The organism is Pantoea sp. DY-5, assembly GCF_019795955.1.
GTDB lineage: Bacteria > Pseudomonadota > Gammaproteobacteria > Enterobacterales > Enterobacteriaceae > Pantoea > Pantoea leporis.
In genome coordinates, this window is the sequence record NZ_JAIMIE010000002.1 from 1 (window position 1) to 115,343 (window position 115,343).

Annotated in this window: 100 protein-coding genes, 8 tRNA genes and 1 other annotated feature (1 of these 109 running past the window's edge); of the genes, 26 read left to right on the plus strand and 82 right to left on the minus strand. The window is 54.9% G+C overall.

Going from position 1 to position 115,343, the window contains the following annotated elements:
- Positions 1-508: 508 nt before the first annotated feature.
- From clpB to rluD, 3 genes are all read right to left on the minus strand, one after another.
- Positions 509-3,082, minus strand: a complete 2,574-nt coding sequence (gene clpB, locus K5Y30_RS08230; RefSeq protein WP_222185597.1) for an ATP-dependent chaperone ClpB — start codon at positions 3,080-3,082, stop codon at positions 509-511.
- Positions 3,083-3,208: 126 nt separating this feature from the next.
- Positions 3,209-3,937 carry a purine nucleoside phosphorylase YfiH gene (gene yfiH, locus K5Y30_RS08235; RefSeq protein WP_222210956.1) on the minus strand — a complete coding sequence of 243 codons (729 nt, stop codon included), beginning with the start codon at positions 3,935-3,937 and terminating at the stop codon, positions 3,209-3,211.
- A complete protein-coding gene (rluD, locus tag K5Y30_RS08240) occupies positions 3,934-4,914 on the minus strand; it encodes a 23S rRNA pseudouridine(1911/1915/1917) synthase RluD (protein WP_222210957.1) in 981 nt (326 codons plus the stop codon). Before rluD ends, yfiH begins: the two co-directional genes overlap by 4 nt.
- A 130-nt stretch (positions 4,915-5,044) precedes the next feature.
- On the opposite strand from rluD, the gene bamD reads away from it, so the two are divergent.
- From bamD to pheA, 4 genes are all read left to right on the plus strand, one after another.
- Entirely contained in the window at positions 5,045-5,785 is a 741-nt protein-coding gene (gene bamD, locus K5Y30_RS08245) for an outer membrane protein assembly factor BamD (RefSeq protein ID WP_008109011.1), read from the plus strand.
- 276 nt (positions 5,786-6,061) lie between these two features.
- Positions 6,062-6,388 (plus strand): ribosome-associated translation inhibitor RaiA, encoded by a 327-nt coding sequence (raiA, locus tag K5Y30_RS08250; protein WP_008109009.1) that lies wholly within the window; start codon positions 6,062-6,064, stop codon positions 6,386-6,388.
- 96 nt (positions 6,389-6,484) lie between these two features.
- Positions 6,485-6,609: a sequence feature (Phe leader region), on the plus strand.
- Entirely contained in the window at positions 6,486-6,533 is a 48-nt protein-coding gene (gene pheL, locus K5Y30_RS08255; protein ID WP_100703679.1) for a pheA operon leader peptide PheL, read from the plus strand. It overlaps the preceding feature by 48 nt.
- A gap of 22 nt (positions 6,610-6,631) precedes the next feature.
- Positions 6,632-7,795 carry a bifunctional chorismate mutase/prephenate dehydratase gene (gene pheA / locus K5Y30_RS08260; protein ID WP_222185595.1) on the plus strand — a complete coding sequence of 388 codons (1,164 nt, stop codon included), beginning with the start codon at positions 6,632-6,634 and terminating at the stop codon, positions 7,793-7,795.
- A gap of 33 nt (positions 7,796-7,828) precedes the next feature.
- Here the strand turns inward: pheA and tyrA are convergent, their stop codons facing one another.
- From tyrA to ffh, 7 genes are all read right to left on the minus strand, one after another.
- Positions 7,829-8,950 (minus strand): bifunctional chorismate mutase/prephenate dehydrogenase, encoded by a 1,122-nt coding sequence (gene tyrA / locus K5Y30_RS08265; RefSeq protein ID WP_222210958.1) that lies wholly within the window; start codon positions 8,948-8,950, stop codon positions 7,829-7,831.
- A 6-nt stretch (positions 8,951-8,956) separates the two neighbouring features.
- A complete protein-coding gene (locus tag K5Y30_RS08270) occupies positions 8,957-10,036 on the minus strand; it encodes a 3-deoxy-7-phosphoheptulonate synthase (protein ID WP_222185594.1) in 1,080 nt (359 codons plus the stop codon).
- A gap of 387 nt (positions 10,037-10,423) precedes the next feature.
- A complete protein-coding gene (gene rplS, locus K5Y30_RS08275) occupies positions 10,424-10,774 on the minus strand; it encodes a 50S ribosomal protein L19 (RefSeq protein ID WP_007893316.1) in 351 nt (116 codons plus the stop codon).
- Positions 10,775-10,816: 42 nt separating this feature from the next.
- Entirely contained in the window at positions 10,817-11,581 is a 765-nt protein-coding gene (trmD, locus tag K5Y30_RS08280; protein ID WP_192236546.1) for a tRNA (guanosine(37)-N1)-methyltransferase TrmD, read from the minus strand.
- A 35-nt stretch (positions 11,582-11,616) separates the two neighbouring features.
- Complete coding sequence (rimM, locus tag K5Y30_RS08285; protein ID WP_222185593.1) at positions 11,617-12,165, minus strand: ribosome maturation factor RimM; 549 nt, start codon at positions 12,163-12,165, stop codon at positions 11,617-11,619.
- 18 nt (positions 12,166-12,183) lie between these two features.
- Positions 12,184-12,432, minus strand: a complete 249-nt coding sequence (gene rpsP / locus K5Y30_RS08290) for a 30S ribosomal protein S16 (protein ID WP_007893313.1) — start codon at positions 12,430-12,432, stop codon at positions 12,184-12,186.
- A gap of 142 nt (positions 12,433-12,574) precedes the next feature.
- Positions 12,575-13,936, minus strand: coding sequence for a signal recognition particle protein (gene ffh, locus K5Y30_RS08295; protein ID WP_008108995.1), 1,362 nt, complete (start codon positions 13,934-13,936; stop codon positions 12,575-12,577).
- A gap of 167 nt (positions 13,937-14,103) precedes the next feature.
- On the opposite strand from ffh, the gene K5Y30_RS08300 reads away from it, so the two are divergent.
- Complete coding sequence (locus tag K5Y30_RS08300) at positions 14,104-14,898, plus strand: inner membrane protein YpjD (protein WP_008108993.1); 795 nt, start codon at positions 14,104-14,106, stop codon at positions 14,896-14,898.
- Between the two features lie 10 nt (positions 14,899-14,908).
- The gene (locus K5Y30_RS08305) at positions 14,909-16,195 is read left to right on the plus strand and encodes an HlyC/CorC family transporter (RefSeq protein ID WP_176973518.1); all 1,287 of its coding nucleotides are present in this window, start codon (positions 14,909-14,911) and stop codon (positions 16,193-16,195) included.
- A 53-nt stretch (positions 16,196-16,248) separates the two neighbouring features.
- Here K5Y30_RS08305 and luxS read toward each other — a convergent pair whose 3' ends face one another.
- The 15 genes from luxS to tam all read right to left on the minus strand — a co-directional run bounded on the left by luxS (position 16,249) and on the right by tam (position 27,048).
- The gene (gene luxS, locus K5Y30_RS08310; RefSeq protein WP_222210959.1) at positions 16,249-16,764 is read right to left on the minus strand and encodes an S-ribosylhomocysteine lyase; all 516 of its coding nucleotides are present in this window, start codon (positions 16,762-16,764) and stop codon (positions 16,249-16,251) included.
- Between the two features lie 150 nt (positions 16,765-16,914).
- Entirely contained in the window at positions 16,915-18,519 is a 1,605-nt protein-coding gene (gshA, locus tag K5Y30_RS08315) for a glutamate--cysteine ligase (RefSeq protein ID WP_110868328.1), read from the minus strand.
- A gap of 31 nt (positions 18,520-18,550) precedes the next feature.
- Complete coding sequence (locus K5Y30_RS08320) at positions 18,551-18,979, minus strand: YqaA family protein (RefSeq protein WP_222210961.1); 429 nt, start codon at positions 18,977-18,979, stop codon at positions 18,551-18,553.
- The gene (gene yqaB, locus K5Y30_RS08325; protein WP_008108985.1) at positions 18,976-19,542 is read right to left on the minus strand and encodes a fructose-1-phosphate/6-phosphogluconate phosphatase; all 567 of its coding nucleotides are present in this window, start codon (positions 19,540-19,542) and stop codon (positions 18,976-18,978) included. The genes K5Y30_RS08320 and yqaB overlap by 4 nt, the downstream gene beginning before the upstream one ends.
- Positions 19,543-19,783: 241 nt before the next feature.
- Positions 19,784-19,860 (minus strand) — tRNA-Arg (locus tag K5Y30_RS08330).
- A gap of 44 nt (positions 19,861-19,904) precedes the next feature.
- Positions 19,905-19,981 (minus strand) — tRNA-Arg (locus K5Y30_RS08335).
- 55 nt (positions 19,982-20,036) lie between these two features.
- Positions 20,037-20,113, minus strand: a tRNA-Arg gene (locus K5Y30_RS08340).
- Positions 20,114-20,198: 85 nt separating this feature from the next.
- Positions 20,199-20,275: transfer RNA gene (locus K5Y30_RS08345), tRNA-Arg, on the minus strand.
- An 8-nt stretch (positions 20,276-20,283) separates the two neighbouring features.
- Positions 20,284-20,376, minus strand: a tRNA-Ser gene (locus K5Y30_RS08350).
- Between the two features lie 305 nt (positions 20,377-20,681).
- The gene (gene csrA / locus K5Y30_RS08355) at positions 20,682-20,867 is read right to left on the minus strand and encodes a carbon storage regulator CsrA (protein WP_008104508.1); all 186 of its coding nucleotides are present in this window, start codon (positions 20,865-20,867) and stop codon (positions 20,682-20,684) included.
- 249 nt (positions 20,868-21,116) lie between these two features.
- Positions 21,117-23,744, minus strand: coding sequence for an alanine--tRNA ligase (gene alaS, locus K5Y30_RS08360; protein ID WP_222210962.1), 2,628 nt, complete (start codon positions 23,742-23,744; stop codon positions 21,117-21,119).
- A gap of 135 nt (positions 23,745-23,879) precedes the next feature.
- Positions 23,880-24,395 (minus strand): regulatory protein RecX, encoded by a 516-nt coding sequence (locus K5Y30_RS08365; RefSeq protein ID WP_222185591.1) that lies wholly within the window; start codon positions 24,393-24,395, stop codon positions 23,880-23,882.
- Positions 24,396-24,510: 115 nt separating this feature from the next.
- Entirely contained in the window at positions 24,511-25,581 is a 1,071-nt protein-coding gene (recA, locus tag K5Y30_RS08370; RefSeq protein ID WP_101762617.1) for a recombinase RecA, read from the minus strand.
- A 93-nt stretch (positions 25,582-25,674) separates the two neighbouring features.
- Positions 25,675-26,169, minus strand: coding sequence for a nicotinamide-nucleotide amidase (gene pncC, locus K5Y30_RS08375; RefSeq protein WP_222210965.1), 495 nt, complete (start codon positions 26,167-26,169; stop codon positions 25,675-25,677).
- 102 nt (positions 26,170-26,271) lie between these two features.
- Complete coding sequence (tam, locus tag K5Y30_RS08380) at positions 26,272-27,048, minus strand: trans-aconitate 2-methyltransferase (RefSeq protein WP_222210967.1); 777 nt, start codon at positions 27,046-27,048, stop codon at positions 26,272-26,274.
- 166 nt (positions 27,049-27,214) lie between these two features.
- Between tam and K5Y30_RS08385 the strand changes: the two genes are divergently transcribed.
- Positions 27,215-28,102, plus strand: coding sequence for a dihydrodipicolinate synthase family protein (locus tag K5Y30_RS08385; protein WP_222185588.1), 888 nt, complete (start codon positions 27,215-27,217; stop codon positions 28,100-28,102).
- A 32-nt stretch (positions 28,103-28,134) separates the two neighbouring features.
- Here the strand turns inward: K5Y30_RS08385 and K5Y30_RS08390 are convergent, their stop codons facing one another.
- Positions 28,135-28,470: a zinc ribbon domain-containing protein YjdM gene (locus K5Y30_RS08390; RefSeq protein WP_222185587.1), complete on the minus strand. Its 336-nt coding sequence runs from the start codon at positions 28,468-28,470 to the stop codon at positions 28,135-28,137.
- Between the two features lie 85 nt (positions 28,471-28,555).
- Positions 28,556-29,638 (minus strand): lytic murein transglycosylase B, encoded by a 1,083-nt coding sequence (gene mltB, locus K5Y30_RS08395; RefSeq protein WP_101762612.1) that lies wholly within the window; start codon positions 29,636-29,638, stop codon positions 28,556-28,558.
- Positions 29,639-30,003: 365 nt separating this feature from the next.
- Here mltB and mutS point away from each other — a divergent pair, with 365 nt between their 5' ends.
- Entirely contained in the window at positions 30,004-32,547 is a 2,544-nt protein-coding gene (gene mutS, locus K5Y30_RS08400) for a DNA mismatch repair protein MutS (protein ID WP_192236515.1), read from the plus strand.
- Positions 32,548-32,655: 108 nt separating this feature from the next.
- Here mutS and K5Y30_RS08405 read toward each other — a convergent pair whose 3' ends face one another.
- The 15 genes from K5Y30_RS08405 to cysG all read right to left on the minus strand — a co-directional run bounded on the left by K5Y30_RS08405 (position 32,656) and on the right by cysG (position 46,287).
- Positions 32,656-33,402: a GolD/DthD family dehydrogenase gene (locus tag K5Y30_RS08405; RefSeq protein WP_101762610.1), complete on the minus strand. Its 747-nt coding sequence runs from the start codon at positions 33,400-33,402 to the stop codon at positions 32,656-32,658.
- Between the two features lie 26 nt (positions 33,403-33,428).
- A complete protein-coding gene (locus K5Y30_RS08410; RefSeq protein ID WP_222210969.1) occupies positions 33,429-34,736 on the minus strand; it encodes an MFS transporter in 1,308 nt (435 codons plus the stop codon).
- A gap of 370 nt (positions 34,737-35,106) precedes the next feature.
- Complete coding sequence (gene rpoS / locus K5Y30_RS08415; RefSeq protein ID WP_007893257.1) at positions 35,107-36,105, minus strand: RNA polymerase sigma factor RpoS; 999 nt, start codon at positions 36,103-36,105, stop codon at positions 35,107-35,109.
- Between the two features lie 48 nt (positions 36,106-36,153).
- Positions 36,154-37,269, minus strand: a complete 1,116-nt coding sequence (nlpD, locus tag K5Y30_RS08420) for a murein hydrolase activator NlpD (protein ID WP_222185584.1) — start codon at positions 37,267-37,269, stop codon at positions 36,154-36,156.
- A 172-nt stretch (positions 37,270-37,441) separates the two neighbouring features.
- Entirely contained in the window at positions 37,442-38,068 is a 627-nt protein-coding gene (locus tag K5Y30_RS08425) for a protein-L-isoaspartate(D-aspartate) O-methyltransferase (protein WP_008104533.1), read from the minus strand.
- Entirely contained in the window at positions 38,062-38,823 is a 762-nt protein-coding gene (gene surE / locus K5Y30_RS08430; protein ID WP_222210970.1) for a 5'/3'-nucleotidase SurE, read from the minus strand. Before surE ends, K5Y30_RS08425 begins: the two co-directional genes overlap by 7 nt.
- Positions 38,804-39,847, minus strand: coding sequence for a tRNA pseudouridine(13) synthase TruD (truD, locus tag K5Y30_RS08435; RefSeq protein ID WP_222210972.1), 1,044 nt, complete (start codon positions 39,845-39,847; stop codon positions 38,804-38,806). Before truD ends, surE begins: the two co-directional genes overlap by 20 nt.
- A complete protein-coding gene (gene ispF, locus K5Y30_RS08440; protein ID WP_061719965.1) occupies positions 39,844-40,326 on the minus strand; it encodes a 2-C-methyl-D-erythritol 2,4-cyclodiphosphate synthase in 483 nt (160 codons plus the stop codon). The genes truD and ispF overlap by 4 nt, the downstream gene beginning before the upstream one ends.
- A complete protein-coding gene (gene ispD, locus K5Y30_RS08445; RefSeq protein ID WP_137386339.1) occupies positions 40,326-41,042 on the minus strand; it encodes a 2-C-methyl-D-erythritol 4-phosphate cytidylyltransferase in 717 nt (238 codons plus the stop codon). Before ispD ends, ispF begins: the two co-directional genes overlap by 1 nt.
- 3 nt (positions 41,043-41,045) lie before the next feature.
- The gene (gene ftsB / locus K5Y30_RS08450; RefSeq protein WP_101762604.1) at positions 41,046-41,363 is read right to left on the minus strand and encodes a cell division protein FtsB; all 318 of its coding nucleotides are present in this window, start codon (positions 41,361-41,363) and stop codon (positions 41,046-41,048) included.
- 171 nt (positions 41,364-41,534) lie between these two features.
- Positions 41,535-41,855 (minus strand): DUF3561 family protein, encoded by a 321-nt coding sequence (locus K5Y30_RS08455; RefSeq protein WP_222185581.1) that lies wholly within the window; start codon positions 41,853-41,855, stop codon positions 41,535-41,537.
- Between the two features lie 55 nt (positions 41,856-41,910).
- Positions 41,911-42,516, minus strand: a complete 606-nt coding sequence (cysC, locus tag K5Y30_RS08460) for an adenylyl-sulfate kinase (protein ID WP_008104549.1) — start codon at positions 42,514-42,516, stop codon at positions 41,911-41,913.
- Positions 42,516-43,943: a sulfate adenylyltransferase subunit CysN gene (gene cysN / locus K5Y30_RS08465; protein ID WP_222210974.1), complete on the minus strand. Its 1,428-nt coding sequence runs from the start codon at positions 43,941-43,943 to the stop codon at positions 42,516-42,518. Before cysN ends, cysC begins: the two co-directional genes overlap by 1 nt.
- Before the next feature lie 10 nt (positions 43,944-43,953).
- Entirely contained in the window at positions 43,954-44,862 is a 909-nt protein-coding gene (gene cysD / locus K5Y30_RS08470; RefSeq protein WP_007893231.1) for a sulfate adenylyltransferase subunit CysD, read from the minus strand.
- A 9-nt stretch (positions 44,863-44,871) separates the two neighbouring features.
- Positions 44,872-46,287 (minus strand): siroheme synthase CysG, encoded by a 1,416-nt coding sequence (cysG, locus tag K5Y30_RS08475; RefSeq protein ID WP_101762601.1) that lies wholly within the window; start codon positions 46,285-46,287, stop codon positions 44,872-44,874.
- Positions 46,288-46,535: 248 nt separating this feature from the next.
- Here cysG and K5Y30_RS08480 point away from each other — a divergent pair, with 248 nt between their 5' ends.
- Together K5Y30_RS08480 and K5Y30_RS08485 are read left to right on the plus strand one after the other, a co-directional pair.
- Positions 46,536-47,558 (plus strand): aminopeptidase, encoded by a 1,023-nt coding sequence (locus tag K5Y30_RS08480; RefSeq protein WP_222210976.1) that lies wholly within the window; start codon positions 46,536-46,538, stop codon positions 47,556-47,558.
- A 9-nt stretch (positions 47,559-47,567) separates the two neighbouring features.
- Complete coding sequence (locus K5Y30_RS08485) at positions 47,568-47,852, plus strand: YciI family protein (protein WP_137386343.1); 285 nt, start codon at positions 47,568-47,570, stop codon at positions 47,850-47,852.
- A gap of 225 nt (positions 47,853-48,077) precedes the next feature.
- Here K5Y30_RS08485 and K5Y30_RS08490 read toward each other — a convergent pair whose 3' ends face one another.
- Genes K5Y30_RS08490 through cysJ form a run of 3 tightly spaced genes read right to left on the minus strand, consistent with a single transcriptional unit; the run spans position 48,078 to position 52,335 of the window.
- On the minus strand, positions 48,078-48,812 hold the full coding sequence (locus K5Y30_RS08490; RefSeq protein ID WP_222210978.1) for a phosphoadenylyl-sulfate reductase: 735 nt from the start codon (positions 48,810-48,812) through the stop codon (positions 48,078-48,080).
- Positions 48,809-50,533: an assimilatory sulfite reductase (NADPH) hemoprotein subunit gene (gene cysI / locus K5Y30_RS08495; protein ID WP_101762597.1), complete on the minus strand. Its 1,725-nt coding sequence runs from the start codon at positions 50,531-50,533 to the stop codon at positions 48,809-48,811. Before cysI ends, K5Y30_RS08490 begins: the two co-directional genes overlap by 4 nt.
- Entirely contained in the window at positions 50,533-52,335 is a 1,803-nt protein-coding gene (gene cysJ, locus K5Y30_RS08500; RefSeq protein WP_222210980.1) for an NADPH-dependent assimilatory sulfite reductase flavoprotein subunit, read from the minus strand. Before cysJ ends, cysI begins: the two co-directional genes overlap by 1 nt.
- 294 nt (positions 52,336-52,629) lie before the next feature.
- Here cysJ and queD point away from each other — a divergent pair, with 294 nt between their 5' ends.
- Positions 52,630-52,992 (plus strand): 6-carboxytetrahydropterin synthase QueD, encoded by a 363-nt coding sequence (gene queD / locus K5Y30_RS08505; RefSeq protein ID WP_155726973.1) that lies wholly within the window; start codon positions 52,630-52,632, stop codon positions 52,990-52,992.
- Positions 52,993-53,121: 129 nt separating this feature from the next.
- Positions 53,122-53,721, plus strand: coding sequence for an inorganic diphosphatase (locus K5Y30_RS08510; protein ID WP_222210982.1), 600 nt, complete (start codon positions 53,122-53,124; stop codon positions 53,719-53,721).
- A gap of 83 nt (positions 53,722-53,804) precedes the next feature.
- Here K5Y30_RS08510 and queE read toward each other — a convergent pair whose 3' ends face one another.
- From queE to rlmD, 6 genes are all read right to left on the minus strand, one after another.
- Positions 53,805-54,476 carry a 7-carboxy-7-deazaguanine synthase QueE gene (queE, locus tag K5Y30_RS08515; RefSeq protein ID WP_110868307.1) on the minus strand — a complete coding sequence of 224 codons (672 nt, stop codon included), beginning with the start codon at positions 54,474-54,476 and terminating at the stop codon, positions 53,805-53,807.
- 149 nt (positions 54,477-54,625) lie between these two features.
- The gene (gene eno / locus K5Y30_RS08520; protein WP_101762594.1) at positions 54,626-55,924 is read right to left on the minus strand and encodes a phosphopyruvate hydratase; all 1,299 of its coding nucleotides are present in this window, start codon (positions 55,922-55,924) and stop codon (positions 54,626-54,628) included.
- A 75-nt stretch (positions 55,925-55,999) separates the two neighbouring features.
- Entirely contained in the window at positions 56,000-57,637 is a 1,638-nt protein-coding gene (pyrG, locus tag K5Y30_RS08525; RefSeq protein WP_007891723.1) for a glutamine hydrolyzing CTP synthase, read from the minus strand.
- A gap of 241 nt (positions 57,638-57,878) precedes the next feature.
- Entirely contained in the window at positions 57,879-58,670 is a 792-nt protein-coding gene (gene mazG / locus K5Y30_RS08530; protein WP_222185576.1) for a nucleoside triphosphate pyrophosphohydrolase, read from the minus strand.
- 112 nt (positions 58,671-58,782) lie between these two features.
- Positions 58,783-61,014: a GTP diphosphokinase gene (gene relA, locus K5Y30_RS08535; RefSeq protein ID WP_101762592.1), complete on the minus strand. Its 2,232-nt coding sequence runs from the start codon at positions 61,012-61,014 to the stop codon at positions 58,783-58,785.
- 32 nt (positions 61,015-61,046) lie between these two features.
- Complete coding sequence (rlmD, locus tag K5Y30_RS08540) at positions 61,047-62,363, minus strand: 23S rRNA (uracil(1939)-C(5))-methyltransferase RlmD (protein WP_222210983.1); 1,317 nt, start codon at positions 62,361-62,363, stop codon at positions 61,047-61,049.
- Positions 62,364-62,453: 90 nt separating this feature from the next.
- Here rlmD and barA point away from each other — a divergent pair, with 90 nt between their 5' ends.
- Entirely contained in the window at positions 62,454-65,183 is a 2,730-nt protein-coding gene (gene barA, locus K5Y30_RS08545; RefSeq protein WP_222210985.1) for a two-component sensor histidine kinase BarA, read from the plus strand.
- 95 nt (positions 65,184-65,278) lie between these two features.
- Here the strand turns inward: barA and K5Y30_RS08550 are convergent, their stop codons facing one another.
- The 6 genes from K5Y30_RS08550 to K5Y30_RS08575 all read right to left on the minus strand — a co-directional run bounded on the left by K5Y30_RS08550 (position 65,279) and on the right by K5Y30_RS08575 (position 72,271).
- Positions 65,279-66,418: a glycerate kinase gene (locus K5Y30_RS08550; protein WP_222210987.1), complete on the minus strand. Its 1,140-nt coding sequence runs from the start codon at positions 66,416-66,418 to the stop codon at positions 65,279-65,281.
- A gap of 84 nt (positions 66,419-66,502) precedes the next feature.
- Positions 66,503-67,387, minus strand: a complete 885-nt coding sequence (garR, locus tag K5Y30_RS08555) for a 2-hydroxy-3-oxopropionate reductase (protein ID WP_064738030.1) — start codon at positions 67,385-67,387, stop codon at positions 66,503-66,505.
- Between the two features lie 19 nt (positions 67,388-67,406).
- A complete protein-coding gene (gene garL / locus K5Y30_RS08560; protein WP_101762587.1) occupies positions 67,407-68,174 on the minus strand; it encodes a 2-dehydro-3-deoxyglucarate aldolase in 768 nt (255 codons plus the stop codon).
- Positions 68,175-68,226: 52 nt separating this feature from the next.
- Positions 68,227-69,558, minus strand: coding sequence for a glucarate dehydratase (gudD, locus tag K5Y30_RS08565; RefSeq protein WP_008101394.1), 1,332 nt, complete (start codon positions 69,556-69,558; stop codon positions 68,227-68,229).
- Between the two features lie 16 nt (positions 69,559-69,574).
- A complete protein-coding gene (locus K5Y30_RS08570; protein ID WP_222210989.1) occupies positions 69,575-70,915 on the minus strand; it encodes a glucarate dehydratase family protein in 1,341 nt (446 codons plus the stop codon).
- A 9-nt stretch (positions 70,916-70,924) separates the two neighbouring features.
- Positions 70,925-72,271 carry an MFS transporter gene (locus K5Y30_RS08575; RefSeq protein ID WP_101762584.1) on the minus strand — a complete coding sequence of 449 codons (1,347 nt, stop codon included), beginning with the start codon at positions 72,269-72,271 and terminating at the stop codon, positions 70,925-70,927.
- A 509-nt stretch (positions 72,272-72,780) separates the two neighbouring features.
- On the opposite strand from K5Y30_RS08575, the gene garD reads away from it, so the two are divergent.
- Positions 72,781-74,340 (plus strand): galactarate dehydratase, encoded by a 1,560-nt coding sequence (garD, locus tag K5Y30_RS08580; RefSeq protein ID WP_222185570.1) that lies wholly within the window; start codon positions 72,781-72,783, stop codon positions 74,338-74,340.
- A 70-nt stretch (positions 74,341-74,410) separates the two neighbouring features.
- On the opposite strand, the gene K5Y30_RS08585 is transcribed toward garD, so the two are convergent.
- The 4 genes from K5Y30_RS08585 to syd all read right to left on the minus strand — a co-directional run bounded on the left by K5Y30_RS08585 (position 74,411) and on the right by syd (position 77,116).
- On the minus strand, positions 74,411-74,857 hold the full coding sequence (locus K5Y30_RS08585; RefSeq protein WP_222185569.1) for a flavodoxin: 447 nt from the start codon (positions 74,855-74,857) through the stop codon (positions 74,411-74,413).
- A gap of 12 nt (positions 74,858-74,869) precedes the next feature.
- Entirely contained in the window at positions 74,870-75,649 is a 780-nt protein-coding gene (truC, locus tag K5Y30_RS08590) for a tRNA pseudouridine(65) synthase TruC (protein ID WP_222210991.1), read from the minus strand.
- A complete protein-coding gene (locus tag K5Y30_RS08595) occupies positions 75,649-75,975 on the minus strand; it encodes a YqcC family protein (RefSeq protein ID WP_222211007.1) in 327 nt (108 codons plus the stop codon). The genes truC and K5Y30_RS08595 overlap by 1 nt, the downstream gene beginning before the upstream one ends.
- 592 nt (positions 75,976-76,567) lie before the next feature.
- Complete coding sequence (gene syd / locus K5Y30_RS08600) at positions 76,568-77,116, minus strand: SecY-interacting protein (protein WP_222185567.1); 549 nt, start codon at positions 77,114-77,116, stop codon at positions 76,568-76,570.
- 62 nt (positions 77,117-77,178) lie between these two features.
- Between syd and queF the strand changes: the two genes are divergently transcribed.
- The 3 genes from queF (at position 77,179) to xni (ending at position 80,368) form a co-directional block, all read left to right on the plus strand.
- The gene (queF, locus tag K5Y30_RS08605; RefSeq protein ID WP_222211009.1) at positions 77,179-78,024 is read left to right on the plus strand and encodes an NADPH-dependent 7-cyano-7-deazaguanine reductase QueF; all 846 of its coding nucleotides are present in this window, start codon (positions 77,179-77,181) and stop codon (positions 78,022-78,024) included.
- A 182-nt stretch (positions 78,025-78,206) separates the two neighbouring features.
- Complete coding sequence (gene ppnN / locus K5Y30_RS08610; protein ID WP_101762010.1) at positions 78,207-79,571, plus strand: nucleotide 5'-monophosphate nucleosidase PpnN; 1,365 nt, start codon at positions 78,207-78,209, stop codon at positions 79,569-79,571.
- Positions 79,572-79,609: 38 nt separating this feature from the next.
- Positions 79,610-80,368 (plus strand): flap endonuclease Xni, encoded by a 759-nt coding sequence (gene xni / locus K5Y30_RS08615; protein WP_222211011.1) that lies wholly within the window; start codon positions 79,610-79,612, stop codon positions 80,366-80,368.
- A 213-nt stretch (positions 80,369-80,581) separates the two neighbouring features.
- On the opposite strand, the gene rlmM is transcribed toward xni, so the two are convergent.
- The 4 genes from rlmM to K5Y30_RS08635 all read right to left on the minus strand — a co-directional run bounded on the left by rlmM (position 80,582) and on the right by K5Y30_RS08635 (position 83,595).
- A complete protein-coding gene (rlmM, locus tag K5Y30_RS08620) occupies positions 80,582-81,682 on the minus strand; it encodes a 23S rRNA (cytidine(2498)-2'-O)-methyltransferase RlmM (protein ID WP_222185564.1) in 1,101 nt (366 codons plus the stop codon).
- A complete protein-coding gene (locus K5Y30_RS08625) occupies positions 81,675-82,070 on the minus strand; it encodes a DUF423 domain-containing protein (protein WP_008109570.1) in 396 nt (131 codons plus the stop codon). The genes rlmM and K5Y30_RS08625 overlap by 8 nt, the downstream gene beginning before the upstream one ends.
- Before the next feature lie 49 nt (positions 82,071-82,119).
- Positions 82,120-83,037 carry a transcriptional regulator GcvA gene (locus tag K5Y30_RS08630; protein ID WP_222185563.1) on the minus strand — a complete coding sequence of 306 codons (918 nt, stop codon included), beginning with the start codon at positions 83,035-83,037 and terminating at the stop codon, positions 82,120-82,122.
- Between the two features lie 333 nt (positions 83,038-83,370).
- Complete coding sequence (locus K5Y30_RS08635) at positions 83,371-83,595, minus strand: YgdI/YgdR family lipoprotein (protein ID WP_008109575.1); 225 nt, start codon at positions 83,593-83,595, stop codon at positions 83,371-83,373.
- A 206-nt stretch (positions 83,596-83,801) separates the two neighbouring features.
- On the opposite strand from K5Y30_RS08635, the gene csdA reads away from it, so the two are divergent.
- Positions 83,802-85,007 (plus strand): cysteine desulfurase CsdA, encoded by a 1,206-nt coding sequence (gene csdA / locus K5Y30_RS08640; RefSeq protein WP_222211020.1) that lies wholly within the window; start codon positions 83,802-83,804, stop codon positions 85,005-85,007.
- Positions 85,008-85,011: 4 nt separating this feature from the next.
- On the plus strand, positions 85,012-85,467 hold the full coding sequence (gene csdE, locus K5Y30_RS08645; RefSeq protein WP_110867956.1) for a cysteine desulfurase sulfur acceptor subunit CsdE: 456 nt from the start codon (positions 85,012-85,014) through the stop codon (positions 85,465-85,467).
- On the opposite strand, the gene tcdA is transcribed toward csdE, so the two are convergent.
- Both tcdA and mltA read right to left on the minus strand, forming a co-directional pair.
- Positions 85,455-86,261, minus strand: a complete 807-nt coding sequence (gene tcdA, locus K5Y30_RS08650; RefSeq protein WP_176973561.1) for a tRNA cyclic N6-threonylcarbamoyladenosine(37) synthase TcdA — start codon at positions 86,259-86,261, stop codon at positions 85,455-85,457. The two genes, csdE and tcdA, sit on opposite strands and share 13 nt — an antisense overlap.
- Before the next feature lie 28 nt (positions 86,262-86,289).
- Positions 86,290-87,438 (minus strand): murein transglycosylase A, encoded by a 1,149-nt coding sequence (gene mltA, locus K5Y30_RS08655; protein WP_101762003.1) that lies wholly within the window; start codon positions 87,436-87,438, stop codon positions 86,290-86,292.
- A 204-nt stretch (positions 87,439-87,642) separates the two neighbouring features.
- Here mltA and K5Y30_RS08660 point away from each other — a divergent pair.
- The 3 genes from K5Y30_RS08660 to K5Y30_RS08670 all read left to right on the plus strand — a co-directional run bounded on the left by K5Y30_RS08660 (position 87,643) and on the right by K5Y30_RS08670 (position 87,977).
- A tRNA-Met gene (locus K5Y30_RS08660) sits at positions 87,643-87,719 on the plus strand.
- Positions 87,720-87,772: 53 nt separating this feature from the next.
- Positions 87,773-87,849: transfer RNA gene (locus K5Y30_RS08665), tRNA-Met, on the plus strand.
- A 51-nt stretch (positions 87,850-87,900) separates the two neighbouring features.
- A tRNA-Met gene (locus tag K5Y30_RS08670) sits at positions 87,901-87,977 on the plus strand.
- A gap of 72 nt (positions 87,978-88,049) precedes the next feature.
- On the opposite strand, the gene amiC is transcribed toward K5Y30_RS08670, so the two are convergent.
- Positions 88,050-89,285, minus strand: coding sequence for an N-acetylmuramoyl-L-alanine amidase AmiC (gene amiC / locus K5Y30_RS08675; RefSeq protein WP_222185561.1), 1,236 nt, complete (start codon positions 89,283-89,285; stop codon positions 88,050-88,052).
- 233 nt (positions 89,286-89,518) lie between these two features.
- On the opposite strand from amiC, the gene argA reads away from it, so the two are divergent.
- Positions 89,519-90,847: an amino-acid N-acetyltransferase gene (argA, locus tag K5Y30_RS08680; protein WP_007891884.1), complete on the plus strand. Its 1,329-nt coding sequence runs from the start codon at positions 89,519-89,521 to the stop codon at positions 90,845-90,847.
- 200 nt (positions 90,848-91,047) lie between these two features.
- Here argA and recD read toward each other — a convergent pair whose 3' ends face one another.
- The 12 genes from recD to rppH all read right to left on the minus strand — a co-directional run bounded on the left by recD (position 91,048) and on the right by rppH (position 109,332).
- Positions 91,048-92,886, minus strand: coding sequence for an exodeoxyribonuclease V subunit alpha (gene recD / locus K5Y30_RS08685; RefSeq protein ID WP_222185560.1), 1,839 nt, complete (start codon positions 92,884-92,886; stop codon positions 91,048-91,050).
- Positions 92,883-96,422, minus strand: a complete 3,540-nt coding sequence (gene recB / locus K5Y30_RS08690) for an exodeoxyribonuclease V subunit beta (RefSeq protein WP_222211022.1) — start codon at positions 96,420-96,422, stop codon at positions 92,883-92,885. Before recB ends, recD begins: the two co-directional genes overlap by 4 nt.
- Positions 96,419-99,316: a pitrilysin gene (gene ptrA / locus K5Y30_RS08695; RefSeq protein WP_222211025.1), complete on the minus strand. Its 2,898-nt coding sequence runs from the start codon at positions 99,314-99,316 to the stop codon at positions 96,419-96,421. The genes recB and ptrA overlap by 4 nt, the downstream gene beginning before the upstream one ends.
- A gap of 107 nt (positions 99,317-99,423) precedes the next feature.
- Positions 99,424-102,804, minus strand: coding sequence for an exodeoxyribonuclease V subunit gamma (recC, locus tag K5Y30_RS08700; RefSeq protein WP_222211027.1), 3,381 nt, complete (start codon positions 102,802-102,804; stop codon positions 99,424-99,426).
- Between the two features lie 69 nt (positions 102,805-102,873).
- Positions 102,874-103,215 carry a prepilin-type N-terminal cleavage/methylation domain-containing protein gene (locus K5Y30_RS08705; protein WP_146001291.1) on the minus strand — a complete coding sequence of 114 codons (342 nt, stop codon included), beginning with the start codon at positions 103,213-103,215 and terminating at the stop codon, positions 102,874-102,876.
- A complete protein-coding gene (locus K5Y30_RS08710; RefSeq protein ID WP_110867963.1) occupies positions 103,148-103,570 on the minus strand; it encodes a DUF2509 family protein in 423 nt (140 codons plus the stop codon). Before K5Y30_RS08710 ends, K5Y30_RS08705 begins: the two co-directional genes overlap by 68 nt.
- Positions 103,567-104,106 carry a prepilin peptidase-dependent protein gene (locus tag K5Y30_RS08715; RefSeq protein ID WP_222211029.1) on the minus strand — a complete coding sequence of 180 codons (540 nt, stop codon included), beginning with the start codon at positions 104,104-104,106 and terminating at the stop codon, positions 103,567-103,569. Before K5Y30_RS08715 ends, K5Y30_RS08710 begins: the two co-directional genes overlap by 4 nt.
- A complete protein-coding gene (locus tag K5Y30_RS08720) occupies positions 104,097-104,567 on the minus strand; it encodes a prepilin-type N-terminal cleavage/methylation domain-containing protein (protein ID WP_222211031.1) in 471 nt (156 codons plus the stop codon). The genes K5Y30_RS08715 and K5Y30_RS08720 overlap by 10 nt, the downstream gene beginning before the upstream one ends.
- 211 nt (positions 104,568-104,778) lie before the next feature.
- On the minus strand, positions 104,779-105,573 hold the full coding sequence (gene thyA, locus K5Y30_RS08725) for a thymidylate synthase (protein ID WP_222211033.1): 795 nt from the start codon (positions 105,571-105,573) through the stop codon (positions 104,779-104,781).
- A complete protein-coding gene (gene lgt / locus K5Y30_RS08730) occupies positions 105,570-106,451 on the minus strand; it encodes a prolipoprotein diacylglyceryl transferase (RefSeq protein ID WP_008109262.1) in 882 nt (293 codons plus the stop codon). The genes thyA and lgt overlap by 4 nt, the downstream gene beginning before the upstream one ends.
- 94 nt (positions 106,452-106,545) lie before the next feature.
- The gene (ptsP, locus tag K5Y30_RS08735) at positions 106,546-108,792 is read right to left on the minus strand and encodes a phosphoenolpyruvate--protein phosphotransferase (RefSeq protein ID WP_110867966.1); all 2,247 of its coding nucleotides are present in this window, start codon (positions 108,790-108,792) and stop codon (positions 106,546-106,548) included.
- Positions 108,793-108,804: 12 nt separating this feature from the next.
- Positions 108,805-109,332: an RNA pyrophosphohydrolase gene (gene rppH, locus K5Y30_RS08740; RefSeq protein ID WP_007890933.1), complete on the minus strand. Its 528-nt coding sequence runs from the start codon at positions 109,330-109,332 to the stop codon at positions 108,805-108,807.
- Positions 109,333-110,014: 682 nt separating this feature from the next.
- Between rppH and mutH the strand changes: the two genes are divergently transcribed.
- The 3 genes from mutH (at position 110,015) to K5Y30_RS08755 (ending at position 112,209) form a co-directional block, all read left to right on the plus strand.
- On the plus strand, positions 110,015-110,701 hold the full coding sequence (gene mutH / locus K5Y30_RS08745; RefSeq protein WP_217549448.1) for a DNA mismatch repair endonuclease MutH: 687 nt from the start codon (positions 110,015-110,017) through the stop codon (positions 110,699-110,701).
- 104 nt (positions 110,702-110,805) lie between these two features.
- A complete protein-coding gene (locus tag K5Y30_RS08750; protein ID WP_222211035.1) occupies positions 110,806-111,024 on the plus strand; it encodes a YgdI/YgdR family lipoprotein in 219 nt (72 codons plus the stop codon).
- 144 nt (positions 111,025-111,168) lie between these two features.
- On the plus strand, positions 111,169-112,209 hold the full coding sequence (locus K5Y30_RS08755; protein ID WP_110867968.1) for an NADP(H)-dependent aldo-keto reductase: 1,041 nt from the start codon (positions 111,169-111,171) through the stop codon (positions 112,207-112,209).
- A gap of 119 nt (positions 112,210-112,328) precedes the next feature.
- Here K5Y30_RS08755 and lplT read toward each other — a convergent pair whose 3' ends face one another.
- Together lplT and aas are read right to left on the minus strand one after the other, a co-directional pair.
- Positions 112,329-113,519 (minus strand): lysophospholipid transporter LplT, encoded by a 1,191-nt coding sequence (gene lplT / locus K5Y30_RS08760; RefSeq protein WP_110867969.1) that lies wholly within the window; start codon positions 113,517-113,519, stop codon positions 112,329-112,331.
- On the minus strand, positions 113,516-115,343 hold the 3' portion of the coding sequence (gene aas / locus K5Y30_RS08765) for a bifunctional acyl-ACP--phospholipid O-acyltransferase/long-chain-fatty-acid--ACP ligase (protein ID WP_222211037.1). Its footprint extends 323 nt past the window's final position; the window shows 1,828 of its 2,151 coding nt (coding positions 324-2,151); its start codon lies off the right edge, out of view; it ends in the stop codon at positions 113,516-113,518. Before aas ends, lplT begins: the two co-directional genes overlap by 4 nt.

Genomic DNA, 115,343 nt, shown 5'->3' on the forward strand with positions numbered 1-115,343 from the left:
TTCAATCTGAGCCATGATCAAACTCTTCAATTTAAGTTTGATTTGCTGAAACAAGTTCAGCGGTGCTCATCTGTAAAACGTCATAATGAATTTCATTATGTGTTCACTCGTGAGGCTTTGATATTTTGTTGCGTCCGGAGACGCTGATATCAATCCTGCGAGTGCCCACACAGATTGTCTGATAAATTGTTAAAGAGCGTTGCGAACAGCGGCTGAACCGCCTGTCGCGAGGTGGCGTATACTACGCTACTCTCCTTCGGAGTCAAACACTTTTTTCAGCGTTTTCATCCGGCGGGATGAATTTCTTCACTCCCTGCTGAGCCGTCTGCGTTGCCGCTTTGCCGTCTCAGTGGTGGCGCATTATAGGGAGTTATTCGGAGCTGACAAGTGCAAATTTCAAGTTTTCGTGCGACCGCTCACTTTCCAGGCTATGCGTTGTAAAAAGCAGCTAATTCTTGCGATAAGGCCAAAAAAAACGGGCCCGCAGGCCCGTTTTAATCAGAAGTGATTACTGATGAGCAACAATCACATTGTCTTTTACATCCATTTCAATGGTTTTTCCCGGAACCAGAGCACCAGAAAGAATCTGCTGCGCCAGCGGGTTTTCAATCTGCTGCTGAATAGCACGTTTCAATGGACGCGCACCATAAACCGGGTCGTAGCCATTCTCGCCGAGCAGTTTGAGCGCCTCATCGGAGATATGCAGCTGATAGCCACGCTCCTCAAGACGTTTATACAAACGTTGCAGCTGAATCTGCGCAATTGAAGCAATGTGTTTTTCGCCCAGCGGGTGGAACACCACCATGTCATCTATACGGTTGATAAATTCTGGGCGGAAATGCTGCCCAACAACCGTCATCACCACCTCTTTCATCTCCGAATAATCCAGAGAACCGAAACGTTCCTGAATAAGATCGGAGCCAAGGTTCGAGGTCATGATCACCACGGTGTTGCGGAAATCGACCGTACGGCCCTGTCCATCGGTTAAGCGACCATCATCCAGCACCTGCAACAGAATGTTGAACACATCAGGATGCGCCTTCTCGACTTCATCCAGCAAAATCACTGAGTAAGGCCGACGACGTACCGCTTCGGTCAGATAACCGCCCTCTTCATAGCCGACATATCCCGGAGGTGCACCCACCAGCCGCGATACCGAGTGTTTTTCCATAAACTCGGACATATCAATACGCACCATCGCGTCATCGCTATCGAACAGGAAGTTAGCCAGCGCTTTACACAATTCGGTTTTACCGACGCCAGTTGGTCCGAGGAACAGGAAGGAACCAATTGGACGATTAGGATCCGATAAGCCGGCACGGCTACGACGAATCGCATTCGAAACCGCTTCTACCGCTTCGTTCTGGCCGATAACGCGTGAGTGCAGTTCCTGCTCCATACGCAGCAACTTGTCGCGCTCACCTTCCATCATGCGTGCGACAGGGATTCCGGTCCAACGCGCCAGTACATCGGCAATCTCCACATCCGTTACGCGATTACGTAACAGCTTCATGGTTTTACCTTCAGACTGCGTAGCGATGGCTAACTGTTTCTCCAGCTCCGGAATTTTACCGTACTGTAATTCAGACATCTGACCCAGGTCGCCAACGCGACGCGCTTGCTCCATCGTCAGGCGCGCTTGTTCCAGCTCTGCTTTGATGTTCTGTGTGCCGGTTAATGAGGCTTTTTCCGCTTTCCACTCCTCTTCCAGCTCAGCGTATTCACGCTCTTTCTGGTCAAGTTCACTTTCCAGCATTTCCAACCGCTTCAGGCTGGCGTCATCAGACTCTTTCTTCAGCGCCTGCTGCTCCAGTTTTAACTGGATGATGCGACGCTCAAGGCGATCGAGTGATTCTGGTTTCGAATCCATCTGCAGACGAATACTTGAAGCCGCTTCGTCTATCAGATCGATGGCCTTATCCGGCAACTGACGATCGGAGATATAACGATGCGACAACGTCGCCGCAGCCACAATTGCCGGATCGGTGATCTGCACATGGTGGTGCAGCTCATAGCGTTCTTTCAGTCCGCGCAGAATGGCAATGGTATCTTCAACACTCGGCTCAGCAACAAAGACTTTCTGGAAACGACGTTCCAGCGCCGCATCTTTCTCAATGAATTGACGATACTCATTCAGCGTAGTTGCGCCGACACAGTGCAACTCACCGCGCGCCAATGCGGGTTTCAGCATGTTACCCGCATCCATTGCACCATCGGCTTTACCGGCGCCCACCATGGTATGCAGTTCGTCGATAAACAGAATGACGTTGCCTTCCTGCTTCGCCAGATCGCTAAGCACGCCTTTAAGCCGCTCTTCAAATTCACCGCGATATTTGGCGCCCGCTACCAGCGACCCCATATCAAGAGCCAGCACGCGACGGCCTTTCAGCCCTTCCGGCACTTCGCCATTGATGATGCGCTGTGCTAAACCTTCGGCAATAGCCGTTTTACCGACGCCGGGTTCACCAATCAGCACCGGGTTATTTTTGGTACGACGCTGCAACACCTGAATGGTGCGGCGGATTTCTTCATCACGACCAATAACCGGATCCAGCTTGCCGAGTTCGGCACGCTCTGTAAGGTCGATGGTGTATTTTTTTAATGCCTGACGCTGATCTTCAGCCCCTTGATCGTTCACGCTGTCTCCTCCCCGTATTTGCTCGATGGCCTTAGAGAGTTTTTCCGACGTCGCGCCAGCTGATTTCAAAAGATCAGCCAGCGAGCCACGTGAATCGAGGGCCGCCAATACAAATAATTCAGATGATATAAAGTTATCGCCGCGCTTTTGCGCCAGCTTGTCGCACAGGTTGAGTACCCGAATCAGATCGGTGGATGGCTGTACATCACCATCAGTACCTTCAACCTGCGGTAGTCGATTAATCGCTTGTTCAATGCTGGTACGCAGGCCAGCTACGTCGGCACCCGCTGCGCTGAGCAACGGACGCACCGATCCGCCTTCCTGATTGAGCAATGCGCTCATCAAATGAAGGGGTTCAATGAATTGATTGTCATGTCCCAGAGCAAGGGACTGTGCATCGGCAAGTGCCAGTTGAAATTTATTAGTAAGACGATCCAGACGCATAATTCCTCCCATTACAGGTCAAAATGCTACTGGAGATTAAATGAGGTCATCCCTCAAATTTTTCAAGGTTAATGACCTGAGTTGTGAGCAAAAAATACGCTAACTGGACCGTCTTGTGGCGTAAGGTTATCTCAGCCAAATCAAAGTTGCCATACGCCCGGTGATTCCGTCGCGTCGGTAGGAGAAAAAATCATCGCGCTCATGGAAGGTACAACGCATTGAACCAGTGATGGAATGCACGCCGGCGGCCTGCAGACGCTGACGAGCCAGCAGCCAAATATCGGCGAAGTATTTGTTACCCGCCGGACGGAAAGCCGCTTCCGCTTGTAAATCATGCGCCATAAATGCCGTTCTGACTTCCGGCCCAACTTCAAATGCCTGCGGCCCAATTGCCGGACCAAGCCATGCATGAATGTCATTTGGCGCGCAGTGAAACTGCGACAAGGTCTGTTCCAGCACGCCATTACAGAGTCCACGCCAACCTGCATGCGCTGCCGCGACTTCACTGCCATCCTTGCTACAAAACAGCACCGGCAAACAATCCGCCGTCATCACCGCGCAAACAACCCCGCTTTTACGCGTGATTGCGGCATCAGCGCGTGGTAGCGGATCGCTGGCGGGTAAACGTGCAATCACTTGACCATGGATCTGATCAAGCCATTGTGGCATCGCAATTAGCGCCAGTTGTTCAACTAAGCGCTGACGATTCTGAGCAACATGCGCCTCAGCGTCGCCAACATGCCCACCAAGATTCAACGAATCCCATGGGGCGGCGCTGACGCCGCCGTAACGCGTGGTGGAACATGCCCGAACATGCTGCGGCGCAGGCCAATCCGGGATGATCCATTCACTCATAGCCAATCCATCTGATCGCGGAATTCGAGGGTATCGGCTTTCAGCGCATCAATTAAATCAACCATATCCTGCGGCAACGGCGCATACCATTCCATCTCAATACCGGTGATTGGGTGATAGAGACGTAACATCGTGGCATGCAGCGCCTGGCGATCAAAACCACGTAGCGTAGTGATGAACGCTTCTGACGCACCTTTTGGCGGACGCGGACGGCCGCCGTACAGAGGATCGCCCACCAGCGGATGGTTGATATGCGCCATATGCACACGAATCTGATGGGTACGACCGGTTTCGAGACGCAAACGCAAACGCGTATGGGCACGAAAGTGCTCCATGATGCGATAGTGCGTGGTTGCCGGTTTGCCCATCGGGTGCACCGCCATATGCGTGCGTTTGGTTGAGTGGCGCGCCATGGGCTGATCCACAGTACCGCCCGCAGTCATGGTGCCGATAGCCACCGCTTCATATTCACGCGTGATTTCGCGTAGCTGCAGCGTTTCAACCAGGTGCGTTTGCGCAGGAACGGTTTTCGCGACCACCATCAAACCGGTTGTATCTTTATCCAGACGATGAACAATACCCGCACGAGGTACGTCAACGATTGGAGGATAGTGATAAAGCAGTGCGTTAAGCACCGTGCCATCAGGATTACCGGCGCCGGGATGGACCACCAAACCGCGAGGTTTGTTAATGACCAGAATGTCATCATCTTCATAGACGATATTCAGTGGGATGTTTTGCGCTTCCCAGCGTTGCTCTTCTTCGATCTCAGCATCAATCGAGACATGCTCACCGCCAAAAACTTTTTCTTTTGGTTTATCGATGATAGTGCCGTTGACGCTGACTCGGCGCTCAAGAATCCATTCTTTTATGCGAGAACGTGAATAATCAGGGAACAATTCTGCCAAAGTCTGATCTAAGCGTTGTCCAAGCTGTGCTTCGGACACCGTTGCGGTGAGTTGAACTTGTTGTGCCATATACAGCTTCTTCGTTAACGTTGGGTTTTCACGGCGATGCCGTTTAATATAATGTGCTATCGTACCTGGTCATAACTGGGAGCTATACGGACAGCTTCTGCTACAACACTTTGAGGATAATCATTTCGTCATGACGCGTATGAAACATCTGGTGGCTGCTGCCACACTGAGCCTGAGCCTGGCGCTTGTGGGTTGTTCTGGCTCATCAGATCCAGTCCCGGACAGCCCGCCGTCTGAAATTTACGCCACGGCCCAGCAAAAGCTGCAGGACGGTAACTTTAAAGCGGCGATTAAGCAACTGGAAGCACTGGATAACCGCTATCCGTTTGGTCCTTACTCGCAGCAAGTACAGCTGGATTTGATCTACGCGTATTACAAAAATGCCGATCTGCCACTGGCGCAAGCCGCAATATCTCGCTTTATGCGTCTGAATCCAACCCATCCGAATATCGACTATGTCATCTATATGAAAGGTCTGACGGATATGGCGCTGGATGATTCTGCACTGCAGGGCTTCTTCGGTATCGATCGTTCCGATCGTGATCCGACGCACGCTCGTGATGCTTTCCGTGACTTCTCGCAATTACTGCGCGGTTATCCAAACAGCCAATATGCTGCGGATGCGCAGAAACGTTTGGCATTCCTGAAAGAGCGCCTGGCGAAGTATGAACTCTCGGTGGCGCAATTCTATACCAAGCGCGGTGCCTATGTCGCTGTTGTTAACCGCGTGGAAACAATGATGAAGGATTATCCGGATACTGAGGCGACTCATGAAGCGTTGCCGTTGATGGAAAATGCATACCGCCAGCTGCAATTGACGGCTGAAGCCGACAAAGTGGCAAAAATCATTGCGGCGAATAATCAGTCCTGATTATTACACCCACAAAAAAGCAGCCCACGAGGCTGCTTTTTTTATGTCACTTTGTGGATAACTCAGCAGTTTTAGAGATTTATCGCTGCGGTTATCCAGTCAATCATGCGCCCTTACCCAGCCGTCTTCAAGCATTTCCCGCCACTTTCCCGGCCTTTCTCACAATTAAGCGGCATTGACAAAAAGTGACATTTCAATGTGATTTAGATCACACATTTTCTTAATATCCGCGGTATGCTGGACCTACCCACACGGAAATGACAGAGAGGTTTAACTATGATTCTGAACATTACCAGCAAACAAATGGAAATCACCGAGGCCATCCGTAACCACGTTGAAGAGCGTCTCGCCAAGCTGGAAAAATGGCAAACACATCTGATAAACCCTCACATTGTGTTATCGAAAGAGCCTAAGGAGTTTGTGGCTGATGCCACCATTAATACGCCCAACGGCACGCTGGTTGCCAGCGCGAAACATGATGATATGTATACGGCCATCAATGACTTGATTGCCAAGCTGGAGCGACAACTCAATAAAGCGCAACATAAACCCGAAGCCCGTCGCGCCAACAGCAGTGTGAAAGATTTTCTTCCTACTGAATAAACAAACATCTTTAGTAACGCGCCTCCGGGCGCGTTTTTTATTGACAGCTTTAAATCACTGCGGTTACTCTCAAGCCACTTCATATATGGAAACAGCCATGAAACATCTGCCGTTCTTCTTCGCATTCTTTTTTACCTTCCCCTGATTGGGAGGCGATTCGTCATGTGAAAATGAATGCGAAGACGAACAACAAAGCCTCCCAGATGGGAGGCTTTTTTATTGGACATTTTACAGGTGAGCCCTATGAATCCCGAAAATCCGCTGCTGGCATTACGCGATAAAATCAGCGCCGTTGATGAAAAACTCTTAGCGCTTTTGTCGGAGCGTCGAACACTGGCCGTTGAAGTTGCGCAGGCTAAACTGGCAACGCATCGCCCTATCCGCGATGTTGAGCGTGAGCGCGCTCTGCTTGAAAACTTAATTTCACTGGGTAAAAAGCATCAGCTTGATGCGCATTACATCACTCGCCTGTTTCAGTTGGTGATTGAAGATTCAGTTCTAACTCAGCAAGCCTTGTTGCAAAAGAATCTCAACCATCCACATGCTCACGCACCGCGCATTGCATTCCTTGGTCCGAAAGGTTCTTACTCACATCTCGCGGCGCGCAAATACGCTACCCGGCATTTTGATTCAATGGTTGAGATCGGCTGCCTGAAATTCCATGACATCATTCATCAGGTGGAAAGTGGACAAGCGGACTACGCGGTGATGCCGATTGAAAATACCAGCTCTGGTTCGATCAACGACGTTTACGATCTGCTTCAGCAAACCACGCTATCGATTGTGGGTGAACTGACCATTCCAATTGAGCACTGTGTGCTGGTCAACGGCAGCACCAATTTGCAGCAGATCGAAACGGTATACAGCCATCCTCAGCCATTCCAGCAGTGCAGCCAGTTCATTAATCGCTTCCCGCAGTGGAAAATCGAATACACCGAAAGCACCGCTGCAGCGATGGAGAAAGTGGCAGCGATGAATTCACCAAAGGTTGCCGCATTAGGTAGCGAAGCGGGCGGTGAGCTGTATGGATTGCAGGTACTGGAGCGCAATCTGGCCAATCAGCAGCAGAACCATACGCGCTTCATCGTGCTGGCACGTAAAGCGATTGAGGTTTCAGGTCAGGTTCCGGCGAAAACAACGCTGATCATGGCGACGGGTCAACAAGCGGGCGCATTGGTTGAAGCGCTGATGGTATTACGTAACCACGGCCTCATCATGAGCAAACTGGAAAACCGTCCAATCAACGGCAATCCATGGGAAGAGATGTTTTATATTGATGTGCAGGGCAATCTGCAATCAGAGAGTATGCAGTTGGCGTTAACCGAGTTGAGCGGCTTAACCCGTTCATTAAAGGTTCTCGGCTGTTATCCAGGCGAGAATGTGGTACCGGTTGAGCCGCGCCTCTAAGCAAAAAGGCATCCTTACGGATGCCTTTTGTTTTTACTGTCGGCTATCGTTCGCCGATCGCAGCATGCTTCTGCTTTCTACCAGGAAGCGTTTCGCGTAATCACCAAACCAGTGTTCGACGCGCTCGAAGCTATCGATAAAGGCCTGCTTATCGCCCTGCTCGAGCAATTTGATCGCATCGCCAAATCGTTGGTAGTAACGTTTAATCAGCGCCAGATTACTCTCCGAGGACATGATAATGTCCGCGTAAAGCTGTGGATCCTGCGCAAACAGACGTCCAACCATTGCCAGTTCAAGGCGGTATATCGGTGAAGATAGCGCCAGCAGCTGATCCAGATTAACGTTCTCTTCCGCCAGATGCAGTCCGTAAGCGAAAGTTGCAAAATGACGCAGTGCCTGAATAAACGCCATATTCTGGTCGTGCTCAACGGCACTGATACGATGCAGCCGCGCGCCCCAAACCTGAATCTGCTCGAGGAACCACTGATAAGCTTCCGGCTGACGGCCATCACACCAAACCACAACCTGCTTTGCCAGGCTGCCGCTGTCCGGGCCAAACATCGGATGCAAGCCCAGAACCGGTCCGGTGTGCGCGGCCAGCATCGCCTGCAGCGGGCGATTCTTCACCGAAGCCAGATCGACCAGAATGCAGTCTTCTGGCAATTTCGGCAGCTCACCGATGATTTGCTCGGTCAGATGAATTGGCACACTGATGATCACCATGCCCGCATCTTTCAGCAGGTCGTCAGAGCGTTCCCAATCGCCTTTATCCAGAATGCGGACCTGATAGCCAGAAAGCGTCAGCATCTTTTCAAACAGACGCCCCATCTGGCCGCGGCCACCTACAATCACCACCGGACGCAGCGTCGGACACAGCGTTTTGAAGCCTTTGTCATTTTCATGCGCATAGGATTCACGCATCAAACGACGCAATACATCTTCAATCAAGTCCGGCGACACGCCGAGCGCTTCAGCTTCCTGGCGGCGTGAAGCCAGCATGCTGGCCTCACGCTCAGGAACATAGATCGGCAAACCGTAGCGGCTTTTAACTTCCCCTACTTCGGCTACCAGCTCCAGTCGTTTTGCCAGTAACCCAAGCAGTGCTTTATCTACTTCATCGATTTGATCGCGTAGCGCGGTCAGTTCAGCCACCATGACTTATTACACCTCGTGTGACAGACGCGCCGACAGCACTCCCTGCAGATCCTGATGGATTTCACGCAGCAGCGTTTCAGTGGTTTCCCAGTTGATGCAGGCATCAGTGACGGACACACCGTATTTCATTTCGCTACGTGGCTGTTCAGAAGACTGGTTGCCTTCATGAATGTTGCTTTCCAACATCAGGCCAATGATGGAACGGTTTCCATCTTTAATCTGCGCGATAGCCGATTCGGCTACGCCAGGCTGGCGACGATAGTCTTTGTTAGAATTACCATGGCTGCAATCTATCATTAAGGCCGGACGCAGTCCCGCTTTCAGCATCTCTTTTTCACACTGAGCGACATCTTCTGGACCGTAGTTTGGTGCTTTACCGCCGCGCAGAATCACGTGTCCATCTGGGTTGCCCTGCGTTTGCAGCAAGCAAACCTGGCCAGCCTGATTGATGCCGACAAAACGGTGCGGCATTGCGGCGGCGCGCATGGCGTTAATCGCGGTGCCGAGGCTGCCATCCGTGCCATTTTTAAAACCAACCGGCATGGAAAGGCCTGAAGCCATTTCACGGTGGGTTTGTGATTCGGTGGTACGCGCACCGATCGCTGACCAGCTAAACAGATCGCCAAGGTATTGTGGGCTATTCGGATCCAGCGCTTCGGTCGCCAGCGGTAAACCCATCTCCACGAGATTAACCAGCAGCTGACGCGCGATATGCAGGCCAGCTTCCATATCAAACGAGTTGTTCATGTAAGGATCGTTGATTAACCCCTTCCAGCCGACGGTGGTTCGAGGTTTTTCAAAATAAACGCGCATAACGATGTACAGCTGATCCTTCAACTGTGCAGAGAGAGATTGCAACTGACGGGCATAGGCAAGTGCGGCTTCAGTATCGTGAATCGAACAAGGACCACAAACCACCAACAGACGCGGATCGCGGCCCGCAATAATGTCGGCAATGGTTTGGCGAGAAGACGCAATTTGCGCTTCCTGCGCCACAGTGAGCGGGAATTTGGCTTTCAGCTCTTGCGGGGTAATCAAAATTTGTTCGTCGGCGATATGCACATTGTTCAGCGCGTCTTTTTGCATGATTGCGATCCTTTTTACTCGTTTATGCGGTTTGGGATCCTCACTGAGGATGGCGCTTACTTTATCACACCCTGTACAGGTTGCAATCCACCTATGTACACATTTATTACCACATCAAATAAAAATCACAGAAAACATTAAAATATCCATTAAAATCATACGAATAACAGAAATGGTGACAGAATGGCAATGTAAACTAAAGGTTACACCTAATTATGTTCTGATGATGCTCTCAACTAAAATTTTGGTATAACATTTTGATTTTCATTATTTTCAGGAAACATACACTGCCCACCCTGGATATTATCCTGCGCCCTTTTACGCTCATAAAAAAAGGGGCTGGCCAAATGGCCAACCCCTTGTTTGCTATTAACTTTGAGAAGTCGCTTACGCGCCAAGACGCTCTTTGATACGAGCTGACTTACCGGTACGCTCACGCAGGTAATACAGTTTGGCTTTACGCACAGCACCACGACGTTTAACAGCAATGCTGTCAATTACTGGAGAGTGAGTCTGGAAGACACGCTCAACACCTTCGCCGTTAGAAATCTTACGAACAGTGAATGCAGAATGCAGACCGCGGTTACGAATAGCGATAACCACGCCCTCGAATGCCTGCAGACGCTTCTTAGAACCTTCTACGACCCATACTTTCACTTCCACGGAATCACCCGGACGGAATGAAGGTACGTCCTGCTTCATCTGCTCTTGTTCAAGTTGCTTGATAATGTTGCTCATAATTAAATCTCTTATCCTGGGTAAACTGATAGTGAGGGAAGATTACTCTCCCGCCTCATCGTTTTGTTGCTGCTGATGTTCACGCTGGAACTCATTTAGCAACCGTGCTTGCTCTTCAGTCAGAGCCAGGTTTTCCAGAAGTTCAGGTCTTCTTAGCCAGGTACGGCCCAACGACTGTTTCAGGCGCCAGCGGCGAATATCGGCATGGTTGCCCGACAGTAAAACTGGCGGAACTTCCATCCCTTCTAACACTTCAGGTCGGGTGTAGTGCGGGCAATCCAGCAAACCATCCGAGAACGAATCCTCATCGGCTGACGCCTGTTTTCCCAGTACGCCGGGTATAAACCGGGCGACCGAGTCAATCAACGTCATGGCTGGCAGCTCACCGCCACTGAGAACGTAATCACCGATTGACCATTCTTCATCAATCTCAGTGTGAATCACGCGCTCATCTATCCCTTCGTAGCGACCACACACCAGAATCAACTTCTGATGGGTCGCCAGTTCGCAAACGCCCTGTTGGTCCAGTTTGCGTCCCTGAGGTGAAAGATAAATCACCTTAGCACCTTCTCCCGCCGCTGCTTTCGCTGCGGAGATGGCGTCCCGTAAGGGTTGCACCATCATCAACATTCCCGGTCCGCCGCCGTAAGGACGGTCGTCCACGGTACGGTGCCGGTCATGCGTGAAGTCACGAGGACTCCAGCTTTGAATGTCGAGCAGGCCATTTTTTACTGCCCGGCCAGTTACCCCGTACTCGGTAATAGCGCGAAACATCTCTGGAAACAGGCTAATAACACCAATCCACATCGCGTTCGCCGTTACGTTACCGGATTGTCCGGAGATCAAAAACCAGGATCCCAATCTACTTCAATAAGGCCAGTAGAGAGATCGACTTTCTTGATAACCTGTTCATCAAGAAACGGGATTAACCGCTCTTGCGCACCGAATGCATCCTTCAGGTTTGCCTTAACGACGAGAACGTCGTTCGAGCCGGTTTCCATCAAATCAATGACTTTGCCCATCTCGTAGCCTTCGAGGTTCACTACTTTCATACCCATAAGGTCTTTCCAGTAGTAATCGCCTGCTTCCAGCGCTGGCAGCCGCGTGGAGTCGACCGTAATTTCGCAATTGGTCAACTGTGCCGCAGCATCCCGATCGTCAATGCCTTTGACTTTGATGATCAGGTCCTGATTGTGGTGCTTCCAGCCCTCGAGTTCGACCTGCTGCCATTTACCGGCGCGCTGGATGAACCAAGGTTGGTAGTCGAAGATGCTTTCAGCGTCTTCAGTGGAGGAAAACACTTTGAGCCAACCCCGAATTCCGTAAGCCGCGCCCATTTTTCCCAATACAATCGGGTTAACGGGAGGCTGCCCGGCAGGTTTAATGCTCATGCTCACCACCGTGACAGATTAAGCTGCTTTCTTTGCTTCTTTGATCAGCGCGTTAACGCGATCAGAAAGCGTTGCGCCCTGGCCAACCCAGTGCTCAATACGGTCCAGATCCAGACGCAGACCTTCAGCCTGACCAGAAGCGATCGGGTTGAAGAAACCTACGCGCTCGATGAAACGACCGTTACGAGCATTGCGGCTGTCAGTGACGACGACCTGATAGAACGGACGCTTTTTAGCGCCGTGACGTGCCAAACGAATTGTTACCATAACATCCTCATTAGTTAATAAAGCGCTCGGGCCCCATCGAGGAACGGGGCCCGAGCGCGATATAAAAAGCCCGAAAATTTTACTCATTTTGGCGCAAAAAGCAACCTAAGCGTGCCAAATTTCCGGCTTTTAGACGGCCGCCTTAGCGACCAGGGAATCCAGGCGGCATCATACCTTTCATGCCACGCATCATTTTGGCCATGCCGCCTTTCTTCATTTTCTTCATCATGCGCTGCATATCATCGAACTGTTTTAGCAGTCGGTTGACGTCTTGCACCTGCATGCCTGAGCCCAGCGCAATACGACGTTTGCGCGAACCCTTGATAATTTCTGGCTTCTCACGCTCTTTACGCGTCATCGAGTTGATGATGGCTTCCATGCGAACCAGCACTTTATCATCCATCTGCGATTTCACGTTGTCAGGCAGTTGCCCCATGCCCGGCAGTTTGCCCATCAGGCTCGCCATGCCGCCCATGTTGCGCATCTGCTTCAACTGCTCAAGGAAGTCGTTGAGATCAAAACCGTCGCCGGTTTTCAGTTTCTTCGCCAGTTTCTCCGCCTGATCGCGGTCAACTTTGCTCTCAATATCTTCGATCAGCGACAGAACATCGCCCATGCCGAGAATGCGCGACGCGATACGCTCTGGATAGAAAGCTTCCAGCGCTTCGGTCTTCTCGCCCATCCCCATAAATTTGATTGGCTTGCCGGTAATGTGACGAATCGACAGCGCCGCACCACCGCGCGCATCACCATCGACTTTAGTCAGGATCACACCGGTCAGCGGCAGCGCTTCGTTGAAGGCCTTCGCAGTGTTCGCGGCATCCTGACCGGTCATAGCATCGACCACAAACAGGGTTTCCACCGGATTGATCGCGGCGTGTACCTGTTTGATTTCGTCCATCATTGCTTCATCGACGTGCAAACGACCGGCGGTATCCACCAGCAGCACATCGTAGAATTGCACTTTGGCTTGTTTCAGCGCGTTCTGAACAATATCGACCGGCTTTTGGCTCAGATCAGACGGACAGAAATCCACGCCGACCTGCTCAGCCAGAGTTTCCAGCTGTTTGATCGCCGCAGGGCGATAAACGTCAGCAGAAACTACCAGCACTTTCTTCTTGTGCTTCTCGCGCAAGAATTTACCCAGTTTCGCCACGCTGGTGGTTTTACCGGCACCTTGCAAACCGGCCATCAGCACCACGGCTGGCGGCTGAGCATTCAGATTGAGCGCATTATTTTCAGCGCCCATCGCCGCAACCAGTTCGTTGCGCACGATCTTGATGAACTCCTGGCCTGGCGTCAGGCTTTTGTTCACATCGTGGCCAACGGCGGCCTCTTTCACGCGATTAATAAATTCACGCACGACCGGCAGCGCAACGTCGGCTTCCAGCAGCGCCATGCGTACTTCACGCAGCGTGTCTTTGATGTTGTCTTCGGTCAGCCTTCCGCGGCCGCTGATATTGCGCAGGGTTTGCGACAAACGATCGGTTAAATTATCAAACATGCTCTCTCACTTAGAACCGTAGCGAGGCCGCCATAGGCGACACAATGCGGCGGATTATAACACGAAGAAGAAGCGATCTCTGCAATTGACCGTCAGATCGTTTGGAGCCTGCTGCTGCTGGCGCTATACTGCTTTTTTCCTTATCTGACCGATACCTGAAAGGATCTATGTTCGTTTTCGCGATCGTGGCGCTGTTCGCCTACTCCCTCAGCCTTGCATTGATCATTCCCAGCCTGCTTAAACGCAACGGTGGCTGGCGTCGTTTTGCTGTGCTTTCTGCCTGCGTGGCGCTGATTGCGCACGCCGTTGCTCTGCAGCAGCGCATTTTTGCTGTTGATAACGGGCAAAATCTCAGCCTGCTTAATATCGGCTCGCTGGTTAGCCTGCTGATCTGCGCCATCATGACGATTGTCGCCTCGCGCAATCGTGGCTGGCTGCTGCTGCCGATTGTTTACAGCTTTGCATTGATTAATCTGGCCTTTGCCACCTTTGTGCCCAATGCCTTTATTACGCATCTGGAAACCACGCCGGGCATGATGGTTCACATCGGTCTGTCGCTGTTTGCCTATGCCACGCTGATCATCGCGGCACTGTATGCGCTGCAGCTGGCGTGGATCGATTACCAGTTGAAAAATAAGAAACTGGCTTTCACTCAGGATATGCCGCCGTTGCTCAGCATTGAGCGCAAAATGTTCCACATCACGCAGATTGGCGTTGTGCTGTTGACGCTGGTGCTGTGCACCGGTTTGCTCTTCATGCATAACCTGTTTAGCGCTGAGAATGTGGATAAAGCGGTTCTCTCCATCATTGCCTGGTTTGTCTACATCGTTCTGCTTTGGGGACACTATCGTGAAGGCTGGCGCGGACGCCGCGTCGTGTGGTTTAACTGTGGCGGCGCATTGCTGCTAACCATGGCCTACTTCGGCAGTCGCGTGCTTCAGCACCTGCTCACCTCTCACTAAGGATTTTGTGTTGGAACACGTTTCAACCACCACGCTGATCATTACGCTGGTCATCATGGTGCTGGTCTCTGCGTATTTCTCCGGTTCAGAGACCGGCATGATGACGCTCAATCGTTACAAACTGCGCCATAAAGCTAAAAGCGGCAATCGCGGCGCGCGTCGGGTAGAAAAACTTCTGCGTCGTCCCGACCGCCTGATCAGCCTGGTTTTAATCGGCAACAACCTCGTTAATATTCTCGCTTCCGCACTCGGTACGATTGTCGGTATGCGCCTGTATGGCGATGCCGGCGTTGCGATTGCCACCGGTATTCTGACTTTTGTGGTGCTGGTATTTGCTGAAGTGCTGCCGAAAACGGTCGCGGCGCTCTATCCGGAAAAAGTGGCCTATCCCAGCAGCGTATTACTGGCTCCACTGCAGTATGTGATGCTGCCGCTGGTGTGGCTGCTGAATACCATTACCCGCATTTTGATGCGCATGGTGGGCATTAAAACCGACGGTTCTATCAGTTCGGCGTTAAGCAAAGAAGAGTTGCGCACCATTGTGCATGAGTCGCGCTCGCTGATGTCGCGGCGTAATCAGGACATGCTGCTATCGGTGCTTGATCTGGAGAAAGTCAGCGTGGATGACATCATGGTGCCGCGCAATGAGATCGTCGGCATCAACGTCAATGATGACTGGAAATCGATTGAGCGCCAGCTAAGTCATTCGCCGCATGGGCGCATCGTCCTGTTCCGCGATTCACTGGATGACTGTGTTGGCATGCTGCGCGTGCGTGAAGCCTGGCGCATGATGACCGAGAAGAAAGAGTTCAACAAAGATCGCCTGCTGCGTGCTGCTGATGAAATTTACTATGTGCCGGAAGGCACGCCGCTTAACGTGCAGCTGGTTAAATTTCAGCGTAACAAAAAGAAAGTCGGCATGGTGGTTGATGAATATGGCGATGTTAAAGGCTTAGTGACGATCGAAGATATTCTGGAAGAGATCGTCGGCGATTTCACCACCTCCATGTCGCCGTCGCTGGCCGAAGAAGTGATGCCGCAGAATGATGGTTCCGTATTGATTGAAGGCAGCGCCAATGTGCGTGAAATCAACAAAGCCTTTAACTGGACGCTGCCGGAAGAGGATGCGCGCACCATTAACGGCATGCTGCTGGAAGCACTTGAAGAGATTCCGCTGGTCGATACCCGCGTTACGATTGGCGCCTACGATATCGATATCCTTGATGTGCAGGACAATATGGTGAAGCAGGTGCGCATCACGCCGCACCACGCACTAAAATCCTCCATCGGCTCCTGAAGCCTGCAAACAAAAACGCCGCGATAATCGCGGCGTTTTTCATTGTGTCTCAACTAGATGTGCAGCTCTTTCAGCTTTTCAGCTGGTAACTTCAAATCTTCGTTGCGGTTCACGCCAATCTCGTGAGCCAGCACATTGCGCGCGATCTGCTGCGCTTCATCCAGTGAGTGCAACTTGTAGCTGCCGCACTGATATTCGTTCAGCTCTGGAATCTGGCCCTGCTCTTTGACTTTCAGAACATCTTCCATCGCGCCTTTCCAGGCTTTCGCTACACGCTGCTCGTCAGGCGTACCAATCAAACTCATGTAGAAGCCGGTACGGCAACCCATTGGAGAGATGTCGACGATTTCAACACCATCACCATTCAGGTGATTACGCATGAAGCCAGCAAACAGGTGCTCCAGCGTATGAATGCCACGCTCAGTCAGAATTTCAATATTCGGACGGCAAAAACGCAGGTCGAAAACGGTGATGGTATCGCCATGCGGAGTTTTCATGGTTTTTGCTACGCGTACTGCAGGTGCGCCCATGATGGTGTGATCAACAGTAAAACTATCCAGTAGTGGCATACGTCACCTCCTGTTTTGAGATTTTTTTTAAAACGATGAAACTTTTCTGTTCGTCCAGCGTCTGAATATATGAAAGACGCGCATTTGTTATCATCATCCCTGACAACAGAGATGTTTATTTTGGCCACATTGATGTGGCCATTTTCTTTTCTAGCCTTCGCGACCCGCAAGGTAGCTTTCGAAATCCAGCGTATCGCTCTGTTCCAGCTTCTCTTGTGCCTGCACCGACTCCAGCGCCTGACGACTAAAATCTTCTTCAGTCAGAATCTCTAACGACTCTTCACACAGCAGATGACGATATTGCTCTGCCAATGCCACGCCCGCGCCGGTCAAACCGTTTTCTTTGATCGCATGCAGGATGCGCGCCGAATAGGTTAGCTCAGGATCGTCGAAAGATGCCACCAGTTGATCGCAAACCTGTTGATATTGCGTGTTGCCGTGATTGCTGTCGAGCACTTCCGCCACGCGACGCAGATCGGCAAACAGCGCTTTACCCACTTCAACTAGCGTATGTTCTTTTTCGCTGCAACCTACAGCAATGACCTGGCCAGGCTTACGCCCTTCCATCACCACGCGATTCCAGTTTTTACGCGTACACAGCAGCTCATCCGCGCTCATTTCTGGCGCATCCGCCAGCGTACACCAAATCAGGAACAGATCGAGGAAGCGCGCCTGATCGGCATCTACGCCAATCGCGGAGAATGGGTTGATATCCAGCGAACGCACTTCGATATACTCAATACCGCCGCGCAGCAGCGCATCAGAGGGTGCTTCGCCTGAACGCGTAACGCGTTTCGGACGAATCGGCGCATACAGCTCATTTTCAATCTGCAGCACGTTGGTGTTCAGTTGCAGCCAGTTGCCATCGGCATCTTTGGTGCCCATAGCGGCATACTCTTCCGACGGCGTTTTAATCGCTGCCTTCAGTGCTGCAACGTAACCTTCCAGCGAGTTAAAAGTTATACCCAAACCGCTCTGCGATTTGTTGGTATAACCAAGGTCGCTCAGGCGCAGTGAGGTGGCGTGAGGCAGCCACAGCGTACCCTTGCCATCACCTTCAAACGGCAGATTGCTCTCGCGCCCTTGCAGGAACGAGGAGCAAATCGCTGGCGATGCACCGAACAGATACGGAATGACCCAGCCGAAACGATAGTAGTTGCGAATCAAACGCAGATAGCCGGCAGAGATGGTCTCTTTACCGCTTTCGGCATCTTTTACATCCGCCCACTCCTGCCAAAACGACAGCGGCAACGAGAAGTTGTAGTGCACGCCAGAGATAATCTGCATCAGCGCGCTATAGCGATTCTTCAGCCCCTGACGATACAACGTTTTCATTTTGCCAATGTTCGAGCTGCCATACTGCGCCAGCTCGATGCTATCAACGTCATCAATGAAGCCTGGCATGCTGAAAGGCCACAAGCGCTCCTCGCCTAACTCACGCGCCACATGGCGGTGAATATCGCGCAGAAACGCCAGTGAACGATCGATGCTCTGATCAACCGGCGTGATGAACTCCATCAGCGTTTCGGCAAAATCGGTGGTGATCCAATCATGCTTGAGCGCTGAACCGAGTGACTCAGGATGTCCTGTGGTTGCCAGGTGACCATCGGGTTTTACGCGTAATGATTCGCGCTCAATACCACGGCCGATACCCTTTAACGCGTCAGGATGCGCCTCCAGCCAGGAAAGTGCCTTAGATACGTCCGGGATCACGTTAACCTCCCGCTGTGTTAATAATTTATTTTTGTTCAGCATAATGTTAGCCGTAGCCTCGAATCTGTGCGAATCAATGCCACCATTGCATTGTTTGCAATGTGGCGGTCGCGATAACGATATAACGCAGCGTTTTACCAATGGCGAGGAACAGCACTGAAGGCAGCCAGGCAAAGCGCAACCAGCCTGCGAGTACGCAGAGCAAGTCGCCCACTACCGGCAGCCAGCTAAAAATCAGTGCTGCAGGTCCTAATCGGTGTAACCACGTCATTGCTGTGTCGTGCCATCGCCCTTGCCCTTTTGGCGGCATCAGGCGACCAAGAAGAATGTTGGTCAGGCCACCCAGCGTGTTTCCCACTGATGCAGCCAATAACAATCCATAAACCGAACCTTTTTGGGCGATCAGCAGTGCAACCAGCACCGCTTCCGAGCTTCCTAGTAACAGAGTCGCGCTAAGAAAGCTGCTGCCGAATAACGATCCATAGGTCAGAAATTCATTCACAGTAAACGGACATCAACCACGTCCATGCCTGCTGCTTTGGCGGCTTGTACGCCGAAGTCAGCATCCTCAAACACAACACAGCGCTCGGGCGCGATACCCATTAATTCAGCGCAACGTAAAAAGGTATCCGGCTGCGGCTTATGACGCTGTACGTCATCCGCTCCGACCACCGCATCAAACAGGTGGTAAACACCTAACTCTTCGAGTAGGGCTTTTGCCAGGCTGTGTTCACTGCCGGTGCCCACCGCCATCGGACGGCGACCATGATAAGCCTTTACCACGTCCATCAACGGCAGCGGACGCACGTCATCCAGCAACATAGCTTTCAGTGCAGCGGTTTTTTCCGCCGCCAGCAGATGCGGATCGTGCGTTGCATTGTTCTGCTCAAGAATGAACTGCGCCAGTTGCCAGGTTGGAGCGCCATTGAAGCCCACCATTTTTTCTTCATCCATGGTGAAACCATAGCGGCCAAGCACCTGCTGCCAGGCTTTTCGATGTGTCGGCTCAGTATCCAGAATGGTGCCGTCCATATCGAAAATCAGGGCGTCATATTGGTCGTACATTGTCACTCCATCGAGCACCACAAAATGAGCCATTACTTTAGCGTAATGCGCTCAGGTTGTCGCCAGGCGCGCTTAACCGCAAATGCTTTGAAAGCATTAGTTTTTTTCGTTTTCAGAAAAAGGTCAGAGTGCAATGCCGTGGATAAACGCCGGTAAATTCAGCGATTTTTTTACAAGTTGATTTGATTGCTGCAGGATTTAGAAACTGAGAGTCAAAAACAGAAAGGTATCGAAGAAGAGATGGTGCACCCAGGAGGATTCGAACCTCCGACCGCTCGGTTCGTAGCCGAGTACTCTATCCAGCTGAGCTATGGATGCATTGAGTTACTGCTGAAGAAAATTTTGAGAAGTTTGAAGAGGAATGGTGCATCCAGGAGGATTCGAACCTCCGACCGCTCGGTTCGTAGCCGAGTACTCTATCCAGCTGAGCTATGGATGCATTGAGGTTTTCTTACGATGGACTAACTGAAACAACCTGAGGATGATACGAAGAATGGTGCATCCAGGAGGATTCGAACCTCCGACCGCTCGGTTCGTAGCCGAGTACTCTATCCAGCTGAGCTATGGATGCATCGAGTTAATTCTTGTACAACGCAGGGTGCTAACAACTCACCATGAAAGGAACTGCTCGTTCACTCTTACTTCACCATTCCGAATGGTGCATCCAGGAGGATTCGAACCTCCGACCGCTCGGTTCGTAGCCGAGTACTCTATCCAGCTGAGCTATGGATGCATCGGAAATGGCGGTGAGGCGGGGATTCGAACCCCGGATGCAGCTTTTGACCGCATACTCCCTTAGCAGGGGAGCGCCTTCAGCCTCTCGGCCACCTCACCTTACGCGTTCTTCCGAACCGTGCTTCTGAACTTGTTTCTGCTCATCGGCACTGCGTGGCGCACATATTACTTTCCCGGACTTATAAGTCAAACATTTATTTCCAGCCTTTTGTTTGATTGCACAAATGACACTCAATTCGGATGCTTTAGCGACAAAAAGAGTGATTTATCAACAAAGAAAGCCTGCTGGAGAACAGAAATGGGCGTTAAAAGATTTGGGGGATTGAGAAAGGAAAGCGGGAGATGTGCGGGACTGGAGGGGAAAAACCGGTAGCGCCTCGCTCAGGAGCGAGGCGCTGAATCCGTTAGTAACTCGAGGCTTGAGTTTTTTCGGCTTGAATACGCTGATAGATCTCTTCGCGATGTACCGAAACTTCTTTAGGCGCGTTAACCCCAATGCGGACCTGGTTACCTTTTACACCCAGCACCGTTACAGTCACCTCATCGCCAATCATGAGGGTTTCACCAACTCGACGAGTTAGAATAAGCATTCTTTGCTCCTTGAAAGATTAAAAGAGTCGGGCTTGTTCGGTCTCCCGGCCGTATCCATCATATAACGCTGAACAATGCCTATGACAAATACACCATTGTGCTTCGCCATGCCAATACATTCTGCTGATAGTTAGTTTAGCCGAAATACACTACATCAACCGGACTTTGTCATTACCTGGTGTGCACCGCGTTAAAAAAGCGCCAGAAAACGGGCTTCTGGCGCTTATCACAATGCGAAGTTTTATACGTTACAGTCGGTTACTTACCCATTCCTGCACGCCTGCCAGCGCGCCAGCCAGCGCCTGCGGATTGGTACCGCCGGCCTGAGCCATATCTGGACGACCACCGCCTTTACCACCAACCTGAGAGGCAAGTTCGCCAATCAGCTCGCCGGCTTTTACACGGTCAGTGAGATCTTTGGTCACACCCGCAATCAGTGAAACTTTGCCATCATCAACCGTTGCCAGAACGATAATGGCAGACGTTAACTGGTTCTTCAGGTCGTCAACCATGGTACGCAACATTTTCGGCTCAACGTTGCTCAGTTCACTGACCAGCAACTTCGTGCCTTTAACGTCAATCGCCTTACTGCTTAGTGACGCGCTTTCCTGCGCAGCTTGCTGATCGCGCAGTTGCTGCAACTCTTTTTCCAGCGCGCGGACGTGATCAACGAGGCCGCGCACTTTCTCATTCAGGTTACTGCTATTGGCTTTCACCAATTGCGCCACATCCAGCAACTGTTGGCTCTGCGCATTCACTTGTGCCAACGCACCTTCGCCGGTTACGGCTTCAATGCGGCGTACACCTGCAGCAGTGCCCGATTCAGACTGAATGCGGAACAGGCCAATATCACCGGTACGCAGCGCGTGAATACCACCACAGAGTTCGGTAGAGAAATCACCCATGGTCAGCACACGTACGCGCTGATCATATTTCTCACCAAACAGCGCCATTGCGCCCTTCTGTTTTGCGTCATCGAGATCCATGATTTCGGTCTCAACGACAAGGTTACGGCGAATCTGCGCGTTAACAATATCCTCAACCTGACGGATTTCCTGCGGTTTCATGGCTTCAAAATGAGAGAAGTCGAAACGCAGATATTTATCGTTAACCAGCGAGCCTTTCTGTCCTACGTGATCACCCAACACCTGACGCAGTGCTGCATGCAGCAAGTGCGTAGCGGAGTGATTCAAACGGATGCGTGCGCGACGCGTTTCATCAACCTGCGCATGCAAACGGTCACCAACGCGTAACTGACCGCTGCTCAGCTTACCGATATGACCAATCGCTTTACCATACTTCTGCGTGTCCTGAACGCTAAATTCAGCATTCTGCCCAGCCAGCACGCCGGTATCGCCAACCTGTCCACCTGACTCGCCGTAGAACGGCGTTTCGTCCAGAACGACCACCGCGTCCTGACCTGCGCTGATCTGCTCAACTTGCTGACCGTCGACGAACAGTGCTTCGACTGTCGCGTTCAGTTCCAGATGGTCATAGCCTTTAAAGTCGGTTGCGGCATCGATGCGAATGACATTGTTATAGTCGGCACCAAAACCACTGGCTTCACGCGCACGCTGACGCTGCTGCTCCATCGCGGCTTCAAAACCCGCTTCATCGATCTTCAGATTGCGCTCACGGCACACGTCAGCGGTCAAATCCGCCGGGAAACCGAAGGTATCGTACAGACGGAACACCGTTTCGCCATCAAGCGTATCGCCCTGCAGCTTGGCCAGTTCTTCATCCAGCAGCGCGAGTCCACGCTCCAGCGTTTTAGCAAACTGCTCTTCTTCGTTCTTCAGCGCGTTTTCAACATGCTTCTGCTGACGCTTCAGGTCTTCGCCTGCAGCACCCATCACCTCAATCAGTGGCGCAACCAGCTTGTAGAAGAAGGCTTCTTTCGCACCCAGCATATTGCCATGACGCACCGCGCGACGAATGATGCGACGCAATACATAGCCGCGGTTTTCGTTCGATGGGATTACGCCATCAGCGATCAGGAAGGCACAAGAGCGAATATGGTCAGCGATAACGCGCAGCGACTTGTTATCCAGATCGGTTGCGCCCGTTACCTGCGCAACTGATTTGATCAATTTGGCAAACAGATCGATTTCATAGTTGGAGTTAACGTGCTGCAACACCGCAGCAATACGCTCCAGACCCATGCCGGTATCCACTGACGGTTTCGGCAGCGGATCCATGGTGCCGTCGGCCTGACGGTTGAACTGCATGAAGACGATGTTCCAGATCTCAATGTAACGATCGCCATCTTCTTCCGGGCTGCCCGGCGGGCCACCCCAGATATGATCACCGTGATCGAAGAAAATTTCGGTGCATGGACCGCAAGGACCGGTGTCGCCCATCTGCCAGAAGTTATCTGATGCGTAGGCGCTGCCTTTGTTGTCACCGATACGGATAATGCGCTCACGCGGCACACCAATATCGTTAGCCCAGATTTCGAAGGCTTCATCGTCTGTTTCATAGACGGTCACCCACAGGCGCTCTTTAGGCAGCTTAAACCACTGCTCACCCGTCAGCAGTTCCCATGCATAAGCGATCGCTTCTTTCTTGAAGTAATCGCCAAAGCTGAAGTTGCCCAACATTTCAAAGAAGGTATGGTGACGTGCCGTGTAGCCCACGTTTTCGAGGTCGTTATGCTTGCCGCCGGCACGCACACAACGCTGAGACGTCGTTGCACGCGCGTAGTCGCGCTTATCCTGACCGAGGAAAACGTCTTTAAACTGGACCATCCCGGCATTTGTAAACAGTAAAGTCGGGTCGTTGTTCGGTACGAGGGAGCTGCTGGCTACAACCTGATGTCCCTTGCTATGAAAAAAGTCGAGAAACGCTTGACGGATCTCAGCAGTGCTCTTGCTCATAAAATTCCTGGAATCACGCTAACGAACGTTCCCTTTCGCTGGCAAACCCTATCCATCCGGCCTGCCGCTGACTGAGGAACAAAAAGTGGGAATAAGATAAATTTTCTTCAGTGGGAAGTAAAATCACATCGCCTTTCAGTCGTCACTATTTCTGAAAACAGCCTGAATATCTTCCATCATAAAGCCTTTCGACATCAAAAAACGCTGAACCTTGCTTTTCTCGGCCCAGGTTTGCGGCAAGGGTTCGCCAAATTTGCGTTTGGCAAGATCGGCTGCGCACTGGCTCCAGTCCACTTCGGTATCGAACAGCGCTTGATTGATCTCATCGCGCCCAATGCCTTTTTGCTGCAACTCCATCCGCACGCGCTGTGGCCCATATCCCTTACGCGCACGGCTCTGAATAAAGCGCTCGGTAAAGCGCTCATCGTTGAGCCAACCGCTCTCCTGACACCAGTCGAGTACTTTTTCCAGTAACTCGCCGGGGATTGGCGTGTTTTCCTGCTGCTGCAGATAGGCTGCACGTTGGGAAGATAGCTGCAACTTACGCTTCAGCTCTTCTCGGCTATGATCGCGCTGCGAAAGGATGCGCATAGCGCGGTCGAGTAAACGGGAATATGTTGGCACCGGTGCCGCAGATGGTGATGATGACATAGGATCAACCTTGTTCTAACAGTCGTGCAGGGTCGCAGAGTAAAGCAAGAAGGCAGAGAGGAAAAGCGCTGGCGGGAAAAAGCAAAACGGGAGCATTTCTGCTCCCGTTAATATTTTAGAAATCTTCGTTGGTTTCGCTGGCTTCTTCGCGATCATCCGCGGAGATTTTCGCGGTGTCTGCGGCGGCGACATCACCACTTAGCAGTAAGTCACGCAGCTTCTTGTCGATTTCATTCGCAATCGCCGGGTTCTCTTTAAGGAAGTTGGTGGAGTTAGCTTTACCCTGACCAATCTTCTCACCGTTGTAGCTGTACCACGCGCCGGCTTTCTCAACCAGTTTGTGCTTCACGCCAAGATCCACCAGCTCGCCAAAGGTGTTGATACCTTCGCCGTACATGATTTGGAATTCAGCCTGCTTAAACGGTGCCGCAACTTTGTTCTTCACGACTTTCACGCGGGTTTCGCTACCTACCACTTCGTCGCCCTCTTTAATCGCACCGATACGGCGGATATCCAGACGAACAGAAGCGTAGAATTTCAGCGCGTTACCGCCGGTTGTGGTTTCTGGGTTACCGAACATCACACCAATCTTCATACGAATCTGGTTGATGAAAATCAGCAGCGTGTTGGACTGCTTCAGGTTACCCGCCAGCTTACGCATTGCCTGGCTCATCATACGAGCGGCCAGACCCATGTGCGAATCGCCAATCTCGCCTTCGATTTCCGCTTTCGGCGTCAGCGCCGCCACGGAGTCGACGATGATGACGTCAACCGCGCCTGAACGCGCCAGCGCATCACAGATCTCCAGCGCTTGCTCACCGGTATCCGGCTGTGAACACAGCAGGTTATCAATATCAACGCCCAGTTTTTTCGCGTACACCGGATCCAGTGCGTGCTCAGCATCGATAAAGGCACAGGTTTTACCTTTGCGCTGTGCAGAAGCAATAACCTGCAGCGTCAGCGTGGTTTTACCGGAAGATTCCGGTCCGTAAATCTCAACGATACGGCCCATCGGCAAGCCACCCGCGCCCAGCGCGATATCCAGTGACAGTGAACCGGTAGAGATGGTTTCGACATCCATTGAGCGGTCTTCACCCAAGCGCATGATGGAGCCTTTACCAAATTGCTTCTCAATCTGGCCCAGTGCGGCAGCTAAAGCCTTCTGTTTGTTCTCGTCGATCGCCATTTCCACTCCTAATCATGCTGGGTGAGTCGACATCAAGTATGTCGCTCGTTCTGTTGCCGCTAATTATACTGTATGGTCATACAGTATCAAGTTTTAATTTATCAGAAATTCATCAAGCAGCGTTTGCAGCGCCCAAGCCACTGACTGACGGCGTACCGCATCACGGTCGCCAGCAAAGATCTGCCGCTGCGCTAGTACGCGCCCCTCTGGACCCACAATCGCAAACCACACGGTGCCCACCGGTTTATCGGGCGTGCCACCTTCCGGACCGGCAATGCCGCTTACAGCGATGGCGTATTCTGCCGCTGCCGCTTTAGCCGCACCGTTAGCCATCTCACGCACCGTCTGTTCACTTACGGCGCCATGCTGCTGCAGCGTTGTCTCCTGTACGCCGACCATCTGCTGCTTAGCTTCATTGCTGTAAGTGACGAAACCGCGCTCAAACCAGGCAGAGCTGCCGCTGATATCAGTAAATACTTTCGCAATCCAGCCGCCGGTGCAGGATTCTGCAGCAGTCACCGTGGCCTGACGTCTTTTCAGCTTTTCGCCAATGCGGTGGCTTAGCTGCTGTAACTGTTCATCGTTCATCGCCTTCTCCCGTTGTGGCGCTTCACGTTAGCAGTAAATGGTGCGCTGAAAAGCCCTTTTCAACCTTCAGCCATCATTTCTGCGCAGTGGCTTCCAGATACCTTAGCCAGTTTTCACTGCAACCATAAACAGACGCGGGAAGGCTAACAAAACCTTGCCGTTACTGCGTGCGGGGTAAGCCGGAATGAGGGCCTGATGATAATCATGAAGAAATGCTGCCTGCTGCGTTTCATCCAGCCCCGCGAGGAAAGGACGCAGCCCGGTGGCACGCAACCAGGTAATGATGCCCTGCGCATCTGCCATCGGGTGATAATAAGTAGTGCGCCAGATATCAACCTGGCAACCCGCATCGGTCAGCAGATCGTAATAGCAATAGGTGGTTAGCAGGCGTTTGCGATCCGCCGCTTGTGGCGAAATCAGCGCCTGCCATTTTTCATTCGCCGCCACTTCACGCATCAAACGGTGTGACGGTTCTTCAAGATTATCGGGCATCTGAATCGCTAACGCGCCACCGATGCCCAATTGATCAACCAGATGCGGCAGCAAGGTGTGATGCTCGGTCAACCACTGCAGCGAGGCGTTAGCATAGATGACCTGCTGCGGCTGTTCGGCCTGCCAGCGACGAATATCGGCCTGCAGGAAATGGCAATTGGGGAGACGTTCGCGCGCCTGCTCTAACATTGCGGCAGAACTGTCAATTCCGGTTATCTTCGCCTCCGGCCAGGCTTGTGCCAGTAGCTCGGTGCTGTTGCCGGGTCCGCAACCAAGATCGGTGGCAAAGCGCACATCATCGAGCGGAATGCGCTCCAATAGCTCGCGCGCCGGGCGGGTTCGCTCTGATTCGAATTGGCGATACAGCTGTGGATTCCAGTCTTGCATGGCAATGCTCCTGTCTTGGCTGAGGGGCTAAACACTACCTGCTTTTCCCGCCTTTATAGAAAGAGAAAAGTGCGATATCTCACCTTTTTACCCTCGCTAGCTGGTTAGCCAGCGCAGATGCCATTAAGTTAAAACGATGTTTCATTTTCCAAATAAGGAGCTTGATATGTCTGCACAACCCGCATTGCCCGGCGTATGGTGTCCGTCAGTAACTCCCTTTGATAGCAACAATAATCTGGATATTGATGCGCTAGGACGCCATTTTGCGCGCCTTAGCCAATCAGGCATTGATACCTTGCTGCTGATGGGCAGCATTGGCGAATTTGCATCGCTCTCGCAGCAGGAGCGCCTGTTAATGATTCGCGAGGCGCGCCAACTCTCACCACTGACCATGGTGGCAAATGTCTCCAGCACCTGTATTGCGGACATGCTGCAACTGGCAGATGCGGCCTGGCAAAACGGATTTGATGCTGTGATGGTGCTGCCTCCTTACTATTACGGGCAGACACAGAAACAGCTGCTGAGCTATTTCAAAGCGCTGGATGCACAGCTGGGCGGCAAGTGGTTCGCCTACAATTTCCCCGCACGAACCGGCTGCGATTTAACGCCGGCGCTGGTCGCAGAACTGGCGGCAGAGCTGCCCAACTTTATCGGCATCAAAGACACCATGGATTGCTTGTCGCACAATCGCGCAATGATTGAAGAAACGAAGCAGGTGCGCAGCGATTTCACCGTGCTTTCCGGCTATGACGAATATCTGTTGCCCAATCTACTGGCTGGCGGTTCAGGTGTGATTTCCGGCTTGAACAATATTGTACCGGAGCTATTTGCCCGTGCGATGCAGGCCTGGCGGGCGGGCGATGTAGCGCAGCTCAGTGAGATTCAACAACGTATTGGTAAACTGATGGCGATTTACACTATCGGCGATGATTTTGTTACCACCATAAAAACGGCTGTTGCACGTCGATTTGATTCAATGCGCAGCGACTCGCGCAATTATGGTGGCGAGCTAACAGTGGAACAGTGCGAGGAAGTGGATCGTTTACTGAGTTGAAACAAACAGGACGGCGCAAAGCCGTCCCATAATTAGTTCTTTTTGACGAACTCAGATTTGAGTTTCATCTGGCCAAAACCATCAATTTTGCAATCAATGTTGTGATCGCCTTCGACCAGACGAATGCTTTTGACTTTGGTACCAATTTTCAGCGTCGAAGAGCTGCCTTTAACCTTAAGATCTTTAACGACAGTCACGCTGTCGCCATCCGCTAACAGGTTGCCGTTGGCATCGCGTACCACCAAACCGTCAGCTACATCATCGGCGCTTGCCGTCCAGATATGGCCGCAAGATGGACAATTCAGGTTCTCGCCATCTTGCCAGGTGTAATCAGCCTGGCATAAAGGACAGGCAGGTAAGGTACTCATAAGCGCTCCTCAGAAGTCGGATGCGGTGAAGATGGCACCGCAAAAGGGGCGCCATCTTATACCCTCACACTTTATATGGACAGCATTAAAACAGGCTGCCCTGACGTGCTTTAGCGACGGCTTCACCCAACTGCCACACCGCCATTGCATAGTGGGTGCTGTGGTTGTAGCGCGTAATGGCGTAGAAATTCGGCAGGCCATACCAATATTGATAGCTGGTGCCGAGATCCAAACGCAGCAGACTGACCTGAGTATTGCCGTCCAGCGATCCCTGTGGCGTTAACCCACTCGCGGCTAAGGTGCTGACCGGGTACTTAGTTTTAAAGCCATTCTCCAATGCCGGAGCCTGCCCGCTGGCTGGCACCGCAACGTTCTCGCCCGCACGCCAGCCGTGTTCTTTGAAGTAGTTGGCTACGCTGCCAATCGCATCAACCGGATCCCAAAGGTTGATATGACCATCGCCATTAAAATCGACTGCGTATTGCTTATAAGAGGATGGCATGAACTGTCCATAACCCATAGCACCGGCAAAGGAGCCGCGCAGATCCAGCGGATCGTCTTGCTCTGTGCGCGCCATCAGCAGGAAGGTCTCCAGCTCACCGCTGAAGTAAGCTGCACGACGCGGATAGCTAAATGACAAGGTTGCCAGCGCATCCAGCAAGCGCGTCTTGCCCATTACCCTGCCCCAGCGCGTTTCAACGCCGATAATGCCGACAATGATTTCCGGCGGCACGCCGTAAACCTGCTGCGCACGCTGTAGCGCATCCTGATACTGATTCCAGAATGCCACGCCGTTCTGCACGTTATCCGGCGTAATAAACTTGTTGCGATAGCGAATCCACGCGCCATTCGGTCCGGTTGGCGGCGTATAGCTCGGGGCTTGCTGATCCATCAAACGCAGCACGTAATCCAGACGCTTCGCCTGGCCGATAACCGCATGCAACTGTTCACGGTTAAAACCGTGTTTTGCCACCATTTGATCAATGAACTGTTCAGCGGCGGGGTTACCCGCAAAATCGCCAAACATCGGTTGAACCGCGTGCGAAGGTTCCAGCAAAAAACCGCCTTTCGGTGCAGGCACAACGGCGGGCTGCTGATGGGATGCGGGCTTACTGCTGCAGGCAGCAAGCAGAGTAATAAGCGGAAGAAGAGCAACCTTAAAACGCATTGGATATCCATAAGCCAGGTGAAACCGGAAGCACTCATGGTAATCGTTCATCGGGGTGACATACAGAGCAATATCTTAAAATTTAGCCGTTTCCCGCCCGTTCAGCCGGTTGCAACGCGAATTTGCGAAACCGCTCCACACTTTACCTTTTTCATTAAATTTTGCTTTTTACCGTTTGCGGCAATTTGTTAAGGTCGGCAGCCATAAAGCCCCGCAGGCGGATGAAGGTTACGCGGCAAAAATGGTAATATCCCGCTTTCGTTATCCGTCCACGTGATAACGACACTTCCGGGCTGCATTGACCCAGCCTCAGGTAATTAAAAGAATGAATGTTGAGTGAGAATGAGATGAAAGGAGCAGAGCAAATGGACTTTAGTGGCCATACGCCGATGATGCAGCAATACCTGCGCCTGAAGGCCGATCATCCTGACATCCTGCTGTTTTATCGCATGGGCGATTTTTACGAGCTGTTTTACGATGACGCGAAACGCGCCTCGCAACTACTGGAGATCTCTCTGACCAAACGCGGCGCCTCTGCTGGGGAACCGATTCCGATGGCGGGCGTGCCTTACCATGCGGTTGAAGGCTATCTGGCGAAACTGGTCCAGCTCGGCGAATCGGTGGCGATCTGTGAGCAGATTGGCGACCCAGCCTTGAGCAAAGGCCCGGTTGAGCGAAAAGTGGTGCGCATCGTTACACCCGGCACCATCAGCGATGAAGCGTTGCTGCAAGAGCGCCAGGATAACCTGCTCGCCGCCATCTTCCAGAGCCAGCGCGGTTTTGGTTATGCAACACTGGACATCAGTTCTGGTCGCTTCCGCCTGAGTGAACCCGGCGATCTGGAGACGATGGCAGCAGAACTGCAGCGCACCAATCCGGCTGAACTGCTCTATCCCGAAGATTTCCAGGCAATGACGTTGATCGATCAACGCCGTGGCCTGCGTCGCCGCCCGCTGTGGGAATATGAAATCGATACGGCGCGCCAGCAGCTCAATCTGCAATTTGGCACCCGCGACTTAAGTGGTTTTGGCGTTGAGCAGGCGCATCTGGCGCTACGCGCTGCAGGATGTCTGCTGCAATATGTTAAAGACACGCAGCGCACGTCGTTACCGCACATTCGCTCGCTGAGCATGGAGCGTCAGCAGGATAGCGTGATCATGGATGCTGCTACGCGCCGCAACCTGGAGATAACGCAAAACCTGGCCGGCGGCATCGAGAACACACTGGCGGCGATACTGGATAAAACCGTCACGCCGATGGGCAGCCGTATGCTGAAACGCTGGCTGCATATGCCGCTGCGCGATGTCACGACCATTGCTCGGCGTCAGGAGTCTATCGCAGAACTGCAATCGCTTAGTCAGGAGCTGCAGCCGGTGCTGCGCCAGGTGGGCGATCTGGAGCGTATTCTGGCGCGACTGGCACTGCGCACCGCGCGCCCACGCGATTTGGCACGTATGCGCCATGCCTTCCAGCAGTTGCCAGCGTTAAATCAACAACTTGAAGGCGTTGAAGCCACGCAGTTAATTAATCTGCGATCTCAGATGGGCGAATTTACCGAACTACGTGAGTTGCTGGAACAGGCGATCATTGAATCGCCACCGGTGCTGGTGCGCGACGGTGGCGTGATCGCTCCGGGATACAACGCTGAACTCGACGAATGGCGTGCACTGGCTGATGGCGCCACCGATTATCTTGATCGTCTGGAAATCCGTGAGCGCGAGAAACTCGGGCTGGATACGCTGAAAGTCGGCTTTAACGCGATTCACGGCTACTACATTCAGGTCAGCCGTGGTCAAAGCCATCTGGTGCCGATTCATTACGTTCGCCGCCAGACGCTGAAGAATGCTGAACGCTATATCATCCCTGAACTAAAAGAGTATGAAGATAAGGTTCTGACGTCGAAAGGCAAAGCGCTGGCGCTGGAGAAAGGTCTCTACGATGAGCTGTTTGACCGCTTGCTACCGCATCTTGAAGCCCTGCAAATCAGTGCGGCTGCTCTCTCTGAGCTGGACGTGCTAGCAAACCTGGCCGAACGTGCATGGACGCTGAATTATTGCCGCCCGGTGCTGCAAGAAAAAGCCGGCATCCGTATTACTGCAGGCCGCCATCCGGTGGTCGAGCAGGTATTGAAAGAGCCGTTTATCGCGAATCCGCTGTCACTCTCACCGCAGCGTCGCATGCTGATCATTACCGGCCCCAATATGGGTGGTAAAAGTACCTACATGCGCCAGACAGCGTTGATCGCGCTGATGGCGTGGATAGGCAGCTATGTGCCAGCAGAGGAGACCGTCATCGGCCCTATCGATCGCATTTTCACGCGCGTCGGGGCTGCTGATGATCTGGCTTCCGGACGCTCGACCTTTATGGTGGAGATGACGGAAACCGCCAACATTCTGCATAACGCTACCGAAAACAGTCTGGTACTGATGGATGAAATCGGGCGCGGCACCTCAACTTATGATGGTTTGTCGCTGGCATGGGCCTGCGCTGAAAGTTTAGCGAATCGCATTAAGGCCATGACGCTGTTTGCCACGCACTATTTCGAGCTGACCACGCTGCCGGAAAAAATGGAAGGTGTCGTGAATGTGCATCTGGATGCGGTCGAACACGGAGACACCATCGCCTTTATGCACAGCGTGCAGGATGGTGCTGCAAGCAAAAGTTATGGTCTCGCGGTGGCGGCGCTGGCGGGCGTGCCGAAGGAAGTGATTAAGCGCGCGCGTAACAAGCTGAAGGAGCTGGAAGCGTTATCTGGCAGCTCCGCCGCATCCACAGTGGAAGGTTCGCAAATGCAGTTGCTGGTGGCAGAAACCTCACCGGCGGTTGATGCGCTTGAGGCACTGGACCCAGACAGCTTAACGCCGAAGCAAGCGCTGGAATGGATCTATCGCTTGAAAACGCTGGTGTAGTTATTCGCCCGCCCAGAAGCAACGTTCTGTGCGGGCCATTTTTTCTTTCTTACAATTCCCTGGTGTTAAGCAATTTCAGCGGGCTCATACTAATCAACTCGCCCGGCTTTAAATCACACTATATCCCCCATCGATCACTAAATTCTCGCCATTGACCATTGCCGCTTCATTGCTGCTGAGATACAGCACCGTACTCGCGACTTCGTCAGGTGTGGCAAAACGTCGTGATGGGATTTTTGATTTCATCTGCTCCGCTCGCTCCCCATGCCAGTAACGCTTACCTAATTCCGTCTCAACCACCGTTGGTGAAATGGCATTAGCGGTAATACCAAACGGCCCCAACTCCGCTGCCAACACCCGCGTGAAAGACACCATACCTGATTTGCTGGTGCAATATGCCGCGTGCTCATTGAGTGCAATGACGCTGGCCTGTGAGGCGATGTTAATCAGGCGGCCAAAACCGTGTTCTTTCATATATCGAGCACAATGCTGAGCGAGGAAGAATGGCGCGGTCATGTTAATCAACATCGTGGTATTCCAGCTGGCGAGTTGCACTTCGCCCACGGATTCCAGCATGCCAATACCGGCGTTATTGACCAGGATGTCAATGCGGCCAAAATCATGGTGAATCTGCTCAACCAGTTCGCCAAGCGCTTCGACATTAGCCAGATCGAAAACGTAACCTCGCGCAGGGTTGTCCATCTTGCTGGCAACCGTTTTTACCTCTTCTGCGCGATCGATCATCGCCACTTGAGCACCCGCAGCACTTAAACAGCGGGCAATGGCGTAACCAATTCCCGATGCGGCGCCGGTGACGATGGCGACCTTATTTTGCAGTGAAAATGGTGTTGTCATATTGTGGTCCTTTTCATTGGGGGTATTTATTCGGATTCGCTGGCCGTGGTCTTGAAAGGAGCGTTACGCTCTATTTTTGGTTGGGGATCACGAATAAAGAATGTCATGACGCCGCCAGCAAAATAGAGAACGGAGAAAGTAATAATCACGTGCTTGATTTCAAATGACAGGCCGAACATTAGTGCGGCAACCGCCGGACCAATTAGATTACCGAAACCACCCCCCAGATTTTGCACCGAAACCGCAGCGCCTTTATGCTGCGGCGCCAGCATCGGGAAAATCGCCCCCATTGGCACAAAGGAGGTGAGCGTTAAGGCTAATAACAGCGCGCAGACAATGGCTAACGTCAGATTACCTGGGAAAAATGAGGGTAAAAAATAGAAAGCGGCAGTGGTAATCGTGCATCCGAAGAAACCAAACCAGCGCATCTGAAAAATCCAGCCAATACGATCGCCAATAATGCCCCAAAGCACATTGGTTATTGGTTGAACCAGGAAAAATACGCCCCAGATAGTCGCCCACTCTTTAGTAGAAAATCCTAATTCACGGGTGAAATAGATCGGCATAAATACCGGCAGGCCAAATAATGCCACATTACATAAGATGCGTGTTATCAGCGCAAAGAACATACTGCGGTCTTCGAAGATCAAGGTTATTCCGCGCGATATTTCGCGTAATTTTTCTTTGTGACTGACGCCGTCACTATTTAGATTATGTTCATTCTTATTTTTTACCATGAGCAATATAATTACACCGCCCACCGCAGCAAACAGCAGTGAAAGCCAAAGCGTATTGATGAACCCAATTTCAGGCACCAGAAGGCCGGAGAGGAAGGAAGCTGTAATGCCATAACCAATGGTAAACATCGACCATATCCAGCCGGTTGCGGAGGCAAGTCGATGCTCAGGCGTGCGCTGCACTACTAATACATAGAATCCATAAAAGAACAGCGGATAAGCGAAGCCGCGCAACGTATAACTCACCAACATCCAGGTAAAGTTATTTTCACTTACGCCAAAATAAACAAATACGGCATGTAACACCATCCACCAAATAGCGCCGGTGAGCATAATTTTCTTCGGACCATAAATTTCACTGACGGCACCGGAAAGCCAACTTGAAACTGCGGCCGTTAACGCATAAGCGGTGAAAACTAATGAAACTTGTTTTTCTCCATAGCCGAGATCGTAGAGATATCGGGAGAGATGAGCCAGTTCGATGCCATCGCCGGTCATGAAGGTGGCCATCGCAATATATCCCCATAGCAGAGATATTGGCATTCCGAAAACCACTCTGGAGTATTGTGACTTTGTACTGCTGCTTTGCACACGCATTGTTTTTCTCACTCCCTTTTAGTTATTCATTGCTTGAATATCCTGGTGATACAGCGAGCAAGAAAATGGCATAGCACTGTGTTAAAAACTTTTATCAGAGTGACACGGAGAAAGGAAATAAGGCAAAATTGCAAAGAAAGTCGTGCGCAACATTACAATTCTCTAAATGAGAGCAAGATAAATTGAGCATTTATTAGATGTTTAATTAACATCTAATGGATTTAGTTTACGTTTATCTATTTAGGTGAGGATTTAAGTGATAGCGTTAAAAGATTTTACTTCGATGAATTAACAAGTGCTGTCTGCATATTTTAACCAATAAAAAAGCGGTGGTTTTCACCACCGCTTCTTGTATTAACCACGTATTCTGTTATTCACGAAACAGTGCTTCGATGTTCAAACCTTGCGTCTGCAGAATCTCACGCAGACGACGCAGTCCTTCCACCTGAATCTGACGTACGCGTTCACGGGTCAACCCGATTTCACGACCGACATCTTCAAGCGTTGCCGCTTCGTAGCCTAACAGGCCGAAACGACGCGCCAGCACTTCACGCTGCTTGGCATTCAGTTCAAACAACCACTTAACGATGCTCTGTTTCATATCATCGTCTTGCGTGGTGTCTTCCGGACCGTTGTCTTTCTCATCGGCCAGGATATCCAGCAGCGCTTTTTCGGAATCGCCACCCAAAGGTGTATCGACCGAGGTAATGCGCTCATTGAGACGCAGCATACGGCTCACGTCGTCAACAGGCTTGTCTAGCTGCTCGGCAATCTCTTCAGCACTTGGCTCATGATCAAGCTTGTGCGAAAGTTCACGCGCGGTACGCAGGTAAACATTTAACTCTTTAACGATGTGAATTGGCAGACGGATGGTACGGGTTTGATTCATAATCGCCCGTTCAATTGTCTGACGAATCCACCACGTGGCGTAAGTTGAGAAACGGAACCCACGTTCTGGGTCAAACTTCTCTACGGCGCGAATCAAGCCGAGATTACCCTCTTCAATCAGATCCAGCAGCGCCAGACCACGATTGCTATAACGACGGGCAATCTTTACTACCAAGCGTAAGTTACTTTCAATCATGCGGCGGCGAGATGGAATGTCACCCCGCAGTGCACGGCGCGCAAAGAAGACTTCTTCTTCTGCCGTCAGCAGCGGTGAATAACCAATCTCTCCGAGGTAAAGCTGCGTCGCATCCAAAACGCGTTGCGTCGCACCCTGTGACAACAGCTCTTCTTCCGCTACGTCGTTGTTATCACCAGGTTCGTTCTCAACGAGAGCCTTCTCATCAAAAACCTCAGCTCCGTTGTTTTCCTCGAATTCCGCATCTTCATGTAAATCGTTAACTTTCAGCGTATTCTGGTTCATTAGCGGCTCCTACCCGTGATCCAAGGGCAGAACCAAGGTTCTGCCGGATTATCGCTGCGGTAAATAACGCAACGGGTTTACGGATTTCCCCTTGTAACGAATTTCAAAGTGCAATCGTACTGAACTGGTACCGGTGCTACCCATAGTAGCGATTTTTTGCCCCGCCTTAACTTCCTGTTGTTCCCGGACCAGCATAGAGTCGTTGTGGGCGTAGGCGCTCAGGTAGTCATCATTGTGTTTGATGATGATTAAATTACCGTACCCACGGAGCGCGTTGCCTGCGTACACCACTCTTCCCGAAGCTGTGGCGACAACAGGTTGTCCACGCGAACCGGCGATATCGACCCCTTTATTTCCGCCTTCCGCAGCGGAGAAGTTATCGATGATCTTCCCATCAGTCGGCCAACGCCAGCTTCCCACTGGAGTTGTGCTATTAGTCGTGCTGCTGACTGTAGGTGGTGCGACAACCGGAGCTGTGGTCGTTGCCACATTATTTGCTCCTTTCGACGGCAGCAATTTGCTACCCGACGAATTACCCGAATCATCAGAATACGTAATAACAGGTTGCTGTGCAACAGGGGTGGATTTAATTTGCGTCTGGCTCGGTGTAACTGGCACGCCGCCCTGCGTTGCATCGGCTACAGTAATCGCGTTTCCGCCGGTAATGGTCTGGCCGTTACCGTTGCCAACCTGCAGCGTTTGCCCGGCGTTCAAGCCATACGGGGCTGCGATGTTGTTTCGCTGTGCCAGATCGCGGAAATCGTTGCCGGTAATCCAGGCAATGTAGAACAAGGTATCGCCACGTTTTACGGTATAGGTTTCACCACCGTAGCTACCTTTAGGAATATTCCCATAATTGCGATTGTACACAATGCGACCATTTTCCGTGGCCACATTGTTATTGTCACTTACCATTCCACCTGACGGTTGTGTCGATGGTGTGCCTCCGCTTAACATTCCGCCACGTGGCATCGCGGGCACAGCGCTGTTTTGCGAAGAGATCATGCCGCCGCCTGGGGCTGAAGCCATACCGCTATCGCCGCTATTACCACCAATCTGGCTAATGGGTGCCTGTGTATTATCGCCAGAACTACAGCCCGCCAGCCAAAAACCTACCAAAGAAAGTGCCGCCAAACGGCGTAATTGAAATGCTGTGCTTCCCATGCTCACTGATCCCCCGTGATGGCAACCCTGAATATAAATGTGTAACGGCGTTAACCGCATTATCCACTGCGCGTAACGTTAAAAACGGTTTTTAGCATTGATAAACAAGGATAGTAACAATATCAACTGTGCCGTGCCATGTAACAGTTGTGAAGAATTGCGTAATGATGTCCTAGGCCAGATCGCCCTGAACCAACGGCACAAAGCGCACGGGTTCGATGATTTCTTCAATCAATTCATCGCCCTGACGACGCAAACGCTTCAACACCTGCTGATCCTCGCCAACCGGCAGGACCATTTTGCCGCCGTCACCTAATTGCGCTATCAGCAAAGTCGGAATTTCAGGCGGTGCGGCGGTCACGATAATGGCATCAAACGGACCACGCGTCGCCCAGCCCTGCCAGCCATCGCCATGCCGGGTAGAGATATTATGCAGATCAAGTTGCTTGAGGCGACGCTTAGCCTGCCACTGCAAGCCCTTGATGCGTTCGACGGAATAAACATGATTAACCAGATGCGCCAGAATCGCGGTCTGATAGCCAGAGCCGGTGCCGATTTCCAGCACGCGCGATTCCGGCGTGAGCTCTAACAAGGCGGTCATGCGCGCCACCATGTAAGGCTGAGAGATGGTCTGGCCGTTGCCAATCGGCAGCGCAACGTTTTCCCACGCTTTATGCTCAAACGCCTCATCGATAAAACGCTCACGAGGCACATCGGCAATGGCTTTCAGCAGGTGTTCATCATGAATGCCCTGCGCGCGCAGCTGCTCCAAAAGCGTTTCGATGCGGCGATTCACCATGCGAGTTTTACCTCTGCCTGGGTTAGCCAGTCACTCAATACTTCTTGTGCCGCATGCGCGGTCAAATCCACATGCAGCGCGGTCAACGAAACGTAGCCCGCATCCACCGCCGCGAAATCGGTATCCGGGCCTGCATCCAGCTTTTGCCCCGGCGGGCCAATCCAGTAAAGCGGCTGGCCGCGCGGGTCTTCGGTGCAGATAACCTGATCGGCGGGATGGCGGCTGCCGCAGCGGGTCACGCGGAAACCTTTGATCTCCGCTAACGGCAAATCAGGCACGTTGATATTAAGAATACGGCCGGTACGCAGCGGAGCGCGCGACAGCGCACGTAACAGCGTACAAGTGATGGATGCGGCGGTGTCGTAATGCTGATGTCCATTGAGTGAAACAGCGAGCGCAGGCAAGCCAAGATGGCGCCCTTCCATTGCCGCAGCGACGGTACCGGAGTAAATCACATCGTCGCCAAGATTTGGACCGGCGTTGATGCCGGAAACCACGATGTCGGGCCGCGGCTGCATCAGCTTGTTCACGCCGAGGAACACGCAGTCGGTCGGCGTGCCCGTCTGCACCGCGATATCGCCGTTTTCGTGCGTAAAGGTACGCAGCGGCGTCTCCAGCGTGAGCGAGTTTGATGCGCCGCTACGATTGCGATCGGGCGCGACAACCTGCACCTCGGCAAACTCACGTAAAGCACGCGCCAGCGTCTGAATTCCCGGCGCATGAATTCCATCATCGTTACTCAGCAATATCCGCATCGTTACCTTCTTGTTGGAGAAGCTCACGCACCACGCTGGTGGCAAAACTGCCGGCGGGCAGCCAGAACTGCATCTCCAGCGTCACATCGTCCCACCATTCCCAGCGCAGATCCTTTGGCACCACCAGCATTGCACGACGCGCGGCATCAACGCGCTCGCGCTCAAGCAGTGTAATCAATTCTTCTGCGCCTGCCAGGCTCTGCTGCTCAAAAAGCAGCGCATCGCCTTGTGGACCCGGATCGCCGCGACCTGGCAGTGGCGCAGTGATGCGCAGTTGGTGATTATCAACACGCTGCTGTACGTCAGGCAACTCTTCCGCCTGCGCCACAAACCAGCTGCCGCGACCGGCCAGCTGCACCGCATCGCCTACCTGAACCACATCCAGAGCGCCATCACGCTGCAAACGCGCGCTGGTCACCTGATTAAACAGATGACTGCGGGTCGCTGACAACAGCAAACCTTTCATATTGCGATCGCGCGGACGGAATGTATCCTTCGCCCACTGTTTCGCCTGCGTCAGGTTGTTGCCGCCGCGACCAAAGCGCTGCTCACCAAAGTAGTTCGGCACGCCGCGCTGTTGAATCTGCTGCAAACGTGTGTCGACTTCACGGCGATCGGAGATCTGACGCACCACTAAGCGGAACGCATTGCCCGCCAGCGCGCCGGTACGCAGTTTGCGTTTGTGGCGAATCACCTGCAGGATTTCAACGCCTTCCAGCTGGAATCCCGCCAGATTCGGCATACCATTGCCGGGCACGCGGAAACACAGCGTTTGCTCGGTGACTGCATGACGATCTTTCATGCCGGCATAGCTAAGGTCACGCACCGGCACGCCGAGAAATTTGGCGATGGCTTCAGCGACAAAGCGCGTATTGCAGCCAATTTTACGGATGCGCACCAACAGCTGTTCACCTTCGCCATCATAGGGATAGCCAAGATCTTCAATCACCACGAAATCTTCGGGATTGGCTTTGATGACGCCGGTGGCAGTCGGCACGCCGTGCAGGTAATGCAGTTCACTCATGCCTGATCGGCCTTTATCAGCAGCGCAACCGCTTCACAGGCAATGCCTTCGCCACGCCCGGTAAAGCCCAGCTTTTCGGTGGTGGTGGCTTTGACGTTGACGTCATCCATATGGCAACCGAGATCTTCGGCGATATTGACGCGCATCTGCGGCACATGCGGCAACATTTTCGGTGCCTGCGCAATGATGGTCACATCGACGTTACCGATGCGATAGCCTTTCAGCTGAATCCGACGCCAGGCTTCGCGCAGCAAACCGCGGCTGTCAGCGCCTTTAAACGCCGGATCGGTATCCGGGAACAACTTGCCGATATCGCCCATCGCCACCGCGCCGAGCAATGCATCCGTCAACGCATGCAGCGCCACATCACCATCAGAATGGGCAATAAAACCGTGTTCGAAGGGAATACGCACCCCGCCAATCACTAACGGACCTTCGCCGCCAAAAGCGTGAACGTCAAAACCGTGACCGATACGCATCATGCGCTCTCCTGTAACTGAATCTGGGTAAGATAGAAGGCCGCCAGCGCCAGATCTTCTGGCCGCGTCACCTTAATATTGTCGCTGCGTCCACTCACCAATTCCGGGTGATAACCGCAATACTCCAGCGCCGACGCTTCATCGGTAATGGTAGCGCCTTCATGGAGTGCGCGCGTCAGGCAAGCGGTGAGCAGTTGATGCGGGAAAAATTGCGGCGTTAACGCGTGCCATAAATCCTCGCGTTCAACGGTGTGGGCGATGGCGGTTTTGCCCGGTTCGGCGCGTTTCATGGTGTCGCGCACCGGCGCCGCCAGAATTCCGCCAACCTTGCTGTACTCACGTACCGCCAGCAGGCGTGCTAAATCGTCCGGATGCAGGCAAGGACGCGCGGCGTCATGCACCAGCACCCATTCGCTGTGGTGAATGGCGTTTAAGCCCGCCAGCACCGATTCGGCGCGCGTGTCGCCACCGGTCACGCGGAGAATACGGGAATCCTGCGCCAGCGGCAGTGAATCGAACCAGCCATCATCATTGCTGACCGGCACAATCACCTGTTTTACCGCAGGATGTGCCAGCAGACGTGCGACGCTGTGTTCAAGAAGGGTGAATTGACCAATGGTCAGATACTGTTTTGGGCAGGCAGCCTGCATTCGGCTGCCCACACCTGCGGCGGGCACCACGGCAATCACATCCGCAAGGATCGGGCGCTTGTTCATGGCTTATCGTTGTTGATTTTGCGCAGCTTGTTGCGCGTTACGTTTGTTCTGGTCTGGCACCAGACGATAGAAAGTCTCACCGGGCTTAATCATGCCCAGTTCATTACGTGCGCGTTCTTCGATCGCTTCAGAGCCGCCATTGAGATCGTCAATTTCGGCGAATAGCTGATCGTTACGCGCTTTAAGCTTGGCGTTATTCGCCTGTTGTGTCGCGACGTCTTCGTTGACGCGCGTATAGTCATGAATACCGTTCTTACCCAGCCACAGGGAATATTGAAGCCATCCCAGCAGCACGAGTAGCAGTAACGTCAGTTTTCCCATCCCCGCCCCCTGAAAAACGGCCCAATCATCCCATAACTTGACGCTGGACTCCACTGCGACGGCGAAAATGCCGCGCACGGGCGTTTAGCCGTGCAAATAATGCCAGAGTGGGAGGCGAGACGGCAGGTAAAGTTTTGTAACCTGCCGATGCGTTTGCACATCAGCTGGGCGTTACCAACCGGAGAGAAATGAGAACAGCAGCCAGAACAAGCACACCACCACAATCGCCGTGGCGATCCCGCTCAAGAATAAGTGAGTGCGGATCATCAGGCTGAGCACGATACCAATCAGTACCGAAACCGGCAGCAGCGCGAGGAAGAATGGCCAGGTGTAGAGGAAGAAGAACAGCGTGTTGGAGCCGTAGAGCATGAACGGAATCGCCAGTGCGCACCAGTACGAGAGAAAGCCAAACACGCCGCCCGGCAGTGATGAGCGAGACTCATCCGGGGTGCGTTCATCTTTACGGGCTAGCATGGGCGTTACGTTCTGCATAGAGATCCTGTTGACGCTAAGCGCGGCAAACCCAAAGGGATTTGCCGCTGTCGGTTCAGGATCTGATGATATCGCGGTGACGCAGCAGGTCTAACAATTGGCCGGCGAGTTTTGTAACCAATTGTTCGCCATCAAGGTGGATTTCCGGGGCGTCTGGCGCCTCGTAAACGCTATCGATACCGGTGAAATTGCGCAGCTCACCGGCACGGGCTTTTTTGTATAAACCTTTGGGATCGCGCGCTTCGCACACGGCCAACGGCGTATCGACAAACACTTCGATAAACTGCCCTTCAGCCAGCAGATCGCGCACCATGTTGCGTTCCGCGCGATGTGGCGAGATAAATGCGGTCAGCACTACTAAACCGGCATCGACCATCAGTTTCGCCACTTCGCCGACGCGACGAATGTTCTCTTTACGATCGTCATCGCTGAAGCCGAGGTCACGGCACAAACCGTGACGCACATTGTCGCCATCCAGCAGATAGGTGTTCACACCGGCCCGATGCAGCGCCTGCTCCAGCGCGCCGGCCACGGTGGATTTCCCGGACCCGGAAAGCCCGGTGAACCACAGCACCACGCCTTGATGGCCGTGCTGCTGTTCGCGCTCCTCGCGCGTTACCGGATGATCGTGCCACACCACGTTTTCATCGTGTTGCGCCATTACTTGCCACCCAGCAGATCGCGCGCGTTCCAGTGTGGGAAGTGACGACGCACCAGCGCGTTCAGCTCCAGCTCGAAATCGCTGAACTGACCCGCTTGCGCACGCACATCGGTCAGTGGCTGATTGATCATGCCCGCGCCAACCGTCACGTTGCTCAGACGATCGATAAAGATCATGCCGCCGGTCACCGGATTCTGGCGATACGCGTCCAGCACCATCGGTTCGTCAAAGGTCAGTTCGACCAGGCCAATGCCGTTAAGCGGCAGACTGTCCACGGTGCGCTTCTCCAGCGAGTTGATCTCCACCTGATGGATCACTTTCTCAACGCGCGCGCGGGTTTTCTTACCGGCGATCTTCACTTCGTAACTTTGCCCAGGCTGCAGCGGCTGTTCCGCCATCCACACCACGTCAACGGTGGCGGATTGCACCGCTTGCAGATCGGCTTCTGCATCCACCAGCAGATCGCCACGACTGATGTCGATCTCATCTTTCAGCACCAGCGTAATCGCTTCACCGGCACCCGCTTCAGGCAGGTCGCCATCGAAGGTGACGATGCGCGAGATGGTCGATTCCACGCCCGATGGCAGTACTTTCACGCGCTGACCGACGTTGACCACACCCGAAGCCAGCGTACCGGCATAACCACGGAAATCGAGGTTAGGACGGTTCACATACTGCACCGGGAAACGCATTGGCTGATGATCCACCACGCGGTTCAGTTCAACGGTTTCTAATACGTCGAGCAGCGTTGGGCCGCTGTACCACGGCATGGTGACGCTGGGCGTTGCCACGTTATCGCCTTCCAGCGCCGACATCGGCACAAAGCGAATATCAAGGTCTTCCGGCAGCTGCGCGGCGAAATCGAGGTAATCCTGTTTGATCTGCTCGAAGGTCTCTTGCTTGTACTCCACCAGATCCATCTTGTTGATGGCGACCACCAGATGCTTGATGCCCAGCAGCGTGGAGATAAAACTGTGACGACGCGTCTGATCCAGCACGCCTTTACGCGCATCGATCAGCAGGATCGCCAAATCGCAGGTCGATGCACCGGTCGCCATGTTGCGGGTGTACTGCTCGTGTCCCGGCGTGTCGGCAATAATAAATTTGCGCTTCTCAGTGGAGAAATAGCGATACGCCACATCAATGGTGATGCCCTGCTCGCGCTCGGCCTGCAAGCCATCAACCAGTAACGCGAGATCCAGCTTCTCACCCTGCGTCCCGTGACGTTTGCTGTCGTTGTGCAGCGAGGAGAGCTGGTCTTCATAAATTTGACGCGTGTCGTGCAGCAGGCGACCAATCAGCGTACTTTTGCCGTCGTCGACGCTACCGCAGGTCAGGAAACGCAGCAGGCTTTTATGTTGTTGCGCGGTCAGCCAGGCTTCTACGCCGCCCTGATCGGCAATCTGTTGTGCAATAACGGTATTCATCTGCGTCTCCTTAGAAATAACCCTGACGTTTCTTCATTTCCATCGAACCGGCCTGGTCGCGGTCAATCACGCGTCCCTGGCGTTCACTGGTGGTGGAGACCAGCATCTCTTCAATAATTTCCGGCAGCGTCTGCGCCTCGGATTCCACCGCGCCGGTCAGCGGCCAGCAGCCGAGCGTACGGAAACGCACCATGCGCTGCTTGATCACTTCACCTGGCTGCAGATCGATACGGTCGTCATCGATCATCATCAGCATGCCATCACGCTCCAGCACCGGACGCGGCGCGGCGAGGTAGAGCGGCACGATCTCGATATTCTCGAGGAAGATGTACTGCCAGATATCCAGCTCGGTCCAGTTGGAGAGCGGAAACACGCGGATGCTTTCGCCTTTGTTGATCTGGCCGTTATAGTTGTGCCACAGCTCAGGACGCTGGTTTTTCGGGTCCCAGCGGTGGAAGCGATCGCGGAAGGAGTAGATACGCTCTTTCGCGCGCGACTTCTCTTCATCACGACGTGCGCCGCCAAATGCCGCATCAAAACCGTATTTGTTCAGCGCCTGCTTCAGGCCTTCGGTTTTCATGATGTCGGTGTGCTTGGCGCTGCCGTGCACGAATGGGTTGATGCCCATCGCCACGCCTTCCGGGTTGCGATGCACCAGCAGCTCCGCGCCCATCGCTTTCACGGTGCGATCGCGGAACTCGTACATTTCACGGAATTTCCAGCCGGTATCAACATGCAGCAGCGGAAACGGCAGCGTGCCCGGATAGAAGGCTTTACGCGCCAGATGCAGCATTACCGAGGAGTCTTTACCGATGGAGTACATCATCACCGGATTGCTGAACTCGGCCGCCACCTCGCGGATGATATGGATACTCTCTGCCTCCAGCTGGCGCAGATGAGTAAGTCGATTTTGGTCCATAATTTTTCCTCAAGCCAAATTGACAACGGCGGACTCGCGAGCCCCCTGCTGTGCCGAATGTTGGAACCAGGCCAATTGCCCGTGCAAATTTACGACTTCGCCAATCACTAACAGTGCTGGCGTGGGCGCGGCCGCAGCCAGCGCCTCCAGTTGATCCAATGTGCCGGTCAGCACCTGCTGATCCTGACGCGTACCGCGCCCAATCACCGCCACCGGCGTGGAGGCGGCGCGGCCATGTTCGATAAGCCCGGCAGCGATTTCCGCCGCTTTCACCGTGCCCATATAAATCGCTAAGGTTTGACGTGCGCGCGCCAGCGACGGCCAATCAATGCCGTCGCCATCCGCGCGACAGTGGCCGGTAATAAACAGCACGCTCTGCGCGTGGTCGCGATGGGTCAGTGGAATACCGGCATAGGCGGTTGCGCCTGCTGCAGCGGTGATGCCCGGCACCACCTGGAACGGAATGCCCGCGGCCTGCGCCGCCTGCAGCTCTTCGCCACCGCGGCCAAAAATAAACGGATCGCCGCCTTTCAGGCGCACCACGCGTTTACCCTGTTGTGCCAGCGTCACCAGCATCTGATTGGTCTCTTCCTGCGGCACCGAATGCGCACCGGCGCGTTTGCCGACGCAGATGCGGTCGGCATCGCGCCGCACCAGCTCAAGCACTTCGTCGCTGACCAGATGGTCATACAGCACCACATCGGCCAGCTGCATCACCTGCAAGCCACGCAGCGTCAGCAAACCGCTGTCGCCTGGACCGGCGCCTACCAGCGTAATTTCGCCCTGATTGTCGCTATCGTTTTCCAGTTCGTGATCCAGCGTGCGCCGCGCTTCATGGACGTTACCCGCCGCCATCTGGCTGGCGAACAGACCGTTAAAGGCGCGCTCCCAGAAGCGACGGCGGTCAGACATGCGGTGATAGCGCTGCTTCACCTTGTCGCGCCACTGCCCGGCCACTTCCGCCATCTGCCCGAGATTGGCCGGCAGTAACGCTTCAATTTTTTCACGCAGCAGACGCGCTAACACCGGCGCGGTGCCACTGGAGGAGATCGCCACCACCAGCGGTGAACGATCGACAATCGACGGGAAGATAAAGCTGCACTTCGGCTGATCGTCCACCACGTTCACCAGCTTGTGGCGCGCATTGGCGGCATCGAACACCTGCGCGTTAAGCGCGTTGTCATCGGTAGCGGCAATCACGAGGAACACGCCATCCAGCTGCGCCGGATCAAAGCGGTGGGCAATCCATTCAATCGCCTCAATTTCCAGCAGCGCCTGCAGCTCATGACCGAGTTCGCGCGCGGCGACCAGCACGCGCGCACCGGCACGCCTCAGCAGTTCTATTTTGCGCGCCGCGATGTCGCCACCGCCGACAACCAGCACCGGACGGCTTTTGAGATCGGCAAAGAGAGGCAGATAATCCACGTTAACCTTGCTAGTTTTACAATAAGTTAACGCGACTATACGTCCCGCCCTTCCAGCAGATGAAATTACGAATTGGAATGAGTAGTTACCGAATGGAATAACGACCCAGGATTGCTGATAACATTTTGTGCTTAACAAATGATATTGCTGGTGTTTCGGAGCAAATCAAATTGTGCAAGTGTCGTCACAGTTTCATACTAAGTCGGAATTTTTTTAGCACGACCGGATGTCAGAAAAGGACGCTAACTATGTTTGCCACTCTCCGCCGCACTGTGCTGGCCGCACTGCTCGCGGGCGGTTTGCCTTTCTTTGTTCAGGCTGCGAGCAACAACACGCCAGGACATTTTGCCGAACAGCAGCTTCGCCATATCGCCACCTACTTCCCCGGCCGCATGAGCGGCAGTCCCGCCGAGTTGCTGACTGCCGATTATCTGCAGCAGCAGTTCAGCCAACTGGGATATCAGAGTAATACCCGCCAGTTTAAAACCAGCTATAGCTGGCTGGAGAAAAAGGGCGAGAGCCGCACCCACAAAGTTACGGCTACGTCGGTGATTGCCGCGCGGGCCGGTGAAGTGCCGCAGGAGATCCTGATCGTTACGCATCTGGATACCTGGACGCCGCTCAGCCGCCACGAAGCCGATAAAAATCTCGGCGGCCTGCGTTTGCAGGGCGTGGATGACAATGCCTCCGGGCTTGGTGTGATGCTGGAGCTGGCGCAGGCGCTCAGCAAGACGCCACTGCACTACGGCGTGCGCTTTGTGGCGCTGAGCGCCGGTGAAGCGGGTTTGCACGGCATGGATGATTATCTGGCGCGCATGAGCGCGCAGGAGAAGAAGAACACGCTGCTGGTGATCGATCTGAATAGCCTGATTGTCGGCGATCATCTCTACTTTAATAGCGGCATGAATACGCCAGCGGCAGTGCGCAAACAGACCAGCGCGCGTGCCGTGCAGCTGGCGCACCGTTACGGTATCTCCGCCGCCAGCCACGCGATGACCGCACGCGATTATCCCGGCGTCAATCCGTTCGACAAAGCCGGCATGCCACTGATGGATGTCACCGCCGCCAACTGGACTCTAGGCAACAAAGATGGGCAGCAGCAGCGCGCGCGTTCCAGCCACTTCCCGGAAGGCAATGTGCGCCATCAAACCGAGCGCGATAACCTCAACTACCTCGATCACTGGCTGCCTGGCCGCATCACCCAGCGCACGCATGACAGCGTGAAGATTCTACTGCCGCTGCTGACCGAGCTTGCTAATCCGACAACCTGAGGATTCCCTATGTACGTGGTATATCTAGACTATTTTCGTCCGGTAGAAGAAGTGGAAGCGTTACTGGAACCGCACATTAGCTGGCTGGATCGCTATTTCGCTAACGGCGTGTTTATTGCGGCGGGACGCAAAGATCCGCGCACCGGCGGCGTGCTGTTGGTGAAGGATATTGATCGTGCGCGATTAGATACCATCCTGGCGGAAGATCCGTTTGTGGCGGTGGCGCATTATGAAGTGACGAAAGTGAATGTGACGCGTGCGGCGGAAGAGTTTGCGGGGTTGCAGGGGGTTTGATTGTGCTGGCAGTCCTCTACTCGATTGTGCTGGCTGTCCCCCATCCCGGCCTTCCCCCGCTAGCGGGGGAAGGAGATGCTGCCACATGCAGCTTCAGAACTAACATATGGCAGCATCTTCCTCCCCCATTTATGGGGGAGGACCGAGGAGGGGGAATGCGAGCACCAACCGAGGAGGAGGAAAGCGAGCACAAACCAAGGATGGGGGACAACGAGCACCTACCAATCAACCTTCATGCAACCCGCACTCGCGCTTCAGGCCGAAGAAGCGTGTCTCTTCCTCTGCCATGCCCGGTTCCCACTTTTTGGTGGTATGCGTATCGCCCACTGACAGATAACCTTCATCCCACAGCGGATGATATTTCAATCCATGTTGGGTCAGATACTGATGCACCTGACGGTTATCCCAATCAATGATCGGCAGAATCTTGAACACGCCGCGCTGCACCGCCAGCACCGGCAAACTGGCGCGACTGCCAGACTGATCGCGGCGCAGGCCAGCAAACCAGGTTTGCGCGCCCAGCGTTTCCAGCGCGCGGTTCATCGGTTCCACTTTGTTGATCTGGTTATACTGCTCAATCCCTTCGACGCCCTGCTCCCACAGTTTGCCGTAACGCGCTTCCTGCCATGCCGCTGAGGTCTCCGCACGGAAGATTTGCAGGTTGAGATTGAGCTTGTCGGTCAGCTCATCAATAAAGCGGTAAGTTTCCGGGAACAGATAACCGGTATCGGTCAGGATCACCGGAATGTCCGGCTTCTGCTGCGTCACCATATGCAGCAAAACCGCCGCCTGAATACCAAAGCTGGATGACAACACAAATGCGCCTGGCAGCTGTTCTAATGCCCAGCCCACGCGTTGTTCAGCGGAGAGTTTCTCCAGCTGCACGTTGCTTTCCGCCAGCGCCATGATGCGGTCAACTTTTGATGAACCATTCAGTGCTGCGAGATCGAATACCGTCATACTGCCTCCGAGTCCCAGAAATCACGGGCGGGATCAACCACGGCTTTAATAATGCCGGTGCGAATCACGAAGTCGCCGAAGCCTTCGTTGGCCTGACGCTCGGTTGCCCAGCGCGCCACCAGCTCATCAATGCTGGCGAGGATTTCGCCTTCGTTGATGTTCTCGCGGTACATGCGTGGAATGCGCGTACCTTCGCGGTTGCCGCCAATGTGTAAGTTGTAACGGCCCGGCGCTTTGCCCACCAGACCCAACTCCGCCAGCAAAGCACGGCCACAACCATTTGGGCAACCGGTAACGCGTAACACTATGTGCTCTTCGCCGACACCATGCTTATGCATGATCTCTTCCACTTTGGTCACGAACGACGGCAGGAAGCGCTCGGCTTCGGCCATCGCCAGCGGACAGGTCGGGAACGCCACACACGCCATCGAGTTCTCACGCTGCGGCGTGACCGCTTCCATCAAACCGTGTTCACGGGCGATGGCTTCGATCTGCGCTTTTTGCTTCTCCGGCACGCCAGCCACAATCAGGTTCTGGTTAGCCGTCAGACGGAAATCGCCCTGATGGATTTTGGCAATTTCGGCGATGCCGCGCTTCAGCGGACGGCCAGGATAATCCAGCAGACGGCCGTTCTCAATGAACAGCGTCAGGTGCCATTTCTCATCGATGCCTTTCACCCAGCCAACGCGATCGCCGCGCGAGGTGAACGCATACGGACGAATCGGTTCGAAGGTCAGACCGGCACGCTTTTCCACTTCCGCTTTGAAGGTTTCAACGCCGACGCGTTCCAACGTGTATTTGGTCTTGGCATTTTTACGATCGGTACGATTCCCCCAGTCGCGCTGCGTGGTGACCACCGCAGCCGCCACGTCGAGGATCTTCTCGACCGGCAGAAAGCCGAATTCGCTTGCGGTGCGCGCATACGTTGCTTTGTTGCCGTGATCAATCGACAAGCCACCGCCCACCAGCAGGTTAAAGCCAATCAGCTTGCCCTGCTCGGCGATGGCGATGAAGTTCAGGTCATTGGCGTGCAGATCGACATCGTTATGCGGCGGCACCACCACCGTGGTTTTGAATTTACGCGGCAGATAGGTTTCGCCAAGAATCGGCTCTTTATCGGTGGTCGCAACCTTCTCTTTGTCCCACCAGATTTCCGCGTAAGCGCGGGTTTGCGGCAGCAGATGCTCTGACAGCTTTTTCGCCCACTCGTACGCTTCCTGATGCAGCTCTGATTCCACCGGATTCGAGGTGCAAAGCACGTTACGGTTCACGTCGTTGGCGGTCGCCAGCGCATCCAGCCCGACTTCGTGCAGCATCTGGTGCGTCGGCTTGACGTTCTTCTTCAGAATGCCGTGAAACTGGAAGGTCTGGCGGTTGGTCAACCGGATGCTGCCATAAATGGTTTTATCGGTGGCGAATTTATCAATTGCCAGCCACTGCGTTGGCGTGATGATGCCGCCCGGCAGACGGCAACGCAGCATCATGGCGTGACGCGGTTCGAGTTTCTGCGCTACACGCTCGGCACGAATGTCGCGGTCATCCTGCTGGTACATACCGTGGAAACGGATCAGCAGGAAGTTGTCGCCGGTGAAGCCGCCGGTCAGGCCATCGTCGAGATCGTCGAGGATGGTGCCGCGCAGGTAGTTGCTCTGTTTTTTCAGACGCTCAGCGTCGACCAGCTTGCCTTCAACGACCAGCGGTCCAGGATGTTTTTCGCTCATTAGTAAACGTCTCGCTGATAACGGCGCTCAATGCGCAGCTCACTTAAAAATTCGTCAGCCGTTTCACGATCCATGCCGCCGTGTTCGACCACCACATCCAGTAATGCCTGCTCAACGTCTTTCGCCATACGATTGGCGTCGCCGCAGACGTAAAGGTGTGCGCCTTCCTGTAACCAGCTCCACACCTCCGCACCTTTGGCGCGGATCTTATCTTGTACGTAAACCTTCTCGGCCTGATCGCGCGACCATGCCAGATCAATATGGGTCAGCAGGCCATCTTTGACATACTTCTGCCACTCCACCTGATAGAGGAAATCATCGGTGAAATGCGGGTTACCGAAGAACAGCCAGTTTTTACCGCCTGCGCCATCGTTATCGCGCTGCTGCATAAAGGCGCGGAACGGCGCGATGCCGGTGCCCGGACCAATCATGATCACTGGCGTTTCCGGGTTAGCCGGTAAACGGAAGTTATCGTTGTGCTCGATGAAGACGCGAATTTCGCCATCCTCTTCGATACGATCCGCTAACCAGGTTGAGGCGCCGCCGCCGCGCTGACGACCGTCGATTTCAAAGCGCACCGCACCTACGGTGATGTGCACTTCGGTTTCGTTCTCCGCCTGCGATGAGGCGATGGAGTAGAGGCGCGGCGTCAGCGGACGCAGCAGGCCGGTTAATTGTTCGGCATTCAGTTCGGTCGGTGCCTGACGCACCATATCGACAATCGGGAAGCTCTGCGCATAACTCTGCAGCTTCGGCTTGTCACCGGCCAGCGCCAGCAGCGCATCATTGCGGGATAGCGCCGCATACTGTTCAACGATTTGTGGCGTGTTAACCGTCAGTTCGAAATGGGTTTTCAGCGCTTCGGCCAGCGGCAGGGTTTTGCCCTGCACCTCAACCTGCTCGTCACCTTTCAGCCACACCAGCTGCAGCAGTTCCTGCACCAGCTCGTCATCGTTTTCAAACCACACGCCGAGTGCGTCGCCCGGCTGGTAGCGCAGGCCAGAATCGCCAAGATCGATCTCAATGTGACGCACATCTTTATCCGAATCGCGTCCGGTGATCTTCTGGTTGGCCGCCAGGCTGGCCACCAGCGGCTCTTCTTTGGTGTACGGGCTGCTGTCGACCAGGTTAACGCTGCCCGCCGCGGTGATGGCGGCCTGTGCTGGCGATTCGCTCGGCACACGTGCCTTCAGAATCTCGGTGATCTGCTGACGCCAGGCGTTCGCCTGCTCTTTGTATTCAACATCGGCATCCACACGATCCAGCAGACGTTCTGCACCCAGCTCAGCCAGACGTTCATCAAAGTCTTTACCGGCTTTGCTGAAAAACTCATAAGAGGTATCGCCGAGACCGAATACCGCAAACGCTGTGCCTGCGAACTTCGGCGCTTTCTTCGACAGCAGGAATTTATGCAGCGCCACCGCCTCTTCCGGCGGCTCGCCCTCGCCTTGCGTGGAAGTCACCACCACCAGCAGCTTTTCCTGACCGATCTGCTTGAATTTATAATCGCCGGCGTTAACCAGATTGACGCTCAGCTTGGCAGCCAGCAGGTCATCACGCAGTTGCTCAGCCAGGCGACGCGCGTTACCGGTCTGCGAAGCGGAGATCAGCGTGATGGTCGGGGTTTCTGCCTGCACAGGCGCTGGCGCGGCAGCCGCACCCGGCGTCTGATTGACCATGCCCCAGAAATAGCCGGAGAGCCAGGCCATCTGAGTGGTGTTGAAATCCGTGGTCGCCGCTTGTAAGCGCGCGAGTTGCTCCGGTGATAACGGAAGCAGTGAACCTGGTGCCTGAGTCGTCATTGCGTTAAAAATTCCAGTGTCAGAAGTCCGGATCAATATGTTGCGAAAGAGTGCGTAGGTTACCGGGCTGTATATTAACGATTAAATACGCCTTCGACATATTAAATAACCAAAATGACTAAGTGGTTTTTCGGGTAAAGTTAACCAGCAAAAGTGGTAAATGAAGGCGATATGATTCAATGAGTTAATTAGGCGTTTTGCTGTCGGCATGGCGCAAAATGCCCTTTTCTTTGCCAGCGGGTGCGAAAAATCTGCAATTCAGGTAGACTTCAGCGGTTTTTAAGTCTGAGAGCCATTATGTCTACCACGTTATTTAAAGAGTTCCAGTTTGAATCTGCCCACCGCTTACCTCACGTGCCGGAAGGCCATAAATGTGGGCGTTTGCACGGCCATTCATTCCTGGTGCGATTAGAAATTACCGGCGAAGTGGATGCGCATACCGGTTGGGTGATGGATTTTGCCGAACTGAAGGCGAAGTTTAAGCCGCTGTATGAACGCCTCGATCATCACTATCTGAATGACATTCCAGGTCTGGAGAATCCTACCAGTGAAGTGCTGGCGAAATGGATTTGGGATCAGATGAAGCCGATTCTGCCGGAATTGAGCGCGGTGATGATTAAAGAGACCTGCACCGCCGGCTGTATCTACAAAGGTTAATTCTGTTTTCGGGCTGCGCTAGTGCAGCCTGACTTTCCTGCTATACGCTTCTTTACCTACTCTTCATCCCACTGTCATCTGCCGCCTCTACGTTGTTGTCTCCTTCATTAAAGATCAAGAGAATCAACAATGAACCTGGTAAAGCGCCTTACCCTTATTGCAGTTTTGATTTCCGCCTCTGCCGCCGTTCAGGCGCAAAATATTCTCGATTTTCCGCAACCGGATAAAGTGCCGGATGAGTTCTTTGCCGTAACGGAAATTCCAGCGGGCGGCATGATCAAATATGAAACCGACGCCAAAACCGGCTTTATTTTTGCAGACCGTTTCCAATCAATGCCGGTTGCCTATCCTGCGAACTATGGCTCGCTGACCCAGTCGCTGGCGGGAGATGGTGATCCTCTGGATGTGATTTTCTATACCCGCGCGCCGCTGCAACCGGGCACGTTGATCAAACTCCGTCCGATTGGCGTGCTGAAAATGATTGATGGCGGCGAAAAGGACGACAAAATCGTCGCCGTACCAACCAGCAAAATCGACCCGACCTACGACGACATTCAAGAGATGAGCGACCTGCCGAAGATCGAGCAGGAGCGTTTGCAGGCATTCTTCCGCGTATATAAGCAGTTGCCAGATGGTCGTAAGAAAGTTGAGCTGAACGGTTTTGAAGATGCGGCGAAAGCCAAAACTGAAATCAAACAGGCGTTTGATGCCTATAAAGCGAAGCAGTAAATGTTGCGGTCGCCATGAATGGCGACCCTACGATTATATGGCGCGGTTTTCGTAGGGTGCGCATTTATGCGCACCGAGCCCAATCAGGCGATATTCAGATATTTGTGCGTCTGCATCGAAAGACGCCAGTTGCGGGCGATACAGGTTTCAATACAGAGTTTAGTTGCTGCATCACCACGGCTGATCGGTTGCAGTGCCACAATGCGCTTTTTATCGTCGTGTAATCCTGCCAGCAACGCATCTAACGCTTCCACATCACGTTCACGCGCCACCGGATGTTTAATCTCATCTGCACGCTGCAGTGCCTGCGGTAAAACATCATAGCCACCGCGCATGTTCACCTTGGGTGAAACCGTCACCCATGTTGCGTCGGAACACTGCACGTCGTGCGTGCCGCTGGTTTCGATCTGGCAGGCAAAACCCGCCGCTTCTAATTGTTCCGTCAAAGGGCGCAGATCAAAAATCGCCGGTTCGCCGCCGGTGATCACCACATGACGTGCGGTCCAGCCCTGACGTTGGATGGTGTCGATCAACATGGCCGCATCGGCGCTGCCCCACGCATCGCTTTCCACGGTTTTGACCAGAATATCACCCAGCGAGGTCTCCCGATCCGCCCGCTTTTCCCAGGTATGTTTGGTATCACACCAGCTACAGCCCACCGGACATCCTTGTAAGCGGATGAACAGCGCCGGAACACCGGTGTAAAAACCTTCGCCCTGCAGCGTCTGGAACATTTCGTTAATCGGGTAGAACATTATTTACTCACGTCTAAAATTTGAGGGGCAGATTATGGCAGATCTTATGCGCCAGGTCACAGCTGCTTCGTGCCAAATAAAAGCAAAAGCCCCGCACAAGGCGGGGCTTCATTCAGACGATGCTGCCCGCAGGCAGCATACTCAGGCGATTACGCCTGGCCTTTAACTTCTTTCAGACCGTTGAACGGTGCTTTGCTGCCCAGCGCTTCTTCGATACGAATCAGCTGGTTGTACTTAGCAACACGGTCAGAACGGCTCATAGAACCGGTTTTGATCTGGCCAGCCGCCGTACCTACCGCCAGGTCAGCGATGGTTGCATCTTCGGTTTCACCTGAACGGTGTGAAATCACCGCGGTGTAACCAGCATCTTTCGCCATCTTGATTGCAGCCAGAGTTTCGGTCAGTGAACCGATCTGGTTGAATTTGATCAGGATGGAGTTAGCGATGCCTTTATCGATACCTTCTTTCAGGATCTTGGTGTTAGTTACGAACAGATCGTCACCCACCAGCTGGATTTTGTCGCCCAGCACTTTGGTCTGGTAGGCGAAACCAGTCCAGTCAGATTCATCCAGACCATCTTCGATAGAAACGATTGGGTATTGTTTGGTCAGGTCTTCCAGGAAGTGGGTGAACTCTTCTGAAGAGAAGGCTTTGTTGCCTTCGCCAGCCAGCACATATTTGCCGTCTTTGTAGAATTCAGATGCCGCGCAGTCCATCGCCAGGGTGATGTCTTTGCCCAATTCGTAGCCTGCTGCTTTTACCGCTTCAGCGATAACAGCCAGCGCTTCGGCGTTAGAACCCAGGTTTGGCGCGTAGCCACCTTCGTCACCAACTGCAGTGCTCATGCCTTTAGACTTCAGCACTTTCGCCAGGTGATGGAAGACTTCAGAACCCATGCGAATCGCTTCTTTCAGGGTTGGCGCGCCAACTGGCTGAATCATAAATTCCTGGATGTCGACGTTGTTGTCGGCGTGCTCACCACCGTTGATGATGTTCATCATTGGCAGCGGCATAGAGTATTTGCCTGGGGTGCCGTTCAGTTCAGCGATGTGTGCGTACAGCGGCAGGCCTTTAGAGGCAGCAGCAGCTTTAGCAGCAGCCAGTGAAACCGCCAGAATGGCGTTAGCACCGAAGTTAGATTTGTTCTCAGTACCGTCCAGCTCGATCATGATCTTATCGATGTTCGCCTGGTCTTTGGCATCTTTACCGGTTACAGCGTTAGCGATTGGACCGTTAACAGCCGCAACCGCTTTGGTTACGCCTTTGCCCAGGAAACGAGATTTGTCACCGTCACGCAGCTCCAGAGCTTCACGAGAACCGGTTGATGCACCTGATGGCGCAGCAGCCAGACCAACGAAACCGCCTTCCAGATGCACTTCTGCTTCTACAGTTGGGTTGCCACGGGAGTCGATGATTTCGCGACCGATGACTTTTACGATTTTGGACATTCGATTTTCCTCAGTACAAGTTAGTCAATCCTAAGACAAACAACGCGCGAAAAGTTCGCGCGTTGTTCGTGAAACTTACTTCGCTAAACGCTTCTGGTGTTCCTGCGCGGCTTTCACAAAGCCAGCGAACAGCGGATGACCATCGCGTGGTGTCGACGTGAATTCCGGGTGGAACTGACAGGCAACAAACCACGGGTGGTTCGGGATCTCAATGATCTCAACCAGCTGATCGTCGCCAGAACGACCGGCAATATGCAGACCCGCCGCTTCAATCGGCTTCAGCAACATATTGTTTACTTCGTAACGATGACGGTGGCGTTCGGTAATGATTTCAGAACCGTACAACTGACGCACTTTGCTTTCCGGCGTCAACTGGCACTGCTGGCTGCCCAGACGCATGGTGCCGCCCAGATCGCTCTGCTCAGTACGCTGTTCAACGTTGCCCTCTTCGTCACGCCATTCGGTGATAAGCGCAACCACCGGATACTTACAGTCTGGCACAAATTCCGTAGAGTTCGCGCCTTCCATACCGGCAACGTTGCGGGCGAATTCCATCAGCGCAACCTGCATGCCCAGGCAAATTCCCAGGTAAGGCACGTTGTTCTCACGGGCGTATTGCGCCGTCATCATTTTGCCTTCCACACCGCGGTAGCCGAAGCCGCCAGGGATCAGAATAGCATCCAGATCTTTCAGTAATTCGACACCGCGCGTTTCAACATCCTGCGAGTCGATCAATTTGATATTCACGGTAACGCGATTTTTCAGTCCACCGTGTTTCAAGGCTTCAATCACTGACTTGTACGCATCCGGCAGTTCGACATATTTGCCGACCATACCGATGGTCACTTCGCCGCCCGGATTGGCTTCTTCGTAAATAACCTGTTCCCATTCGGCCAGGTTCGCTTCCGGCGCGTTCAGATTGAAACGCTTGCAGATGTAATCATCCAGACCTTGCGATTTCAGCATGCCTGGAATCTTGTAGATGGAATCCACATCTTTCAGGGAAATAACCGCTTTTTCTGGCACGTTACAGAACAGCGCGATTTTAGCGCGTTCATTCGCCGGCACCGCGCGGTCAGAACGGCAGATCAGCACGTCTGGCTGAATCCCGATCGACAGCAGCTCTTTCACTGAATGCTGGGTTGGCTTGGTTTTCACTTCGCCTGCGGCCGCCATATATGGCACCAGCGTCAGGTGCATATACATAGTGTGTTCACGACCGACATCGACCGCCATCTGGCGAATCGCTTCGAGGAACGGCAGAGATTCGATATCACCCACGGTACCGCCGATCTCGACCAGAACCACGTCATGACCTTCGCCGCCTTCAATAATGCGTTCTTTGATGGCGTTGGTGATGTGTGGAATAACCTGAATCGTGGCGCCCAGATAGTCACCGCGACGCTCTTTGCGCAGCACTTCTGAATAGATACGACCGGTGGTAAAGTTGTTACGGCGCGACATTTTAGTGCGGATGAAGCGCTCGTAGTGACCTAAATCCAGATCGGTTTCGGCCCCATCATCGGTAACAAATACTTCACCGTGCTGCGTTGGGCTCATGGTACCCGGATCGACGTTGATGTACGGATCGAGTTTCATGATGGTCACATTCAGACCACGTGCTTCAAGGATGGCTGCGAGGGAGGCTGCGGCAATGCCTTTGCCCAGAGAGGAAACGACCCCGCCGGTCACAAAAATATAATTCGTTGTCATGCTGAACCTGAGAGTTTAGGTTTAAAGACGGTGGAATAACCAAGACGGGAAAATAGTATACTTGAAGTCGTCTTAAGCCACAATTGATGAATCACACCATCGTCCTCCACAGGTAAGCCGGTAACATAGCGGATAGCATGGTGCGAAATGTTGATGTACGTCACAAAGTCGCCGCAAGGCTGAATCGAGTAAGCTCAAGCGGCGAATTTATGCGCAGCGCTGGAATAATCGCCAGATTCGCTTACTGTTTGTTCTCTTTCACTTTCACCTGCTGCCAGGCGGCTTCCATTTGATCCAAGGTAGCATCGCTCATGGCTAACCCATGTGAGGCGATGATGGCTTCAACTTCGCGGAAGCGGCGCTCAAATTTATCGTTGGCTTTCTGCAACGCGACTTCCGCTTTGCTGCCTAAATGGCGCGACAAATTGACGGTCGCGAACAGCAAATCACCGATCTCCTCTTCCAGCTTGTCATTATCCACCACCGCTTGCTGCGCTTCGTGCATCACTTCATCTATCTCTTCATGCACTTTATCCAGCACCGGGCCGATATTATTCCAGTCGAAGCCCACCGTGCTGCAACGCTTCTGAATTTTGTGCGCGCGCATCAATGCCGGCAGCGCTTTAGGAATGTCGTCCAGCGCGGAGTGCTGCGATTTTTCTGCGCGTTCGCTGTGCTTGATGGCTTCCCAGTTTTTCAGCACTTCTTCGCTGGTTGCAGCCTGAACATCGCCAAAAATGTGCGGATGACGGCGCTCAAGTTTGTCGCTGATGGCGTTGCAGATGTCATTGAAATTAAAGCGCTGCTGCTCATCGGCCATCTGCGCGTAGAACACCACCTGAAACAGCAGATCGCCAAGTTCACCGCGCAGATCGGCAAAATCTTCACGCTGGATGGCATCGATCACTTCGTAGGTCTCTTCCAGCGTATAAGGCGCGATCGAGGCGAAGGTTTGCTGACGATCCCACGGGCAGCCGCGCTCCGGGTCGCGCAAGGTTTGCATGATGGTGAGCAGGCGATTTAAGGGCGTCATAAAAGGATCCTTTGGGAAAATTTTGGCAGAGACTGCGCCGGTTACACATACGGCAGCGTCTCCTTCCCCCGCGAACGGGGGAAGGTCGGGATGGGGGACAAACGGCTCTGAATCAATGCAAACGGCGCGCGTCGATAATATCCGGCACCTGATTGAGACGTGCCAGCACGCGGCCAAGCACTTGCTGGTTATAGATCTCAATATCCATATCAATGGTCGCCAGCTGCTTTTTGGTGTCACTGCGGCTGGAGACGCCGAGCACATTGACCTTCTCGTTTGCCAGAATGGTGGTGATATCGCGTAGCAGGCCGCTACGATCGTTGGCGGTAACGCGTACCACCAGCGAGTAACCGCTGGAGTAATCCTCGCCCCACACCGCATCAACGATACGTTCTGGTGCGTGCGAAATCAGCTCGGTTAACTGGTCGCAGTCGGCACGGTGAATCGAAATGCCGCGCCCCTGGGTGATAAAGCCCACGATATCGTCGCCTGGAATCGGCTGGCAGCAGCGGGCGATGTGGTGCAGCAGATTGCCTACGCCTTCCACCACCACGCGACCGCTCTCTTTGCGCGCGGACGGCGCATGTGACTTCTGCGTCAGCAGGCGCAGCGCCTCGCGATCTTCCTCCTCGGCGCTCGGCTTATTGAGCTTGCCCTGCAGGAAATTCACCATCTGATTGAGGCGAATATCGCCGCCGCCAATCATCGCCAGCAGCTCATCCTGCGAACTGACGTTATAGCGCGGCAGCAGGAGTTTTTCCGCTTCGCGCATGCTGATATCCATCTGATTTAGCTCGCTTTCGAGGATCTGACGGCCAGCAATGATATTTTTGTCACGATCCTGTTTGCGGAACCAGGCGTGAATTTTCGAGCGTCCGCGGCTGGTGGTGATATAGCCGAGGTTCGGGTTTAGCCAGTCGCGGCTTGGGTTTGGCTGCTTCTGGGTGATCACTTCAATCTGATCGCCCATCTGCAACTGATAGGTAAACGGCACGATGCGGCCGCTGATTTTGGCGCCGATGCAGCGGTGACCGATATCGCTGTGAATGTGATAGGCGAAGTCGAGCGGCGTTGAACCCGCCGGCAGATCGACCACATCACCTTTCGGGGTAAACACATACACGCGGTCGTCGAACACCTGGCTGCGCACTTCCTCCAGCATCTCGCCGGAATCGGCCATCTCTTCCTGCCAGCTAATCAGCTTACGCAGCCAGGCGATGCGTCCTTCATGTCCTGCTGCGCCGCGCGCATTGCTGGAGGTTGGACCTTCTTTGTACTTCCAGTGTGCGGCGACGCCCAGTTCGGCATCTTCGTGCATCTGGCGCGTACGAATCTGTATTTCCACCGTTTTGCCCTGCGGACCCAGCACCACGGTATGAATCGATTGATAGCCGTTAGGCTTGGGATTGGCAACGTAGTCGTCAAACTCACTCGGCAGATGGCGAAACAGCGTATGCACCGTACCAAGCGCGCCGTAGCAATCCTGCAGCCGTTCCGCCACGATACGCACCGCGCGCACGTCAAACAGCTCATCAAAGGCTAACGACTTCTTCTGCATCTTGCGCCAGATGCTGTAGATGTGTTTCGGACGGCCATACACTTCGGCACGCACTCCCTCTTTCTGCATCTCGGCGCGCAGGTTGGCGACGAAGCTTTCGATATAGCCTTCGCGATCGATACGTCGCTCGTGCAGCAGCTTAGCGATGCGTTTGTATTCATCGGGATGCAGATAGCGGAAGCAGTAATCTTCCAGCTCCCATTTAAGCTGGCCGATACCGAGACGGTTGGCCAGCGGCGCGTAGATATTGGTGCTCTCTTTCGCCGCGAGCACGCGCTCATCTTCTGGCGCGTCTTTCATTTCACGCAGATGGGCGATACGTTCCGCCAGCTTGATAACCACGCAGCGGAAATCTTCCACCATCGCCAGCAGCATGCGGCGCACGTTATCCACCTGCTCGGAGGCCATCGAATCGTTGTGAATCGCTTTCAGCTGACGAATGGCGTCCATGTCGCGCACGCCGTGCACCAACATCACAATCTCTTTGCCAAAGGCTTTTTCGAGATCCTCTTCGCTCACCACATCAGCGTTGGCGAGCGGGAACAGCAGCGCCGCGCGCAGGCTGTCGATGTCCATGCTGAGCATGGTGAGAATTTCCACCATCTCAATACCGCGCCACAGCAGCAGAGCTTGATCAGGATGGTTGTGCGTTTCGGCTTCACAGTAGCGCCACGCATCCGCCAGTCGCTGACAGGATTGCGGATTGTTGATACTTAAACTGGCGATCCACTGATCGAGGGCAAATTCGCCCGCCGTATTTAAATGCGCACTTCTAACCGCAACCATATCCTCTCCTGCCACAGCGATGTGGACATCGCTTATGCTTTGCTAAACAGCACCATGGATTCGAGATGACTGGTATGGGGGAACATATCCAGCATCGCGACCCTTTCCAAATGGTAGCCCGCTGACAGCAATGTCTGACTGTCACGCGCCAGCGTTGTAGGGTTACAGGAAACATAGACCACACGTTCTGGCGCAAGTTTAACCACATGCGTCATCACGCCCGCGGCCCCAGCACGCGCTGGATCCAGTAACACCTTGTTAAATCCCTGCGTCGCCCACGGCTGACGCGATACATCTTCCTCCAGGTTATGCTGGAAGAAGCGAACATTCTCAAGATTATTCTGGGCTGCATTATACGCTGCCTGCTGCACTAATGCTGCAACGCCCTCCACACCTACAGCATTTTGTACGAATTTTCCTAGCGGTAAGGTGAAGTTTCCCATGCCACAGAACAAATCCAGCACACGATCCTCTGGCTGCAAATCCAGCCATTCAATGGCTTTGGCGACCATCTGCTGATTCACACCATCGTTGACCTGAATAAAATTCTGCGGGCTAAAGGATAGCGGTAAATTCAACGAGTGATAAAAAGGTTCGCGCGCATTCAGCGCCTGCAAACTTTCACTGCCATCAGCCAGATAGAGCGACAGTTGCTGCTCATGCGAAAAGCGTTCCAGTTTTGCGCGGTCGCCGGCAGATAATGCATCAAGATGACGCAGCACCATCAGCGGGCCATTATCCGCCAGCACCAACTCGACGTGGCCCAAGCGTTTAACCGCCTGTAAATCACTGAGACACTGGTGCAACGGCTGCAGTAACGCTTCAAGTTCGGGCACCAAAACCGGGCATTGCTTCAGTTCAACCAGATCGTTGCTGGCGGCCTGGCGGAATCCCATTTGCAGGCGCTGCTGTTTTGGCTGCCACTGCAATCCTAAACGCGCCCGACGACGATAGCCCCACGCGCTGCCGCTGATGATCTCATCGACCTTCACCGGCAGCGGCGCTTCGCGGCTTAACATGCGGCTCAAGGTGCGCGCTTTACTCTCCTGCTGCAAAGCCACCGAGGCATGTTGCTGCTGGCAGCCGCCGCACACCCCAAAATGGACGCAGCGCGGTTTTTCCCGCTGTGGGCTGGGATTGAGGATCTTATTGGCTTTGGCGCGCGCGTATTTGCTTTTATCCTCAAACACCGTCACTTCCGCCTGTTCACCGGGCAGCGCGCCGCTAACAAACATCGCCTTGCCTTTATGGCGCGCAACACCTTGTCCGAAAGGATCGAGGTCTTCAATGGTGACGGATATGCGAGCCTTCGTCGTCACACGCTGTTTTGCGGAGTAAAATTGCGCCATAGTATTGTGAAATCTCTACGTTAATTGGGTGTGCAGCCAGTAACCGTGCTCGCACAGGGAAAAAATGCCAGGAGTCGCCAGGCCACAATTATGACCAAATACAGCCTGCGGGCGCGAATGATGATTTTGATACTGGCGCCAACGCTGATGATTGGTCTGCTGCTCAGTACCTTCTTTGTGGTGCACCGCTACAATGAATTACAGCATCAGGTGCACGATGCGGGAGCGAACATCATCGAACCGCTGGCGGTCTCCAGTGAATACGGCATGACGTGGCACAACCGCGATGCGATTCGCGAGTTAGTCAGTCTGCTACATCGCCGCCACTCCAATATTGTCCGTGCCATCACCATTTTCGACAACAACAATCACGTCTACGTCACCTCGAATAACAATCAGAATCTGGCGCTGCTGCAAAAAGAGGACATCTCCACGCTGGAAGATGGTGTCTCGGTGGAGCGGCAAGGCACGATTATGATTCTGCGCACGCCGATCATCTCTGAACGCTATTCGGTAGATGAGTTGCCGGGCGAAGATGCCAAACCTGCCGGGAATCCGCTGGGTTATGTGGCGATCGAGCTGGATCTGCAATCGGTGCGGCTGGAGCAGTACAAAGAGGTGTTTGTCGCCACGCTGCTGCTGCTGTTCTGCCTGTGTATCGCCATGCTGTTTGCCTATCGCCTGATGCGCGACGTCACCGGTCCCATTCGCAATATGGTTACCACCGTGGACCGCATTCGTCGTGGCCAGCTGGACAGCCGCGTCGATGGTTACATGCTGGGCGAGCTGAGCATTCTGAAAAACGGCATCAACGCCATGGCAATGTCGCTCACCGCCTATCACGAAGAGATGCAGCAGAACATCGATCAGGCGACTTACGATCTGCGTGAAACGCTGGAGCAGCTGGAGATTCAGAACGTGGAGCTGGATCTGGCGAAGAAGCGCGCGCAGGAAGCGGCGCGTATCAAATCGGAGTTCCTCGCCAACATGTCGCATGAGCTGCGTACGCCGCTAAACGGCGTAATTGGCTTTACCCGTCAGATGCTAAAAACCGGGCTGAGCACCAACCAGCGCGACTACATGAGCACCATCGAGCGTTCGGCGAATAACCTGCTGAGCATCATTAATGACGTGCTCGATTTCTCGAAACTGGAAGCCGGCAAGCTGGTGCTGGAGTCGATCCCGTTCCCGCTGCGCGCCACGCTGGATGAAACGCTGGTGCTGCTGGCGCCGTCCGCCCATGACAAAGGGCTGGAAATTACCGTGTGCCTTGAAAAACAGGTGCCGGACAATGTGATTGGCGATCCGCTGCGCCTGCAGCAGATCATGATCAACCTGATTGGTAACGCGATTAAATTCACCGAACACGGTCATATCGATCTGCGCGTTGAGCTGCGCAGCATCAGCACCATGCGCGTCGAGCTGGAGATTCAGGTGCATGACACCGGCATCGGTATTTCCGAACAGCAGCAGTCACAGCTGTTCCAGGCGTTCCGTCAGGCCGATGCCAGCATTACGCGCCGTCATGGCGGCACCGGTTTGGGGTTAGTGATCACGCAGAAACTGGTGAGCGAAATGGGCGGCGAAATTGCCTTCCACAGCCGCCCGAATCAGGGTTCGACCTTCTGGGTGCATATTCATCTCGATCTCAATCCGAACGCGCCAGCCATTCCGCGCATGCTGGATGATTTGCGCGCCACGCCGCTGGCTTATATCGAGCCACATCCGGCGGTGGCGAAAGCGGTGCAGGAGATGTTGAGCATCACGCCGCTGCAGGTGCAGCACTTCTCCAGCCTGGAAGAGATGCCCGAGACGCACTTCCCGCTGCTGCTGATGGGTTTGCCGGTCACCGAGCCACATCCTGCGACGCTGCCGGATGCGTTGATTAAGCATCTGCATGCGCGTGCCGACTCGGTGCTGCTGGCGCTGCCGAGTGAAATGATGCTGTTTGCCGATGACTTACGGGCGCGCGGCATTGCCGGGTGTATCGCCAAACCGGTTTCGTTGACGCGCTTGCTGCCGATGCTGCTGGACTTACATGACTGGCAAAGCGATGCGCTGCCGCGCGGCGCACGTCAGCCGCTGACGGTAATGGCGGTGGATGACAATCCCGCCAACCTGAAACTGATTGGCGCGCTGCTGGAGGAGCAGGTGCAGCACATCATTCTCTGCGATAACGCCGAGCAGGCGATTCGCCAGGCGCGCCTGCATAAGCTGGACGTGATTCTGATGGACATTCAGATGCCTGATATCGATGGCATTCGCGCCAGCGAAATCATCCGCAGCCTGCCGCTGCACGCCACCACACCGATTGTTGCCGTTACTGCGCATGCGCTGGATGGCGAACGTGCGCAGCTCATCAACGCTGGCATGAATGACTATCTGGCGAAGCCGATTGATGAGGACAAACTGAGCCAGCTGCTGCAGCGTTACGCGCCGAACCGGGTCATGCCACAGCCGCAACAGCCGCATGTGGCGCCGTCACTGGACTGGATGCTGGCGCTGCGTCAGGCCGCCAATAAACCCGATTTAGCCCGCGATTTGCTGCAAATGCTGCTGGATTTCTTGCCGGAAGTGGAAGAGCGCGTGGAGAGTGCCATGGCGAGTAATGATGTGGTGGGATTGCGCGAGATTATTCACAAGCTACACGGCAGCGCCAGCTACAGCGGCGTGCCGCGCCTGAAGCAGCTGTGCCAGCAGCTGGAGAAGAGTTTGCATCAGGAGAGCGATATCGACGCGCTGGAGCCGGAGCTGCTGGAGTTGAGTGATGAGATGGCGAACGTGGCGCGAGAGGCAAGAAAGTTGTTGGCGTTGGGTTAGTGCGGTGCGGTGATGAACCAGGTCGGCATAAATGCCGACCCTACTACGTCATTATGCGTGCTCATTTGTAGGGTCGCCATTCATGGCGACCAGGCTTACCACGCTTTCCCAACTTTAATCACCGCCGCCACATTACGCGCCGTCAGGCGCACGTTCTGCGCCGCGTTGGCCAGCGCGTCGTCCAACGTGCAGATGCTAAACAGCACGCTGAACACCGCATCCAGCCCGTGTTGATGCACCACGCCGACATCCGCGGTTAAACTTCCGGCAATGCCAATCACCGGCTTATTAAACTGCTTCGCGACTTTTGCCACACCAATCGGCACCTTGCCGTTGATGCTCTGGCTATCAATGCGCCCTTCGCCGGTAATCACCAGATCGGCATCTTTCACCTGCTCGGCCAGGCCCAAGGCTTCAGTGACAATTTCAATGCCGCTGCGTAACTCGGCCTGACAAAACGCATGCAGCGCCGCGCCCATGCCGCCCGCCGCGCCGCCGCCATCAATGTGTAAAACATCAATATCCAGATCGCGATGAATCAGGGTGGCGTAATGTTCCAGTGCTTTGTCCAGCTGCTGCACCAGTTCCGGCGTCGCGCCTTTCTGCGGACCGAAGATCGCCGAAGCGCCCTTATCACCGGTGAGCGGATTACTGACATCGCAGGCGACTTCAAAGCGACACTGCTTAATACGCGTATCCAGCTGTTTGATATCGATGCGCGCCAGCTGCGGTAATGCGCCGCCGCCGTAGGCGATTTGCTTGCCGTGCTCATCCAGCAGTTGTGCGCCCAGCGCCTGCATCATGCCGGAACCGCCATCATTGGTGGCGCTGCCGCCAATGCCGATAATGAAGTGATCGACACCGCGATCGAGCGCATCTTTGATCAGCTCGCCGGTGCCGAACGAGGTGGTAATCAGCGGATCGCGCTGTGCCGCGGGCACTAACTCCAGCCCGCTGGCTGCCGCCATTTCGATAAATGCGGTACGCTCATCACCTGACAAACCGTAGAACGCCTCCACTGGCTTGCCGAGCGGTCCAGTAACCGTCAGCCGGACAATGTTTCCCTGCGTTGCCGCCACCATCGCTTCAACCGTGCCTTCACCACCGTCGGCAACCGGTATTTTCACGTACTCAGCTTCGGGAAAGATCTCGCGGAATCCCGCTTCAATCGCCGAAGCCACTTCCAGGGCGGATAAACTCTCTTTATATGAATCCGGTGCGATGACAATTTTCATAGGCAATCCAGCGCGGTTGATGACGGACATCCGTCCTGCGAAGGCAGCGAGCCGCCCGACATCCGTAGACGCCGGACGATTGCACTACCGGGTGATCTCAACTTTCGCTAATTTTTCATAATAGCAGGCCAGCGCGCTATGGTCGGAAGTGCCCTGTCCATCCACTTTCAGCGCCTGCATCATCTCCATCACTGCGGCAGTCAGCGGCAGATGCGCACCGATCTCGTGCGAGGTATCCAGCGCATTGGCCAGATCTTTGATATGCAGATCGATGCGGAAGCCCGGTTTGAAGTTACGATCCAGTACCATCGGCGCTTTGGCATCCAGCACGGTGCTGCCTGCCAGACCACCACGAATCGCCTGATAAACCAGCTCAGGATTAACGCCCGCTTTGGTCGCCAGCGACAGCGCTTCTGACATCGCCGCGATGTTAAGCGCCACAATCACCTGATTCGCCAGCTTAGTCACATTCCCCGCACCAATGTCACCGGTGTGTACCACCGAACCCGCCATCGCTTTCATGATGTCGTAGCACTGATCAAACACCGCTTTATCGCCGCCCACCATCACCGACAGCGTGCCTTCAATCGCTTTCGGCTCGCCGCCGCTGACTGGCGCATCGAGCATTTTGATGCCTTTCGCCGCCAGCGCATCATGCACTTCGCGGCTGGCCAATGGCGCAATGGAACTCATGTCGATAACGATCAGGCCCGGCTTCGCGCCTTCGATGATGCCGTTAGCACCGAGGCACACCTCTTTAACCTGTGGCGAGTTCGGTACCATGGTGATCAACACATCCACCTGTTCAGCCACCTCTTTTGGCGTCTTGGCCACGGTGGCGCCCAGCTCCACCAACTCTGCTTCGTTACTAACATTATGGTCGCGCACCACCAGCGAATAACCGGCTTTCACCAGGTTTTTACTCATCGGTTTGCCCATGATGCCGAGGCCGATAAATCCAATTTTCATTGCCTTTCCTCTCAGTCAGTTATTTTTTAAATTTGTCACACAGCGCCTGCGTGGCGTTACGGAACACACCCAGATCGCTGCCTACCGCCACAAAGCTGGCGCCCCACTCCAGATAGCGGCGCGCATCGGCTTCCACCGGCGCCAGAATGCCGCTCGGTTTCCCCGCCGCTTTGGCGCGTTCGAATACGTGTTTAATCACTTTCAATACTTCGGGATGCGCAGGCTGGCCCAGATAGCCGAGCGCGGCCGAGAGATCGCCCGGCCCAACGAAGATGCCATCAACACCTTCCACCGCGGCGATAGCATCGATGTTGTCCACCGCCTGTTGCGTTTCGATCTGCACCAGCACCGTGATGTTGTCGTTAATGGTGCTGTTGTAATCCGGCAGCGTGCCGTACATGTTGCTGCGATGCGAAACCGATACACCGCGAATGCCCGCCGGTGGATAGCGAGTTGATGCCACCGCGCGAATCGCCTCTTCCTCGGTTTCCACAAACGGCACCAGGAAGTTGTAGAAGCCGATATCCAGCAAGCGCTTAATGATGATCGGTTCGTTGCACGGCGGACGCACCACCGGCGCGCTGTGGCTGCCCTTCAGTGCCATCAGTTGCGGCACAAAGGTGGTGATGTCATTCGGCGCGTGTTCGCCATCCAGCACCAGCCAGTCAAAGCCCGCCAGGCCCAGCACTTCAGTGGTAAGGGGATTAGCCAGCGCGCACCAGCTGCCAATCAGGGTTTCTCCTGCCAGCAAACGGCGACGAAAAGGGTTCGGCCAGGCATTGCTCATTGTCTTCACTCCTGTCGGTCACAGCAGGCTCCCGCTTGGGGAGCCAGAAAAGTTAGCGCACCAGGCACGGACGCTTGTTATCAAAGGTCCAGTTCGGTACGAGGAACTGCATGGCTTGCGCATCATCGCGCGCGCCCAAACCGTGTTTCTGATACAGCGCGTTGGCCTGCATCACCTGATCCATATCCAGCTCGACGCCGAGACCCGGTTTTTGCGGCACCTGCACCATGCCGCCTTTAATCTGGAACGGCTCTTTGGTCAGGCGCTGATTGCCTTCCTGCCAAATCCAGTGGGTATCGATAGCGGTAATCGCGCCCGGTGCGGCGGCGGCAACGTGGGTAAACATCGCCAGCGAGATGTCGAAGTGGTTGTTAGAGTGCGAGCCCCACGTCAGGCCGAAGTCGTGACACATCTGCGCCACGCGCACCGAACCCTGCATCGTCCAGAAGTGCGGATCGGCCAGCGGGATATCGACCGATTGCAGCGACAGCGTGTGGCCCATTTGACGCCAGTCAGTGGCGATCATGTTGGTAGCAGTCGGCATGCCGGTGGCGCGGCGAAATTCCGCCATCACTTCGCGACCGGAATAGCCTTGCTCAGCGCCGCACGGATCTTCCGCATAGGCCAGCACGCCTTTCAGCTGCTTACCGAGCAGAATCGCTTCGTTCAGCGACCAGGCACCGTTAGGATCGAGTGTCACACGCGCCTGCGGGAAGCGCTTCGCCAGCGCCGTCACCGCTTCAGCCTCTTCGCCACCGCGCAGCACGCCGCCTTTCAGTTTGAAATCGTTAAAGCCATATTTTTCATAGGCCGCTTCCGCCAGGCGCACCACCGTATCCGGCGTCAACGCTTCTTCGTGGCGCAGGCGATACCAATCGCATTTATCATTTTCCTGGCTCTGATACGGCAGCGAGGTTTTCTTACGGTCGCCGACATAGAACAGATAGCCGAGCATTTCTACCCGGTCGCGCTGCTGACCATCGCCGAGCAACGAGGCGACGTTCACGCCTAAATGCTGTCCCAGCAGATCGAGCAGCGCCGCTTCGATGCCGGTGACCACGTGAATGGTGGTACGCAAATCAAAGGTTTGGTTGCCGCGCCCGCTGGAATCGCGGTCGGCAAAGGTGCTGCGCACCAGGTTGAGGATGTTTTTGTATTCGCCAACGGTTTTCTGCACCACCAGCGCCGCCGCATCCTCCAGCGTCTGACGAATCTTTTCGCCGCCCGGAATCTCACCCACGCCGGTATGTCCGGCATTGTCTTTAATGATGACGATATTGCGGGTGAAAAACGGTGAATGCGCGCCGCTCAGGTTGAGCAACATGCTGTCGTAACCGGCCACCGGAATGACCTGCAGCGATGTAATTTTCGGTGTCTGACTCATTTCCTGCTCCTTAGACTTAGCCGCGACCAAATGCTGGACGCTTGCGGTCGAATGACCAATTGGGAACCAGATACTGCATAGCGGTGGCGTCATTACGTGCGCCCGCCGGCAGCGATTTGTACAACGCGTTGGCCTGATGCAGGCGGTCCCAATCCAGCTCGACGCCGAGGCCCGGCTTATCCGGCACGGCGATTTTGCCGTTGCGGATCTGCAGCGGCTCTTTGGTCAGGCGCTGATCGCCCTCCTGCCAAATCCAGTGCGTATCAATGGCGGTGGGTTTACCCGGTGCAGCTGCGCCAACGTGGGTGAACATCGCCAGTGAAATATCGAAGTGGTTATTGGAGTGACAGCCCCAGGTTAATCCCCAGTCGTCGCACAGCTGCGCCACGCGCACCGCGCCGCTCAGCGTCCAGAAGTGCGGATCGGCCAGCGGGATATCGACGGAATTGAGCATCACCGCGTGGTTCATTTCGCGCCAGTTGGTGGCAATCATGTTGGTGGCGACCGGCAAGCCCGTCGCACGACGGAATTCGGCCATCACTTCGCGACCGGAATAGCCTTGCTCGGCACCGCACGGATCTTCGGCGTAGGTCAGCACATCGCCCATGCCTTTACACAAGCGAATGGCTTCATCGAGCGTCCAGGCACCGTTGGGATCGACGGTGATGCGCGCATCGGGGAAGCGTTTTTTCAGCGCCGCCGCCGACGCAATCTCCTGCTCGCCAGGCAGCACGCCGCCTTTGAGTTTGAAATCTTTGAAGCCATATTTGTCCTGCGCCGCTTCCGCCAGACGCACCACAGATTCCGGCGTCAGCGCCTCCTGATGACGCAAGTGATACCAGTCGTGGCTGGCATTTTCGCCGGTCAGATACGGCAAATCGGTTTTGCGACGATCGCCGAGATAGAACAGATAGCCGAGCACCGTGACCTCATCGCGCTGCTGGCCCGGACCGAGCAGTTCCGCCACCGGCACGCCGAGACATTGGCCGAGTAAATCCAGTAGCGCCGCTTCCAGCGCGGCCACCGCATTGACGCGCAGCTCGAAGGTCCACGCGCCTTTGCCGAAGGTATCGAAATCCGCCGACTGATTGCCTTTGTGCACCTGCTGCACCAGACGATTCATGCGGGCAACCTGCTGACCTTTTACCTGCGGAATCGCCTCAACCAGCGTTTGGTAGATGGTTTCCCCGCCCGGCGCTTCACCGACGCCGGTGTGTCCCGCGCTATCCGTGAGCACCACGATATTGCGGGTGAAGCAGGCGCTGTGCGCGCCACCGATGTTGAGCAACATGCTGTCGTAACCGGCAACCGGAATCACCTGCATATCGGTGATGACCGGCGTGCTTTGCGTAGTCATATTCCGTCCTTATGGCCTGGTTTTCAGTTCAACGCGTTTGATATCGCCGGCAATCACCAGGAAACTAAATGCGGCGACAAAGGCATGGATACCGACATAAATCAGCGCGCCTTCGAAAGATCCGCTGGTGGCGATGATGTAACCGATAGCAATTGGCGTGACGATGCCGGAGAAGTTACCGAACATGTTGAACAAGCCGCCGCTCAAACCGCTGATCTCTTTCGGTGCGGTATCTGCCATCACCGCCCAACCCAGCGCACCAATGCCTTTGCCGAAGAATGCCAGCGCCATAAAGAACACCACCACCCATTCGGTGTCGGTGTAGTTACACATCACCATCGAGATGGAGAGCAGCATACCGAGCACAATGGGCGTTTTACGCGCGATGTTCAGCGAACCGGTTTTACGCATCAGGTAATCAGAAATCACGCCGCCCAATACGCCGCCGAGGAAGCCACACACCGCAGGGATCGAAGCAATAAAGCCGGCCTTCAGAATCGACATGCCGCGCGCCTGCACCAGATACACCGGGAACCAGGTAATAAAGAAGTAGGTTAAGGCGTTGACGCAGTATTGGCCGAGATAGATGCCCAGCATCATGCGTGAAGTCAGCAGCTGTTTGATCTGGAACCACTTCTCGCTCCAGCTCACTTTGCGGTCGTCCTTTTTGACGTCCATGTTGATCAGCGCGCCGCCCTGCTCCATGTACTCCAGCTCGGCTTTGTTAACGCCCGGATGATCGGTGGGATCGTGGATCACTTTCAGCCAGATAAAGCTGAGGATGATGCCCAATCCGCCCATGAACCAGAACACGTGTGCCCAGCCCACTTCGGAGACCAGCCAACCCATGATGGGCGCGAAGATTACCGTGGCGAAGTATTGCGCCGAGTTAAAGATTGCGACGGCGGTGCCGCGCTCCTGCGCCGGGAACCAGGCCGCAACAATGCGGCTGTTGCCGGGGAAGGATGGCGCTTCAGCCAGGCCGACCAGGAAGCGCAACAGGAACAGCGAAATGATAATGCCAAAACCGCTGAACAGATCGACGAAGCCTTGCAGCAAGGTAAACAGCGACCAGAGGAAGATGCTCCAGAAGTAGACGCGTTTTGAGCCGAAGCGGTCGAGCAGCCAGCCGCCCGGAATTTGCCCAATCACGTACGCCCAGGAAAAGGCGGAGAAGATATAGCCCAGGCCGACCGAATCAAGGCCGATCTCTTTGGACATCGCCGAACCGGCAATCGAAATGGTTGCGCGGTCACCGTAGTTGAACGAGGTGACGATAAATAACATCACCACAATCCAGTAACGGGCATTGGTGCGCTTTTGCACCGCTTCCGCTGTCTGGCTGAAACTATTCATGATGCACTCCTGAAATATAGCGAACGCTACATTCACTCTGACTGCATACACATCGCGTTGGGTATCAGAATGATGTTGGGTTAAACACGGCGATTTTTATATTTGGCAATACGATGATGCGTCGTGACGAATAACCTAACGTTGAAGAACGAGAATCAGTATAGGAACAGCCTGGCGGCGAAACACTGGAAGAACGCATGAGGATTAAGGGCGAATGAGAATGATTTTATGGCATCTGCACATAACGCTGCGGCGTGGCTCACGGAACGCTTTTTTGCCTCCCGATTTTGCCTGGTTAACGTACAGGTCAACGACAGTTTGTGAGTCCCTTCACTTGTGTTTGGATAAACGAACCAAATTCCCCTGATAAATCTCCTTAAAGCCAGTCAGTTGCACAATGCATACGGCAAATACCCCTGCATATACTGAGGCTGGCAAAAAACGATGACGTGATGGACGTATTTTAAACCGCGCTGCTACGTACAGTGCGACGAACTGGAAGGTGAGCAATGAACCGTCCTCTGACAGAAAAACCGCTCTATATCAAAGTGCACGATGCCGATAACGTGGCGATCGTGGTCAACAATCAGGGATTACCGTCCGGCACCCGTTTCGACGACGGACTGCAACTGACTGAGCATGTGCCGCAGGGACATAAAGTCGCACTGAGCGACATCCCACAAGCGGGCGCGATCCTGCGCTACGGTGAAGTGATTGGCTATGCGCTGCGCCCCATCCCACAAGGTAGTTGGATTGAAGAATCACTGGTGGCGCTGCCCGAAGCGCCACCACTCAACAGTTTGCCACTGGCAAACAATGTGCCGCCTGCGCTGCCGCCGCTGGAAGGTTATACCTTCGAAGGCTATCGCAACGCGGATGGCAGCGTGGGCACGCGTAACCTGCTCGGCATCACCACCAGCGTTCACTGCGTAGCGGGCGTGGTGGATTATGTGGTGCAGATCATCGAGCGTGATTTGCTGCCGCGCTATCCCAACGTCGATGGCGTGGTGGCGCTGAATCATCTGTATGGCTGCGGCGTGGCAATCAATGCGCCCGCTGCGGTGGTGCCGATTCGCACCATTCATAATCTGGCACTGAATCCCAATTTCGGTGGCGAAGTGATGATCGTCAGCCTCGGCTGCGAGAAGTTACAGCCGGAAAGACTGCTGACCGGCACACCCGACGTGCAGGCAATTTCGCTGGATGACAACGATATTGTGCGGTTGCAGGATGAGCGACTGGTGGGCTTCGGCGCGATGGTGGATGAAATCCTGCAGGTCGCCGAACGCCATTTGAAAAAGCTGAATCAACGTCAGCGCGAAACCTGTTCGGCTTCAGAGCTGGTGATCGGCACGCAGTGCGGCGGCAGCGACGCCTTCTCGGGCGTAACGGCGAACCCCGCCGTGGGATTTGCTTCTGATTTGCTGGTGCGCTGCGGCGCAACGGTGATGTTCTCGGAAGTGACCGAAGTGCGTGATGCCATCCATCTGCTGACGCCGCGCGTGGTGGATGAAGCGGTCGGCAAACGGCTGCTGGAAGAGATGGCGTGGTATGACGATTATCTCAGCCAGGGCCAAACCGATCGCAGCGCCAATCCTTCGCCGGGCAACAAAAAAGGCGGGCTGGCGAATGTGGTGGAGAAAGCGCTGGGCTCGATTGCGAAGTCAGGTCGCAGCCCGATCGTTGAAGTGTTGTCGCCAGGACAGCGCCCCACCAAACGCGGGCTGATTTACGCGGCCACGCCAGCCAGCGATTTCGTGTGTGGCACACAGCAGATGGCATCAGGCATTACCTTGCAGGTGTTCACCACCGGGCGCGGCACGCCTTACGGTTTGGCGGCCATTCCGGTGATCAAGATGGCAACGCGCAATGCGCTGGCCGAACGCTGGCATGATTTGATGGATATTAATGCCGGGACCATCGCGACGGGTGAAGAGAGTATTGAACAGGTCGGTTGGCGACTGTTTGAATTGATTCTGGATATTGCCAGCGGGCGCAAGCAGACGTGGTCGGATCGCTGGGGGATTCGTAATCAGCTGGCGGTGTTTAATCCGGCGCCGGTGACGTGATGACCAGGTTGGCATGAATGCCAACCCTATAACGCTTCTGTAGGGTCGCCATTCATGGCGACCTCACTCATTACAGCAACTTACCCCAGCTCTCCACCCAAGGTGAGGTCACTGATTCTGGCTCCGGATCTTCCGTCGCATCCACCAGCAGCACCTCGCCGACACGCTGCGCGCTCTGCTCCTGCAAGGTAGCATCGAAGGTTTTACCGGCACCGCAGAAATTGTCATAGCTGCTGTCACCCAAGCCAATCACGCCGTAACGCAATTCTGGCTGATAACCCAGCTCATCGCGCACCGCAACATACAGGCGGGCGATGTTATCCGGGAAGTCACCTTGGCCGGTGGTTGAGGTGACAATCAACACCACCTCTTTGCTGTATGCCTGCCAATCCGCCATCGACGGATCTTCAAACACCTTCACGTCGTGGCCCTGCTCTTCCAACACCGTCTGTGCTTCTTCCGCTACCAGCAGCGCATTGCCGTAAACCGTACCTGTAAAAATGCCAATCTTTGCCATCTTGCCGCTCCTTTATTCTGTCGGCTTATCCTGGACTGCATCATTGGCAAACTCAACCCTGGGAACATCAGGGATCTGATCCTGCCAGCCAAACTGCTCAAGCATCTGCTGCCAGACGCGATCCAACCCGGCGCGAATCACTAAGGGCTCGCCGGTAACGGGATGGGTAAAGCTGAGTGCGCTGGCGTGCAGCATCAGGCGATTTAGGCCAAAATGTGCCGCCGCACCGCGATTCTGGCGCAGATCGCCGTGCGCGCTGTCGCCAATAATTGGATGACGCAGATGCACCATGTGGCGACGCAGCTGATGTTTACGCCCGGTGTGCGGCGCCATCTCCACCAGCGTATAGCGCGCGGTGTTATAGCGGCTGATGGCGACCGGCATCTCAACGTGTGCCAGCGCCTGGTAATCCGTTACCGCCGGTTGGGCAACAGGTTCCTGGGTGGCAAATTTGTCGGCAATTTTATCCAGCTCTTCCACCAGCGGATAATCCAGCGTCGCGCCGCCTTCCAGCCAGCCGCGCAGCACCGCATGATAGGTTTTCTGCATCTGGTGCTGTTCAAACTGCTGCGCCAGTAAATGGGCGACTTCACTCGATAAAGCCATCAGCAACACGCCAGACGTTGGGCGATCGAGGCGATGCACGGTGAACACATGCTGACCAATCTGGTCGCGTACCGTTTGCATCACCACCACTTTTTCGTTGCGATCGAGCCAGCTACGATGCACCAGCCAACCGGCCGGCTTATTCACGGCGACCAGCCACTCATCTTGATAAAGGATTTCGAGCATCAGGCGGTGGGTTCCTGGAACAGCGCATCAAACTTGTTGAGCGTCAGCAATAACGTCGCATAGCCCGGCATGTCGGTTGGCAATGCGACTTCATAATAGGGAGCGATGGCAAAATTCTGCGGTAACGGCGCGCCGCTTTCGAGCAGCGCATAAAAACGCGGCATCAACACCCATTGCAGCCATTGCAGCGGCTCCATGGTATCGAGACAAAAAGGTTCGGTACTGGCGAAGGCGTTCGCCTCGGGCGATTGTGACTGCCAATGGCCGTGTTCGCGCATCACCGCTTCGACCTGCTGCAGGCGCTGAAAAATCATTTGCGACGACATGCGCAACCTCCAGAGAAAAATTGGGCGGCAAGCATACCATCAGTCACGCCCGGCGTAAAAATGGCATAAAAAAAGGGAGCACTGTGATTACAGTGCTCCCGGTTTTCGTTTGCAGCATTCCAGCTACTGCTGTGCTCCCTGCTCATCCATGACAACTTTTCCTGCGCTTTCCGTCGCTTGTCATCATGACATTGGTCCTTAGCATCCTGGCCCGCCACATTCCGCGTGGCTCTCATTCTCCGTCCTGGAGGTGTCCTTTATACTCAATCCTAAGTGTCCTGCTTCGTCCTGAAGCCTTCCTTGTGCCGTAAACTCCGTTACGTTCCTGCCTCATGGCTGACATTCTCCTGAACGTCTCTTAATCCCCAGCATCCTGCCAGTGGTGACTATTCTCCCAGAAACCATCGCAATAACAAGCCAGTAAGAAGCGTTAATGGATTGAGTCCTGTCTTAATTTTCAGATTGATGCCATAAGTTCATGATTCACAATATTTTTACATTTAGGGCTGCCGCAAGTCTGCGCAATGATCTAGCGATCTCTCACACGCGACGTGAGAGATCTCTCACAAATCGCAGCCTAAAAATCTGCAAATCACTGAGTAACCGGTTGTAAAGCATTAAGAAAATTCTCAACCGATATTGCCAAGACTTCACGCTTTTTAGTGCCAGGCTCCTCAATAATGACCTCGCCGGTAAGATTGCACAGCGCAATCACATCATTCTCTGAGTCGGTGGTGGCAATAAACAGCGTTGGCGCTTGTCTTAAGCGGCGCTTCATAACCAAATGACCAATCAGGTTTTCCTGCAGGCGAGTGAAATCCGCTTCGCTCCATACCTGCAGCAGGGTAATCGGCTGCTGTTCAAAGGTTGCCGTCATATCACCTGCAAACTGGCTGGTATAAAACGCACTGATTTCTGGTTGCAGTTGCAGATCCAGCGCACGCTCTACCGCTTCAAGCGTGGCCGGTAACGTAAACGGCTGCGGCTGCCACAACACGCGGTCATCCAGCGTGCTGATAATGCAGTCGGAGGGCACGCCAAGCAGATCGGCGCTGGCGGGAAAATGTCCGGTTTGTTGCTGCCAATGTTCAACGTAGCGGGCGGTAAACTCACGCAGAGCATCTACGGTTTGCTGCATCATTCATATTCTCGCAAGTGTTAGGTTACACTTAACCACTTTGATGAAATTTAGTGGTAACCGTTATGTCTTCTGAAAACCGGGATCAGGCATTAAGCGGCCTGACCTTAGGTAAGCCCACGGCTTATGTTGATCGCTACGATAACACGCTGCTGCAATCCGTGCCGCGCAGCCTTAACCGTGAGCCGCTAGGGCTGTATCCCGATAGTCTGCCGTTTACTGGCGCAGATATCTGGACGCTGTACGAACTCTCCTGGCTCAACAGCAAAGGCGTTCCGCAGGTCGCGGTGGGCGAAGTGGTGCTGCGCGCCGATAGCCAAAACCTGATCGAGTCGAAGAGTTTCAAGCTCTATCTTAACAGTTTTAATCAGAGCGTTTTCGCCGACTGGGGCGAAGTGCGCCAGACGCTGGAGCGCGATCTCAGCGCCTGCGCGAAGGGTCAGGTCAGCGTGGCGCTGTTTCGTCTCAGCGAAGTGGAAGGCCAGCCGATCGGCCACTTCAGTGGCGAAGTGATTGATGAACAGGATATCGAAATCCACGATTACGCCTTCAATGCGGATTATCTGGCGCAGGCTGCAGGCCGTGAAATTGTTGAAGAAACGCTGGTTAGCCATCTGCTGAAATCGAACTGTTTGATTACCAATCAGCCCGATTGGGGCTCGGTGATGATTCGCTACAAAGGCCCGCGTATCAATCGAGAAGCGCTGCTGCGTTATCTGATCTCATTCCGTCAGCATAATGAGTTTCATGAGCAGTGCGTTGAGCGCATTTTCAACGACGTTCAGCGATTTTGTCAGCCAGAAGCCCTGAGCGTCTATGCGCGTTACACCAGGCGCGGCGGTCTGGATATCAATCCGTGGCGCAGTAATGTGCCCTTCTCTCCGGGATTTTCCCGCCTGGTTCGCCAGTAATAGTTTGCGAGACGCCTCGCAGGCCGCTGCACGGATGCGCGGTTCCCCTTGAGCATTCACAGCGGACAACGTTACTCTGTTGAAGGCGCGATCGAAGCATGCGCGACCAGGGATTTTCGTCGCTGCGTTAATAAGTTAAGCGCAGCGTCATCAGCCACGCATTTGCGTGTAAAGGAGTTATCTTGATTACACATATCAGCCCGCTTGGCTCGATGGATCTGCTCTCCCAGCTTGAAGTCGACATGCTGAAGCGCACCGCTAGCAGCGACCTTTATCAGCTGTTTCGTAACTGTTCTCTTGCGGTACTCAACTCCGGTAGCCAGACCGACAGCAGCCAGGAATTGCTTTCGCGTTTTGAAAACTTCGACATCAACGTGTTGCGCCGTGAGCGCGGTGTGAAACTGGAGCTGATTAACCCGCCGGAAGAGGCATTTGTTGATGGCCGGATTATTCGTTCGCTGCAGGCAAACTTGTTTGCCGTGCTGCGCGACATTCTGTTTGTAAACGGACAACTGGCGGCAACAGAACGCTACCAGAACGAGGAGCCGGAAGACTCTGCGCATATCACCAATCAGGTGTTTTCGATTCTGCGTAACGCGCGTGCACTGCACATCGGCGAATATCCGAATACCGTGGTGTGTTGGGGCGGCCACTCAATCAATGCGGTGGAATACCAATATTGCCGCAACGTCGGCACGCAAATGGGCCTGCGCGAACTCAACATCTGTACCGGTTGCGGACCTGGCGTCATGGAAGCACCGATGAAAGGTGCGGCGGTGGGACATGCGCAGCAGCGCTATCATGACAGCCGTTTTATCGGCCTGACTGAGCCCTCAATCATTGCCGCCGAACCACCGAATCCGCTGGTCAATGAGCTGATCATCATGCCGGATATCGAAAAACGCCTTGAAGCCTTTGTGCGTATCGCCCACGGTATCGTGATCTTCCCTGGCGGCGTGGGCACAGCAGAAGAGCTGCTGTATTTGTTGGGTATTTTAATGAATCCGCACAACAGCGATCAGGTATTGCCGCTGATTCTGACCGGACCCAAAGAGAGCGCCGACTACTTCCGCGTGCTGGATGATTTCATCGTCAATACGCTGGGCGAAGCCGCGCGCAAGCACTACAAAATTATCATTGATGATGCCGCTGAAGTGGCGCGTCTGATGAAGAAAGCCATGCCGCAGGTGAAAGAGTATCGCCGCGAAACCGGCGATGCCTACAGCTTCAACTGGTCGATTCGTATCGCACCCGAATTGCAGGTGCCCTTCCTGCCGACGCACGAGAATATGGCAAACCTGAAGCTGTTCCCGGATCAGCCCGCCGAGCTGCTGGCAGCCGATCTGCGTCGCGCCTTCTCAGGCATTGTGGCGGGTAACGTCAAAGAGATCGGAATTCGTGAAATTCGCGAAAAAGGCCCGTACAAACTGCACGGCGATGCCAATCTCATGCACCGCATGGACGAACTGTTGCAAGGTTTTGTCGCACAGCAGCGCATGAAGCTGCCGGGCAGCGCCTACACGCCTTGCTACGAAATCATCAAATAACCCATCAGGAAGGCAGCCTGCGGGCTGCCGCTATCGCTATGTCGCTTCATCTTCTTATCATTGATGCACTCAATCTGATTCGCCGTCTGCACGCTGTTCAGGGTTCGCCATGCCGCGACAGCTGCGTTGCCGCCTTGCATCAGTTATTGGGACATACACAACCCACGCACGTGGTGGCGGTGTTTGATAGCCATGAGCGTCAGCCCGGTTGGCGCCATCAGCTATTACCGGATTACAAAGCGGGTCGCCCGCCGATGCCGGAGGATTTGCATCTGGAGATGCCCGCGCTGCAGGACGCCTTCCGCGCAGCAGGCGTTAACTGCTGGGTGGCTGATTTAGACGAAGCCGACGATCTCGCCGCCACGCTGGCGGTGAAAATGGCGGACGCTGGTCATCAAGCAACCATTGTCTCGACCGATAAAGGTTATTGCCAGCTGCTGGCACCTAACATTCGTATTCGCGACTATTTCCAGAAGCGCTGGCTGGATGTGCCTTTTATCGAGCAAGAGTTTGGCGTAACGCCCGCGCAGTTGCCCGACTATTGGGGATTGTGTGGTATCAGTAGCAGCAAAATTCCCGGCGTGCCCGGCATTGGCCCGAAAAGCGCCCGCGAGTTGTTGATGCAGTTTGGATCGCTGGATGCGATCTACCAGCAATGGGATCAGGTACCGAGCAAATGGCAGGGAAAATTGCAGCAACAGCGGGAAATGGCAGAAATTTGCCGCAAAGTATCGACGTTAAAGCGGGATTTGGTATTGCAGGGCAATCTCAATACTTTGAGATATCAAACGAAATAGCGGTCGCCATAAATGGCGCCCCTACAACAATGTCCTGCGAAATAATTTGCGCTACAGCAAGGCGGCAAGTGCGCGAGTCCCCGGGAGCATACATCAGTATGTGACCGGGGCGAGCAAACGCAGCCAACGCCGCTGTAGTGCAAAGTATGAAGCAGGACCGCTGTAGTGCAAAGTATGAAGCAGGACCGCTGTAGCGCAAAGTATGAAGCAGGATTAGCGCTCGTCGCGACGGCCGCCAACAGCCGCCCAAAGTCGACGTACGTGAACGGTCACTTCTTCGCGGTCATGATAGAGCTGGCGCGCCTGAATCTGGGCATTAATGCCCTGCGCTTTCAGCGCGTCATCAATCATCGCCAGGTTCTGTGTCACTTCTTCGTAGCGCTTTTTCATTGGCAGCTTGAGGTTGAATATCGCCTCGCGGCACCAGCCATTCACCAGCCATTCGGTCATCAGGCTCGCGACGCGCACCGGTTTTTCCACCATGTCGCACACCAGCCAGCTGATATTGGTACGCGGCGGACGGAATTTAAAACCATCTTCGCGGCAGTGCGTCACCTGTCCGGTGTCCATCAGGCTTGGCGCCATCGGGCCGTTATCTACCGCAAAAACCCACATGCTGCGTTTCACCAGTTGATAGGTCCAGCCGCCGGGGCAAGCGCCGAGATCGACGGCGTACATGCCGCTGGCTAAACGCTCATCCCACTCATCCGCAGGCACAAACACGTGAAACGCCTCTTCCAGCTTGAGCGTAGAACGGCTCGGCGCATCGGAGGGGAATTTCAGGCGCGGAATGCCCATGTAGAATGGCGAGTTGTTTTCCGGCAGCGAAAAGCCGACGTAACAGGTGCCCGGCGCGATAAAGAACACGTGCACCACTGGACGCTTCGGCGTTTCGTAATTAAGCAGGATTTTGCTTTCACGCAGGCTGGCACGCAGCGGCACGGTTAATTTACGGCAGAACTTGGTGAGCTCTTTCGCTTCATTGGTATCCGGCACTTCAACCCGCAGTTCACCGCCCTTCTCCACAACACCGGTCAGCATGCCGACAATCGGCGTGATGCGGTCTTCTGGTGGCAGATCGCGCAGCAACTCTCCCACCACCAGCATCTGCCGCGCAAAGATCAGTTCGGCAAACGGCAGCGTTTGGATCAGCTTTTCAGCATCTTGCTGCTGATAGCACTCAAACAGCACGTAACCCGAGTCATCTTTGACGCGCGGGAAGCCGTAAATCTCGCGCTCAGCCGCTTTCGCGCTGATTTCTGCCGCGCACTCTTTCTCAAATCCTGGACGGCAATAGAGTAAAACTTTATTCATGGCGATCTGCCTTTCGTTTCAGACGCAGTGCGCCAATCAACATCAAGAACCAGCCAATAAGGAAGCACAAGCCTCCCACTGGCGTAACAAAAACCCAAAACTTCATGTGCGACAGCGCCAGACAATAGAGACTGCCACTGAACAACACGGTACCGAGCGCCATCGCGGCGCTACTCCAGTAAAACCAGATATTGGCGCGACGCAGCATAGCGGCACCCAGGCCAATCACCGCCAGCGTGTGATACGCCTGATATTCCAGGCCGGTATGTATCCACGCCATTTCGGCTGGGCCGAGCGATTTGCTCAGCACATGCGCGCCGAAAGCACCAAACGCCACCAGCAGAAATCCACTAATGGCAGCAAAAACAAACATGGCACGACTGGACATTAAACAATCCTCAAGGTAATGCGCACATCACTGTGCAGCCAGCAACGCATTAGTGATCGTAGCGAAAGCGGAATTTTTCTTGTTCATTGGCCGCTTTTTCCAGGATCCACTGACGAAAGGCGGCTATTTTACCCAGTTCTGCCTGGCTGTCATGACAAACCAGATAAAAAGCATTTTTACTGACCAATACGTCATTAAAAGGACACACCAGACGACCGGCTTCAATTTCACTCTGCGCCATCACATTATTCGCCAGCGCCACGCCCTGACCATGAATTGCCGCCTGTAATACCATGGCGCTGTGGCTGAAGATCGGGCCCTGTTGCACATTAATGTGCTGCACGCCCAGCTGACGCGTATAGGATTGCCAGTCGCGGCGCGATGCATCATGCAGCAGCGTGCAATGCACCAAATCGGCCGGCGATTTGAGTGGATTATCGCCCGTCAGCAACATCGGTGAGCAGACCGGCAGCAAATATTCGGCATACAATTTCTCAACCCTAAGGCCTGGCCAGTTGCCGCGACCGTAGAAAATCGCCACGTCAACATCGTCCGCCAATTTCTCCTCATCACGGTCCACCGCCTGGATACGCACGTCGATGCCCGGATAAGCCATATTAAAGCTGGAAAGGCGAGGCACCAGCCACTGAATGGCGAAACTCGGCAGCAAACTGACGGTCAGCGCACCCTTAGCGCTGCGCGCCTGCAACTTGCGCGTCGCATCGTTCAGGGCGGAGAAAATCTCCTTAATATCTAAATAGTAGCTTTGACCGTCTTCTGTCAGTAAAAGCGAACGATTCCTCCGGCGGAACAGCTTTAGACCGAGGAAATCTTCCAGAGATTTGATCTGATGGCTGACAGCAGCCTGGGTAACAAACAGCTCTTCAGCGGCTTTGGTGAAGCTCAAATGACGGGCAGCAGCATCGAAGACGCGTAAAGCATTAAGCGGCGGAAGGCGTTTAGACATGGTTTTCCGTATCCGGATTGACAAGGTAATACTTCAACTTATACAAAGTCGCTACGTATTAGTTTTTTTAATCCGAGACATTATAATTTGTCCGTTGAGGAAGCTCCAGCAAATACCTATAGTTGCCGCACTTCCTGAGCCGGAACGAAAAGATTTCTGGAAACGTGCGAGAGATCGCAGACTTTTGGAGAACTTTTGGCTTGTGGTCGTGATGTTGTGTTTGCATTTTGATCTGACGCTTGCAGATCAAGCTTTTAATTCCTGTAGATTTACCCTGTCTGTCCATAGTGATTTTAAATAGCACCGCAAATTGCGGTGCTTTTTTTTATATCTTTACTGCCCCATCTCCACCATCTCTTTGACGTCAGAGCGGTTAATCTGCTGCTTGTTGCCATTGGCATCCTGATAGCTGATCATACCGGTTTCGTCATCAACTTTAGGTTTGCCATCGGCGACGATGGTGCGACCATCGTTAGTGTGCATTACGTAATTGCTGGAACATGCGGACAGGGTAAAGGCCAGAGTACACACGGCCAGCACTGCGGTGAGTTTATTCATCTTCTATCTCCTTGCAGATTAATTGCATTAAACCACCCACATGCGCTCACCAAAGGTAGCGCCAGTGAAATCGACTATGAATAGCGACGCGTTATGCGGGTTTCGGTTCAAACCTTGCAATAATTAGCATAACGCGCTTTTCCAGCTTTGCCAGGCAACGGGCCAGCTTTCAGCCTGGTCCTAACATGATTAACAGTGGGCTGAGTATGACCATTTTTTCTCCCGGCGCCTTCCGCCAGCAGTTCCCCGCGCTGAGCGATGCCGGAATCTACCTCGATAGCGCGGCTACTGCGCTCAAGCCGCAGGCGGTGATCGACGCGACCGCACAGTTCTACAGCCTCAGCGCTGGCACCGTGCATCGCAGCCAGTTCGCTGCCGCTCGCGCATTAACGGAAAAATACGAACAGGCGCGCGGATTAGTGGCGCGCTGGCTCAATGCTGCGGACGATCGGCAGATTGTCTGGACGCGCGGCACCACCGAAGCGATCAATCTGGTGGCGAACAGTTGGCTGGCTCCGCGATTGCAGGCTGGCGATGAAATCGTGGTTAGCGAAGCCGAACATCACGCCAATCTGGTGCCGTGGCTGATGGTGGCAAAAGCGGCGGGCGCGAAAGTGGTGAAATGGCCGTTGGGCGACGACCGTTTGCCGGATATCACGCTGTTGCCAGCACTGCTCAATTCACGTACCCGATTGCTGGCCGTTGGTCAGATGTCGAACGTCACCGGCGGCTGTCCGGATCTGGCGCAGGCGATCCGTTTAGCCCATGACGTCGGTGCCAAAGTGATGGTCGATGGCGCACAAGGTGTGGTGCATTGTCCGCCGGATGTAGAGGCGCTGGATATTGATTTCTATGCTTTTTCCGGCCATAAGCTTTACGGCCCAATGGGCATTGGCGTGCTGTATGGCAAAGCGGAACTGCTGGAAGCGATGGATCCGTGGCAAGGCGGCGGCAAGATGCTGACGCAGGTCGATTTTAACGGTTTCACGCCGCAGCCGGTGCCGTGGCGTTTTGAAGCCGGAACGCCTAACGTTGCCGGCGTGGTGGGGTTGAGTGCCGCGCTGCAGTGGCTGGCGCAACATGATGGCAATAAGGCCGAAATGTGGAGCCAGCAGCTGGCGAGCCTCGCCGAGGAGCAACTGAGCGAGATCCCCGGTTTTCGCAGCTTCCGCTGTGGCAATGCCAGCCTGCTGGCGTTCGATATTGCCGGCATTCACCACAGCGATATCGTTACGCTGCTCGCCGAGCATGGCATCGCATTGCGCGCCGGCCAGCACTGTGCGCAGCCGCTGATGGCGGCGCTGGGCGTCACCGGCACGCTGCGCGTTTCGTTCGCCCCCTATAATAATTTGCAGGACGTGGATGCGCTGGTGCGCGCCATGCGCCATGCCGTCGACTTACTGAGTGAATAAGCCCATGACATCAACCCTGCTCGCCCCGCATCCGTTCGGCGATCTGATTACCGCCGCCAGCCTGACGGAAAAATTCACCCATTTTCATCAGTGGGAAGATCGCTATCGTCAGCTGATCCAGCTCAGCCGCCAGCTGCCTGCGTTAGCGGAAGAGTTAAAGACGCCAGATATTGAACTCACGGGCTGTGAAAATCGCGTGTGGCTAAGCAGCCAGTTGCTGAACAACGGCACGCTGCACTTTTATGGTGACAGCGAAGGACGCATCGTGCGCGGATTGCTGGCGGTGTTATTGACGGCGGTGGAAGGCAAAACGCCAGCCGACTTGCTGCAGCAAGATCCGCTGGCGTTGTTTGATACGTTAGGTCTGCGCGCACAGCTCAGTGCGTCGCGCAGCAGCGGTTTACAGGCGCTGGCGGATGCGGTGCAACGCGCTGCACGTCAGCACGCTCAGGCCGTTTGACGCGCCGCCTTCGCCAGAAACTTCTTCAATGCATGAGACACCGCCACAAACCCGAACGTGGCGGTAACCATGGTCGCCGCGCCAAATCCGGCGGCACAATCCATGCGTTTCGGGCCTTCTGCGGTGGAGCGTGAAGTGCACACGCTGCCGTCCGGCTGCGGATACATCAGCGCTTCCGTCGAGAATACGCAGTCGATGCCGAGCTTGCCTTTACTGTTCTTCACCACGTTAAAATCCCCTTTCAATCTCTCACGCAGCTTGGCCGCCAGCGGATCCTGAATGGTTTTTGCCAGATCGCTCACCTGGATCTGCGTGGGATCGATCTGGCCGCCCGCGCCGCCGGTGGTTATTAGCGGGATCTTGTTGCGACGACACCAGGCGATCAACGCGGCTTTGGGGCGCACGCTGTCAATCGCATCAATCACGTAGTCAAAACCCGCCGATAACAGTTCAGCGGTATTTTCCGGCGTGATGAAATCATCGATGCAGATCACTTCGCATTCCGGATTGATGGCGCGCATACGTTCCGCCATCACTTCGGTTTTCGCCTGGCCCACTTTGCCCTGCAGCGCGTGAATCTGGCGGTTGGTATTGGTGATGCAGACATCGTCCATATCAATCAGGGTGATTTTACCGATGCCGGTGCGCGCTAAGGCTTCCGCCGCCCACGAACCCACGCCGCCAATACCGATCACGCAAAAGTGCGCGTCGGCAAAACGCTGCAGCGCGTCCTGGCCATAGAGACGCGCCGTGCCGCCAAAACGTTGTCGCCAGGCGTCGCTTACTACTGTCATAACCAAACCTTTCCGGGAAAACGGGACATTAATTAGAACCTAACAGCAGCGAACCGTTGTTGCCATTTTGTGGGTTGCTAAACAGCGGCTGACCGGTGCCCGGCGCGGCTTTCAGCACCCAGACGCGGCCATAATGGTTGTAGAAGCCGGCCAGATGCGCCGCATCCGGGCCAACGCCCTGATAGATATCGAAGTGCTGGCCTTTAATCGCGCCACCCACGTCTAACGCCACCATCAGACGCATTTCATATTTGCCATTAAACTTGCCCTTCTCGTTCAGTTGCGGCACTTCGGCTAACAGCACGGTTCCGGCCGGAATCAGTGAACGATCGGAGGCAACGGAAGCCTTGGCAATCAGCGGCACCGCGCTGGCACCGCGCACCGGCACATACTCTTCCGGTTTAAAGAAGACAAAGGATTGGTTGGTTTCCAGCACCGAACGCACTTCCTGTGGCGAATGCTCTTGCGCCCACTGACGAATCGCCTGCATCGACATATCTTCGCGCTTCACTTCACCGCGATCGATCAGCTCTTTACCGATGCTGTGGTAAGCCCAGCCATTTTTGCCGCCGTAACCAAAGAAGCGCAGCGGACGACCATCACCAAAATCAACGTAGCCGCTGCCCTGCACATCCATCATGAAGTTATCGATCAGCGAGTTGCTGTAGGCAATGATGTAGCGATCGTCGAGCCCACCATTATAGATAGAAGCGCGGCTCGGCAGTTTCTGTCCACGCGGACGCGGTGGCATACGATAAATCGGATACTGGAACTCGCCCTGACGGGTATAACGCGCTTCCACAACCGGCGTGTAGTAACCGGTGAACTGCACGTTGCCGTAATTGTCAGTGCCTTCCATCTGATAAGCATTCAAACCAAACTGGTTGAGCTGGCGCGTATCCGCGCCGGACAGCAGCCAGTTTTGCACTGCGCTGTAAGTACCGTTGTTGCGCCCGAACAGGCCGGATGAGGCGGTTTGAATCTGCACCACCTGATCGCTAAAGTCTTTGCCGTTCACCGGACGCCCTTTAGCATTCGGTTGGTTGACCAGCCCAAGCGGTTGCTCTAGCTTGCCATCTATATACTGTTGACCGCGGTCGGTCGGTTTAGAACTACAGCCCGCTAGCAGCGCGATAAATGCGCCAGTAAGTGCATACTTCGCCCAATGTCCTTTCATAACCTTCTCTTTTTATCGATTGTTTGCCCGGCGACGATAGCAAAGGGGCAGAGAGAATGAAATCTGCCATAAGCGGTCACGCTCACATCTGTACAATAATCCACCCAATGGCGAGTTTATTCATCAACTGACTGTAAATTTGACGTTTTGTCTCAAAAAGGGGTTGCATCGCCGCGCGTCCAGAGTATAGTGCGCATCCACGGACGCGGGGTGGAGCAGCCTGGTAGCTCGTCGGGCTCATAACCCGAAGGTCGTCGGTTCAAATCCGGCCCCCGCAACCAATTCTTCTTAAATGAAGAGACAATGTGAAGTGTCGTGTAACGCGTCAGTCGGACGCGGGGTGGAGCAGCCTGGTAGCTCGTCGGGCTCATAACCCGAAGGTCGTCGGTTCAAATCCGGCCCCCGCAACCAATTGTCTTAAGAAGAATACAATGTGAAAAGTCGCTTAATGCGATAGACGGACGCGGGGTGGAGCAGCCTGGTAGCTCGTCGGGCTCATAACCCGAAGGTCGTCGGTTCAAATCCGGCCCCCGCAACCAATCATTTAAACACCTTAACGGGTGTTTTTTTGTTTCTGGCGTCCGGAAAAAGCGGCATTGCTGCCGCCCTCCTCAGCGATGCGCTAGTGCCGCACCCTTATCAAAATACGCCTTAATCCCATGCAGAATCGCCTCAGCCACCTGATGCTGATAGCGCGCCGTGCGCAGCTTGCGCTCCTCTTCGACATTACTGATAAACGCGGTTTCCACCAAAATCGAGGGAATATCCGGCGCTTTCAGCACCGCAAATCCCGCCTGATCGACGGTGCGCTTGTGCAGGTGATTGATATGTCCCATGCGTGACAGCACTTCTTTACCAAACTTCAGGCTGTCGCTGATGGTTTGCCGCTGCACCATGTCGAACATGGTGTGGTCGAGATAACGATCGCCGCTCATGCTGACGCCGCCAATCAAATCGGCTTCATTCTGCGTTTGTGCGAGGAAGCGCGCCGCCGCTGAGGTAGCGCCGCTGGTCGAAAGGGCAAACACCGACGAACCGCGCGCGGCCCGACTGGTGAAGGCATCAGCATGGATCGAAATAAACAGATCCGCACGCTGCTTTCGCGCCTTCGCCACGCGGACACGCAGCGGGATAAACACATCCTCATTGCGCGTCATATAAGCTTTCATGTTGCGCTCTTTGTCGATCAACGCCTTCAGATAGCGACCGATCTTCAACACGATATCTTTCTCACGCGTTTTGTATTTGCCATGCGCGCCGGGATCTTCACCGCCATGGCCAGGATCGATCATGATGATAATCGGTCGATCGCGCCCCGCTTTGCCCGGCAGCGCCGCCTGCACCGGCTGATCGCGTTCTAAATCGCCCTGATTGTAATTCTGCAGTAATGCCAGTAGCGGATCCTCTTCCCGTGATTGCTGATTAGGATAGAGATCGACCACTAAGCGATGCTTGATACCTGCCACTGGCGCAAGAGTAAATGTCTTGGGCGCAATGCTGCGCTTGAGTTCCAGCACCAGTCGCACCGTGTTAGCGTCAAACTGACCGACGCGTGCGGTTTTGATATAGGGATCGTCCACGCGCACCAGCTTATCGACTCCTTTCAGGACCGGGTTGATGTGCATATTTTCGATGTCAATAACCAGACGATCGGGATTACTCAGCGTGAACTGTTTGTACTTGAGGGGAACATTTGATTCCAGGGTTACGCGGGAGTAAGTCGATGAGGGCCAGATGCGCACCGCCACAATATGCTGGCTGGCAGCCAGCCCGGTACGCGTCACGCTTAGCATTAATAATGCGCCAGCGCCCTGTAATAATCGTCGTCGTGTAAAAGCTTCGGACATGCCGCTCCAACTGCTGTGTTATGTCTAAAAAATCATCACTCGATGGCAAGAAAGTGAAAACTTTACTCGATGAGAATCGTCTTGTCTTGCCGGAAAAACCAGATAATGCAGTCTGTTAGCGCGTGTTGCATCATGAAAATCGTAAAGTAACGTCAGGCCCGGCGCTTGCAATAAAGAGCAAAAGAGCATAAAAATACGAAAATTACGAATAAACATGCATAGAGGGCTTTGCCGTGAAGGAACGCAGTACAGAACTGGTTCAGGGTTTTCGCCACACCGTTCCCTATATAAATACCCATCGTGACAAGACGTTTGTCATCATGTTGGGTGGCGAAGCAATCGAGCATGAGAACTTCTCAAGCATCGTTAATGACATCGGTCTGCTGCATAGCCTCGGCATTCGCTTAGTGGTGGTTTATGGTGCGCGTCCGCAGATTGACGCCAGCATGGCCCAGCAACAGCTGGAACCGATTTATCACAAACATACGCGCGTTACCGATGCGCAATCACTTGAGCTGGTAAAGCAGGCCGCCGGTCGCTTACAGCTGGATATCACCGCGCGTCTGTCGATGAGCCTCAACAACACGCCGCTGCAAGGCGCGCACATTAACGTAGTGAGCGGCAACTTCATCATTGCGCAGCCGCTGGGGGTGGATGATGGCGTTGATTACTGCCACAGCGGGCGTATTCGTCGTATTGATGAGGAAGCGATCCATCGTCAGCTGGATAACGATGCGATTGTGCTGCTCGGTCCGGTAGCGGTTTCTGTGACCGGCGAGAGTTTTAACCTGACGTCAGAAGAAGTGGCGACGCAGCTGGCAATAAAATTGAAGGCCGAGAAGATGATTGGTTTCTGCTCCGAGCAGGGCGTGACCAATCGCGAAGGCGCGATTATTTCTGAACTGTTCCCGAATGAAGCCCAGGCGCGCATCGACGAAATGGAGAGCGATGGCGATTTCCTCTCTGGCACCGTGCGGTTCTTGCGTGGTGCGGTCAAAGCCTGCCGCAGCGGCGTGCGTCGCAGCCACCTGATTAGCTATCAGGAAGATGGCGCGTTGCTGCAAGAACTGTTCTCGCGCGACGGTATCGGTACCCAGATTGTGATGGAGTCGGCCGAGCAGATTCGGCGCGCCAACATCAACGATATCGGCGGTATTCTCGAACTGATTCGCCCGCTGGAGCAGCAAGGGATTCTGGTGCGTCGCTCCCGTGAGCAACTGGAGATGGAGATTGATAAGTTCACCATTATTCAGCGCGATAACCTGACCATCGCTTGTGCCGCGCTCTACCCGTTCCCGGATGAGCAGATCGGTGAGATGGCTTGTGTGGCGGTGCATCCGGATTATCGCAGCTCGTCGCGTGGCGAACTGCTGCTGGATCGCGTGGCGTTGCAGGCGCGTCAGATGGGGCTGAAGAAGCTGTTTGTGTTAACCACGCGCAGCATTCACTGGTTCCAGGAGCGCGGTTTTACGCCGGTGGATATTGAGTCTCTGCCAGAGAGCAAAAAGCAGATGTATAACTATCAGCGCCGTTCAAAAGTGCTGATGGCGGATTTGGGGTAAGTGCGGTTGGTGTGATTGGCAAGGTCGCCATGAATGGCGACCCTACAAAAACCGTTCATATCGACCACACGAAACCATTCCCGTAGGGTCGGCATTCATGCCGACCTGGCCGATTACCGCACCATCCCCTATGACCGCATTCATGCCGACCTTGCACATCACCGCACCATCCCCTATGACGGCATTGATGCCAACCGGTTTTACTCCCCGCTCAATCGCTCCAGCAGTCCGCTGCGACGCTGGGTACGCAACTGCACGGCACGGCGGAACACGCCGTCATCGCTGTACAACGTCAGCTGCTTACGCGCGCGGGTAATTGCGGTATAAATCAGTTCGCGCGTTAACACCGGCAGAAACTGCGCCGGCATCACCAACGCCGTGTGATCAAACTCCGATCCCTGCGATTTATGCACCGTCATCGCCCACGCGGTATCGTGCGTTGGCAATCGGCTCGGTTGCACCGCCTTGATGCTGCCATCCGGCAACGGGAAGAACACCTTCAGCAGACCTTCCTCATCAAACAGCGTAATGCCGATATCGCCGTTAAACAGGCCCAGCGCGCTGTCGTTACGCGTCACCATCACCGGACGTCCCTGATACCAGCGACTGCCGCCGGTTGGACGACGAATCAGCTGCAGCTGCATCAGCTTCTGCTCAATACGCTGATTCAATCCCTGCACGCCAAACGGCCCTTCACGCAGTGCGCACAGCAGCTGATATCGGCCAAACGCCGCGATAATCTCAGCAGGATCAGCGCGTTGGCGAATGAGTGTCAGGAACGGCTGATAACCGGCGGCAATCTCTGTCAGCATCGCCTGATACGCATCAGCATCCTGCAAAGGTTGACGGGTGATATCGCTGAAACCAGCCTTGAATGCGGCTTCAACCGCCTTTGCATCACCGGCGTTAACCGCTGCGGCCAGTTGGCCAATGCCGGAGTTGGCGTCAAAGCGGTAGCTTTTACGCAGCAGGCAAATCGCGTCGCGTACCGCGGGTGCGCTGCTGTCATCGATGCCCGCCACCTCGCTGCCGGTGAGCTCGCTTAGCTGCGTAGCGCGCATTGGGCTGTAACCGGCTTCGGCACAGCGACAGATATCACCGAGCACTGCGCCCGCTTCCACCGATGCCAGCTGATCGCGATCGCCGAGGAACACCACGCGCGCCTGCGCTGGCAATGCGGCAATCAAATTCGCCATCATGCCGAGATCGACCATTGAGGCCTCATCCACCACCAGCACATCCAGATGCAGCGGATTCCCGGCGTGATAGCGCAGGCGCTGCGTTTCCGGCTGCGCGCCTAACAAGCGGTGCAGCGTGGTGGCATCAGCCGGAAAGCGCTGCCGCTCCGCCTCGCTCACCGGCAGCTTTTGCAGCGCCTTGCCCAGCGATTCGGTGAGACGCGCCGCCGCTTTGCCGGTGGGTGCAGCCAATTGAATACGTAACGCGCCTTCACTGAGACGGATCAGCGCCGCCAGCAGTTTTGCCACCGTGGTGGTTTTGCCGGTGCCGGGACCGCCCGAGATCACCGCGGTTTTCTGCGTCAGTGCCACCGCAGCCGCAATCTTCTGCCAGTTATCCGGCTCGCTGCCAAACAGCTGATCCAGCACTTGCCGGACCTGTTCAGGCGCAAAAGGCTGTGCTGTTGACTGTGACTGAAAGAAGCGTGCCACCTGCCCTTCGTTGTGCCAAAGGCGATGCAGATAGAGACGATCTTCGCTCAGCACGATGGGTGCCGCTTGCTCGCTGCTACTCAGCGCCGACCAGCCGGCTAAAATTGCCGGCCAATCCTGCGGTTCGCCTGCCGCTTGCCAGATAGCCTGCGCCAGCTCCGCATGACGCCCTTTAAACAGGTTGTCGCGGCTCAGCTGTGATAACGGCAAACAGACATGCCCATCTCCCGCTTCCGCGCTCAGGCAGGCCGCCAGCAGCAAACGCGCCGGTTGATCATCATCAGCCAGCAGTTGAGCGAACTGGACATCCAGCGAGCGCAGCAAACGCAGCTCAGCCGCCTGTGCTAAAAGCGCGGTCATACCGCTCATGCTGTCGCTCCCGGCCCGCGAAACAGGCTATCCAGTTGTGAAATGAAGTCGAAGGTGGGACGGGTATGAAACACGCCGTTGTCTGGCGAGCTGCCGTCCATGCCACGCAGGAAGAGATAAAATACGCCGCCGAAATGCTGCTCATAATCGTAATCCGGCACGCGATGTTGTAAATAGCGGTGCAGCGCCAGTGTATAGAGCTGGTACTGCAAATCGTAGCGGTGGTTGATCATCGCCTGCGCCATTGCCTGCGGCGTATAAGCTTCATGGCTGTCACCGAGCCAGTTGGATTTATAATCCAGCAGGTAATATTTGCCCTGCCAGCGGAACACCAGGTCGATAAAGCCTTTCAGCATGCCCTGCACCTGACGGAAATCGAGCGGCGGAGCCTGCGCCGATAACGCATCCTGAGTAATCAACGCGCTCAGTTCACGCGCGGTCAGCACATTGTCAATTGGCAGATAGAATGCCATCTCCACCAAACGATCGCTGCTCTGCACCTGCGCCAGATGAATACCCTGCGCGTTAAGTGGCGTGCTCAATACACGCCTGATCCACGTACTGAGCATCGGCTGCCAGTGCAGCGGATAGCCGTTTTGCTGCAGATGTTGCGCCAGCTTCTCCTCGGAGGGCGGCTGCGGGAAATCCAGCGATTCGAACAGCTCATGCAAAAACGTTCCCGGCGCAGCACCGCGCGGGAAGTGATGGGGCGTGAGCGCCGCTTGCCCTTCCTCTTCCCGATCCTCTTCGCCGGCTGCTTCCACATCGAAATTCGGCATCACCTCAAGCAGACGGTGAGAACTGTGCTGCTGCAAACCGGAATAACTGGTGACGCGCCACGGATCGGCCAGCACACGCGTTACGCTTCGCGCCCCCAACTCGCTATCGGCGACCGCCTCAACCTGCCAGCGCTCGGCTTGCATATCTTCAGCCAGCACCACCTCGGTGCCCGCCGCGTCCATGTTATGCAGCAACGCGCCGAGCTGTTCGGCCGTTGCCGCTACACCGCGCTGCAACAGAAAACCGAGCGCGCTTTTATGCAAATCGCTCTCGCCCTCTTTCTTGCGCGTGCCGCGAAACAGCGGTGCCACGCCGACGCTGCAGTGATAGATCGAACGGGTCAACGCCACGTAGAGCAGGCGCAAATCCTCCGCCAGACGCTCCTGTTCGGCCAGCGCCAGGCTCTCTTCGTCGGCTTGCAGGTCCAGGACCGCGTTAAAGCTCTCACGATCGTGATAAAGCGCGGTATCCGCCTCGCGAAAACCGGCGGCGAATGGCAGCCACACTAACGGATATTGCAGCCCTTTAGATTTGTGGATGGTGACAATCTGCACCAAATGACGATCGCTCTCCAGACGCAGCTGCTGGCTGGCAGACTGGCTGTCCGGGCGCGCGATCTGCTGTGCCAGATGACGCACCAGCGCATGTGGGCTATCCAGCTGCGCAGCCGCTTCCTGCAGCAGTTCACCGAGATGCAGTAAATCCGTCAGACGACGCTCGCCGTTCTCCGATGCCAGCAGATTTTCCGCCAGCTGACGCTCCAGCATCATCTCGCGCAGCATCGGCAAGACGCCACGCTGCTGCCACACCAGCTGCCAGCGGGCAAAGGTATCCACCAGTTCATCCCAGCCGCGCGCGTCCTGATCCAGCGCATCCAGCTGCGAGGCATCAAAAGCAAACAGCGAGGTTGCCAGCGCGGTGCGCAGCATACGCTCCTGCTCCGGCGCCAGCACCGCTTGCAACAGCCATAACAGCTCACGCGCTTCCGGCGTGGTGTAAACGCTGTCGCGATTCGACAGGTAAACCGACGGAATACCGAGCAGATTGAGTGCTTCGCGAATCAGGTTAGCTTCGTTACGGCTGCGCACTAACACAGTGATGTCAGAGGCTTGTACCGGCCGCAAATTGGGCGCTTTGCCCAGCATCGCGCGCTGCTGCTGCCCGGCCTGCAACCAGCGACTGATATCGGCCGCACACTGCTGCGCCATACGTTGTTGATAATCCCCAACGCTGCAGCCTTCGCCCGGCTGCAGCCAGAAGCGTAACGCCGCTTGCTCAACCTGATCGATACTGAGCGACAGTTGCTGGTTGGGAGGCGCAAACTGCACCGGCTGGAACGGGATCTCAGCGAACAGGAAGGGCGCGTCGAGGCGCGCAAATAGTTGGTTAACGCTGTTGACCATCGCAGGCGACGAGCGCCAGTTGGTATCCAGCGTGTAGTGCGCACTGACTTCACTGCGCGCGCGGATATAGGTAAAAATATCCGCGCCACGAAAGGCGTAAATCGCCTGTTTGGGATCGCCAATCAACAGCAGCGCATGCGCTGGCTGATTAATATAAAGCGTGCGGAAAATACGGTATTGCAGCGGATCGGTATCCTGGAACTCATCAATCAACGCCACCGGGAAACGCTGGCGAATCGCCTGAGCCAGTTGCTCACCGCTCGGCTGCTGCAGTGCTTCGTCGAGGCGGCTCAGCAGGTCATCAAAACCCAACAGTGCCTGCTGACGTTTCTCTTTGCGCACCGCAGCGCGCACCTCTACCAGCGCACGCGCAATCACCAGATCGCGCAGCGACAGCGGCTGAGCAAGGAAAGTGTCGATGGCGTCAAACACACTGTGATGCGGCGGACTGCCCTTTTTGGTCTTCTCTTCAAGCATGCGCTGACCGAAGCGCGCCAGTTCGGCGGGCACCTGATAATCACGCGTTTCGCTCTGCGCCCAAAAGCTGACTTTATTGACCCAAACCGGCAAATTCTTGCTGCTGTAGCTGCGCTTATCCACGTCAGATTGCCCCACCAGCGTCAGCACTTCGTCACCCACCGTCAGCCATTGCGCTTTAATCGCGGCGATACGCGCCAGGTTTTCGCTGTGGCGCGAAGCCAGGGTTTCACTGTCGGCAGGCGGCAGACGCAGGCTGGGCGATTCGCCCTGCAACCACGGACGCAAGGTGGAAAGCAACTGCTCCGGGCCGCTCCATTCGCTGACAATCACTCGCGCGACATCCAGCGTCAGCGGATAGCAGTGACGACGCCAGAAATCGGCAGTCGCCTGGCGCAGCAACAGCTGTTCATCCTCAATCAGCTGCTGTTCAAACAGCATGCCGGACTCAAAGGCGTTGAGATTCAGCATGCGCTGGCAGAAGCCGTGGATGGTGAAGATGGCGGCTTCATCCATCTGTCGTTCAGCGGCCAGCAGCAGCGAAGCCGCATCGGCGGGCTGTGGAATCTCCTGCAGCAGCTGCATCAGCATCGGGTTGCCGCTGACGCCGCGCAGGCAGGCCAGCCGCAGCTCGTGAATGTTGGCGCGTATACGCCCGCGCAGTTCAGCGGTCGCGGCCTCGGTAAAGGTCACGACCAGAATCTCTTCTACCGACAGCGGGCGCGAATAAGCATGTTGTCCGCCCAATCCGAGTAGCAGCCTTAGATAGAGCAGGCCGATGGTGAAGGTTTTGCCGGTGCCGGCTGAGGCCTCAATCAGACGCTCACCGCGCAGCGGCAGCGTCAGAGGATTGAGCGATTCAGGTAGCAGACTCATTGGGCATCACTCTTCACGGGCAACGACTGCTGCAGCTTCTGAACTTCATCCCATGTGGTCCAGCCCGGCAGCTGGGCGTAGTCATCTTTGGTCGCGCCATCATGGCTGCCACCGATCTGCGAAATCATCGCCATGCCTTGCTGCGCTAAAACCGCCTGATGGAAGAAGTCGGCCAGGCCGGCTGGCGTCAGCTGCTGAATTTGCTCAATCGCTTTTTCACGCGTATCGAAGGCAAAGTTCTGACGTTTAAAGTCACGGTTAAAGCGGTTCGCCTCTTCATCCAGCGTTTGCGGACGCTGCTTCATATCGTTGATCAGCGCCTGCTGATACTGGGCGAAATCCTCTGCTTTCATGCTGCGCAGACGCTGTTCAGCCTGCGGATAAAATGCCTGGAAGCGTTGCAGTAAAAAGGCCGGCTGCTTGCTGTTACTTTGCAGCAGGAAACCGATGCCCCACTGGCGTCCGATCGGCATCTGGTAAGCAAACACCGCATAGCCGAGTTGCTCTTCGGTGCGCAACTGGTTGTAGAACCAGGGTTGAACGATCTGGCTCAGCATGGTGCTGTTGGCCATGCTTTGATATTCGCTGTAGCCCAACGGCACATACAGCGCGGCCAGCGCCGAATCAGTACTGCTGCCGGCTTTCTGCAGATTGGCCTTCATCGCTTTATCCACCGTCACATAATCACTGTGCCAGTAGCCGTGACCATCGCTGTGCAACTGTTGCTGCAGCTCATCGCCGAGCTGTTTCACGCGCACTGCAGAGAGATTGCCCACCACCATCATCTCCGGGGTTGCATGATGAATCAGCGCATCGCGGTAATCGGTGACCTGTTTCAGCGTGATGTCTTTCACCAGATTGCGGCGCGTTTCACGTTGGGTGTAAGGCAGCTGCGACAACATCTGCATCGGCTGAATCGCCTGCTCAAACGCTTTGCCCTTCTCAGCCGCTTCCAGTCGATCCAGATACCAGGATTTGGCCTGCTCCAGCTGCTGCTGGTCCGGCGTAAAGGTGGCGTAACCCTCCACCAGCTTCTTCAGCAATTCCGGCAGACGTTGGGTAAACCCGCTGGCGCTAAACACGATGCCATCATCTTCCCCGGTGGAGAAACTGATGCCGCCAACCGAAGCCTGCGAATTCAATTCATCCAGCGCCAGGCTGGAGAGATAGTCATTCAACCCAAACAGCACCTGCTGGCGCGCGTCGCTGATCGCCGATTTATTGCGCAGCGCTAAGGTAATAGCGGCTTTCGGTTCGCTGGCAAACTGCTGACTTGGCATCCAGTAAATACGCATGCTGTCGCCATTGGTCAGTGCGACTGGATGATCGTAGGTTTTGCCATCGGAGGGGATAAGGGCGAAATCCGACGGAATGTAGGGATTCAGCGTGGGCATCGACAGCTGGAGCTGCGCGGCACGTTGCTGCCAGTCGCTAATTTGGGCGTCGCTGATTTTGTCCACCTGATAGGGCGCATTCACAAAGTAGGCTTCTTTGTTATGCGGCTCCTGCGGACTGATGTACCAGATACGCGCGTTCTGCGGCGTCATTTCGGCGAGACGCGTTTTGATTGCCGCGGGATCGAACTGATCGGCCAGATAAGGCGCATCCAGCGTGTGTTCAACCGGCACCCGCAGCATGGTATCCACCAGCCACTCGATGTAATCCATATCACGGGTAATTGATGGGTAGCGGAAATCCAGCGCCAGCACGTGGGAGACTTCATCGAAGTATTCTTTACTGATGCCTTTGGTGCGCAGCATATCAAGGTAGTTGAACACCGCAGCCACCACTTCATCGCGCTGCGCCAGACCTTTGTCGGTTAACGACACGCTGATAGCGAAGACGCCGCTGTTGCGCTCGGTCATCGGGTCTGCACCGGCGCTGACGCCATCCGCCAGCCCTTGCTTTTGCAGCCAGTCGTTGAGGGTGTTTTTGCTGCGATTGCCCAGAATGTAGCTGATCAGCGTATCGGTTTTACTGCGAAACTGGCCGCTGTTGTTCGGGATGCGGAACTCAATTTTCAACTGCTTGCGCGGCTGTGCGGGCACGTAATGGATAATGATGCCCTTCTGCGCGTCGGTCACTACCGGCACGTCAATCTCTGGCACCGTCGTTTGATGATTAGCCACGCGACCAAAGGTTTTTGCCGCAATGTCGGCCATCTCTGGCAGCGGCTTGTTGCTGTAGATCACCGCCTTCATCAGATTGGCGGAGTAGTGGCTGTGATAAAAATCGGTCAGCGCCTGATGCAACTTGCTGTCCGGCTTATCGCTCAACGTATCAAGGTTGCCACCGGAGTAACGCGAGCCGGGATGCGCAGGATTGAGAGTTTCTGCACCCACCTGTGCCATACGCAAGCCATCGCGTGAGCGAGCCATGGTCAGTTCTGCGTTAACCGCATGGCGTTCACGATCGGCATTAACCGGATCGAGCAGCGGTTCAGCAATCGCATCGGCCAGACGATCAACTGCGGGCTGCAACGCGCTGTTTTCCACTTCCAGATAGAACGCCGTGCGATACGACGCGGTGCTGGCATTGTGGCTGCCACCATTTTTTTTCAGGAATTCGGCGAGATTATCAGGCTGCGGATAACGCTTTGAACCCATTAACACCATGTGTTCGAGATAGTGCGCCAGACCCAGCTGCTGATTAGGATCATCCAGCGAACCGATCGGTAAGGTCAGCGCCGCCAGCGATTTAGGCGCTTCGGCATCCGAGACCAGCAGCACGATCATACCGTTGTTTAACGTAATCGCCTGATAACTGCGTGGATCGTGATCGCTTTTACGAATGGTGTCATTGATGGGTTGCCAGCCGCGATCGGTATCGGCAAAGGCATTCAGCGCTAACGTGCTCAGCAGCAGCGCTCCAATCCAGCGTGCGTAAATCCGCATTTAAACCCCTTACATTACCCTTTTCCGCTGGCTGTGTGCCCAGCGGTGAAATAGACAAACTTTCTTATCGTGTCAGGAACAACCTCAAACGAGGCCGTATCCCCTTGCTATTCATCATTTTGATGCGCCAGGCGCACCGGCAAATACCATTGGCGTGCGGCGGCAGTAATCGCCTGCACGGCATCATCGTTCAAAGACCGACTCAGGCGTTGCAGATAGGGATCGCTGCCCTCGCCTTCCACCTGGAAACCACCCTGCCAGGCTTGCAGTAATTTGTTAAGTGCCTTTTTCTGCGTTGCTTCGTCTTCCAGCAACTGCTGTGACTTGCTATCAAAGCTGGCTTCCAGCCAGGCTCCGCCGGATTTATTCAGCAGCAGCAGCGGCTGAACTAATCCGGCCTGATAACCCGCAACATACTCATGCAGTAGCGACAGCGCCTGTTCAGCAGGCAACGCCGCGAAGCGCCAGTGACTCTGTTTACGACCGTACATGCGGCTCTCACCGCTGCCGCCCAAGGCGCAATACACCAGATGTTCCAGCCATAACAGCAGACCATCATTCATGTTCAGCACGCCCGGACGCCAGCGCAGCAGGCCATCAGCTTGCACCTGCGTTAGCCAGCCGGTCAATTGCACTGCGCCGAGCGTCAGATTGATTTCCCAACTTTCGGCGGGCTGGCGTTGACCACTCACCTCGGCGGCCACTTCCTGCATCTCTTCGGTCTGGCTCTGCCAGAAAAGTTCCCCGAACGCGCCATAAGGCAGATTGCCAGCGGCGCGGTGACGCGCATACAGCTGCGCCGGATCGTCACCGTTGACCAGCGTATTCAGCAATTGGGCGTTGATTTGGTAGCGTTCGAGGCTGTCAGGCGCGAACGGTTCGCTGTCGGGCAGCTCGCTCTCTTCCATCCAGAAAGCCACACCCAAGCGCTGCTGAAACCAGGCGCGCACAGGATGGCGCCAGAAGCGCAGCAGTTGCTCAAGCGACAAGGTTTCTAATGGTGCAGGCAGCAAGGGCTGCACAAAATCCGGCTGAGCCACGCCGCTGCCGGTGGCGGCAGGCAACCACTCCGCAGCAAAGCTTTGCCCGTGTGCGCCCGGCTTGAAGTTCTCTGCGGCAAACGGCATGCGGCTATGCAGCTTTTGCAGATGTTCACGCACGCGCTGCTCGCTGATATCGGGTTCGAGCGCTTCATCACCCGGCAAACGGAAGCTTTGCCCCAGGTAATCCACCAGCTCGCTCACTAATACCGATGGATAGCGCTCCGTGTTGTCCTGAATCGCCCGCCCGATGTAACTGATATAGAGCTGCTGCTGCGCCGAGATCAGCGCTTCGAGGAACAGATAGCGGTCATCATCGCGGCGGCTGCGGTCGCCTTTGCGCATCTGTTGCTGCATCAGGTCGAAGCCCAGCGGCGCTAAGGTGCGCGGATAGACGCCATCGTTCATGCCCAGCAAACACACCACTTTGAAGGGAATTGAACGCATCGGCATCAGCGTACAGAAGTTGATGGGACCGGCGAGAAAACGCTGGCTGATGCGCTGTTGATCGAGCCGCGAACGCAGCTCATCGCGCAGCAGCGTAACCGGAATCGGCTGTTGATACGCCGCCTGCATGCCCTGCTCGATAATCTGTTTCCACTGCGTTTCCACCAGCAGCAGCGCGGCTTCACTTTCGGCGTCTCCGCTGAAGAAGCACTCAATCAGCTCACGACACAGCGGCTGCCACTCCGCTAACGTGCGCTCTTTTGCCAGACGCGCACGCCACTCTTCGAGTCGCGATAGCAGTTCAGCCAGATGCCCCGCCAGCTCAGCGATCAAACCGCTGGATTCGTCATACGGCAGGATCCCTTGCCAGTCGCCGTTGCGGCTCTCCAGCGCATAGCCGAGCAGCATACGCTGCAGGCCGAAGCGCCAGGTGTGTTGTCCGGTTACCGGCAGCGCCAGCGCTTCCACGCTGGCATCGTCCAGTCCCCAGCGAATGCCGGATTCCATCACCCAGCGGCGCAGCAGGCGCAGCCCGCTTTCATCCACCGAGAAGCGCTGCGCTAATGCGGGAACCTCAAGCAGCGCCAGCACATCTTCGGAGGCAAAGCGACTTTCAGGCAGCGACAGCAAGCTGAGCAGCGCCAGAATTGCCGGGTGCGCCTGACTGGCGCGGCGGTCGGAAATGGCGAACGGCAAATAGCGTTCGCTCGGCGCGCTGGCAAAAGCGGCCTGAATAAAAGGGGCGTAGCTGTCGATATCCGCCACCATCACGATGATGTCGCGCGGCTTGAGTTCGGGATGGGCTTCCATCAGCGTGAGCAGATGATCCTGCAGCACTTCAACTTCACGCTGGGCGCTGTGGCACACCTGCAGCGTGATTGAGCGATCTTCAGGATCAAGCAGGCGTTTTTCGGCGCTGTTCGCCAGCTCACCGGCGTTGAGGCCAATGACCGCTTTATCGTCCAGATTGAGCAGATCCGCTTGCACGCTGTGCAGCAGATTGTCTTGAGGCATCTCGACGAAGGCATCAATGTCGTTGGCGGCGGATTCCATCTGGCTCAGCAGAAACAGGTTATCGCGCCCCAGCTTGCCCCATGACGCCAGCAGCGGATTGGTCAGCTGCTGCTCGCCGATATCGTTAAACAATGCTGACGCGCTAGCCGGATTGCGGAACAGCGGCTGCAGCTCATCCGATTGTATGCGGCGGCGCTGGCGGCTTTGCAGCCTGGCCAAAAAGGCATAATCCTGAATGTCGCCCCAATAGTGACGGCATGGGTTGGTGAACAGCAGATGGATATCAATGTGACGGCCCAGCGCTTCCAACGCTTGCAGATAGACCGGCGGCAGCGCGGAGATACCGCAAATAAACACGCGCTGCGGCAAGCCCGGCGGCGGCGTTTGCGCCTGTTCCAGCTTTTGGATGAAGCGCGCATAGAGGTTAGCGCGATGCCACATCGGTTGACCCAGGCTTTCAGTAAAGTTAACCAGATCGCACCACAGCAGCGCCTGCCACTGCTGCGATTCGCCTAAGCCATCAATCCGTTCACCGCGCTCCCAGCTGTTGAGCCAGTCCGAGCGATACACCAGATATTGGTCAAACAGATCGGCAACACGGGCGCTGAGCTGATACAGCTTGCGCTTGTCGTCGTCATCATTGAGGTAGTGACGCAGCGGCTGGAAAGCGTCCTGCTCCAGCAAAGTTGGCAAGCGATGCATCAGCTTCCAGCTCATGCTGGCCTTGGTGAAGGCGCTCTCTTCAGGAATATCGGGCAGCACCTTAACGAACATGTTCCAGATGAAGCTCGCAGGCAGCGGGAAATCAATGTTGGCGGCAATGCCGAAACTGTTAGCCAGTTCCATTTGCAGCCACTGCGCCATGCCTGGGCTTTGTACCAGCACCTGTTCAGCCGCCAGCGGATCGGTCAGCGGTTGATTTTCAATCAGAATACCTGCCAGATTTTTCAACAGATCAAGCTGATTAGAGTGATAGACCCGGAACATATTTCTCCTAAACACAAGACAACAACGCAGCCGAGCCACTCTACCGTTTATCACCTGCGATGCCTACCGCTAGTGGCAATTGAGCTGCGCCAGTGAGGCGGAACGCTGCTGTGGCCCCATGACCGTGACGCGCTCCAGCGTGCAGCCGCCCGCCAGGCTCTGCTGCTGGCGCTGACTCTGCCATCCCTCAACGTCATGGCCAAGCAACGCCTGACCGGCAACGCGCCACGCCTGACGCTGCTGCCACTGCTGGCTAAACCCCAGCGCCAGCGCGCGATGATATTGCAGTAATGTGCTGATGGTCATCGCCAGCAACAGCATCGCCACCAGCGTTTCCGCCAGGCTAAAGCCCTGCTGCTTCTGGCTGGCACAGCGCCGGCTGCGACAGCGGGCAGTAATCGATCCAGCCATGCGCTTGCGGCTGGGGTTGCGTGTTGGGGATGGATACCCAACGATAGAGCCACAGCGCGCGCCCTTCTCCATGTCCCGATAACAACGCATTGTCATCCTCCATTCGTAGCAGGCAGCTTTGCCACTGTTCTGCTGTCCATTGCTGACATTGCCAGCCGGTGGCCTGCGGCCAGTTTTGCACGCTGCCCCACGTTAACGCCGCCTGCGCCTGCCAGAAATCCTGACTGTGCAGCTGCTCATCAGCCACTAACACCATGCCTTGCGAGAGCTGCGTTCGCGTGGCGTGTAGCGTCAATCCGCCCATCAGTAACATCATCAGCACCATGCCCAGCGTGCTATTGCCGCGCTGCTTCACAGATTGATTCCTTCTATCCAGCTTGCCAGTTCTACGCTTTGGCTGTTGGCGTGTCCCGCCAGTTGCAGCACCAGACGCGATCCCTGCCGTTCAAGCTTGAAGGTATCGATGGTGAGAAACGCCGGATCGGAGAGTTTCTCCCAGCCGCTGCTGTTGCACTCATCCACGCCACGCTGCATTTCAAGCTGTCCGCTGCGCAGCCGATAGCCGTAATAGTCACTTTCGCTGTGGCCCACGCCTTCCCAGCGCCCGTTGCTGTTCTCATCCCAGCGCAGTAAAACGCAGCTGCCGCTGGCGGCAATCGTTAGCGCCGAACCGCTGCACTGGCCGTGGCAATAGCCGGCTCGGCGCAGCGCTTTTTGCAGCGTATTGGCGATCTGCTGCAGCTCCTGCTGTAACTGCACGCGCTGTTGCAGACGCAGATTCTGCTCCAGCAGCAGCGGTAAAAATCGCCCGACGCTGATCATCAGTACCGCGCCAATCGCCATGGCAATCAGCATCTCCAGCAGGCTGAATCCGCGTTGCACTATTCGCATCCTTTCTCTCCCGGCTGACAGGCACGGATGCGCGCTCTGGCGGAGATAATTAAGCGCCAGCGTCCCGCCGCACTGGCGAGATCGATGCTGCCAGGACGCGCGACATCACGCCGACCGTAAAAACCGACGTCACCATTGATGCCGACAAGGCGCACGCTGTCGTGCGGCGTTTTAAATAACCAGCGCGAGGGCAGTGCGCAGCCTTCTGCAGGTTTAGGTCCCGCGCCAATACAGCCGTTTTCACCGCTCTGTACCCACAGCGTGAGATCGCGGTTGTGCCAGTTAGCATGGGCGCGCAAGCGCAGCAGAAATCCCTGCAGTTGCAGTACGCTGTCGCGCAGCTGTTGATATTGCTGCCAGCGCTGCCAACCCTGCAGCGCGCCGACGCTAAGTATGCCGGCGATCACCATCACCAATAACAGTTCGGGCAAAGTGAAGCCGTGGTTAACGTTTCTGTTCATGGCGGGTAATCTGCCCACTGGGATGAGGTTGAACAAGCGGGAGAAATCGGCGTTGGGAAACGTTGCGCAGGAAATCGTTGAGGCATGCAGAGGGATACAGCGTTTTGTGAGGCGGATTCAGAATTGAGGTGCGATTTGGAGAGTGAGATGCAGTGAGGATTGAGGTCGGGTGAGTAGAGGTCGCCATGAATGGCGACCCTACGGAGTGTTGTTAAATTGCGACGGGCGCTTTAATCGCTGGGTGCGGATCGTAGCCTTCAATCTCGAAATCATCGAACTGATAATCGAAGATAGAAGCCGGTTTACGCTTGATTACCAGCTTCGGTAACGGGCGCGGCTCACGCGTTAACTGCAGGCGCGCCTGCTCTAAATGGTTGCTGTAAAGATGAGTATCGCCACCGGTCCAGACAAAATCGCCCACATCGAGATCGCACTGCTGCGCCACCATATGCAACAGCAGCGCATAGCTGGCGATGTTGAATGGCAGACCGAGGAAGATATCGCACGAGCGCTGATAAAGCTGGCAAGAGAGCTTGCCGTTAGCCACATAGAACTGGAAGAAGGCGTGGCAAGGCGCCAGTGCCATTTGATCCAGCTCGCCCACGTTCCACGCCGAGACGATGATGCGACGCGAATCGGGGTCACGCTTCAGCTGCTCAATCACTTTACTGATCTGATCAATCTCTTCACCCGAGGCGCTGCCCCAGCTGCGCCACTGCTTGCCGTATACCGGGCCGAGATCGCCGTTCTCATCTGCCCATTCATCCCAGATGGTGACCTTGTTCTCTTTCAGGTAACCGATGTTGGTCTCACCTTTCAGGAACCACAGCAGCTCATGAATGATGGAGCGCAGGTGCACTTTCTTGGTGGTGACCAGCGGAAAACCGTCCTGCAAATTGAAACGCATCTGGTGGCCAAAGATGGAGAGCGTGCCAGTGCCGGTACGGTCGGCCTTTTCTGCGCCTTCATTCAGCACATGTTGCATTAGGTCCAGATACTGTTTCATTTTACCTCACGAGTTTGTTGCTGCGGGCGACGACGATACGCCCAGATCATCATAATCACACCGGCCAGAATCATTGGGATCGACAGAATCTGTCCCATGCTGACGCCGCCTTCAAACAGACCAAGCTGCGCATCCGGCTGACGGAAGAACTCCACGATGATGCGGAATGCGCCGTAGCCGATCAGGAACAGGCCCGAGACGCTGCCCATGGGGCGCGGCTTGCGAATAAACAGGTTGAGAATGATGAACAGCACGATGCCTTCGAGGCACAGCTCATACAGCTGCGACGCGTGACGCGGCAGCACGCCGTAGGTGTTCAACAATTCCTGGTACTGCGGATTATTGGCCGCCAGCGCGATATCTTCGCTGCGTGAACCGGGGAACAACATCGCGTATTTGAAATCAGGCGCCACGCGGCCCCACAGTTCGCCGTTGATGAAGTTACCGAGACGACCGGCACCCAAACCAAACGGGATCAGCGGGGCAATGAAATCCGCTACCTGGAAGAAAGTGCGCTTGGTACGGCGTGCGAAAATCAGCATCACCACAATCACACCAATCAGGCCGCCGTGGAACGACATGCCGCCATCCCAGACCTTAAACAGATACAGCGGATTCTCAAGGAACAACGGCAGGTTGTAGAACAACACATAGCCGATACGTCCACCGAGGAATACGCCGAGGAAGCCCGCATACAGCAGGTTTTCCACTTCCTCTTTTTTCCAGCCGCTGCCAGGTTTGTTGGCGCGTCGCGTCGCCAGCCACATAGCAAATACAAAGCCCACCAGATACATCAAGCCGTACCAGTGAAGCGAAACCGGTCCGATAGAGAAAATTACCGGATCGAATTGGGGAAACGAAATGTAGCCGTCAGTCATCTTTCACCATCATTTTTCTGCCCTGAAACGGGACAATAAAAGGCTGCGCATGATAGCACAGCCACTTTTTTTACAGGTCGTGAAGTTGTAACCGTTAACGCCCGCCGCGAATCAAACCGCCTAAACCACGGCGCTCCATAAAGGTGGAGACCAGATGACGCACTTCCGAGGCAGTATGCGCGGCCAGTCCATGCTCGCTGAGCTTCTGTGCCTCTTCAAAATCGAGATGGCGCAGCAGATATTTCACCCGCGGCACGTTCTTGCCGTTCATGCTGAGATGGTGATATCCCATGCCCACTAACAGCGCGACACACATTGGATCGCCGGCCATTTCACCACACAAACAGAGCTCTAGCTTGGCCTGGCGGGCTTCGCTGGCAATAGTGTGCAGCGCCCGCAGCATCGCCGGATGCAGCGAATCATACAGGTTCGCCACGCGCGTATTGTTGCGATCAACCGCCAGCAGATATTGCGTCAAATCGTTGGTGCCAACCGAGACGAAATCGACGCGATCCGCCAGATGCGGGATCATAAACAGCATCGACGGCACTTCAATCATGATGCCAATGCGCGGCTTGGGAATCACATAGCCGAGCATCTCTTCCACTTCGCGGCCAGCGCGATCGATCAGACGACGCGCATCATCGATCTCATCGATATGGCTGATCATCGGCAGCAAAATGCTCAGGTTGCCAGACGCCACGTTGGCACGCAGCATCGCGCGCACCTGCACCAGGAAGATTTCCGGCTGATCGAGCGTTAAGCGAATGCCACGCCAGCCAAGGCACGGATTCTCTTCGCTGATCGGCATATACGGCAGTTGTTTGTCCGCACCGACATCCAGCGTACGCAGCGTCACCGGTTTGTCGTAGAACAGCTGCAACATGCCCTGATACTGCGCTACCTGCTCCTCTTCGGACGGGAAGCCGTTGTGCAGCATGAACGGAATTTCGGTGCGGTACAGACCGATGCCATCCACCCAGTTGTCAAGCGCCTGCTCGTGTTCCGGGCTGAGACCGGCATTTAACATCACCTGAACGCGCTCACCGCTTTTCAGCTCACCGGGCTGCTCGACCACGCCTTCGGCCATTTTGCTCAGCGCGTTCTCTTCGCTGATTAAACGCTGATACTCCTGCACCAGCACCGGTTCCGGATCGATCAGCACTTCGCCGCGATAACCATCAACAATCAGCAAGCGTTTGTTGAGCTGCGCCGGCAGAATATCCGCGCCCATCACGGTGGGAATACCCATCGCGCGCGTTAAAATCGCCGCATGCGAGTTGGCGGCACCGTCGCGCACCACCACGCCCGCCAGACGCTCCTGCGGCAATTCAGCCAGCGTGGTGGCAGTGAGTTCATCCGCGACTAACACAAAACGCTCCGGCCAGGCATTGGTGCCGACCAGCGAATCATCGAGGTGGAACAGTAGACGTTGACCGAGCACGCGCAGATCGCCAGCGCGCTCGCGTAAATATTGATCCTGCAAATTGGCGAACTGCTCGGCGAACTTCTCGATCACCGTTTTAACCGCCCACTCCGCTACCGATCCGCGCTCGATCTCATCAAACAGATCCTTTTTCAGCCGCGCATCGGTAAGCAGGTGCGAATAGAGATCGAAGATCGCCGCGCTCTCTTTCTGCACGCTGGCAGCAAAGCGTTTACTGAAGCGGCGGAATTCGTTGCCGGCCTCGCCCATCGCCAGCACCAGGCGCTCGCGCTCGCGCTGCACGTCAAGCGTGGACGCAGCGGAAACCTGATCGAGCAGCGGCTGAGTTTCATCCACCCAACCCGGCGCGACCGCCACGCCCGGCGCAGCGGCAATCGCTTTTACCCGCGTCTGACGGAATTGACCAAACAGTTGACCGAGCTGCGACTGCGACAGCAATCCCGCCATTTGCGTGGCGAGCGTGACGAGGAAAGACTCTTCGCTTTCATCAAACTGACGGTGTTCGCGCTGCTGGATAACCAACACGCCAAGCAGCTGGCGGCGGCTGATAATCGGGACGCCGAGGAAGGAGCGATAACGCTCCTCTTTAACAGAAGGAATGTATTTGAAGCTGGGATGGCTTTGCGCGTCGGCGAGGTTGATCGGCTCGGCTAAGCGTCCAACGAGGCCAACAATGCCTTCGTCAAACGCCAGCGTGACCGTACGACCACGCGGCTTTTTTAGCCCGCGTGTCGCCATCAGGTAGTAGCAACGACGATCGTGATCGGCGAGATAAACCGAGCAAACCTCGGTTTCCATCGCAAGGCAAATTTCGTTTACCAGAATGTCGAGTGCTTCATTCAGACGTGGAGCACTCGCCACTTTCTCTACTATTTCGCGTAACTGAGTGAGCATAAAGGGCGTGGCCTATCCTCTTTTACGTCGTTGGGCGGCATTATTACGCTGCCCCGCACTCTCCTGCATAGACATCACTACGCCCGCGAATTCTTTCATCACACGGCGATATACATCGCGCTTGAAAGAGACCACCTGACGTACCGGATACCAGAAGCTAACCCAGCGCCAACCATCAAACTCGGGCGTGCTGCTGTGCTGCACATTGATTTCCGCGTCACTGCACATCAACTGCAGAAGAAACCACTTTTGTTTCTGGCCGATACACACCGGCTTTGTGTCCCAACGCACCAAACGTTTTGGCAACTTGTAACGTAACCAGTTTCGGGTTGAAGCAAGTATTCGAACATCTTTGCGGTGTAAACCCACTTCTTCGAACAGTTCGCGATACATCGCCTGTTCAGCAGTTTCACCCGGATTGATGCCTCCCTGAGGAAATTGCCAGGAGTGCTGTCCAAAGCGCCTGGCCCACAACACTTGTCCTTGCCTGTTACAGATTACGATACCAACATTCGGGCGGTAGCCATCATCATCGATCACTGGACTACCTCAAAGCTAAATTTGAATAGCCTGATTGTTTCACACTCCTTACAGGCGGTAAACCACTGGATAGCGGGCCGCTGACGGAATAAAAACAGGATAACTCACAGAGATTAGCCAAGTTATAAACAGAGAGGCCCATTTATTGGCGATCTTATTCACCTTTTCTGTGGATAGCTTTGTGCAGAACACGGGAATGAATTGAATAACCCCTTCGGATAAATCTCATTACCCAACATGACAAAAATCAAAAAAACAATAATATTCATCGAGATATGGCTTATTAACCGTTAAATCGTTATCAGGATCCGTAGTTATACTCCGCTCAGTTTTTTCGATCGGTTAAAGATCCATCACCGACGTTTTTATCCACAGAGAATGCCCTAAACCTGGTCAAAGAAAGGAAAAAAAGCGTTCAAAACGCGAAAGTCAAGGCTGTAAATGGAAACAGGGGTATGGCCAAAAGGGTGTTACCCCACTTTTCTGTGGATAACCAGGTTCAACACCTGTTCATTGTCGATAACAAGCTGGGATAACCGGGCCATATCACTGGATCGCCCCATTCTATTGAAATAAAAAAGCATGCTGAATCATGCTATTATCACCTTTATTCAACTAACTGCCATGTGGACAAACCCGGCTCGCGTTTACTGTTCACTCTTTAACCAATGTGAGTTTTAGCATGCACCCCTCACCGTTATTGCCATCGCCACCTGAAAACGAAGCGGAATTACTGCAGCGCGCACAGCAGCTGGCGGGACAGACCTTTGCCGCGCTGGCTGCGCAGATTAACCTGCCGATTCCGGCAGATTTGAAACGCGACAAAGGCTGGGTTGGCATGCTGTTAGAGCTGCATCTGGGTGCCAGCGCTGGTAGCAAAGCCGAGCAGGATTTCGCCCATCTCGGCATTGAGCTGAAAACCATTCCGGTAGATGCGCAGGGCAAACCGCTGGAGACCACCTTCGTGTGCGTCGCGCCGTTAACCGGCAATAGCGGCGTGACCTGGCAAACCAGCCATGTGCGGCACAAACTGGCGCGGGTGCTGTGGATCCCGATCGAAGGAGATCGTGCCTTGCCGTTAGCCGAGCGCCGCGTCGGTTCGCCGCTGCTATGGCATCCGAGTGCAGAAGAGGAGCAACAGCTGCGCGAAGACTGGGAAGAGTTGATGGATATGATTGTGCTCGGTCAGGTGGAGCGCATCACCGCACGTCACGGTGCCTGGCTGCAAATCCGCCCTAAAGCCGCCAACAGCAAAGCGTTGACCGAAGCGATTGGCGAACACGGCGAGCCAATCATGACGCTGCCGCGCGGCTTTTATCTGAAGAAGAGCTTCACCGGTCCGCTTTTGGCGCGACATTTTTTACTGTAAATGCATATTGCTGCCGATAATTTTAGGAATGATGCGATTACTCCTAACGACGAAAGCATTTATTACTACACTTTTGCTGTTGAAGTCGCGAGAAGGAGATAAGAATGAAAGGGTTGGTGAGTGCAGTAGGTTTAACCTTGGTGACGCTGTTAATGAGTGGTTGTAGTAGTGATTACGTCATGGCAACCAAAGATGGCCGCATGATCATGACAGATGGCAAACCCGCCATCGACAAAGAGACCGGATTGGTACAGTACACCGATGAGCAAGGCCATCAGATGCAGATCAATGGTGACGAGGTTTCAACCATCATTGAGCGTTAAGTGCCAAATTGCCCTGCCTGCACGCGTTTTCCCCTTGTGCAGGCGATTTCCCGAACTTTCCCCTCTTCCTTCCGCGCCGCTTCACACGCTATAGTCCCAAAGGACACAACATTCCCTTTCATAATGAAAAAAGGATGCCGGCACATGCACTATCACCGTATTCCCCATAGCACGCTGGAAGTGAGTCAGCTGGGGCTTGGAACCATGACGTTTGGTGAGCAGAACAGCGAAGCCGACGCCCACGCACAACTTGATTACGCGGTTAGCAGTGGCATCAACCTGATTGATACCGCAGAAATGTATCCGGTGCCGCCGCGCCCGGAAACCCAGGGATTAACCGAACAATACATTGGTAGCTGGCTGAAGAAGCGCGGCAGCCGTGACAAAATCATCCTCGCCAGCAAAGTAGCCGGCCCGGTACGCGGCGCGGATGCCTCGATTCGCCCGAACCAGGCGCTGGATCGCAAAAACATCCGCGAAGCGCTGGATGCCAGCCTGAAACGTCTGAACACCGATTATCTCGATCTCTATCAGCTGCACTGGCCGCAGCGTCAGACCAACTACTTCGGCAAGCTGGGTTATCAATACACCGATTCCAGCGTGCCGGTGACGCTGCTGGAGACGCTGGAAGCGCTGACCGAACAGGTGCGCGCCGGTAAGATTCGCTACATTGGCGTGTCGAACGAAACTGCGTGGGGCGTGATGCGTTATCTGCAGTTGGCTGAAAAGCATGAGCTGCCGCGTATCGTTACCATCCAGAACCCGTACAGCCTGCTGAACCGCAGCTTCGAGGTTGGTTTAGCGGAGATCAGCCAGCATGAAGGCGTCGAGTTGCTGGCGTATTCCAGCCTGGCGTTTGGTACGTTGAGTGGTAAATACCTGAACGGTGCGAAACCCGCCGGTGCGCGCAATACGCTGTTTAGTCGCTTTACCCGCTACAGCGGCGATCAGTCACAGCAGGCGATTGCAGCCTATGTTGCGCTGGCGCAGAAACACAATATGGATCCGTCGCAGATGGCGCTGGCGTATGTGCGTCAACAGCCGTTTGTCGCCAGCACCTTGCTGGGCGCCACCACGCTGGAGCAGCTGAAGATTAACGTTGAGAGTTTCAATCTGACGCTGAATGCCGAGGTGTTAGAGGAACTGGAAGCGATTCATCGCCAGTTTACCTATCCAGCGCCATAAATCGCACCACACCGTAGCGGCGCGATTTATCGCGCGCTTTAAAAACGCCGCACATTTTTCCACTTGTGCGGCATTCGCCATTGCGCAATACATTGCCCCGCTACGACGCTATGCTTTTGTTACTTCCGCGCTTTCCACCACAACACCGCAATCGCCACGGCGAAAATCGCGCCGAATCCGACGCCGGTCGCCACCGCAGGCGCGCCCAGCTTAATCGCCACGGTATACAATCCCAGCATTAGTAACATCGCGGTATTCTCACCGAGATTTTGCACCGCAATCGCGTTGCCCGAACCCACGGACGCCTTGCCACGCTCCTGCAGCAGCGCATTGAGCGGTACCACGAAGAAACCACCCAGCGCACCAATCAGCATCAAAACCAGATAGGCATTGAGCAAGCTGGTTTGCAACGCGAACACCACCACCATCACGCCAATCAGCACACCGGCTGGCATGCAGCGACGCACGGTTTGCAGCGTCACCAGCTTCGCTGCCGCTGCCGCACCAATCACGATGCCAATCGCCACCATGGCATTCAGCGTGGTCGGGGTTTTGTTATCGCTGATGCCGAGCGCCACCGGCACCCATAGCACCAGCAGGAAACGCAGCGTCACGCCCGCGCCCCAGAACAAGCTGGTGCCGAGCAGCGAGAAGCGCGTTTCGCCGTTGCGCCACAGCAGCTTAGTGGCCGCGATGAAACTGCGCAGCATGGCGCCAAAATGCCAGCTCTGACCGGGACGCGCTGCCGTCAGACGCGGAATAAAGATGTTCGCCACCACCGCCATCGCATAGGTCATGGCACACACCACCAGCGCGGCGACCAGGTTCCAGTCCGCCAGAATACCGCCCGCCACCGAACCCAGCAGAATCGCCGCAATGGTCGAACCTTCCATTAAGCCGTTGGCTTTGACCAGGCGTTCACCGCTGGTGATCTCCGTCAGGATGCCGTACTTGGCTGGCGAATAGGATGCCGCGCCAATCCCCACCAGCGTATAGCCGAGGAACGGATTGAAGCCGAAACAGATAACCAGCGCGCCGAGCAGCTTAAGACTGTTAGCGAACATCATTACCCGACCTTTGGCAAAGCTATCCGCCATCTGGCCCACGAACGGCGCGAGCAGAATGTAAGTGGCCACAAACAGCATTTGCAGGATCGGCTGACTCCAGTCCGGATAGAACTGATTTTTCAGCACCGCCAGCGTCACAAACAACAGCGCGTTGTCGCCAAATGCCGAGAAGAACTGCGCCACAATCACCGCCAGCATGTTGCGCGATAACAGCGGTGCATCCTTATTTAACGCCTGGCTCATGCCTGCTCCTCTTCCGCCAGCTGCTTCAGGCTGACATAGTCCGGTTTGCCGCTACCCAGCATCGGTAGCTGTTTCATCACGCGGATATCGCGCGGCACCGCCAGTTCCGGCGCGCCAATTTCACGCGCCGCTTTCAGCAGCGTGTCGCGGCCCAACTCGCTGTCGGTAGTAAACAGCACCAACGCTTCACCACGATTACCGTCCGGACGCAGCGACGCCGCATGTTGCTTCTCGTTAGAGGCTTTCAGCGCAATCTGCTCCACAATCTCCAGCGACACCATCTCACCGGCAATTTTGGCGAAGCGTTTCGCACGGCCCTGAATCTGGCAGAAACCGCCTTCATCAAAGCTGACGATATCGCCGGTGTCGTACCAGCCCGCTTCCATCTCGCCTTCGCCGTTATCGGCGACCGGGACTTCCAGCACGCCTGGATTTTCCACGCGCAGATACCCGTTCATTACGTTCGGACCGCGCAGCTGCAGGCGACCGCCCTGCTCAATGCCCGGCACCGAAATCAGACGCGAATCCATGCCCGGCAGAATGCGGCCCACGGTGTGATTTTTCGCCGCCATCGGCACGTTGATCGCCACCACCGGCGCGCACTCCGTCACGCCGTAGCCTTCGAGAATACGGATGCCGTATTTTTCCATGTAGATCTGACGCGTCGCTTCCTGCAGTTTCTCCGCGCCCGCCACCACATAGCGCAGACGCGCAAAATCGTACGGGCTGGCGAAACGCGCATAGTTGCCAAGGAAGGTTGAGGTACCAAACAGCACGGTGCAGTTACGGTCGTAAACCAGCTCCGGCACGATGCGGTAATGCAGCGGGCTCGGATAGAGAAACACCTGCGCACCGGTCAGCAACGGGGTAAACAGGCCAACGGTTAAACCAAAAGCATGGAACAGCGGCAGCGCCGACATAAAGCGGTCGCGCGGGGTGAAATCCGCCACGGTACGAATCTGCTCAACGTTCGCCAGCAGACTTTTATGCGAGTGCACCACACCTTTGGGATGGCCTTCCGAACCGGAGGTAAACAGCACCATCGCCGCATCTTCCGGCTGCTGCGCCACCAGCGCACGGCGCGGCATCAGCAGATGCGCCACAATCCACAACTTGTCCTGCAGCGTAACGGTATCTTTCAGATCTTCCAGATAGATCCACTGCACTTCGGTCAGTCCCTGCGGCAAGTGCCACAGGTTGCCTTTTTCGAGGAACTGCCGCGAGGTAAAGACAGTTTTCACCTGCGATGCGGTCAACGCCGCACGCATGCCATTCACACCTGCGGTGTAGTTGAGCATCGCCGGAATGCGCCCGCGCAGCGAGGCACCGAGAATCGCCGCCGCTGTCACCGTGGCGTTCGGCAGCAGCAGACCGACGTATTCACCTTGCTGGCTGTAACGCTCCAGAATGCGGCCCACGCCAAGCGCTTTCTTCAGCAAACCGGTATAGCTATCCGGTTTGAAGTTGACGTCTTCGATGCACGGCTTCATCGCGCCATAACGCTGACGCGCATTGAGGAAAGCCTCGAACAGCGTCTCACGCGGACGCACTGCCATGCGGGCTTCCATCATCACATGATGCAGGTGCTCGCCCGCCAGCGTGCGGCGATCGCGCGCGCGTTTGGCTTCAGGCATTGGGATTACCGTTGGCGGCAGCACCGTTAAGGTGATGCGCGGGAACAGGCGCCGTTTAAACACGCCCGCCAGACGACCAAATGGCGTATATTCCGCGCCTTCGATACGCATCGGCACCACGGTGGCACCGGATTTCGCCGCCACAAAGCCCGCGCCGCTGTAGATCTTCATCAGCGATCCGGTCACGGTG

Bases quoted from the DNA above. Each gene is read 5' to 3' on its own strand.
- clpB (WP_222185597.1), bottom strand. From the start codon at position 3,082: ATGCGTCTGGATCGTCTTACTAATAAATTTCAACTGGCACTTGCCGAT.
- yfiH (WP_222210956.1), bottom strand. From the start codon at position 3,937: ATGAGTGAATGGATCATCCCGGATTGGCCTGCGCCGCAGCATGTTCGG.
- rluD (WP_222210957.1), bottom strand. From the start codon at position 4,914: ATGGCACAACAAGTTCAACTCACCGCAACGGTGTCCGAAGCACAGCTT.
- bamD (WP_008109011.1), top strand. From the start codon at position 5,045: ATGACGCGTATGAAACATCTGGTGGCTGCTGCCACACTGAGCCTGAGC.
- raiA (WP_008109009.1), top strand. From the start codon at position 6,062: ATGATTCTGAACATTACCAGCAAACAAATGGAAATCACCGAGGCCATC.
- pheA (WP_222185595.1), top strand. From the start codon at position 6,632: ATGAATCCCGAAAATCCGCTGCTGGCATTACGCGATAAAATCAGCGCC.
- tyrA (WP_222210958.1), bottom strand. From the start codon at position 8,950: ATGGTGGCTGAACTGACCGCGCTACGCGATCAAATCGATGAAGTAGAT.
- K5Y30_RS08270 (WP_222185594.1), bottom strand. From the start codon at position 10,036: ATGCAAAAAGACGCGCTGAACAATGTGCATATCGCCGACGAACAAATT.
- rplS (WP_007893316.1), bottom strand. From the start codon at position 10,774: ATGAGCAACATTATCAAGCAACTTGAACAAGAGCAGATGAAGCAGGAC.
- trmD (WP_192236546.1), bottom strand. From the start codon at position 11,581: ATGTGGATTGGTGTTATTAGCCTGTTTCCAGAGATGTTTCGCGCTATT.
- rimM (WP_222185593.1), bottom strand. From the start codon at position 12,165: ATGAGCATTAAACCTGCCGGGCAGCCTCCCGTTAACCCGATTGTATTG.
- rpsP (WP_007893313.1), bottom strand. From the start codon at position 12,432: ATGGTAACAATTCGTTTGGCACGTCACGGCGCTAAAAAGCGTCCGTTC.
- ffh (WP_008108995.1), bottom strand. From the start codon at position 13,936: ATGTTTGATAATTTAACCGATCGTTTGTCGCAAACCCTGCGCAATATC.
- K5Y30_RS08300 (WP_008108993.1), top strand. From the start codon at position 14,104: ATGTTCGTTTTCGCGATCGTGGCGCTGTTCGCCTACTCCCTCAGCCTT.
- luxS (WP_222210959.1), bottom strand. From the start codon at position 16,764: ATGCCACTACTGGATAGTTTTACTGTTGATCACACCATCATGGGCGCA.
- gshA (WP_110868328.1), bottom strand. From the start codon at position 18,519: ATGCTGAACAAAAATAAATTATTAACACAGCGGGAGGTTAACGTGATC.
- yqaB (WP_008108985.1), bottom strand. From the start codon at position 19,542: ATGTACGACCAATATGACGCCCTGATTTTCGATATGGACGGCACCATT.
- csrA (WP_008104508.1), bottom strand. From the start codon at position 20,867: ATGCTTATTCTAACTCGTCGAGTTGGTGAAACCCTCATGATTGGCGAT.
- alaS (WP_222210962.1), bottom strand. From the start codon at position 23,744: ATGAGCAAGAGCACTGCTGAGATCCGTCAAGCGTTTCTCGACTTTTTT.
- K5Y30_RS08365 (WP_222185591.1), bottom strand. From the start codon at position 24,395: ATGTCATCATCACCATCTGCGGCACCGGTGCCAACATATTCCCGTTTA.
- recA (WP_101762617.1), bottom strand. From the start codon at position 25,581: ATGGCGATCGACGAGAACAAACAGAAGGCTTTAGCTGCCGCACTGGGC.
- pncC (WP_222210965.1), bottom strand. From the start codon at position 26,169: ATGAACGATGAACAGTTACAGCAGCTAAGCCACCGCATTGGCGAAAAG.
- tam (WP_222210967.1), bottom strand. From the start codon at position 27,048: ATGCAAGACTGGAATCCACAGCTGTATCGCCAATTCGAATCAGAGCGA.
- K5Y30_RS08385 (WP_222185588.1), top strand. From the start codon at position 27,215: ATGTCTGCACAACCCGCATTGCCCGGCGTATGGTGTCCGTCAGTAACT.
- K5Y30_RS08390 (WP_222185587.1), bottom strand. From the start codon at position 28,470: ATGAGTACCTTACCTGCCTGTCCTTTATGCCAGGCTGATTACACCTGG.
- mltB (WP_101762612.1), bottom strand. From the start codon at position 29,638: ATGCGTTTTAAGGTTGCTCTTCTTCCGCTTATTACTCTGCTTGCTGCC.
- mutS (WP_192236515.1), top strand. From the start codon at position 30,004: ATGGACTTTAGTGGCCATACGCCGATGATGCAGCAATACCTGCGCCTG.
- K5Y30_RS08405 (WP_101762610.1), bottom strand. From the start codon at position 33,402: ATGACAACACCATTTTCACTGCAAAATAAGGTCGCCATCGTCACCGGC.
- K5Y30_RS08410 (WP_222210969.1), bottom strand. From the start codon at position 34,736: ATGCGTGTGCAAAGCAGCAGTACAAAGTCACAATACTCCAGAGTGGTT.
- rpoS (WP_007893257.1), bottom strand. From the start codon at position 36,105: ATGAACCAGAATACGCTGAAAGTTAACGATTTACATGAAGATGCGGAA.
- nlpD (WP_222185584.1), bottom strand. From the start codon at position 37,269: ATGGGAAGCACAGCATTTCAATTACGCCGTTTGGCGGCACTTTCTTTG.
- K5Y30_RS08425 (WP_008104533.1), bottom strand. From the start codon at position 38,068: ATGGTGAATCGCCGCATCGAAACGCTTTTGGAGCAGCTGCGCGCGCAG.
- surE (WP_222210970.1), bottom strand. From the start codon at position 38,823: ATGCGGATATTGCTGAGTAACGATGATGGAATTCATGCGCCGGGAATT.
- truD (WP_222210972.1), bottom strand. From the start codon at position 39,847: ATGAGTGAACTGCATTACCTGCACGGCGTGCCGACTGCCACCGGCGTC.
- ispF (WP_061719965.1), bottom strand. From the start codon at position 40,326: ATGCGTATCGGTCACGGTTTTGACGTTCACGCTTTTGGCGGCGAAGGT.
- ispD (WP_137386339.1), bottom strand. From the start codon at position 41,042: ATGAACAAGCGCCCGATCCTTGCGGATGTGATTGCCGTGGTGCCCGCC.
- ftsB (WP_101762604.1), bottom strand. From the start codon at position 41,363: ATGGGAAAACTGACGTTACTGCTACTCGTGCTGCTGGGATGGCTTCAA.
- K5Y30_RS08455 (WP_222185581.1), bottom strand. From the start codon at position 41,855: ATGCAGAACGTAACGCCCATGCTAGCCCGTAAAGATGAACGCACCCCG.
- cysC (WP_008104549.1), bottom strand. From the start codon at position 42,516: ATGGCGCAACACGATGAAAACGTGGTGTGGCACGATCATCCGGTAACG.
- cysN (WP_222210974.1), bottom strand. From the start codon at position 43,943: ATGAATACCGTTATTGCACAACAGATTGCCGATCAGGGCGGCGTAGAA.
- cysD (WP_007893231.1), bottom strand. From the start codon at position 44,862: ATGGACCAAAATCGACTTACTCATCTGCGCCAGCTGGAGGCAGAGAGT.
- K5Y30_RS08480 (WP_222210976.1), top strand. From the start codon at position 46,536: ATGTTTGCCACTCTCCGCCGCACTGTGCTGGCCGCACTGCTCGCGGGC.
- K5Y30_RS08485 (WP_137386343.1), top strand. From the start codon at position 47,568: ATGTACGTGGTATATCTAGACTATTTTCGTCCGGTAGAAGAAGTGGAA.
- K5Y30_RS08490 (WP_222210978.1), bottom strand. From the start codon at position 48,812: ATGACGGTATTCGATCTCGCAGCACTGAATGGTTCATCAAAAGTTGAC.
- cysI (WP_101762597.1), bottom strand. From the start codon at position 50,533: ATGAGCGAAAAACATCCTGGACCGCTGGTCGTTGAAGGCAAGCTGGTC.
- cysJ (WP_222210980.1), bottom strand. From the start codon at position 52,335: ATGACGACTCAGGCACCAGGTTCACTGCTTCCGTTATCACCGGAGCAA.
- K5Y30_RS08510 (WP_222210982.1), top strand. From the start codon at position 53,122: ATGAACCTGGTAAAGCGCCTTACCCTTATTGCAGTTTTGATTTCCGCC.
- queE (WP_110868307.1), bottom strand. From the start codon at position 54,476: ATGTTCTACCCGATTAACGAAATGTTCCAGACGCTGCAGGGCGAAGGT.
- eno (WP_101762594.1), bottom strand. From the start codon at position 55,924: ATGTCCAAAATCGTAAAAGTCATCGGTCGCGAAATCATCGACTCCCGT.
- pyrG (WP_007891723.1), bottom strand. From the start codon at position 57,637: ATGACAACGAATTATATTTTTGTGACCGGCGGGGTCGTTTCCTCTCTG.
- mazG (WP_222185576.1), bottom strand. From the start codon at position 58,670: ATGACGCCCTTAAATCGCCTGCTCACCATCATGCAAACCTTGCGCGAC.
- relA (WP_101762592.1), bottom strand. From the start codon at position 61,014: ATGGTTGCGGTTAGAAGTGCGCATTTAAATACGGCGGGCGAATTTGCC.
- rlmD (WP_222210983.1), bottom strand. From the start codon at position 62,363: ATGGCGCAATTTTACTCCGCAAAACAGCGTGTGACGACGAAGGCTCGC.
- barA (WP_222210985.1), top strand. From the start codon at position 62,454: ATGACCAAATACAGCCTGCGGGCGCGAATGATGATTTTGATACTGGCG.
- K5Y30_RS08550 (WP_222210987.1), bottom strand. From the start codon at position 66,418: ATGAAAATTGTCATCGCACCGGATTCATATAAAGAGAGTTTATCCGCC.
- garR (WP_064738030.1), bottom strand. From the start codon at position 67,387: ATGAAAATTGGATTTATCGGCCTCGGCATCATGGGCAAACCGATGAGT.
- garL (WP_101762587.1), bottom strand. From the start codon at position 68,174: ATGAGCAATGCCTGGCCGAACCCTTTTCGTCGCCGTTTGCTGGCAGGA.
- gudD (WP_008101394.1), bottom strand. From the start codon at position 69,558: ATGAGTCAGACACCGAAAATTACATCGCTGCAGGTCATTCCGGTGGCC.
- K5Y30_RS08570 (WP_222210989.1), bottom strand. From the start codon at position 70,915: ATGACTACGCAAAGCACGCCGGTCATCACCGATATGCAGGTGATTCCG.
- K5Y30_RS08575 (WP_101762584.1), bottom strand. From the start codon at position 72,271: ATGAATAGTTTCAGCCAGACAGCGGAAGCGGTGCAAAAGCGCACCAAT.
- garD (WP_222185570.1), top strand. From the start codon at position 72,781: ATGAACCGTCCTCTGACAGAAAAACCGCTCTATATCAAAGTGCACGAT.
- K5Y30_RS08585 (WP_222185569.1), bottom strand. From the start codon at position 74,857: ATGGCAAAGATTGGCATTTTTACAGGTACGGTTTACGGCAATGCGCTG.
- truC (WP_222210991.1), bottom strand. From the start codon at position 75,649: ATGCTCGAAATCCTTTATCAAGATGAGTGGCTGGTCGCCGTGAATAAG.
- K5Y30_RS08595 (WP_222211007.1), bottom strand. From the start codon at position 75,975: ATGTCGTCGCAAATGATTTTTCAGCGCCTGCAGCAGGTCGAAGCGGTG.
- syd (WP_222185567.1), bottom strand. From the start codon at position 77,116: ATGATGCAGCAAACCGTAGATGCTCTGCGTGAGTTTACCGCCCGCTAC.
- queF (WP_222211009.1), top strand. From the start codon at position 77,179: ATGTCTTCTGAAAACCGGGATCAGGCATTAAGCGGCCTGACCTTAGGT.
- xni (WP_222211011.1), top strand. From the start codon at position 79,610: ATGTCGCTTCATCTTCTTATCATTGATGCACTCAATCTGATTCGCCGT.
- rlmM (WP_222185564.1), bottom strand. From the start codon at position 81,682: ATGAATAAAGTTTTACTCTATTGCCGTCCAGGATTTGAGAAAGAGTGC.
- K5Y30_RS08625 (WP_008109570.1), bottom strand. From the start codon at position 82,070: ATGTCCAGTCGTGCCATGTTTGTTTTTGCTGCCATTAGTGGATTTCTG.
- K5Y30_RS08630 (WP_222185563.1), bottom strand. From the start codon at position 83,037: ATGTCTAAACGCCTTCCGCCGCTTAATGCTTTACGCGTCTTCGATGCT.
- K5Y30_RS08635 (WP_008109575.1), bottom strand. From the start codon at position 83,595: ATGAATAAACTCACCGCAGTGCTGGCCGTGTGTACTCTGGCCTTTACC.
- csdA (WP_222211020.1), top strand. From the start codon at position 83,802: ATGACCATTTTTTCTCCCGGCGCCTTCCGCCAGCAGTTCCCCGCGCTG.
- csdE (WP_110867956.1), top strand. From the start codon at position 85,012: ATGACATCAACCCTGCTCGCCCCGCATCCGTTCGGCGATCTGATTACC.
- tcdA (WP_176973561.1), bottom strand. From the start codon at position 86,261: ATGACAGTAGTAAGCGACGCCTGGCGACAACGTTTTGGCGGCACGGCG.
- mltA (WP_101762003.1), bottom strand. From the start codon at position 87,438: ATGAAAGGACATTGGGCGAAGTATGCACTTACTGGCGCATTTATCGCG.
- amiC (WP_222185561.1), bottom strand. From the start codon at position 89,285: ATGTCCGAAGCTTTTACACGACGACGATTATTACAGGGCGCTGGCGCA.
- recD (WP_222185560.1), bottom strand. From the start codon at position 92,886: ATGAGCGGTATGACCGCGCTTTTAGCACAGGCGGCTGAGCTGCGTTTG.
- recB (WP_222211022.1), bottom strand. From the start codon at position 96,422: ATGAGTCTGCTACCTGAATCGCTCAATCCTCTGACGCTGCCGCTGCGC.
- ptrA (WP_222211025.1), bottom strand. From the start codon at position 99,316: ATGCGGATTTACGCACGCTGGATTGGAGCGCTGCTGCTGAGCACGTTA.
- recC (WP_222211027.1), bottom strand. From the start codon at position 102,804: ATGTTCCGGGTCTATCACTCTAATCAGCTTGATCTGTTGAAAAATCTG.
- K5Y30_RS08705 (WP_146001291.1), bottom strand. From the start codon at position 103,215: ATGGCTGGATCGATTACTGCCCGCTGTCGCAGCCGGCGCTGTGCCAGC.
- K5Y30_RS08715 (WP_222211029.1), bottom strand. From the start codon at position 104,106: ATGCGAATAGTGCAACGCGGATTCAGCCTGCTGGAGATGCTGATTGCC.
- K5Y30_RS08720 (WP_222211031.1), bottom strand. From the start codon at position 104,567: ATGAACAGAAACGTTAACCACGGCTTCACTTTGCCCGAACTGTTATTG.
- thyA (WP_222211033.1), bottom strand. From the start codon at position 105,573: ATGAAACAGTATCTGGACCTAATGCAACATGTGCTGAATGAAGGCGCA.
- lgt (WP_008109262.1), bottom strand. From the start codon at position 106,451: ATGACTGACGGCTACATTTCGTTTCCCCAATTCGATCCGGTAATTTTC.
- ptsP (WP_110867966.1), bottom strand. From the start codon at position 108,792: ATGCTCACTCAGTTACGCGAAATAGTAGAGAAAGTGGCGAGTGCTCCA.
- mutH (WP_217549448.1), top strand. From the start codon at position 110,015: ATGCACCCCTCACCGTTATTGCCATCGCCACCTGAAAACGAAGCGGAA.
- K5Y30_RS08750 (WP_222211035.1), top strand. From the start codon at position 110,806: ATGAAAGGGTTGGTGAGTGCAGTAGGTTTAACCTTGGTGACGCTGTTA.
- K5Y30_RS08755 (WP_110867968.1), top strand. From the start codon at position 111,169: ATGCACTATCACCGTATTCCCCATAGCACGCTGGAAGTGAGTCAGCTG.
- lplT (WP_110867969.1), bottom strand. From the start codon at position 113,519: ATGAGCCAGGCGTTAAATAAGGATGCACCGCTGTTATCGCGCAACATG.